Origin of the sequence: Leptospira inadai serovar Lyme str. 10, assembly GCF_000243675.2 — a bacterium.
GTDB lineage: Bacteria > Spirochaetota > Leptospiria > Leptospirales > Leptospiraceae > Leptospira_B > Leptospira_B inadai.
The window spans coordinates 1-115,343 of record NZ_AHMM02000017.1 but is presented as its reverse complement, the minus strand read 5'-3'; the positions used below and the strand labels follow the sequence as shown (position 1 = coordinate 115,343).

Genomic DNA, 115,343 nt, shown 5'->3' with positions numbered 1-115,343 from the left:
GAAACTAAAAATTCCTTCCCAAAATTCTTGGTTAAGGATTCGATTCGCGAGGCGGTATTTACGGCGTCTCCGATAACGGTAAATTCGGCTCTTTGGCTCGTTTCTATATTTCCCGAAAATACTTCACCCGTATGAATCCCGATACCGATGTTTACCGGCGGATGTCCGTTCGCTATACGCCTAGTATTAAACTCACCCAAGCGCTCTAACATCCGCTTCCCGCAACTAAGAGCCTTGATTGCGTCGGCGGCGGGATCATCGGAAGGATACGGGGTTCCGAATGTAGCCATGACCGCGTCTCCTATGTATTTATCCAAGGTGCCTCCGAATTCAAAAACACATTCCGTCAATATTTCACGGATCGAAGAAAGAAATTTACCGAGCTCGACAGGATCCATGTTTTCCGAAAGAGCCGTAAAGTTCCGAATATCGGTAAATAGAATCGTTGCAGTCTGTCTCCTGCCGGTGAGTACTTCCGGATTAGCCATCATCTCGGTAACCATCCCGGGCGAAAAATACCTGGAAAGTAAGCTTCTCTGAGCTTCCGCATCTCCGATCCTTCGAATCATAATCAACGTTCTTAATATTCCGAAACAAAAGAAGAAAGCCAGGATTAGATAGGCTAACGGGCGCCCGGCGAAGGCATCCCCTAAAAGAAGATTCGGTCCCATCACGTAATCCTTCCAATCGGTCGCGTATGTGATTTTACCCACGAATTCCGCATATGCAAAAAAGCCGAAATAGAACGTATAATAAAGAATTACACTGAGAAGAACCAAGCGTAATCTGAATTGCACGAGTGAAAATGCGAGGGGGAAAAAGAAGTAGGTTTGGATCGGATTTTTTAAAGCGAAACCTAGATTGTCCGGACTCGCCAAGAAAGTGTAAGAAATCAATACGCCGGATATGATCGCAAAATCCGATACGAGAGCGATGTAAGAATAAACGGAAATCGCCCAGCGAGGGCAGGTCCGAATTACGACACTATGTCCGATAGTTATGGCGGCAAATAGACCGATACCGATACCGTTAATCCAAGGGTTTCCCGTGTGCAAATTCGCTAGAAGTTGAAAGGCAAAGAATAAAAGCAGAATATATCTAAATCCGTTGGACACGTAGGCCCCGATCTTTTCCTCATTCTCGACCACCTTTCTCCAGGATTCATTCATTTTACTTCGGTCAGTCGTTTCAAGAATTTTGCAGAAGAATTTAGGTAGATAAGCTGGATACGACATGACCGGAGCATAATTTATCCGGCAGAGGTATCAATTCTTTATCAGGTTTCGGGTAGGAAGATTTAGAAGAAAGAGAGTGGCGTACTTTGCTTTCGGGAGAAGAAAAAAAGACACTTGAGAGATTTTATCGGGTCTAAGCGGCTTTTAAAGTGTTAGAAATATCTGGACGATAAAAGGCTCCGTAGGAGCATCTTTTCCGTACATCGGGGTGGAATATGAAACATCGAATCGCGGTCGTCGCCGGCGGAACCGGTTTAGTCGGTGGTCAATTGGTACGGGAACTTTTGCTGGATGCCGATTGGGACAAGGTCTATGTGATAGTTCGTAAACCCTTATCTTGGTCGCATCCCAAGCTGGAGCCGATACTAGTGGACTGGAATCGTTTTCCCGATCTTCCGAAAGGCATTACCGATGCATTCTCCGCCTTAGGTACGACGATTCAGCAAGCCGGAACTCGAGAGAATTTTCGAAAAGTGGACTTTGACTATGCGATTTCCTTTGCCAAGGCGGCTAAATCTAACGGTGTGAGGGGATTTTCCCTGATTAGCTCCTTAGGCGCCGATTCGAAGTCCATCGTATTTTATAATAAAGTAAAAGGAGAGGTGGAAGGGGAAATTTCCCGGTTAGGATTCGAATATTTGGGTATTTTTCGACCTTCTCTCTTGGAAGGCGATCGTAAGGAATTTAGAATAGGAGAAAAAATCGGGGCGATACTCGCAATGTTCTTAAATCCGATTTTAATCGGACCTTTTAGGAAATACCGTTCGATAGAAGGATCGGTAGTCGCTAAGGCGATGTTAAACGCCGCCTGGGCGGATCTAAAAGGTACTATCATAATCGAGTCCGATAAAATTCAAGAATTAGGTTCTTCTACTGTACGGGATAGAATACCAAAAATTCTGAAAAAAGAAGCTTAGACTTAAACACCGGAAGCGATAGTTCGATTTCCGGTTGTCGTCTAAGATCACGTTTTGAATTCTTTCTTCCGATCTAGCTTCCTCTTTGAGGTTTAGATCGGATGTAACTCGACAAATCCCTGTTTTTCTATTTGACGCTGACGCATCGGGTCGTAAAAAACGAATCTCGCGAAACAGGGGAGAGTCGAAATAAATCGCTGATCCTTATCGCTTTTTATTTTGAATCCGAATCCGGTTGCTTTCCAAGATCGCCATGCTATCCAGATTATAACCCGTTGCTAAAACTAGCCGAGTTTCCTTTTGTTTTCCGGAAAGTCGATTCGCGCCTCTTTCAAGCAGGAGTCCGATGACGGTTCTGGCGGTGGATTCCACTAACTCGAATGCCACTTCGTCTTTATCGTCTCCGCTTTCGAGGGATGTATATAAACCGTAATTGATTTCTAATTTCTCTTTCACTTTGGAAAGCAGCGCACTACTGGGGAAGTTTGCCATCTCATCCTCTAAATACTGCCGTAAATGTCCTTTTGGGCTTAAACCTGAAACCACGCCACCGATTGCCGCGACTATCTGTAATTGCGTGGTCCCTTCGTAAATATTGGTGATTCGAACGTCCCGTACGATTCTAGAAATGTCGTAATCATACGTATATCCGGCACCTCCGTGGATTTGCAATCCATCGTAAGCGATTTTGTTGGCTTGTTCCGTGATATAGTATTTCGAAAGTGGAGTGAAGAGGTTTGCCAGCTTTTCCCATTTACGAATCGTTTCGTCTTTCTTAATTTCTCTTTCATCCATTCCGGCTTCTTTGAGATGTTCGGATTTCCAATGATAAAGATCGATAGAGCGGGAGGCCTCCTGCAAAATGGCTCGCATAGCCGCAATTTCCTTATCCATCGATTCCAACATCTTTCTGACGGCAGGAATATCCTGAATTTTCTTTCCGAACTGCTCACGCTCTTGGGCGTATTTTTTGGCCTCGTAGTAGGCGGCGGTTCCGATTCCCAGGGCTTGGGCGGCGATGGAAAGTCTCGCGCCGTTCATCATTGCCATCGAATATCGTACTAAACCGTACCCTTCCTCTCCGATAAGAATTCCCGGCGAGTTCTCATAGACTACTTCGCAGGTCGGCGAGCAATGAAGTCCCATTTTCTTTTCTATCCCGGCGATCTGAACATCGTTGCTTTTTACAAGAAAAAAAGAAAGTCCTCTCGCTCCGCTGGTCGGGCTACCGGTTCTTGCAAGAGTTAGAATTACGGAAGGAATCGTACCGAACCCGCACCCGTGAGTGATGAATCGTTTCGCTCCGGTGATTCTCCATGTTCCGGAAGAGTCTTTGATTGCCTTAGTTTGCAGATTGGGAAGATCGGAACCGTAGTTAGGCTCGGTTAAAGCCATAGCACCGCAAAGGTCTCCGGCTGCCATTTTTGGAACGTATTCCCGAACCAATTCTTCCGATCCGAAGCGTTCAATCGTCTCCGCTAGATTCATGCAACCGATTGCGATTGCAAACGCACCATCCGCTCTAGAAAAAATTTCCATAAGCATTGCTTGAATCGTGGCTGGAATTCCTAATCCTCCGAACTTTCGTCCGATTGAGTACGGTAAAATCCCGGCCTCTTTCACTTTTGCTAGACCTTCCATCATGGCCGGGGGGAAAGTAACCTTACCATCGGCATACTTTAAACCTTCCGCATCCATTTCCTTTGCTTTCGGCGCTATTTCAAGACCTGCAATTTCACCTGCGGATTCTAGTATAGATTTATAATATTCTACGGCCTCTTGGACGGAACCCGGAGCCATCGCTAATTCCTCTTTCCCTGAGCGCTGGAATTCTTGGTGGTCTTTAAATCCTTGTTCGAACGATTCTACTATTTCGTTCCAATCGATTACCGACTGGACTTGTTGCGATAAATCTTCGTTCTCGACAAAATAATTGTTTTCGATCATTGGAGCACTCCCGGTATGTCTAGAATTGAACGTACGTTTATTTACGTAATACTTCGGTGAAACTTGGTTATAGTACCGTAAATTTAAGCAACGGTAAATCCTTGCTTCTCTTTTTTTATTCTTAGACAGAGGACTTTCAGAGGACGGAAGACAGAAGACTGAGGACAGAACATTGATAAGCGGCGTTTCCACGTACTATAGAAAGATTTTTATGCTAAGAGTGGATTTTCCCCCGTCCTCTATTACTTTTCCAATATCGCGCAGCTTCTGTCTTCAGTCCTCTGACCTCTGTCTTCTGAATGCGGTAGGCATAAAAAAACCGCCTTTCGGCGGTTTTTCCGGCATTGTCCGATTTGTTTATATAGAGTGAAGCTTATTTTTTAGCTCCGGAAAGAGCTTTCTTAAGAGCTTCTTCCGCGGCAATAGCTTGTTTTTCTAATTCAACAGGATTGGAATGAACGATCGGAGAAAGTCCAGGAGTTCCCGGAACGCCTAAAACGCCGACCGTAGCAACGAAGGATCCTTTCACTTCACCTGGTTTGTAGGTGGTGAAAGCGATTCTATATAAACCGCGAACTAAAAGTTTTTTAGTGTCGATGTTTTTCAACTCGTCCAAGCTTTTTGGAATGTTCGGAATGGTGATCCGAGTGAGAGAGTTGTATTTTGCGTGACGCTCTTCATGGTAAGTGTCATCGCCGTCATCATCGTCTTTCAGTTTTTGAACCGCCGGTTTTTTGGAAGCCGCGTCGATTTGGTCTGGCATAATTGCCGCCATACGCTCGACACGGACCCAAGTATCGAACCAGTTCGGCATGCTTTTTTCTTCCGGAGTAGCGGCTTTGAAGCTATCACTCACGATGTCCGAAGAACTTGGCTCTCCGATTTCACCGGTAGGAGAAATCATACGAACACCGATTTCAGCAACTGCAGCAGGAACCCAAACATATAGATAATATGCTTTTTTATTTCCGTCTACAATTCCGTCACTTTTTTGACCAGGCTTAATGAATCCCCAGTAGTTAACAGTTTCAGAATAACCTAACATCGGTTTTGGAGCGGCAACACCCGGAACTGACGGAGCGCTAAGTCCGGTATCTGGGAGTGGGATGGAGCTTTTAAGAGATGGTAATCCGCCGTGACAAGCAGTAAAGCTCGCAAGAATTGCAGACACCATAAGAATCAAAGACTTTTTCATTCGGGAGACTCTCCTTGGTATGGATTGCTCACACTAAGGAACCGTTTTGTTTTTGTAAATCGAATTAATAATTTTTTGTTCTCGCGGTTTTTGGCAGCGCAAAAAGAAGGAATTCGATCGCCGATTTTGCACAATAAAAAATTGAATGAACGAAGTAAAAGTCGAGGACTTTTACTTGTAGTTAGGTGAAATTGAATTACGGGATAATGAATTTTGAAGTTCCGAAATGAGCAAAGATTTCGGAACAGAACATTCCGAGACTTCCACCTTAGTGAGGCTAACGGAATTATTATTTTCTGAAAATCCAGTCCATGAACCAGTCCCAAAGATCCAATAACCAAGCCCAAAGCCTTCCTAAAAAGCTCGTGTAAGAATAGCGTTGCAGGAGTTTGCGAACTCTATCTTGCTCGTCGGAGGAGAAAGGTAAGCGGACATTATTTTCTTCGGCCTCGATTAGGATTCGTTCTTTTTTGCTTTGAACGTCCACGATTCTAACGTCCACATATTCCCAACCAAGAGACTTAACACACTCGAGTCGTCTTTCCCCGGAAACCAGTTTATTGTCTAAATCGATAATGATCGGATGCAAAAGGCCGAGAGTTTGAATGGAAGTGCGAAGACTTTGGAGGTCGCCTAAATCCTTGCGAATTCGATTTTTGACCTTGATATCGGAAACCCGAATTTTCATCTCGGAAAAGCTTTTTCTTTCCTGGAAAATCCTACAAATCAATTTCCGAACGATTGCTTTAAATTTGCCTTGCAAGGGGAAAGACCGGAAACTTCCGGGTCGGATTCACTTGACACCGTCAGGTTCCGGAGGTTTTTAGTTTTATGACGGGATTGTGAATCCCGCCAAGATAGAATTAGTAGGAATTAAACCTAATGTCCCTGAAAGACTTTATCTTCACTTCGGAATCGGTCTCGGAAGGTCATCCCGACAAGGTCTGCGATCAAATTTCAGACGCTATTCTCGACGCTTACCTCGCACAGGATCCGAAATCAAGGGTTGCTTGCGAATCTTTAGTGACAACCAATCTCGTTGTAGTTGCCGGCGAGGTGACTAGCAAAGGAAAAGTGGACGCTGCCGAAATTGCCAGGGACGTTATCCGTGATATCGGTTATACGGATATTACTATGGGATTCGACGCCGATTTCGCGGTTGTATCGACTCATATACACGCGCAAAGTCCCGATATCTCTCAGGGAGTTACCGAGGGAGAAGGGCTCTTTAAGGAACAAGGAGCAGGAGATCAGGGACTAATGTTCGGCTTCGCGATCAACGAAACTCCGGAACTCATGCCGATGCCTATTTATTATTCTCATGAACTAGTCAAATACCTTGCTCAGCTTAGACACGGAAAGAAATTCGCTTGGCTGCGTCCGGACGTAAAATCCCAGGTTACCGTCGAATACAAAGACGGAAAACCCGTTCGAGTGGATACCGTCGTTATTTCGACTCAACATACTCCGGATGTAAATCATAAGACGATCGAAGAAACCGTTATCGAAGAATGTATTAAGAAAGTAATTCCGGCAAACTTTTTGAAAGACACGAAGTTCTTTATTAATCCTACCGGGCAATTCATCATCGGCGGACCTCACGGGGATACCGGATTGACCGGCCGTAAAATCATCGTGGATACGTATGGCGGTTACGGTCGTCATGGTGGAGGCGCCTTCTCGGGAAAAGATCCTTCTAAAGTGGATCGTTCTGCGGCATACATGGGGCGTTACATCGCGAAGAACGTTGTCGCATCCGGACTGGCTTCGCAATGCGAGGTTCAATTAGCGTATGCGATCGGAGTTGCCGAGCCCGTTTCCGTTCATGTCGATACGTTCGGTACCGGAACTCTGCCCGAGGCGGAGATCGTAAAACGAATTCGTGCCAATTTCAAACTCACTCCTCGCGGAATCACCGAGTCGCTCAAACTGCTGGAAAAAGGCAGAAAATACCGCGAAACGGCCGCGTATGGTCACTTTGGTCGTAGCGGAGAAACCTTTACCTGGGAAAAAACCGACAAAGCGGAGGCTTTGAAAGGCTAATGGGAGCTCCTTCCGTTTCCACTACCGACCAAAAAGCTACCCGTGACGGGTACGGAGACGCTCTGCACGAATTGGGAGCGGAACGAAAGGACATTGTCGTCCTGGATGCGGATCTTTCCGGTTCGACAAAGACGAATAAATTTGCAAAAGCATATCCGGATCGATTTTTCAATATTGGAGTCGCCGAGCAAAATTTAGTGGGACATGCGGCCGGTCTTGCTCTGGCCGGTTACGTGCCGTTTGCTTCCTCCTTTGCGATGTTTCTTTCCGGAAGAGCCTGGGAAGTCGTCCGTAACAGTATCGCTTATCCGTTTTTGAACGTTAAATTAGTCGCTTCCCACGGAGGAATTACCGTCGGTGAAGACGGCGCTTCCCACCAATGCATCGAAGATTTCGGAACGATGAGAGTCATTCCGGAAATGGTCGTGATTTGTCCTTCGGACTATAACGAAACTAAGCAAGTCATTCGTGCAATCACCGAATATAAGGGTCCGGTTTATGTACGAGTGGGGCGCCCCAACGTGCCGCTAATCGAACGGGAAAATTATAAATTCGAAATCGGTAAGGCGGAGGTCATTCGCGAAGGTAAGGATGTGCTGATTATCGCAAACGGCGTGCTTGTAAACGAAGCCATGATCGCCGTCAAAGAATTGGAATCCTCGGGTATACAAGCGACTCTATTGAATATGGCGACGATTAAGCCGATCGACAAAGACGCTATTCTAAAATATGCGAAAGTTTGCGGTGTCGTCGTAACTTGCGAAGAGCATAATGTGGTCGGCGGACTCGGATCCGCAGTTAGCGAGTTTCTTTCGGAAGAATATCCGGTTCGAATCCTAAAATTAGGAATGAAAGATACGTTCGGGAAATCGGGAACCTGGTCGGGATTGCTCGACTATTTTGGCCTTCGATCTAAGAATATTGTGGAATTAGCCCGGAAAGCGATTCAATTAAAATAACCCGCATTTCTTCCGAAATAAAAGCCAATCGACCTGGGGAAAGCTTCGGGTAAGAGTTAAAAATGTCCCAGACACCCGTCATTGAAGAGACTACAGTTGAGGACCCCGCAAAAACGGGCGGTCCGTGGAAAGTAGTACTTTGGGACGATGACGAACATACGTATGACTATGTGATCGAAATGCTGATGGAAGTCTGTACCATGACTATGGAACAAGCCTTTCGTCATGCGGTAGAAGTGGATACGCAAAAGAAGACGGTCGTATTTGCGGGAGAATTCGAACACGCCGAACATGTGCAGGAACTTATTTTGACCTACGGGCCCGACCCAAGAATGGCCGTCTCAAAAGGTTCCATGAGTGCAACATTAGAAAAATCTTAATTCTTTTCGGCGTTCGGATACCGAGCGGTTTTTTATAAAAAATCCGCCCTTTTTTGCTCTTTGATGTTTTTGCAAATCGGCATCGCATATCGTCGGATCGAAGCCGCCAGCGAGTAAAAATAAAACTACAATTTTATTATTTTGTTACTTTGAGAAAAACGACGGAATAGATAATTCCGTCGTTCGATGCGATTTACCACTTTTTCTTAACGAGAATTTTCCGCTCGATTTCGAAAATCTTTTCCGGAAGTTTTTCCTTTCCTAATTTCTTCTTGTCGTTTTCCTTTAAGAAAAGCTCTTCGCCGAATTTTTCAAAGGCGTCGTTCGCTTTGATGTTCTTCAAGCCGATGAACTGGATATGAACTTCTCCTGCGGGAATTCCGAATTCGTTTCCTCTATCCTTCACCGCGAGGATTCTGGAGATTGCCGTAACCGTATCGCCGCTGATCGAAGGTTGTGTGTGATATCCCTCGGTAAATCCCAAATCCCAAAGAACATTCTCCGTAGTATCCCGAGACGCTAATCCGCATAACCAGGCGAATACGAGCCCTCCGTAAACGACTGGGTCTCCTCCCATCGGCCCGGAAATTCCGGCGGAATATAATCGATCGTAATGCAAAGGATGAGTGTTCCCGACCCGATACGTCCAGGGGAAATGTTCGTCGGTGATAGTTCTTCCATTTTGGTGAATATAAATTTGACCCCCCTCGAAATTTTCAAAGTACGTATCCGACCAAGTTGCGGTCTCGAAACCTTTCGGAAGTTTTAGATTCGGTAATTCGATTTGAGGCTGATTCGTCTCCGGAAAGAACGCTTCTTTTACCACCGGCTTTGGAGTGCCTTTCGGTTTTCCGTTCGAGTGATAGATCATGATTTTTCGTTCGTACTGCAGGACTAGTTCCCTATTTTGATTCAGGCAAATCGTGCGCACATGAACGATTCCCGGTTTATCGGGACCTTTATCGTCCACTTTCAGCACTTTAGTTTTTGCGGAGAGGGTGTCCCCGGGATAGACCGGTTTTAGAAACTGAACGTCGTAATAGCCTAAATTCGCGAGAGCTTTTTCGGAATCATTTTGGACTCCGAGCGATAAGGCCAGATTGAAAACCATTAACGGGGAAATTAATAAATCCTTAAAACCGTGCGCTTGGGCATAAGGAGCGGAAAGAAAAAGGGGATTGGCTTCCATAAACGTGGTCGCGAATTCCTGAGCAAACGCCCTGTCGATAGTGAGTTCCCGAGGATGTTCGAAGATCGCTCCTTCGGTAAATTCTTCAAGATAACGTCCGTAGACTCCCCGTTTGACCTTACCGGTATCCACCGGAGTTTTAGGTGCCAGTTCCGCGAACGGGGTGGTTGGAATTTTTGCCATGGAGCTCCTGCCTTTCTTTTAATTTTTCCTAGGATTTCCGCATTAGGTCCTCGGAAAAGGCTTTTTCACAACCTTCCTTTGAAATAGCTTTCCAGTAATTCCCTGGATCCGTACCTGAGTTCTCCTCCGAGAATTTCCATTTTCGGAAGATCGGGATTCGTGTCCTTTTCTCCGAACATATGGTTCCAAGTATTTACGAACAGAACCGGTCGTAAATTTCGAAATTCCATTTGAGTCGGTTTTAGAATGGAATCATAATGTTCGACCGGGTCCTGCAAAAAGATCTGGTCCGAGGAATAAACGTTGGTCAGATCGATTTCCGAAAGGTTTCCTTCCGGATTCAATTTTACTCGAATCGATTCTATATCGGCAGTGCGTCCATATTTGAATCTTCTATAAATTCTGTAGAAGAAGTCCTTCATGAGATTCGGATGAATCTCATCCTGAAATACATACGTAATTCGTAATTCGACTCCCGACGGTGTAATTTCACTTTTGCAATACGTTGTGAGCAGTCCGTTTCCGGCCAAGATATCCTTTTCCGGTTGAATCAAGACTGGTAGATTTTCACCGTTACAAGGACCGTCCGCATGCGGAAACTTCGGCAGAATAGTACCCGAACATTCGAGTAGCAATCCTATACACAATAAAATAAGAATGCTCGGATTGTTCATAATGCGGGCTCTCGACGGAATTGGAATCGATAGCATGAGCTTTGTCAAGATTATACCGCAAAAAAGGATGCGGCTTTTCGAGGTTTTAAGGATTCTGTTCTTAATGGACAAAACTCTTCCTTTTCGCGAATTTCCGAACCTGCCTTTGGAAAAACTAAAAGATTCGATACGTGCGAGAATTTCCTCGTCTAAAGAACTCTTATCACGATTATTAGTTCAAGATTCTCCTACTTACGATTCCTTAATAAGACCGTTAAACGATTCTCTTCAGGACCTTCATTTGGATTTTACGGCATTGTCTCATTTAAATAGCGTTAAGAATAGCGAGGAGTCTAAGAGAAATTATACGGAGATTCTACCCGAAATAACCGAATTTTATTCCGATCTCGGTCAGAACGAGAGACTCTTTCACGCGTACAATACGATTTTGGATCGCGAGAAAGAATCCTTGAACCAGCCGCAAAGGAAGGTCCTAGAAGACGGGATACTACAGTTTAAATTAGGCGGAGTGGGACTTCCGCCTGAACGGAAGAAGCGTCTACAGGAGATCCAACTTCGCCTTTCGGATCTGGACAATCAATTTTCGCAGAATCTTCTGGATGCTACGAACGCCTATGAAATGAGAATCGAATTGGAGGAAGACGTAAAAGAAATCCCGGAAGCGGATAAAGCCTTATACAGGAATTCGGACGGGTCATACTCGTTTACGCTTCAGTTTCCCAGCTATATTTCGTATATGACGTACGGTACGAATCGAAATAAGCGGGAAGAATTATATAAAGCTTACGTTACCAAAGCCCCTCAGAACGGAAAACTAATCCAGGAAATTTTAGAGTTGAGGGACGAAGAGGCTTTATTGCTGGGTTATTCCAACTTTGCCGAGCTTTCTTTGGCGACAAAGGTCGCGGATTCGCCTAAGACTGTGTTGAATTTTTTGGAAGACTTAGGAAGGAAGGCGAAACCGTTTGCGGAAAAAGAATTTAAAGAATTATCGGAATTTGCAAAGACGCTAGGCATCGACGATCTGCAGGCTTTCGATACTGCCTACGTGTCGGAGAAATTAAAGAAGCAGTCGTATGATTTCGACGAAGAGGAAACCAGACCTTACTTCGAAAAAAATTCGGTCGTGAAAGGTGCGTTCGAATTCTTTAGAAAACTATTCGGTTTTGAATTGATAAAAACCGACGCGCCGACCTGGGATTCGAAAGTGGAAGTCTATCAACTCAAAAGCGGATCTCAAATGCGAGCGCAGCTCTACCTGGATCTTGAATCCAGAAAGGATAAGCAGAGCGGCGCCTGGATGAATAACTGGGCTTCCCGGAATAGATCACCGCAGGGCATAGTGTTGCCTAGCGCATTCGTAGTTTGTAATTTTCCTCCCTCGAAGGATGGATCTCCTTCCTTATTAAAGCATAGCGATGTTGTGACTCTATTCCACGAGATGGGCCACACCTTGCACCATATTTGTACGAAGGTGGAAGAACCGCCCGTGAGCGGAATCAACGGAGTCGAATGGGATGCTGTGGAATTTCCTTCGCAATTTTTGGAGAATTTCGCGTTCGAACCGCAGGTTCTACAATTCTTCGCGTTTCATTATCAGACCAGGAAGCCGATGCCGCAAGTCCTGATCCATAAATTGAAAGCGACTAAAAATTTTTTGGCGGGGTTAGGAGTCTTGCGTCAGCTAGAATTCGGAATTTTTGATATGCGAATTCATATCGGAAAACATACGGAAAGCGAAGTGCAGAAAATACTCGACGAAGTACGTAAAGAGGTCGGAATTTTGCAACCGCCTTCCTATAATAAATTCCAAAACGGATTCTCGCATATCTTTTCGGGAGGCTATGCCGCAGGTTATTATAGTTATAAGTGGGCGGAGCTTCTGGCCGCCGACGCATTCTTTGCCTTCTTGGAGAAAGGAATCTTCGATACGCCGCTCGCGGAGAGTTATAAAAATAATATTCTGGAAAAGGGCGGATCCGAAAACGCCATGAACTTATTCCGAAAATTCCTGGGTCGAGATCCTAGGCCCGAGGCCCTGCTACGGCTATACGATTTAGTCGCCTAAAGCGGATACCCGACCGGCGATCCGGATTTTTAGAGGACTAGAGTCTCTCGAGGAAAGATAATTTCGGTCGCGATACTCGGGAATTCAGGAAAGGTTCTTGCGGAAATTCTGAAGTAACTGTTCGGTTCCCGACAGCAGGAGCTCGATCTGATCCGAATCGATATTATAAACGACGCTGGTTTTTAAAGAGTCCTTAAAGGCACTCGCGTCGATTTTTTTTTGGTCATAGCTGTCCTTAAGGAAGTTATACCAACCCGCGAGGATTACTTTCAGATGAGGAAGTTCTTTGATTGGGACGGAAATGACTTTCTCTGTTTCCATAAGGCCACTCGAAGGTTAATTTCAGAACGGCGCGAGTCAACCAGATTTTTTGAAATCGAATACAACTTGAATTTTATACGAATTCAAATCCGAAATTTTGAAAATCGGATCGCGCTGCACAATAAATTACGGGCGACCTGTAATTTGCGAGAGAGTTCCCTTATTTTCTACTTCTACGTAAAGCTTTCATAATCGTTGCCCTTGCTTTTTCCACTTTTGCGGGCCCGGGAAGAGAATTCATCATCTCTAAATAAGCCTGCAAACCGGGTAATTCTTCTATCGGGCAGGGGGAAATCCATTCGCTTAGATTATCGATGACAAGGGGAAGAGTGGCGAAAGCGGCACAGTCCGCCGCAGTAAATTCGGATCCCGCGATAAAAGGCGAGAATTTAACGACTCTTGCTAAAGCCGATGTCGCTCTCTTCAACGATATTCGCACCTCCTCGATCGTTTCGGCTGGAACGGATTCTCGCTGTAAGCCGGGAGTATACACTCTTCTTGCGGGGGTATCGATATAATTTTCTATAATCGAAATTATGGATCTTACTAAAGCGGCTTCCAACGGATCGTTCGGAAAGAGTCGCTTCGTATTCGGGAAACTAGCCTCTACGAATTCGATGATCACCTGGGATTCGAAAAGATAATGTCCTTCGATTTCAATATACGGGATCTTTCCCATCGGACTTCTCTTCAGAAATTCTTCGTCCTGGGAATAGGGGGTACGTATCTCTTCGAACTCGATGTTCTTTTCCAACAAAAAGAGCTTCACCTTATTGGAGTAATTGCTGATAGGATATCCGTATAAACGTGTCATAGGGTATCGGATCCTTTCGGGAGAAATCGGGTCGTAAAGCTTTTTTCTTCGGTTGGCCGGGCCAACTAATTCGTACCTAGGATTTTTATTCTTTCCCCGCTTTCTAATTTCGAATAGTATTGCCCTCACACCTGGAATTGTCAGGCGGCTAAGGAGAGCTTATTCGATGAAAAAAACGGCCATAATAACCGGAGCAAGTACCGGGATCGGTTATGAAATAGCGAAATTGGCGGCGTCCGACGGATACGATTTGATACTCGTAGCAAGAAATGCGAAAGCGTTGGCGAAAGTGAAAAAAGAAACGGAATCTTTGGGCGCGAAAACGGATTTTCTTGCTCTCGATTTATCCGATCCTAAAAGTCCGAAGAAGGTCTACGATTTTGCGAAAAAGAAAAAAGCGATAGTCGACCTACTCGTAAACAATGCCGGATTCGGCACGAACGGTCGCTTCGATACATTAGATTTAAATCATGAATTATCTATGATCCAAGTGAACGTGACATCGCTCGTCGCGCTGACTCATTTGTTTTTGAAGGATATGGTCGATAGGCACTCCGGAAAAATCCTAAATGTGGCCTCGACTGCCGCCTTCCAACCGGGTCCGTTGATGGCGAACTACTACGCGAGTAAGGCATATGTACTTTTTTTCTCGGAAGGAATTTCCGAAGAATTAAAGAAACTAGGAGTCACGGTAACCTGTCTTTGTCCCGGACCGACGAGTACCGAATTCTTTAAGAGAGCCGAAATGGACGGTTCTGCACTTTTTAATAGTCCTATGGTTCCGAAAGCGACTCCGCATGACGTCGCAAAATTGGGATACGAGGCGGTAAAGAGCGGGCGGGCCGTCGTTATTTCAGGTTTTGCTAATAAAGTTTTGGCACAATCCGTTAGGATTACTCCTCGGTTTTTAATTCGAAAAATTGCGAAGATTTTCAATACGGTAGGATAGTTTAAGTTTCGCGAGGTTGATCATGGGAGAATCGATTATAGACTTAGCGGTTCCGTTCTTTTTGATTCTTATATTGGCCGAAGCTTATATCGGAAGAAAGCGGAACGTTTATCGGTGGAATGATACGATCACCGATTTAGGCACCGGCATTCTCTTTTCTCTTACGGGAGTTTTTGTGACTACGGGCTCGCTCTGGATCTACGAACAAGTCCGGGCTCATTTTTCGGTTCAGCATCTTTGGGGTTTTTCGGAGCTTCCTGTGGGACCTCCTATTCTTCGAGAGGTTGACGGCTGGAAATTTCGATGGGCGGAAACGTTATCCTGGTTGTCGATTCTCTTGGCGGTTGATTTTATCTACTACTGGTTTCATCGAGCGACTCACGAAGTTCATTTTCTTTGGGCTTGTCATGTAACCCATCATTCCAGCGAGGAATTCAATCTATCGGTAGCTTTGAGACAATCCAGCTTTCAAAGAATTTTCGAATATGCCTTTAATCTTCCGCTAGCGATAGCGGGAGTTCCCTGGTGGGCGCTTTTACTCTGTCAGGGGATTCTCAAGATCTATCAATTTTGGGTTCATACTCGCCTGATCGGAAAGCTTGGTTGGATAGAGAGAATCTTTCTCACACCTTCGCATCATAGGGTTCATCACGGAAGAGATCCGCAATACTTGGATAAAAATCACGGAGGAATACTCATCCTTTGGGATAAATGGTTCGGAACGTATGCGGAAGAAACGTCCGAGCCGGTGTACGGCTTGACTACACAATTAGGGACCTTCAATCCTTTAACCGCGAATTTGCATGTTTATCGAGATTTATGGAATTTGATTCGGCTTGCTCAAAACTGGAAAGATAAGTTTCTACTTCTGATTCAAAAACCGGATTGGAGACCTTCGTTGTTGGGGGGAACTAAGGAGATTCCTTTAGTAAGCCGGGAGCGACTGCAAGTTTACGATCCGCGGATTTCATCGGGACAAAAAATATATGCGATCGTTCAATTTATTATTTTGGCGGCGATTACTTTGTTTGCGTTGCGTTTTTTTAAAAAAGGAATTCTGGATGTTGAAATTTTCCTGCTTGCCTCGCTTTGGATTATTTTCTCCTTCTTCTCCTTAGGAATTCTATTGGAAGGAAGAACGAAAGCGATCCTATGGGAATCCCTTCGATTTGCAAGTCTTCCGATTCTTGTCGGTTACGTGATAGTCAAGTCCGGTTTTTGATTTTCGGTCTTTGTTCGTATATAAAACTAAATGCGCAGTTCTCCTATCAATCGACCTTACCGGTTTATTTTTGAATCGCAACGGCTTGCTATCTAGATAGGGAAGGAGAAAACTAGGCCAAGCATGGGGAAAAACCCGTAGCGAAACAGCCGAAGGAGAAACAGCTCTTGCAATCAGCCCTACAATTCGATCTTCCGGAAGAACTCTTACAATTACGTGATTTAGCCCGCGACGTCGTACGAAAGGAAGTCGTCCCTAATCGAATGCACTACGACGAAAATAACGAATACCCGAAACCCATTCTACAGAAATTTAAGGAAGCAGGATTGTATCAGGCTCTCTTCGACGAGGAACATGGCGGATTAGGCTATGGCATGATGGGTGGAATCATCCTGGCCGAGGAGGTTTCTTGGGGATGCCTAGGCGTAAATACGGCGTTTACATCCACGAAACTAGGCGCGTTGCCGATCGATGTCGGAGGAACGAAAGCTCAAAAAGACAAATGGCTACCTCTACTAGCATCCGGCGAGAAGACGGCAGCCTTCGGGTTGTCGGAACCGAATGCGGGATCCGATGTCCCATCCATGACGACTGTTGCCGTTAAGAAAGGGGATCGATATATTCTGAACGGAACCAAACAATGGATTAGCAGCGCAGGACAGGCGGACATCTATACCGTTTTTGCGATGACGGACAAGGACCGTGGACCGAGAGGAATTTCCTGCTTTATCATCGAAAAAGGAACAAAGGGTTTTTCTTTCGGGAAGAAAGAAGATAAGCTGGGAATTCGTTGCTCCGAAACTAGACAATTGATTATGGAAGACTGCGAAATTCCGGAGGAAAGCCTTCTAGGTGGAAAGGAAAACCAAGGGTTTTTACACGCATTTAAGACTCTGATTCTATCTCGTCCCGCCGTCGCCGCTGGTGCTGTCGGGGTCATGCAAGGCGCGTTCGACGCGGCTATCGATTACGCTCGTCAACGGGAACAATTCGGTACGACGATTTCATCCTTTCAGGCGATTCAACATATGCTCGCGGATATGGCGATCAAGATAGAAGGATCTCGTTTACTGACTTATAAAGCGGGAGTTTATGCGGAGTCGATGCATAAGGATGCCGCGAAGTTTTCCGCGATGGCAAAATGTTATGCGTCGGATTCCGCCGTGCAAGTCGCTTCCGACGCCGTTCAGATTTTCGGAGGATACGGATATACCAAGGAATATCCGGTAGAAAAGTATTATCGCGACGCGAAGATTCTCCAAATTTATGAAGGAACCAGCCAAATCCAAAGAAATGAAATTGCGGCGGGTTTGATCAAGGACGCAGCGTCGAAAACTAAAAAAGGGTAAACTCCGATTTTGACTTGATGCCGATCGGCATCGAGTCAAACTTCTCCCTTCAATTACGAATTTAGGGAGAAAGAGTGGGCATTCTTGAAAGTACAATGGAAATTGGAAAACGCTCCATCCTTTTTAGAAGCTTAGTATTCCTACTGTCTTTCCATGCCCTCCCGGTTTTAGCCTTCGACACTTCCAAAATTCCGTCGAACGGGATCCCGCTCAGTAGCCATTCGGAAGTTTGGGAAGATACGAGTCGTTCGACTCCATACCCTCAAGTATTAGAGATTGCTGAATTTCAACCGATTTCTTCCCCCTCCTTCGGTTATAGTTCGTCCACGTATTGGTTTTCGATTCCTGTCGAGAACTCGAGTAACGAAACTCTTTCCTGGATTTTAGAAATTCAATACGCTTATCTGGATAAAATCGAAGTGTACCAAGCTTCGGGGAACTCGCAGCCGATTTATCGTGCAGGAGATTCTCTTTCTTTCAAAGAGAGGCCGATTTTCTACCGGTTTCCAAGTTTTCCTTTCGAAATTCCCGCTCATTCCAAGGATCGAATACTGATTCGGATCGAAACGACTAGCGCGGTAAATTTTGCGGCCTTTGCGTATAAGCGTCAGGATTTTTTTTCCAAAGTGAATTCGGAACAAATTCTGCAAGGCTTATATTTCGGTGCGATCCTGGTTATGGTTCTATATAATCTTTTTCTTTTTCTTTCGACAAAGGAAAAGATTTACTTCGCATTTTCCGCCTATGTAGCCGCCGGCATTTTTGTCCAATGGGTTCTATACGGCTATGCTTCGCAATTTTTTTGGCCCGGCGCTACGACTTGGGCGAGCCGCTGCATCACATCGTTTACTTTTTTGTCGGTCGCAACCGCCGCCGATTTTATTCGAACTTACTTCGATACGAAGAGACGTCATCCCAGATTCAATATTCTGATTTTAGGAATCGTTTATTCTTCCGCCTTTTTGGCGTTAGCTGGATATTTCTTACCGGTTCGAGTCGGGTTGGCCTTATATTTTCCGATCGCTTTTTTGGGATTGATTTGTCTCTTTTCCGTGGGGTTTCAAAATTTATCCAGAAATTTGAGATATGCTTCCTTTTTTCTCGGAGCTTGGTTTGCACTGATCATCGGAACATTCCTATACTTGTTGAAGTTTTCCGGAATACTTCCTCATACGATCGGAATCGCAAATTGGGGAGTTGAAATAGGATCGGTATTCCACGTGTTACTCATCGCGATGTCCCTCGCGGATCGCGTCAACGAGCTTTCCATAAATTTAACGAATAAAGTCGGAGACCTAAACGATGCCAAGCACGCGATAGAGCAATCCGAAATGCGCTTCCGAAATTTATTCGAAGGCGCGGAAGAACTTTTACTTACTTTAGATCAAGAGGGAAAGATACAAGACGCCAATCGAACCCTATCGAGATTGACCGGACATCGTCCCGCCGAAGTCAAGGGAAAGAGCTTATTGGATTTAATCTATTCTCCGGAAGGTCCGGAGGGTTCCTTGAACCTATTCCTGGCAAAGGAAAAACTAGAAGAGCATCTCAAACTCAGAAAGACTGTCGAGTTTCATTCCGAGTTCAGCCAAAAATACGTTATGGAACCTAAACCGGTCAAGATTCGATTACAGTCGTTCGATGCCGAAGGGAAACGGATGGTTTTAGGAAAGGTTTCCGAAATCTCCGAAGATATTCTTTCTAGATTTTTGCAAAGTGAAAGCATGAATTTTACCGTGAACAATTATCTTAGAAACGCGGATATCTTGAGTCGCCAATTAACTTCCAATTTGACTCAATTCGTGGGATCCGAAGTCGTAACGGCGGTTCGCATATGTCTAAGGGAAGTCCTGATCAATGCGATCGAGCACGGAAATCTAGGCATCAGCTTTGACGAGAAGACGGACGCGATGAAATCCGGCAATTACATGGAGTTCATCCAAAAAAGACAGAAAGAAGTGTTCTACGGCGCTAGATCCGTAAAAGTCGCGTATTCGTTAAATTCGAAGCGAATCGGATTCGAAATTTATGACGAAGGGGACGGATTCGACTTTAAGAAAATCCTGAATTTGGACGGCGAAAAACTGAACGAGCAAAGTTATACTCATGGTCGCGGGATTATGATGACCCGGAAAGTGTTCGATGTGGTTAAATTCAACGATAAAGGCAATAAAGTGCTTTTGATCAAATACTTGCAAAAACCCTTAAAATACAAGCGGGAACCTTCCTCCTTCGATATATAAAAGGTTCCCGTTAATTTTCAACGATCCGAGAAAATCGAACGCTCGCTTACGTTCGAAAAGGTATTGACGGTTTTCTTTTTCGAGTAAGAATCCAACTCCGATCGATGGGGCGGTGTTTATGTTTCATAAAATCATTCTTTTACTATTTATTTCCTTTTTTCCGTTTCAAGTTTTCGCATGGGATTTGGCCAAGGAAAAGAACGGAGTGACCGTTCACACACGGAATGTGGAAGGTTCCGAACTAAAGGAGTTTCGGGGAAAGACGAAAGTCAAAGCGAGTTTGAATTCCTTGCTCGCTCTGCTGGACGACAATCCTTCTTATACGACTTGGTTGAAAGATTGCAAGAAGTCGGAAGCTATAAAAATTCTGAACCCGAAAGAGAGATATATTTATATTTTAAACGGGGTTCCCTGGCCCTTGGACGATCGCGATTTTATAGTTCATTCCACCTTCTCCTTCGACAAAGCAACCGGTGCAGTAACGTATACTCTGAGGCCCGCTAATAATTCTATCGTACCGGAAAAAAAAGGAATCGTCCGAGGTAAAATCAAAGGCTATTGGAAATTCGTTCCGAAGGGAGAGGAAGTCGAGGTTACCTATCAGGTTCATAGCGAACCGGGAGGCAGTATCCCTTCCTCGATCGCTAATTTTGTCGTAGTCGATATCCCGTACGAAACGTTACGCAAAATGAAGGATAAATTGGAGGAACCCAAATATAAAAACGCTCCCCCGTTTCATCTACTCTCGGAATCGGCGGCTCACTAATCGGGAATCTTAAAGTCGATAATTGACTCCGAAGAATATTCCGCCGTAGGCCGACTGCATATCTAATTTGCGGGAATATTGTTGAGAGAGTAGAATATTCGTTTGATTTGCGGATTCGGTTAAGGGAGTGACCCGTCCGTCTTGTCGAATATAAATGCTGGAAGAACTTCCGTTGAAGGAACCGTCAAAAGACGCGATGTTAATCCAGGACAGAAATACGCCGGCGCTCAAGGATATATGATTCGTGACAGGAGTGGATAGGGAACCTTCTAAGCGAAACTCGATACCGGTGCCGCTTAAGTTTCCGTCTTGCTGAAAGTATTCCTTTCCGTTGGTCGCATAGCCTCTCGAAATCCATAGGGCCTTGGTGTATCCGCCGCCGAATCCGGCCTCCCAATTGAGCCACCTGTTCACGCGCCCGTCTTGCCAAACCATCGCTAAAAAATATAAGCTTTCCATTCCGAAGTTTAAACGAGTGTAAAAGGGATCGCCGGTAATATTCGTGAGTCCGAAATTTCTAAAGTAATGAAACCCGCCCAGCACACCTACCTTGAAATTACCCGCGAATCTGGTTCGGATCAGAACCTCGCCTTGAGTCATCGTGCGATCGTTTCTTTCCCTAGTTTCGGAAGGAACCCGCGGGTCTAACGTCGAAGAAAAACCGTTCAGGTTATGATCGAATCGATTTTGTCCTCTCATTCCCGCGCCGAATCTTGCCCCGAATTCCCAGTTTCCTTCGGGTGGCGCCTGCCTTTCCTCAGGGAGTTCTTTGAATTTTGGAATCGCAGCGTCCTCGCCGTACAGCAGAGTGGGGAGCAATAAGAAACCGACCAAGAGAAAATAGAAACCGCGTGAGGTTGAATTAGATTGCATTTCCGATTTAAAAAGGAGTGGTGATTTGGTTCTATTCGGGAAATCCTTGCAGGAACCCGGCATACTGGCACCGTTTTCCCGGGGTCTCGATTCTAAAAGTCTTTATTTGCAAGGAAACGTAAACTGGGATGCTAGCTACAAAACTATTTCCTTTTTTGGATTTGGACCTTCTCAAACCGTATTTTTACTTCCTTCTGTTTATAGGGTTGTACCTCACAATACGATTAAGGTTCCCTCAAATTCGCTTCTTATTTTTGGCAGTGAAAATTTTTTCCGGAAATATGGATTACAAAGGCTCTCGTGGAAGATTAATACATTCCCAGGCATTCTTTGCCGGAACGGGTTCTTCCTTACTTCCGGGCGCGGTTTTGGGATCGGGTCTCGCACTAATTTTGGCCGGCCCCGGTGTCCTGCTCTGGATTTGGATTTCTAGTTTTTTAATCATGCCGCTGCGATTCGTTTCTTCCACACTAGCGATACGCTTTCGGATCAAATTGGAAAGCGGCCGATACTTGTCCGGCCCGATGTATTTTATCGAAAAAGCTCTTCGCGCGAGATGGTTAGCAATCGCGTTTTCTCTAGCAGGGTTGTTGACGGTTCTTTCGATGGGCGGAGCCATCCCGATGTTGGGAGTTTCGTTTATTGCGCAGCAAGGTTTTGATATCCAGGGGATGACCGTCCCCGTGCTTATTTCCATCATCGTCGTCTTTGTCGTTTTGGGAGGAATCCGAAGAATCGGAAGAGTAGCGGGTTATCTCGCGCCTGTCGGATTACTCCTTTTTTTTGCGGGCTTTTTCCTACTTTTCGGGAGTCAACTGACTAGCTTCTATTCTTTTCTTGAAGTGGTGGCGAAGGACGCCACGAGTCCGATCACTTTGTTATTAGGCGGAGGATTTTCGATAGCTCGGATTTTTAGTACGGGAACCGGAATGTTCTTCCTCTCTACGGAGACCGGAATCGGTAAGAGTGCCGGAGTTGCCGGTGTCGTGCGCACCGATCACGCGGCAAAACAAGGTCTCGTTAGCATGCTGGCTACTTTCTTCGAAGGCTTTATCGTCGCTACCTTAGTCATTTATGCGTTGTATTCCTTCGGAGTAAGAGACCTGGAAGGTGTTCTTTCTTTTCTGAGAATTTTAGTTAATGGGCCGACGGATTTGGCTCACATCGCATTCTTTGCATCCTTTCTAATGTTCGCCGTGGTTGCCATTGCCGGCTGGTTTTACACGGGCGAACAAAATGCCCGGTATATTTTTGGAGAAAAGTTCGCCAACGCCTATAGAATTCTATTTATCGTTTCGATTTTAGGATCCGCGTACGGTTACTTAAAATTCGGAGAGGAGGTCCTGCTTCAGATCTTCGGAATCGGGTTTTCTCTGGCGTTAGTGACGGCAGTCCCCGTGTTAATCAGTCTAGTACTACTCGTTAAGGTGGCACAGACCGAGTTAAGAAAATTGATCGAGGGCGGTGCGCATTACGAAATTTTCAAAGACTTCTATTTGCTACTTCTTTCAATCCTCCCAAAAAATTTAGTGTCCCTACTTTTCGGTTTATTAGCGGCACTGCGTCTCCCTCGTTATATCATGATTCCGATTTTAAAGGCGTTTGCAAAGGCATATAAGATTAATTTGGACGAGGCCGAATTAGGAATTCGGGAATACAATTCCTTGAATCAATTCTTCACCCGTGCGCTGAAAGCCGGAGCGCGTATAATCGATTCGGATGAGAATGCTCTCGTCTCACCCGTAGACGCGAAGGTCACGGGGTTCGGAGACATTCACGAGCAAGTAATCCTTCAAGCAAAAGGTGTGGATTACAATCTGAAAGAGTTATTAGGCGGAGAAAAATATTTATCGCGATTTCAAAACGGAAAATACATAACATTTTATCTCTCTCCGCAGGATTACCATAGGATTCATTCCCCGGCATATGGGAGAATTTTAGGATATTATTATGAACCGGGAAAATTATTTCCTGTCAACGAGTTGGCGGTTTTCGGTATTCGCGGCCTTTTTCCTAAGAACGAAAGATTAATCACCTTTCTGCAAACGGAATACGGATTAGTAGCCGTCATAAAGGTCGGGGCATCCAATGTCGGCAGGATTCGAGTAACGTATGATAAGAAAATCGTAACGAACACTTTGATCCGGACTCCAAAGGAAGAGGAATACAAGGACGTTTCGATCATGATAGATAAGGGAGCCGAATTGGGGAGATTCGAAATGGGCTCCACAGTCATTCTGATACTAGAGCGGGATACATTCGATTTTTCCGATATTCCGGTGAATGAAAAGATCACTTACGGAACCACTGTCGGGCATTTCCGAAAAAAACTCCTGCAGTTGCCTAGGTGACGCTTTTGGCTCTGAGTTTAAAAGCAACCACGCCCGATACGATAGAATTCGACGAGGATTCGTTATATATCGGGTGGAAAGACGGAGTTCTTTCGAAATATTCCTTACTGGATCTTCGTAAACGTTGTCCCTGCGTGGTCTGTAGAGGAGGGCATGGAGGAAAAGTCGGTGCGGCGACCGGAACGATCCGGGAAGCAAAGCTACTTTCATTTTCCAAAGTCGGTCGATACGCTATCAATCTGGTTTGGGGAGATTATCATAATACCGGAATTTACAGTTTCGACTCTTTGCGGTTACTCTGGGAAGGGCAGGAGGCAGAAGACTGAGGCCAGAAGACAGTAGCTGCTCGAAGTCTGAAAAGTATCAGAGGTAGAGGACCGATCTACTCTAACACAAGAATCTTTCTCTATAGCATGGAAACTCCGTTTATCAATGTTCTGTCCTCTGGGTGGGAGCTCCTACTAAATTCATTTTGGAAAAGTTCTTGTCATGGGAATCATTTTGTGGTACGGGAATTTTTCCACCGCTTCGCTCCGGCCCCCACCCAAAGGGCGGGGAATTTTAAGTAAATTCTACTCTCAGATTCATTGCACCTAATACCTAAACTCTGACCACTTTTAATCGACATGTCCGGCGTTCTCTGGCCGAGAAATTTCGCCGCGAGAAACTGCCGCCTTTCCAAACCTCGAGCAGCTTCTGTCTAGCGTGCGCGAAGCGAACGCGTCTGTCCTCAGTCCTCCGTCCTCTGATTCCGACCTTTTTTCCTTGTTTTTGCGAATAGCGAGATTAAAATTCGATGAGGCAGGCTCAAAACGCCCCGTTTTTTGGCGCAAGAGAAAAAAGGGGTCGACAAAATTCTTTTTATTATGTCTCCTTATCCAAAATTCATAGAGAGTCCTTAATATGGGTGAAGGGTCCCTTTCCCAAGAAGAAATAGACGCGCTATTAGCCGGCGCCAATGAAACATTCGATCCAGGAAGCATGGCTGCTACCGGAGGTTCGAAGGAAGTTGCGGGTTTATCGCCTGTCGACAGGGATCTCCTATCGGATTTTCTTTCCCAGTGTTTTCAGACTGCGGGCAACACGTTAGGCGCAATTCTATCGAAAACCTCCAGCTTTATGAATCCTACCACGGAAGCCAAGACTCGGAAAGACGTAGAAGCCGAGTTAAAAGCGAATACGCTGATTTTATATTCAACGTATTCGGGCGGCTTAAACGGTCGGGTCGTATTTGCGATGGGCGCTGATAATGCCGCTCGCATCGCGAATATGATGATGGGCGGTTTCGATTCGGGGGGCTTGGACGAGGGGCAGCTACAGACTCTTAAGGATAGTTTGACTCCTATTATGGGAGCGCTCCAGTCTCAGATCGCTGCCAAGACCGGCGGCGGGGTGAATGGGTCTCCGGCCGAAACGAGGCATGTAACTTCCCCGGCAGCACTTGTTTTACCGGAAGGTGACCCGATCGTTAGGACGTTCTTCAATCTCGCGATCGAAGGCCTTCCTTCCTTTCGGGTCCAATTCCTACTCTCCCTATCAATGGCCAGCGATATTCTATCCTTGTCTAAGCGATCCGGAGGCGGAGGCGGGGATTTTGGCGGAGGCGGCTTTCAGGGCGGAATGGGAGGCGGTGGCGGCGGGGCCCAGGTAGGAATGCGTTCCGTGTCCTTCCCGAATTTGGCCACTGCGAGCGGGGCTCAGGGAGCTCCTAACTTAAATCTTCTCATGGACGTTCAGATGTCCGTGACCGTTGAGCTGGGAAGGACGAAGATGTACATAAAAGACATCTTGGGATTGGGTGAGGGCTCGATTATAGAATTAGATAAGCTTGCCGGTGAACCCGTGGATTTACTCGTAAACGGAAAGTTGATTGCCAAAGGGGAAGTAGTCGTCATCGACGAAAACTTCGGTGTGCGTGTCACGGACATTGTCAGTCCGGCGGATAGGATCAAGCCGGAATCAGGAGGCGGATGAACGGAAGGATTCTTTTTTACAAATTTCCTCTTCTCCGCTTCGGCTCCCTCGTTTTTGCGATCGGAGTCTTTTGCGTTTTATCGGGGTCGTTTAACATTCATGCTCAGACGACCGATCGGGAGGCGATGGATGAACTCCTAAAGAAAGAACTAAAAGGAGACGCGCCTAAATCCGATGCCGCCGAAACTTCGGAAAAGAAGTCCGCAGAAACGGGAAAGGAAACAGGGACCTCGCCGGCAGTCAATCCGGTGGAGGAACGGTACAAACCGGTCTCGGATGGGCCTGGTCTAGGCGGCATTCTATTTAGAATCGTATTGGTTCTGGGAATCTTATGCGGTGGCGTATACTGGATTTTAAAAACGATAGCGGCATCCCGTGATGCAAAATTGCCCGTACGGGACGAGATGAATTTACTAAGCAGTCTCTTATTAGGGCCGAATAAGCAACTGCAGATAGTGGAAGTAACGGGGCAGATTTTCGTATTAGGTGTCGCCGATAGTGGAATCAGTTTGATTTCGGAAATAACGGATCCCGAAACAAAATCCCGACTAAAACGAATGAAGGATGAGTTCCAGCCTCCGGAAGGCGGTTTCTTAGTTTCCGTCTTGTCTCAGTTGAAGGATCTGAACACCAAAATCAGCGGAACCTCTACAGCGGAGGAAACTCTACTAAAGCCGCAACCTGGAGCTAGGAAAGAAAAGCAGAAAAAGTTGAAACAAAAATTGGACGAGATCAAACGAGAGCGGAATAACCTGGAAAACGGGTTATTTGATGTGAATTAAGGTAGGCGAGTTTGGGTGGATCAATTGAAAATCAGGCGCGAACTTTGGTTTCCGCAATAAAGAGACATAAAAAGATTATGTGGGCGGTAGGAGCCCCTATCTTCGCAGTTGCGCTGCTATTTCTTTTTTCCGGTGGGGAACTATTCGCGCAATCCACCGCGCCGAGGATTCCCATCCCGAATCTAGGTATTAACGTGAACGAAGCAAAGGGTCCCAGAGAAACAAGCCTTTCTCTCATGATTCTTTTTCTAGTCACGATCCTCTCATTGGCTCCGGCTATCGTGATGTCTCTGACTTCCTTCACTAAGATCGTGATCGTACTGGACTTTGTTAGGCGAGCCCTCTCCATTCAAAATCTACCTCCTAACCAGGTGATGGTAGGCTTAGCCCTGTTCATGACCTTTTTTATCATGGCTCCCACTTTGAATATCGTCTATGAAAAGGCACTTACTCCGTACATGAACGGAAAGATCGATACGAACGAATTTTTCGATAAATCCATGGTTCCCATGCGAGAATTCATGATTCGTCAGATAGGTCCGAACGGCGCTAAGGACGTGGCTCTTTTTTTAAAGATCGGAAAGGTGGAAAAAGTGGAATCCTTTGACGATGTTCCGAGTTACGTTTTAATTCCCGCCTTTATGCTTTCCGAAATCAAAAAAGCTTTTTGGATCGGAATCATAATCTTCATTCCGTTTATCGTAGTGGATTTGGTGGTCGCTTCGGCGCTATTATCCATGGGTTTAAATATGCTTCCTCCGGTCATGGTGAGTCTTCCTTTTAAACTGATCTTATTCGTCTTAGTGGATGGTTGGAATCTAATCGTCTACGAGCTGGTAAGGAGTTATAAATGACCGAAGTCGATGCGATTACACTGATCCGAGACGCGCTGTTCGTCACATTAAAGCTTTCTTCGCCGATCCTTTTGACCGCGATGGTAGTGGGCTTGATCATCGGAATTCTGCAGACAACGACTTCCATCCAGGAACCGACGATCGCCTTTGTTCCCAAACTTCTCTCCATTTTCGTCGTAATCGTCATTTTTGCGGGATGGATGCTTCAAACGGCTACCGATTACACGAGAGATCTGTTTTTAATGATAGAGAAATTTTAGAGAAATTTAATGGAGTATTTCGTCGGTAATTTTCAAGTGTTTCTCCTGATTCTTGCTAGGATTGTGGGACTCTTGTCGGTTGCTCCCGTATTCTCATTCGTATCGATCACGTTTGCACAAAGAATTTCATTAGGTTTTCTGATAGCGGTAATCCTTTTTCCAGTATCGGCGGGTTTTGTCCCTCCGATTCCCGGAAACATGATGGATTACGGTTTGGTCGCGATCGGCGAGGTTCTGATCGGAATTTTAATGGGATTTTTAATAAGTCTCGTTTTTGCCTCGTTTCAGATGGCCGGAGAATTTTTCAACGTGCAGCTCGGTTTCGGCTACGCGGAGATTTTGGATCCGATTTCCCAGACGAGCCTTCCGGTTATCAGTACTCTAAAAAATATGCTCGGGATGCTGCTGTTTTTAACTTTAGGCGCCTATCGTTTCTTGTTCGAAAGTCTTGCGTATTCGTTCGAAAAAATTCAGATCCTAAAGCTCGTCCCCGAAATTCAAGACGGTTTGTATCGAGCAATGGAGGGTGCCGTCGGAGCGATGTTTCTCGTCGCGTTTAAGATCTCCCTTCCCGTTCTCGGCGTTCTCTTTCTTGTCACCGTTTCGGAGGCCTTAATGGGAAAAGCGGCGCCTCAATTAAATATTTTGCAACTGAGTTTTCCGATTAAGATCGCAATCGGCCTGATCGTGCTGATTTTGATCGTTCCCTTTATAGTTTCGCAAATGGATTCCGCATTTCAGCTTTCCTTCGAAAAAGTGAATCTTTTGCTCAGGGAATGGCCGACTTTATGAAATCCTTATGGATGCAGCTTATTTCCCGATTCTTTTCATGGAGATCCGAAAACGGAGGGATTTCCGAATTATCGTTTGCGGTCGAAAACTTTCGAATCGATCTGCAATTATTCGCCGCGGAGGACGAAGGTCGTACACAACCCGGTAGCGAGAGGCGGAGAAGAGAAGAACGGGAAAAAGGAAATGTCCCTAAGAGTTCCGAAGTTCCCTCTGCCATCGTTCTACTCGCGGGTGTGGTGCTCATGTACATTATGGGAGAATACTTTTTCATGAAGTCGTATTACCTACTTCGAAAGTATTTTTTCGGAATTAGATCGGCGGATTCGGTAAGCTTGGAAGCGGTTTCAACTCTTATGAATAACGCACTATGGGATATCACCCAATTACTTTTACCGTTAATGGGAATTACTGTCGTCGCGGCTATCGTAGGGAACGTGGTCCAGGTCGGATTCTTATTCGCGCCGAGGGCATTGGCGTTCAATTTCAGTCGGATTCGACCGAATTTCAAGAAGGTTCTTCCGAACCGACAAACCCTCTTCAACTTGGGAAAATCTTTGGCCAAGGTCGCAATCATAGGCTGGGTTTCCTACTTTATCATCGAGAAGGATTTCTTCCGGATTCTAATGCTAGGACATATGGGATTGGAAGAGTCGGTTTCTCTGATCACGTTTACTGCATTCAAAATATTTGTGGTGGTCGGGATTCTGTTATTGGCGATCAGCGTCGGGGATTATTTCTTCCAGCGATATGAATACGAAGAGTCGTTGAAAATGACTCCCTCCGAAGCCAAACGGGAAATGAAAGAACAGGACGGTGATCCGTCCTTACAGGCCCGTCGTCGTCAGATGGCCAGGGATACGATTAAGAAAAGTCGAATGCTTACCGAAGTTCCCAAGGCGGACGTCGTCATAACCAATCCGACCCATTTTGCCGTGGCCCTGGAATATAAGCCGTCCATTCATAAGGCTCCGATCGTGATCGCAAAAGGTGTCGACGATTTTGCTCTTCGGATCATTCGAGTCGCAAAATCAAACGGAGTCCCGACGGTCGAGGACCGTCCGATGGCCAGAACCCTGTACGACGAAGTGGAGATCGGACAGGAAGTTCCGGCTCGTTTCTATACCGCACTCAGCGTGATCTTTACAAAACTCGAATCCTTCAGGAAAGCGTTCCGTAACGCATCGTAGACGACTAGGAGAAACGTATGGAAAAGAAATGGTACATGCAGTCGGACTTTATCCTAGGCGCCGGCGCGGTCTCGATCGTCGCGATGTTAGTCGTGCCCTTGCCGGGAGTGATCCTGGATTTATTGATTTTGTTCAGCCTGGCAATCAGCCTTTTGATCGTATTGACCTCGCTTTCGATCAAGGAGCCTGCGGAATTTTCCGTTTTTCCCAGTCTTTTGTTGATTACTACGATTTATCGACTAGCGTTAAACGTATCGACTACGAGGCAGATTCTTTCCAAAGGACCTGCGGTAAATAGCGCCATTATAGACGCATTCGGTTCCTTTATAGTCGGAAGCGAATCCGGTTTGAGCAAATACGTCGTAGGATTCATCATCTTTCTTATATTAGTGATCGTGCAAGTATTGGTGATCACCAAGGGTGCGACCCGGATTTCGGAAGTCGCTGCCAGGTTCACGTTGGACGCCTTACCCGGAAAGCAGATGGCCATCGATATGGAGCTTTCTACCGGAAATATAAACGAAGAAGAAGCAAAGAAACGCAGAAAGAAGATCGAAGCCGAAGTGGATTTTTACGGTTCCATGGACGGTGCGAGTAAATTCGTCCAGGGAGACGTTCGAGCAGGGTTGATCATTACCGCGATCAATTTGATCGGCGGAGTCGTCATCGGAGCCAGCATTCGGGGAGAATCCTTCGTTTCCGCGATAGAGACCTACGGCAAATTCACCATCGGAGACGGATTGGTATCCCAGATTCCGGCGCTTTTAACGACGGTTGCCACCGGTATTATCGTAACCCGCTCCGGTTCCGAATCCGATTTGGCAAAGCAGTTCAAGACTCAGTTGTTCGCGAATTCGAAGGTTCTGTACGTCGTGGCCGCCTCGATGGGATTGGGCGCTTTTATTCCGGGACTGCCGTTCATACCGATGCTTTTGCTGTCGGGCGGACTCGCTTACCTGGCCTATTCGATGGAGCGGACTGTCCAGGAGCAACTGGACGTTTTGGAGAAGAAGGAGAAAGAATCCGTTTCGGATCGTAAACCTAGAGATTATTACGACGAACTCAGGATCGAACCGATCGAAATCGAATTCGGTTATCATTTGGTTCCCTTGGTCGATACATCGCAAGGCGGTACGCTCATGGATCAGATTTCCAATCTCCGGGCCAAGTTTGCGAGAGAAAGCGGCATTGTCATTCCACCGATTCGTATTTTAGATAATTTGGAAATTCCGCCGGATCAATTTACGATCAAGATCAACGGCGTGGAAGTCGGTTCGAGTACGATCAGACCCGATAAGCTTATGGCGATGCCTTCCGCGGAAAGCCAGGAGATTACCTCCATCGAGGGAGAAGCCTTCGTCGAGCCTGCCTATGGACGAACGGCAAAATGGATTTCCTCGGATACGAAAGGAGATGCCGAATCGAAAGGATTCATCGTCGTGGACGCTTCCACCGTCATCATCACGTACCTGCGAGAATTACTCGCGACCCACGCTTCAAGTTTATTGGGAAGAGAGGAAGTAAAAAAACTCCTGGATCATTATCGTTCCCAATATCCTACATTGGTTCAGGAATTGGAAGCCGACAAACCCGGAAATCTAGGAATGCTTCAGCAGGTCTTGCAGAATCTTCTCCGCGAAGGTTTGGGGATTCGCAATTTGGTTCCGATTTTGGAAACTATCGCGAACAAGATGCCCAAGTATCCGAATCCTTACGTTCTCACCGAATTCGTAAGACAGGCCATTTCGAATACGATCGTAAAGGACTATATGGTGGACGGGAAGTTGCAGGCCGTCGTTGTGGAAGGAAGAGTTCTAGATCGCCTGAACAAATCGTTGGCGCAGGATCGACTCGAAGGTAGGGACATTTTGGTTCTACCTCCCGAATTTCAGAGACGTCTTTTAGAATCGGTGGCGGAGATGAATCGGAAAATTCAGGAGAGCAGGGGCTTTCCCATTTACGTCGTGAATCGAGAGGTGCGGATGCCGTTTGCATATTTCCTAGCAAAGGAATTCCCTCCGCGAAATTTTGCGGTCCTCGCGCTGGAGGAAGTTCATTCTTCCGTACCCACGGTCATAGTGGGAGAATTGAGAGTTACTCAATCACAGGCAGCAGAGACAGTCGAGACGATTTAATAAAAGAATTATAGAAGCTTACTAAAAAGGGAGGATGTATGGATTTCGCAAAGATTAGAGGCAAAGACCTACAGGATTGCTTAATGCAGATGAAGATGAAGTATGGACCGGAAGCTCACGTTATCGAGCATCGAATCCTTACGGAAGGAGGAGTTTTCGGAACGGGACTCATGGCAAAGAAAGTCATCGAGATTCAAGTCGGAATTCCCGAAAAGGCAAGTTCTCGCGAAAAGGTGGAGAAGAAGCTTCAGGATTTAAAAGAACTCCTAAAACAGAAATCTAGTCAAACCGTCGAAAGACGAAAAAGCTTAGACGAAATTCCCTCCTGGGAAGAGCGTTCCCGCCGGACGATTCCGTCGGTTACCTCCTTGCCGGAGGAACTCGTATCCGAGGATCAGAATCGGGAGGAAAAACTCGGAATCTCATTTGCGCAAGAATTCGAATCGAGACCCAGAAACGTCAGAAAGTCCGAACCTGATTCCCATCTAGGCCGATTGAAGGACCGACTCATCCAAGAAGGAATGAGTACTCGGTATGCGGATGAAATTGCATCGGCTGTCGAGCAGCGTTTGTCGCCCTTGGATAGATCTAGGTCAGTTTCCGTTCAGGAAAAGGCGATCGAAGTCCTTTCCGAAAGAGTGCAGGCCGAGGCCGATATTTTCAAGGGTACCGGACGTGGTCAGAGAAAAGTGGTCTTTTTTGTCGGTCCGACCGGTAGCGGTAAAACCACCAGTATCGCAAAGCTGGCTGCCAAATATCATTTGCATATGGGAAAGGCCGTTTCTCTCTATACGACCGACAACTATCGGATTGCCGCAATCGAGCAACTAAAACGGTACGCCGATACCATGGAAATGCCATTTTATGCAGTAAAGGATCTAAAACGTTTCCAGGAGACTCTTGCTAGAGACGGTTCCGAATTGATTCTGATCGACACTGCAGGTTATAGCCACCGAAATATGGATCAGCTAGGTAAGATGCACGGTTATCTTTCGGCGTTCGGGGAAAAAGATAGCGTTGAAAATATCCTTGTATTATCGTCTACATCATCGTATCATCATTCCCGCTCGGTGATGAAGGCCTACGAACCTTTGGGTTTCCGCAGAATTTTATTAACCAAATTAGACGAAGCGGAATTTTTAGGTGGATTTCTGGAACTGGCCGATACATTAAATAAGGGTTTTACCCATCTAAGCGTCGGTCAGGAAGTGCCTTTTGATATGATCCCAGCGGATAAGCATCTACTTGCCGAGTGCGTGGTAAATCCGGAAAGAATCAAAGATATCAGAGGCGAAATCTTCTCCACGATCGGTTAAATCGATCCAGCGGGAAGAACGTTCGAAGAAGAGGTTAGGATGGACCAAGCGACCCAACTACGGAAATTAACCGAGGGTAATACGAGTCTTAAACTCGTTTCTTCAACCAAACCTATGACCAAAATTATTGCAATAGCTTCGGGAAAAGGCGGGGTCGGAAAAAGCACGATTTCCGTGAATCTCGCTATTTCGATGGCTAAGGCTGGACAGAGAGTTTTGGTTTTCGACGGGGACCTGGGTCTCGCAAACGTGAACGTTATTTTGGGGATTATTCCCAAATACAATTTATACCACGTTGTTAAGGGACATAAGAGTTTAAAAGATATCATCATCCAAGCCCCGGAAGGCGTGGATATCATTGCGGGTGCGAGCGGTTACTCTCAACTCGCGAACCTGAACGATACGCAAAGGAATAACTTAATCAAAGGTTTTGCCGATCTGGAATCCTATGATTATATGATCATCGATACCGGAGCCGGAATTAGTTCCAACGTAATCGGATTAACTCTGCCAGCGGACGACGTCATCGTGGTGACTACTCCGGAGCCGACCGCAATCACCGATTCTTACGGCTTGATTAAGGCGATCGTTTCTCAGAGTCGCGACAAAAACCTGAAAATGGTCGTAAATCGAGTTCGCTCCGCGATCGAAGGGAAGAAGGTGGCCGATCGGGTCATCGATATCTCGGGTCAATTCCTGGAAGTCAGGGTTGAAAATCTAGGTTTTATCTTTCAAGATGATGAAGTTGAGAAAAGTATCCGGGAACAAAAACCGTATATCATTCATTCACCAAAAAGCAAGGCGGCTGCCTGCCTCAATCGGATCACTTATTCCCTACTGAATCAAGAAATGGATTCGCAGGAAGATTCCGGAATCGGCGGTTTCTTTAAGAAATTCTTCAATTTCGTGGATGTCCGTGAGAAGCAGCAAAGCTTAGACGACAATTGAACCTTCAGATCGGCTTTCTAATTCTTTTTGCGTTTTTGGGCTTAGTGATCAGCGCAATTTGCGGATTCTTGGCGGGAAATTACGTCGGTCATATCCTTTTCATCACATTTCTTTCTACGGTCGGAATGGCCGTCTTCGGGTTTGGCGTATATACGGTTCTTGAGATGAAAGTTCCGGAGTTTTTGGAGCTATTGCGGAACCTCGGAGGCTCGTACGTGTCCGCCGAAAGCGGGGGTGCCAGAGAAGGAGGACATTCCGGACTTTATGGAGAGAGAATCGACAGCGACATGTCCGGGATAAACTTCGATTCCCCAGCCAGTCCGGATGAAATTCGGGCTACCGCTGCAGGAATTCCCCGTAAAAAAGCGGATAAATTCGGAGATCATATCATGGTCGAAAATATCGCCATTAAAAATGAACCGAAGCTTATGGCCGAAGCGATTCGAACCATGCTTGCAAAGGACGACGGTAGTTCGGAAAAATAAGATTGCCGAACGCAGCTTTTTAAGGATAAGCACCAAGGATTTTCCTCCGACTTTTTTCTGATTCTTCTTTTTTACACGAAACTCGGACGCATTTTATCCTAAGGTCGCATATTTTCCGTCTAATCGGTTCTCATTTACTAATGAGACAAAAAACTGCTTGATTTCCCCTTTTTTGCGACAAAAAATGCTATTGCAAATCGGTTTGGTCCACGACACTCTTAAACGAAGGACCTTCCCAGTCCGATGTTATGTCCAAACTTTTTGATAAATATAATAATACGGATGAGACGGAACTGTGGAAGTCCTATCGGGACACCAAAGACCAGAACATACGCAGTTATCTCGTAGAAAAATATTCCCCCTTGGTCAAGCACGTTGCGGGTCGCATCGCGATCGGGATGCCTCAGAACGTCGAGTTCGACGATTTGGTTTCCTATGGAGTCTTCGGACTTCTGGATGCAATCGAGAAGTTCGATCCCGATCGGCAGATTAAATTCAAAACCTATGCAATGACTCGGATACGCGGCTCTATCTTTGACGAGTTGCGTTCCATCGACTGGATTCCTCGTTCGATTCGCCAGAAGGCGAAACAGCTCGAGCAGATCATCGGGATGTTGGAAAATAAAGAGGGTGCTCATGTCGAAGATGAGGCCATTGCCAAGGAAATGGGTATTTCCGTAGAAGAGTTTAATACTCTTTTAACGAAAATCAGCGGTACCTCCCTGGTTTCGCTTAACGATATATGGTTTCTCGGCGATGAGAACGACGAAGTTTCCTTTATGGAAACTTTGGAATCTCCGATGAACATGAATCCGGATACGATTATCGAAAAGGAAGAAATCAAGAACGTAATCGTCGAAGCCATCAAAACTCTTCCCGATAAGGAAAAGAAAGTCATCGTTCTTTACTATTACGAAGATCTAACATTGAAAGAGATCGGAGAAGTCCTGGAAGTTACCGAATCAAGAATTTCGCAGTTGCATACTCGCGCGGTCGCAAGACTCAGAAGTAAACTGGGAAAAGTGAAATCGGTCATAACTAAGAAGTAAATTCTCCCTCTATCTTCGGCGATGCGAGCGAAAAATAGCTAGGATTGCTCGCGGAATAAGGGTCTAACGCTTGGAGGGGATCGCGGAATGATAGCAAAAGGTCCAGGCTCGACGCGAAGCCGGCCGACGTTTCCGGGTAAAATGATATGTCATCCTTAACTTCTTTCTTAAAAGACCAATCCAAGGAATTAGATCGGCTCCAAAAGGAGCAGGTGGAAGTTATTGCCGAAACATTAGAAAAATGTGTTCAACTTGCGGCTTCTCACCTTCGGAAAAAAAACCACGAGATCGATTATATCGTATTAAAGCGCGGGAAAAAGAAGCTCTTCGGCTCCGAACCTTGGCATATCCGGGCCTCCATCATTCCGGAAGACAATTTTCTGGACGAACTTTCCGAGTTGGATCAAAAGCTTACGGGCGGATCCGGTAAATTAGTCTCCAAGGATCTTAAGGAGTTCCTACAGCCGAAAGATAGGGACGGCCATATTTTAGTGCAAATACTCCGCAATGGAGTTTATCTGACCGTCTTTCCTCCCTCGGGAGAAGGTAGGGCCGTCGAACTTTCGGAAGTCTCTAAAAAATTATCCGTTAGAGGTATCGATCAGGTTGATGACGGTCAGATCCGGAAGTTGGTAAAGGAAGCTAATGGAGAACCGACCTATATCTCCAACATGAAAGCTCGTCCGGGAATGGAGGCTAAGCTGATCTTGGACGTGGCTATGGATCGGATGAAGGCGAAAGTAACCTTAATTCCACCCAAGCCCGGTGGCCGAGATTTAGAGGTTCGTGACGTGGTCAACTATCTCAAAAATGCAGGCGTTAAATACGGCATCAAGGAAGATGAGATCCAACGTCGTCTCGAGGAAGAATTCTATAACCAAGCCTTTACGGCTGCGGAAGGCGATCTGCCTATCAACGGAAAAAATGCCACGATCATCTATCGTGTTCGCACTCAGAAGAACGTCGTATTCCGCGAGGACGAATCCGGCCGCGTCGACTATAAGGATATGGACCTCATCGAGAACGTCGTAGTCGGCCAGTTGCTGGCGGAAAAGGTTCCTGCAGAAAAAGGGAAATATGGTCGCACTCTATTTAATGAACTCCTACCAGCCAAAGACGGATTGGATACCGAGCTGAAGCAAGGAAAGGGAACTATACTTTCCGAAGATAGAACCAAGCTTACTGCGGAAGTGAACGGACAAGTGGTCTACGCCGCCGGTCGCCTCTCCGTGGAGACGGTATACCGGGTAAACGGTGACGTGGGAATTAAAACCGGAAACGTTACTTTCCTGGGCTCGGTTATTATTACCGGCAATGTGGAAGATAATTATTCGGTCAAAGCCGCGGGGAACATCGAGATCTATGGAACCGTACAAAAAGCGAATGTAGAAGCCGACGGGGATATCATTATTAGGCAAGGGGTTTCCGGACGTGACGAGGCTCGCATCGAATCCACCGGCGGAAACGTGATCGCTAAGTTTATACAGAACGCAACCGTTATTACGGAGAAAGACGTAATCGTACAGGAAGGGATTCTGCACTGTTTTATTAGTGCCGGCGGCAAAGTAGTTTCGAACGGGAAACGGGGGCAAATTGTAGGAGGAACGATTCGAGCTGCGGAAATGATCGCCGCGAAAGTAATCGGCTCTTCCGCCAATCCGCCTACGGAACTCGTGGTAGGAACCGATCCGAAAGTCTTGAAACAGATCGCCGACTACGAGGAAAAGCTGACGGAAAACCGGGGCAAATTCGAGCAACTTACAAAAAGTCTTAAGACCTTGAAAGCGCGGAAAGAAAGCGACCCGGCCTCGTTTACTCAGGACCATGAACAGCAATTGGCCAAGACGGCTAAAGCAGTCGAGAAACTGGAAACTAGAGTTCGAGAATATGAAAACGAGATCCAGAACCTTCAAAACTATATGGAAGATAAGGCCGCCAATGGTAAGATTTGTATTGAAAAGACTTTATACGGCGGCGTAACCATCAAAATTCGTAATTCCGACTTTAAGACTCGAAACGAAATCAAACATAAGACTTTCGTCGAGGAAAACGGCGCAATTAGGCAAGTTCCATACCAAGACCCGGAACCCGAGAAAAAAGACTGGAGAAAAAATCGAAGTCGGGTAAAATAAGAAGCCATGAGGCTAAATGAGCCCTTGCTAGGATATGGCGCCGCTACTGACATCCTTCGTCGGACCATGGTGGAGCATCCGCACACTCTGACAAACGTAATCGCCCAAAACGAAAAGGCGGTACGGGAGTACAATATCGATAAAAAATATGCGGTGCAGATGTATGCGGAAACGTTTTCGCTTTCTCCCGAGTATAGAGAAAGATTGAGAACGGCGTACACTCAAAAGATCGGCGAGATCGAAAAGGAAATTCGTTCGTTTAAGGGACCTCGTCCCGAAGGCGGCAAGGACAAAATCGTCTCCTATGATAAGTCCGGAAGAAAGATAGAATACAAAACCGCTTCCCGCTCATCATTGGATATGATAGCCTAGGAAAAACGCGATCATCTAAAAATCCGCTCGGAGGAATGTTGTTGGAAACCCTCTCCCGAGGTTGGAAAGATGGAACTCTTTGCCGTATTTTTTTTAAACATAGTTCTGGGTGTAGGTTTATACATCGGGATCACCGCTCAAGTCACGAAGCGGATTCGTACTCATATGATTCGTCGCATCAACGAAGAAGTCCGGACTCTCGTAGACGAAATTCAAACCGAAGCCGAAAATCATATCGAACTCTTGAATTCCAAAGTTCAGGCATATAAGATTCTAGTTCAAAAGACGGATTCCCTGGAAGAAACGTTACGATCCATTCTTAGAAAGGTCGAAGAATTGCCGAATCGAGTCGTGGAAAAGGTTACTATCGATCCGGTAGAGAAGGCGGGCGCTAGTACGGAATTTGAAAGCGAGCCGGAACCGGAAATTCATTCGGAAGAAATCGTTTCCTCTTCGAATAAAGTCGACTGGGAAGAGATCCCGAAATCCGCAGAGGCCGCGTTTAGGGACGAATACCTCACTTTGATTCGCGAGAAACAGAAAGAATTAAAAAAATCTCAGGATCCTTTGGAAGAGAAGCGTAGCGTATTGACTTCCAAAGCCGGAACGGGTGTCGGACACTTGTATAAACAAAATCTTCCGGAAGAAGTTCCCGCGACTTCCGACAAAAAGCCCGGGACCAAGACTACTAGACTCGAAAACCTCGGGACTGGTGCTCTCTCGGATCAGGATTCCGGAACGATCGGAACTCTCAAAAATTTCGGGAAAAAAATCAAGGATGCTCTAGGCTGGAAGGATCCGGAAGAACTATTGGCGTCTCCGTCTCCGACTCGACCCACTCAACCGATTTACAATCCTAGTTCGACGTTCGATATTTCTTTGGACGGAGATCCTTTTAAAGAAGGGAGCTCACTTCCGTCGGAGTTAGGAGGAACGGGAAGTTTAAAATTCCAATCCGGTTATAAAACCGGATTCGGATCGATGGATGCGGGAACTCCTTCCAACGTGAAAATTCGAAATAACAAGATTCCCGTTGAGCAGGATTTCGGAAAACTCTTAGAGAGGAAAATTTCCGGCCGAGAACCGCAAAAACCCGATATCGCAAAAATTTCTCCGGAAGCGATCTTAAAGGATTTACCCGGCGAAACGACGAAGATAGAGAAAGTAGTTTTCCTCTTGAAAAAAGGGTACTCTCATGCGGATATTTCGGAAGCGCTGGATCTGGCTACCGGCGAGGTGGATATAATTGAACGATTCAGACTTGAAAGAAACCGGAGGGTTTAGATGTCTCAATTCAGCGTCCTGAACGTTGGTTTCGGGAATATTGTGATGGTCTCGAAGATCGTCGGCATTATTCATTCCGACTCCGCGTCCGCGAAACGGATTCGAAACGAAGCCAAAAGTAATAATAGTTTAATAGACGCTACCCAGGGAAAGAAGACTCGGTCCATTATAATCACAGACTCGAACCATTTGGTTCTTTCAAACCTTAGAGTGGAAGCCTTGACTCGCAGAATCGAAAGCAGGGATAATTCGATCGCCGAGGAAGAGGAAGAAAAAGACTGAAATTGTCGGCGAAGTTATTTGTTCTTTCCTCCGTAGCGGGCGGAGGTAAATCCACTCTGATCGATCGAATTCGCGAAAAGCATCCTGAGATCGCTTTTTCCATTTCATGTACGACTCGGCCTCCGCGTCCCGGAGATCGGGAAGGCGTCACTTACTTCTTTTTGACCAACGAGTCGTTCGAACGGGGAATTCAAGAGGGTGAATTTCTAGAATGGGCCCGAGTCCATGATTTTTATTACGGAACGCCTCGAAAGTATATCGAAGAATGTTTGTCGGAAGATCGCTCCGTTATCATGGATCTTGATGTGCAGGGAGCGGCGCTCGTTAAGGAAAAGTTGAAAGACATCGCCGTTACTATTTTTATTCTTCCTCCGAGCGAAGACGAATGGGAAAAAAGACTTAGAGGACGCGGAACAGATTCGGAAGAGAGTATCGCTAAGCGAATTCGAAACGGCAAATTGGAATTGGCGAGAAAAAACGAATTTCAATACATTATCGTTAATGACGATTTGGAAAAGACCGTCGCGAAGTTGGAACATATCCTTTTTTCCGGATCGAAGCCTTGACGAAGCGAATTTTCCGCGGGAGCTTTTTCCCTTTTCCGGAACTTGACCGAAAATCGGAGTCAGGGTAGCTTTGGCGAATGAAATTTCTAGGAAAGTTACAGGCCGTTTTCCGGTATTCTAAACTTCGTCGATTTCTTTCATTCCTTTTGGTGCCCGTTTTGTTCTGCGGAATTTCCTGCTTATTCTTACTTAAACCTAAAGAAACTATCGAAATGAGTAATCGATTAGTTCCTCCGGATTACTCCGATCCGAAAGATTGGGCTTCTCATCCGGATAAAATCGACCCTGCGGATGATGTGCCCAGGAATTCGGGGTTTGCGGATCGACAATCCGAAGCGAAAGCGGACGTATTTTTCATACATCCGACCACGCTCATTATAGGCGGCAAATACTGGAATGCGGATCTTGCGGATGAAGGTTTAAATAGTAAGACCGACAAGGGACCCATTCGATCCCAGGCGAGTGCGTTTAACGATTGCTGTAAAATCTATGCGCCTCGTTATAGACAGGCGACGTTTTATGTTTTTGTGGAAGAGACTCCGCAAGGAACGGAGGCTATCGATTTTGCCTACGCCGACGTCAAAAAAGCGTTCCTCCATTATATAAAAAATCTGAATAAAGGTCGTCCGTGGATCCTTGCCTCTCATAGCCAGGGGACGAGACACGCTACCCGACTTCTGAAGGAAGTCATATCATCTTCCGATTATAGGAATAATTTGATTGCAGCCTATGCGATCGGATTTCCGTTTCGTGCCGAAGAAGTAGGACTTCCTGCCTGCGAATCGGCGGAATCTACGGGATGCGTAATCAATTGGAATTCGTATAAATGGGGGAAAACGCCGAATCGACTCGTGGATCGCTTTCGCGCTTCCTTATGCGTAAATCCTCTTACATGGACGAACGATGAAAAATACGCGACTAAGGAACGAAACTTAGGCAGTCTTCCGATAAGCTTCGATCGAATTTTACCGGCGATTGCGGATGCAAAATGCAACGAAGGTATTCTTTGGGTTCATGAACCGGATAGTAGAGGATTTCCGGCAATCGGCAGGGACGATACCTATCATCTGGTCGACTATCATTTATTTTATTCGAATATTCGACAAAATGCAAAGTTCCGAGTGGAGAAGTTTCTCTCTTTAACTTCCGGAGCCAAGTAAACTAAAAGACAGAATGTTGCCAACTACCTAAAATCGAAGCTCAGTTGGAGCAATAAGGTTGTTCGACGACTATGGAAGGCATATCTGTACGCTTACCGTCCAATTCGAACTTTTTATTTTTTAGATAAAATCCGCATACTTCCACGTAAGCGCCTACGTTGACCCGGCTAATTAATCCCGAATCATCGGAATCTAACACGACCGGTTTGCCGGAAAATTGAAGTACGAATCGTACGGAATTTCCTTTGTATAGAACGTGGGAAACATTGCCAGACAATCGGACCGTTTCGCCTACCGCCTTGGAAGGATTTCTGACTAAGTCCTCTCCGCTCACGTATTTTGCCTTTTTTCCTTTCGCAGCCAGGGAAACGGTGCACAAAAGCAGAATCAGGAATATAAAAAATATCCGCACGGGTTTTCTGTTAGAGTTCATTACAATTCCTCGGATTCAGGTGAAGATTCCGGCGCTCGAATCGTATCGGAGCGGGATAACCACTTATTCGTAATCGTAGCTCTTCGTTCCGCCGGAAACAGAGTCAGTAAATAAGTCGTAATCGTTTGGCGTCCGTCTTGTTCGGCATCCTTATCCATTTGAATGAATACGTCGATGATATCCTTATCCGGCCAGTTGGTAAGCATTTGAACCGCGTTGTCCGGAGGCATATTCGCAACCTTGTCGGCAAGGACTTTGACCAGTTTTTCCCTGCTATTTTTTTCGGCTTCGGCGGACTTTAATTCTTTTTCCTTCGTCGTGAGTCCTCGTTTTAACTCTCCGATTTTTTCCAGTTCCGCATCCAGACGTTCCCGCTCTTTCTTTATTTCTTCCTCTTTTTGCAGGATCTCATCCCTATCTTTTGCAAGCCTCTCCATCTCCTTTCGGAATTCGAGTTTTTCCAATTCCGACGGGGATTCCGCATCGGCATTGACCAAGCCCGGTTCTTTCTTTAGAAACGGAAAGAATTCGGACGCATCGATAATCTGGAAATAATCGAACGCAAAAAAACCTATGAGTAAGAGAAAAAGTATTAGTAAAACGAGATAAACAGCTCGTGCTTTATCGGTGAGGCTTGCCATAATCCTTAAACCCGGATATCCAATCTCGATCCGGAAATCCTTTTTTCCAATTGGTCCGCTTTAGTTTCAAGGTCGGTTATTTTCTCTCTTAGGTTAACCATCGAACTTACGACCGGGTCCGACTGGGCGGTTTTTTTCACTTCCAGAAAGGGTAGTTCACTTTTTAAAGCGCTCATAAAGTTTTCTGAGCTCAGAAAGTCCCGCATCTTCCGTACCGGTCCGTTCGACGCTTCCCGTATCGTAGGTAAATACTTTCGGATCCCTTCCAGTTTCTTGAATTCCATCCCTCGCCTCCCGTTGTTTCCTAAAATATCCGACTAAGAAGAGTTCTTCAGCCTCGACTTGTTCGCCTTTCTTATAACGTTTAATGTATTCCGCAAATCGCTTCTCCTTGAGGAGCTCCATTACCTTTTTATCCTTTCTGGCTTCGGTCACTTCCGCCCTTTTTTTGGATACTGGCTCGTCGTAAGAACGGATTTCTTCGAGTAGTTCCGTATTGCGGGTCAGCAGCTGGCGAATATAAGTTTGCATATATGAATATTCCCGTAAGCCGGAACTCCCTTCCAAAGGTGTGGAAGCGAGGCTATGAATCCTGGACTCGTTCTCTTCGATTTCAAGGTTACGAAGATTGATTTCCGCTACTAGTTCGGATAACTCTTGGAGCTTCTTATCTTCCGCAATTTTTCGAAGACGAAGCACCGGATCCAGTCGAAACCTAAATCTCTTCATGGATTAAAATTCCTCCTCCTCCCGTTCTTCCCTTAGGATATCCCTAAGTGCGCTTAAGGTCTGAGGAAACGGACTTTTTTCGAACAGCTTTTGCCGAAGGAAGGTGTCGATCTTTTCTTTCTTCCGAATCGCTAGATCTACTTTCGCGTCCGAACCGCGAACATACGCGTTAAGAAGTATTAATTCTTCGACCGAATTGTACATCGAAACTAATTCACGTATCATACCGGCCCTCATAAAATGATCTTCGTCGGTAATCGATTGCATTACCCGGGAAAGAGATCCTGGGATATCGATTGCGGGGTAATGGTTACGCTCGGCGATTTTTCTGGATAAGACGATATGACCGTCTATATAACCTCGAACGGCGTCGGCCACCGGATCTTCCATTTCATCGGTATCCGTAAGAATCGTATAAAAGCCGGTGATGCTACCGCCTGCTTTGGATGTTCCGGAACGCTCGACCAACCGGGCTAGTTTACTAAAAACGGAGGAACTAAATCCTCTGGTTATCGGAGGCTCGTGATTGGAGACTGATATTTCCCGGTTTGCATGAGCAAATCTAGTAAGGGAGTCCATCATTAAGTTGACATGAAGTCCTTGCTCTCTGAAATACTCCGCAACAGAAGTCGCGAGAAGGGCGCAGTTAACCTGCTCCATTTTAGGGGAATCAGAAGTTGCCGCAAAGACGACAGATCTGGCAAGGCCTTCCTTTCCTAAGTCCCTCTCTATAAATTCGTTCACTTCTCGACCGCGCTCACCGACCAAGGCGATTATGTTTACGTCCGCGTCGGTGAAGCGGGAGATCATTCCTAAAAGGCTGGATTTTCCCACACCTGAACCCGAAAAAATTCCCAATCGCTGTCCGCGACCGACCGTTAAGATCCCATCGATCGCTCGGACTCCGGTTAGTAAGATATCGCGAATGATCGGGCGATCTAAAGGATTGATACTTTCGCCCTCCGGAGATTTTTCGTCGGAAGTGATGATTAAACCTTTCTTATCGATCGGTTTTCCGACTCCATTTAATACCCGCCCGAGGAGTTCCTTGCCTACGGGAACGGTAAGGCGGCGACCGGAAGAAAAAACGAACGCGTCCGGATAGACTCCTTCGACGGGGCCGAGAGGCATCAGAGTGTAGACATGATTTTCGAATCCGACGATTTCGCATTGAAGATAGCCTTCAATGCCGGCTTTTTCGACGTCCATGATTTCGCCGATCTTCGAATCGGGAGGTCCCTCCGAATAGATTACGTTTCCGGCGACTCGAACGACTCGACCCGATTTACGGATTGTCTCGGTTCGATCCAGGATGAGGAAATACTTGGAGATGACGTCGACCTTCTCGTAAAATTTCTTCTCAATCATTCTAGCGGAACCGGGCCTATGAATAGGTTTACGGTAGGAAAAAAATCCTCTAAAGTCAAGTTATAATGTGAATATAATAGAATTATGTCGCACAGTATCCAGCCTAAATAACTTAGAATGAAACCGAGGGACAGAGATCTGTGGGAGCTCCCACTGATTCCATTTTGAAAAACTTCTTGTCGAAGGAGTAATTTTGTGGTACGAGATTTTTCCACCGCTTCGCTCCGGCCCCCACCCAAAAAGGGCGGGGTTTATTAAGTAAATTCTACTCTACGGTTCACAGAGGACGGAAGGCAGAACATTGATGAGCCGGGTTTCCATCTTCCCGAGAAAAATTTCTGTGTAAAGGGGATCTTTCCTCTACTTCTGTAACTTTTCCAACCTCGAGCAGCTACTGTCTTCAGACCTCTGTCCTCTGTAAACCGGAGAAGAGATTCCCCGTACCCGGCCCCCTCGAAAGGAGACCGGGTAGGAGAGTAGGGATTGGACGTGAATGGTAGATTATATCGGCTCCGCATTTCGGATGGCTTCTTCGATTTCTTTGAGCTGCGTGGAAATTCGGGCGTCGATTGCACCGACATCGGTTTCGATAATGACTCCGCCTCTGTCCACGCGAGAATCTTCGTAAATATTGACTTTTCGTAGAGACTCCATGAGTTTAATGAGTTCATCCTTGTGCGCGGTGGTGATCTCGAGATCGGCAAAGTTAACTCGAATGTCCACTCTATCCCGATCTTTGATTCTTTTGAGAGCCTCTCTGATATTATTTAACACGATTTCTTTACGTTCGATGATTTCGTCTTTGATGATCTTACGCGCAATGATCAGGATCATTTCGACCATTTGCTTTTCCGAGGCCTGGATCAATTCGGCCCGAATATCGATGGCTTTCCCGACGATAGTCCCTAAACGATCGATCAGTCTTCGAACCTCTCCTTGGCCTTTTCGGAAACCGACTTCGCGACCCGCTTCAAAGCCTTTCAGGTAGGCCTCATGCTCGATTTCGGCCGTCTTCATTTCGGCCTCTTTGATCATCCTCTCGGCTTCCATCTTGGCCCGTTCCAAGATTTGCTCCGCTTTTGCTTTCCCGGAGTCCTCGTCTAACTTGATTTTCTCTTTCGAGTCTTGGATCATTTGGAAAGCTTTTTTACGGCCTTCTTCTTCGATTTCTTCGGCTTTCCGGCGGGAATCTTCCAGCATCTTCTTGATGCTTTCTTCCGTTTCTTCCTTATAGCGGTTTAGCTCCGCCTCGATCTCTTCGATTGAAGGACCTTGGTATTGCTCGATAATGTTTCCTTCCTGATCGACTTCGAACTCTTCGGCGTCTTCATCCCGATGAAATTTTTTATACTTATCCGGTATTTGCAGCTCGACCTGATCCTGCATGTCGGCGATTTGAATGGGTTTAAAGACGAGTTTGGCCATAGTTCAGACGTTTCTCCGGAACTTGATTCTTCCCGATTCTACGGAATCCCTGAAGATTTCAAGAACACCGTTTTGGGCGGTTTCGATCTCCGCTAGGGAAATCGGTCCCATCGAATCTTCTTCTAGCCGGACGATTGAAACCAGAGACGGTTCCATCCTTTCTAGGAGTTGCGCTCTGGTTTCAGGTTCGGTTCCTCGAAGGGCAACGGCGACCACGATCGGGTGAATATCTGAAAGAAATTTATTCAGATTCTCCCGATTTAGCTCTAGAAAATCTTCCATCCGAAAGAAGTGTTCGTTTATATTTTCGGCAAACGCAGGGTTCTTTTCGCGTATCCTAGTGAATAATTTCCGAGAATCTTGCGGGTCCATTTTGCCCAACAAGTCCGCGGCGCGTTTTCCCATTCTGTCTCTTACCGGAGTGCTTATCCCAGGATGCTTTATTGCCTCTTTTTTAAAGCGTAGAAATCGCTCCAGCGAATCCTTTCCGGATTCGGAGGATAAATCCAAATCTCGAATTTGGAGCAGAATGTTTTCCTGAAGCTCGTACGGGAACTCCTCCAAGACGCGAGCGGATACATCCGGATCCGCAAAGCAGAGAATGAGCGCGATTCGATCCGGTTCCTCGCCTGCGACGATTCTGGATAATTCCTCCTTATTAAACTCCTTTAGCTCGTTAAGCCAGTCGGGTTCGGTTGAAAGTCCGTCTTTAAGAATGGATTCCAATTCTTGGATGAGGGCGAACGTGTCCTTATCCAATCCTTCTTTCGGAACGGAAGAAATCCCTTCCAGGAAAGAACCCAATAATTCGCGTTCCTCTTTGGCATCGAGCTTTCCGCTTTTATGAAAGCTCTCTAAGAGTCTACTCGTATCCTTGGGACCGAGGTGACGAAAAACTTCCGGGGGAAGGTGCTCCCCCAGAATTCGGAGGAGGCGACCCGCCCGGTTCTTATTACCGGACAGGGATTCCATTAGGTGGCTTCCTCTTCAGATAACCAAGTACGTAGAAGCTGAGCAACCTCTTCCGGTTTTTCCTTGGAAAGGTTGATTGCGTTCTCCAGAAGTTCTCTGCGTAGTTTTTCGTCGAGAGAAAGTTCCACTTCCGCACTACCGTCATCCATAACTCGGAGCGCTGCTTCCCGCATCATTTGTTGCATTGCGGCAAGTTCTTCTTCGCGGAGTCTGCGGCGTCTTGCGATTTCTTTTTTGATCGCTCTGTAGATTAGGACGGTGAGAATCAGGAAGAGAATGATTACGAGAGAAGCGATAACCATTTGTCGGATCGCTTTTTGCTTTTTCAGCTCCTCGTCTTCGGCCGCAAATTGTGCCGATCTATCCTTGGGAATGCTGATGACGGAGATTTGATCCCCTCTTGCTTTATCGATCCCGACCGCCGCTTCTAGGTTCTTGCGGATCGTCCTTAGATCGTCGTCGGAAACCGGTATATAAGTTCTATCGTACCCTGTTCCGTCTTCTTTTTCTTTTTTGGTCCATTGCCCGTCGATGACCACCGAAAGATTGACTTTTTCGATTTTCCAAGGTTGCTTTTGGACTTCGCTTACCCGACGGTTAAATTCAAAGTTATTGATATTTTCGGTTTTCTTATATTCCGCTTTTTGGTAGTCGGTGTCTTTGTAGCCTGGCGGAAGATTAGGCTCGGTTCCTGCCGGACCGTCGGGAGTGAAGCCTCTTCCATTGAATTGTTCGCTGGTTTCTTTCGAAGAGACTTTTAGGCTATACCCGTCGACTATTTTCAGTTCCGAATAAGGAGTATTGGGATCGTCGGGTCTTTCCACAACGGGCGTAACGGTATTGTCCTTGTAGGATTCCTTGTCCCAGTTGAGCATATATTCGAAACGCGTAATATCCACGCGATCTTCTCCGCCCAGATACCAGCGCAGAGTGTTTCTAACGTCGATTAATCTTTGGATCCTTTGCTCTTCCTGAATCCGCAGTTTTTCTTGCACGACTCTGAGTTCCAATCTTTCTTTTTCGAGATCTTCCTCGAAATCGGAGATGATTTTCCCGTCCGCATCCGCGACGACGACGTTCTCCGGTTTTAATTTAGGCACAGCTCTTGAAACTAAGTTTACGATTCCTTTTACTTCTTTCTTTGACATTCCGTCGACGCCCGGGATGAAATGCAAAATCACGGAGGCTTTTACCGGGGAAGCGTTGGAACTGAATAATTCGTCCTCAGGGATCGCGATGTTTACGAATGCCTTGTCGACGGGACGTAAGGTCATCAGAGACTGCTCGATAGCTCCCTTTAAGGCCCTATATTTTTTGATATCTTTGTCGAATTGAGTCTCGGTGAATTTCTCGACGTTGAATAATTCCCACCCTTGAACACCGGCCGGAATCAGGTTCTCTTGGGCAAGCTTTGTGATGATTTCCTGTCTTTGTTCCGGATCCACGCTGACTACGCTGGTGTCCGAGGTCCCGTATTGGTATCCCATGGAGTCCAGTTTCTTAGTGATTTCCGCAAAATCCTTGGACGTCATGTCCTTGAATAAAATGATCCTATTCTTTTGGGAAGAGACGGTCGCTAAAAGTCCGACGGCTATTAAAACCGTTAAGGCGACACCACCCAGAATCAGTTTCTTGGTCATATCCAAGGAGCCGACAAACTCCTTAATATTATTTAGAATCTTTTGCAATTGCTCGGGCATATTTCTTCACCACCGACAAGATAGGGGACATAATAGATTTTCGGAAACAAAGTACAATCCCTTTTTAAAAAAACTTTAGAATTTTTTTTCTTACGTTCTAGATGTATAGTATTGTTTTCCTTTCCCTAGTTCGCGATGGACTTGTCCGTTTAGATCTTTCTTGCATATGTTGAGAATATGCGGCCAATGATTGAATTCGAGGAAGTTCCTAATCTGATGGAGGCGCGAGCCCTCAATCGATACTTCGCGGAGATGTTATCCGAGTCTCGACGCCGAAAAATCGAGGAAGTTCTCTCGTTTCGCACAAAGTACTTAACAATTGTATTGGAGGATATATTCCAACCTTTTAATGCTAGTGCAACGCTGAGAACCTCCGAATGTCTCGGTTTAAGCGACGTGTATGCGGTTGAAAATCGGAATTCATATAGACCGAATGCGGGAGTAGCCAAGGGAGCTCAAAAATGGTTGAGAATCCATCGTTATCAATCGATGGGCGAGGACAATACGAGGTTTTGTCTCCGTCATCTGAAAGAATCGGGATATAGAATCGTCGCGACATCGCCCTGGGGGGACGGGGAAACCTTTCATTCGCTTGAGAGCCTGCCCTTGGATCGACCGACGGCGGTGTTATTCGGAGCCGAAGAAATCGGTCTTTCTGCAATCGCCTTATCCCAGGCAGATCTTCACCTACGATTACCGATGTTCGGATTTACCGAAAGTTACAATCTCTCCGTAACGGTAGCGATAGTTCTCTCTCATCTGATTCCTCGCGTGAGAAGGGAAGTCGAAGGCTGGGAACTGACCGAGGAAGAAGCCGTTCATTTACGCAATTTTCTATATAAGAAAACGATTAATAACGGTCCGGTTATCGAGACGGAATTTTTACGCCGCTTAAGAAAATCTTAGTTCGTAATTCTATTTCGGATCTATTTTACGAGAAAGTCGGAACGTGAAAAGAAGAATTGGAGTAATTTCCTCATTTGCGGCCCGGAAATGCCGGCTCCCAGATATTCTCCGTCTACCCAGATCTCGAAATGTAAGTGAATATTTTCGTCGGATTGTTTCGCTTCCCCGATTAAGCCGGAGTTCCCGGCAGTGCCGATTTCTTCACCTGCCTTCACTTTAGAGCCGATCTCGAGTCCTTTTTTAATCGAGGATAAATGATTGAATGAGGACATCACTCCGTTTCCATGATCGATCCAAACCTGCCTTCCTCCGAAATCCCTCTCTACATAAGTGACTCCGTTTTTTTGGGCCTGAGAGGAATGATACTGAAATTCGGGTACGGTCATAGGGACGTAATTCAAATCGGCACGCACGATGATCCCGTCCCCCGGAGATATTAGAGAATCGGAAAAGGTAAGTCTCCTCGGGGTTCCGTCTTTTTCCTTTTTGAAATAAATATCCAAACCTTTGTGGATCCCATTTCTATATTCTCTAGGCGCGCCCGGTAGCTGGGCTTCCTTAGGGGGGAGCAATCCTTCCGGAATCGGATACATATAACCGGTCAGTCGCCGCGGCACCTCGTTTAAAGGAATATCGTTTAGTAGAATTTTGAATTCGCTGATTACGATGCTTTTGTCTTCTTTCTTCGGAAAATAAATTCGAACCAGGGAGGCGTCCATCGGAGGAATGCGATGAGTGTTTATTAACTCCACTCGCTCGTTTCTGAAAATCGTTTTCCACGTTTCCTGATACAATACTTGAATTTCATACTCGTCCACGGAGCGTTTACCTCGAAAGACGGGGACGACTAATTCGATCCCATTGATGAGTCGTTTGGATCCGAAATCGACGGTTATCCATTCAGGATGCGGTCCGGACGAGGAATACCAATGGGTCTTCGGGTCCGAATCGAAAAGATTGAATGCCCCGTACTCTTCATGAAAGATCGAAGAAACCGAATAAGAAAACGGGGCAACCAACAATCTTCCGAAATCCAGGTAATCTATTTCGGAGCCTAACGAGCCGAACGTTTTAGGAGCGGCATCAATCCGAAAAGAGAATAAGAATATCAGGAAATAATAAACTATCCGCTTCATGCTTTGGCTTTGAACGCGTCTCCGGGATTTATCGCCGCTCCATCCGAAAGCAATGAATCGGCTTCTTCGATTTTCCATGAATCAAGGTAGGTCGCGTTTTCCTGGCTCAAATCGGGTCGTAGCGCGATAGGATTTCCGTCCTCCCCGAGATACAAGGATCGGCGTCCGAAAAATCGTCCCGCTTTCTCTTCCGGCTGAACGATTTTTTTTCTTTCGCCTCTCATTTCGAATGCCAGCCGAGCGTTTTTTGCGTACGTGGAAAATTCCACAGGATCTACCGAGATAGTATGGTCGGGACCAGGGAGACTTTTATCCAGTGTAAAATGCTTTTCTAATGCAGTTGCGCCCATGCTGACCGCTAACGCTCCGGCCAACGTCCCTCCGGTATGGTCCGAAAACCCCAACGGCCCCGGGAATAGATGTCGGTAATAAGATAATGTTCTCAAATTCGTCTTTTCAGGCGGGGTGGGATAAAGGGATACGCAATGAAAGAGTAATAGATCCTTTACTCCTTGTTGTTCTAAAAATTCCAAGGCGCGCAACACTTCGAATCCCTCGGCCGCACCCGTTGAGAGAAAAATCGGGAGCTTCGTGGAGGCGCATTTTTCCAGTAGTTTCTTATTTACGATGTCCCCGCTTGCGATTTTTAGCGCGGCGACACCGAGAGATACCAACAGATCGACGCTTTTAGAATCCAATGGCGTGGAAAAGAAAAATAATCCCTCGTCTTCCGCGGTTTTTTTGAATTCCCGATGCAGAGTTTCGGAAAGTTCGTACTGTTTGAAAATATCCACCAAGACTTTCGCTTTGGGATTGGAAACGTCTAGGAAGTCCTGCGTGCGATAGCTTTGAAATTTCACCGCATTCGCGCCCGATTTTTTGGCGGCCTCTATGGATCTTTTTCCGATCTCCGAATCCGCGTTGTGATTGAGCCCGATTTCCGCGACTAGAAACGGAGGAGTATCGGGGCCGAGTTCTTGTCGATGATCCAATTTAAAATGTTTTGAAAATACCATTCCTATATACCTGAAAGTTCGTATTTTAAAGATCGGTTCTTTTTCCGTTAGAAAACCGGAATTTCTACCTAAGTACATCCGATGAAATTTTCGGAAAGCTAAGGATCAGAAAATTTAGACTCGTTTTTGCCTATTTTTCCTTAGGCGGATAAATCGAGTTCGAATTCAAAAGTTCGTAGCTCAAATTAAAGAACGCTTTCGCTTTCGTTTCGTATTCATCGCAAATGGATCGGGACGATTCGCAGAAATTCGTTTTCTTTTCGGGCGGGAACGGAGTCGCGTCTCTTACGTCCCCGTCGGTGAATCGATAGAAAGATAGACCTCTCTCGATCCAACCGATCACGCTCGAGAAGGCAAAATACGCCCTTCCTTGTTCCTGATCCGAAAGTAGATCCCGGCCCATGGCCGAGAATTTTAGTTTTTTCCCGACCAATCCCAATATGGTCGGCAGTACGTCTAACTGGGAGGAAATTCGATTGTCGATTCCGGGTTTCACGAGTTTAGGAGAATACAGAAGCAACGGAATATTTCTGTCCTCATACGGATTTAGATTTCTATGATGCGTGTGGTCGGCCACGAAAACGAATATCGTATTGTCGAAGTAGGGAGATTTGCGTACTTTCTCGATAAATTTACCGAGCGCCCAGTCGGAATAATGATAGGTGTTAAAATAATCGTAGTCCTGAACCGAATTCGGAAAAATCTCGAATTCCTTCTCCGGCACTTCGTACGGATAGTGAGTGGTCAATGTGAGAGATACCGCGAGGAAAGGGGGTTTGGTTACCGACATTCTTTTTTGAAGTTCATCCAAAACGTCTTCGTCGAAGTATCCCCAAGCACCGGAGGTATATTCGTTTTTCTGCCGCATTTCTTCCCGTCCGACAATGGATTCAAAGCCCCAATGCGGAAACAGAAAACTCATGTTATCGAAGCCGATATCGCCGCCATGCACGAATAACGTATTATAACCCGCTTGCTTCAATACGGTTCCAAGTCCTCCGAAATTACCTAGAACCTGATGCGTGCGAATGACGGTAATTCCGGGCCTGTCCGGAATGCCGGTGAGAACGGACAAAAGACCGTTAGTCGTCCTTCCTCCCGTGGCGAAGAAATGAGGGAAATATTTGCCCTTCGAAATTAGGGAATTAAAATTAGGAGTCAATTCCTTCCCTCCGACGAGACCGGTCCCGTTTGGGCGGATAAATTTTCCCGTCCAACTTTCGAGCAGAATAATCACTATGTTCGGAGGAGTTCCCTGTCTCGTTTCCTTCGTTTCCCGTAAAATCGGATATCGATCGTCGGTGAAATTCGCTCCCGGATAATCGATTTCTTTTTTAACGATCGCGAGGGATTCGGAATGGGAGAGTCTTAGGTTCGGAGAGATCGCCGTGGACTTTAGGTCCATCAAAGTGGTAAACACTCCGTTCAGGGGGAGGTTATTTAAGAATCCGTTTTGCGAATGAATCGCCTCGGTCGAACGTAACGGCCGGGATTGGATACCTCCCCGAAACAGCAAAAACACGACCAAAATCGAAATCGGGATCTGAATCAGTTCCGCTTTCTTATTCTCTGCGGAGAATCGGTAACCGTTCCATTTTACGAACGACCAGATGAATAAAGGGAGTCCGAAAAAAATTATAAGGAGGCCGCTTACGACTAATGCCGGCGTGTTTTGCAACGCTGCGGTAAGAATTACGAAAAAATCTTTGCCTAAAAATACGAAACCCTCGTAGCCTAGATGCTTATTCGCTTCCCCATAATAAATCGTATCACCGATCAGATGTCCGAACATCCATAGGACCAGGATAATCGGGGGAATGCCCCAGATATAACGATAGAATTTCCAACGATTGCCGAAATAAAAACCGGAAAGAAGCCAAAAGGGACCTACGGTGATCGCAGTTACCGAAAGATCGAAGCGGACTCCGATCAAAAACGAAAGTAATACTTCTCCCCAAGGTGAGTTATCGATCTTACCGAAATAGAGTAAAAAAAGAACGATTCGAAATATCGTTAAAAGTGAAAAGATTACCGCGGAATAAAAGCCGATGATTTTAAGATTTGGCGGGATTCGCTTCATTCAATTTTCCAAAAAAGATGACCGAGGGTAGTTTTACAGGACATATCCGCGAAACGTCAAGGATAGATTTTGAATCCTTACTAGCTCCATCCGACCGCTTTGCCGACCTGAAAAACGATAAAGGAGGATACATATGCTAGAATCGTCATATACCCGAATAGGAAGAACGGCCAAAATAAGGAATTCGTTTCCCGTTTTACTACCGCTAGTGTGGACATACATTGGCAGGCGAAAGCGAAGAAAACGAGTAGACTTAAAGCGCTGGCAAGACTCCATATCGGCTTTCCGGTTTGAGGATCCTTATCGTTCCGCAATGCGCTACGCAAATCTTCCTGCTCGGCCTCTTCCCCCTGGACACCGTAAATGATGGAAAGAGTCGAGACCATGACCTCCCTCGCCGCAAAAGAGGTAATCAAACCTATACCCATTTTCCAACCGAAACCGATCGGCTTTAGAATCGGCTCCATCGCTTTGCCCAAATGGCCGGCATACGATTCGGATATTTGCAGCGATTTGGCCTGATGCGGCGGCAAATTCTCGATCTTCGATTCCTCCACTCTGGGATAATTCGCGAGAAACCAAAGAAGGATGGAAATGGAAAGTATGACTTTTCCTGCATTCAATAAGAATGTTTTAATTTTCTTATATACCACTATGAAAAGGCTTTTAACGGAAGGAATATGGTAGCGCGGGAGTTCCATCAGAAAGTAGGAGGGTTCGGATAGGAAAAAAGCTTTTTTAAAAATGAACGCCGCCGTCATGGAGGCGATTATTCCTAATACGAAGAGTCCGAACAGGACGAGAGCTTTTGTCTGGAAGATTCCGAAAATGGGCCGGTCCGAGAACACGGTGCCGATGACCAGGATATAAACCGGATACCTTGCCGAGCAAGTGATCAAAGGAGACACGAGGATCGTGGTAATTCGATCCGCTTTGTTTTCTATCGTTCTTGTACCCATAATAGCGGGAACTGCGCAAGCCGCCGACGAAAGCAACGGAATGAAGGATTTACCCGATAATCCGAATCTTCCCATAAAGCGGTCCATTACGAAGGAAGCCCGCGCGATATACCCGCTTTCTTCCATGATTCCGATAAAGAAGAAGAGAAGACTGATTTGCGGAATAAATACCAGAACGGCGCCGACTCCGCCGATGGCTCCTTCCTGGACGAGAGATCGAACGGGGCCTTCGGGTAAAAGACTTCCCGCAAAAACGGCTAACGCGCCCACCTGGGTTTCTATCCAATCCATCGGAATTTCCGACCAGGCGAAAAGCATTTGAAATACGAACGCCATGATCCCAAGAAACGAAACCAATCCCCAAATCGGATGGAGCAGAATTCGATCCGCGAATCGTAAAACACCGCCGGTCGCATTTTCCTGGCCTAAAAGAGCGCGGGATAATAATTTCTTGATCCAAAAGGATTTTTGAACCAGCTCATCCCGATAGGAGAAATTCAATCCGGCCTTCCTCCATTCTTCGGTCACCAATATTCTGGCGTCTTCGGGCAGATAAGAGAGTCCCGGAATTCCGGTTAAAAGTTTTTCTCCCGACAATTCCTTTAACGAATTCTCTAAAACGAAACGAAGCGCTTCCGTATCCGTGCTCGTCAGACGAGAAAGAATCGATTCCAGGAATCGTTCCCTCTTTTTATCCCATGCGAAGGAAGTCGAGGGAATACGGAATGAGGAGGCGTCAAACAAGGCTTCCTTCAGCTCCTGGGTCCCGTCTCCCGTTCTCGGATTGATAAAAAGGAATTTAGTTCCGAATGCTTTGGCGAATGGATTTAGATCCAACTCTAATCCCTTTTTTTCCAAGGCATCTCTCATTGTGACGACGACTAACGTGGGGACTTTAAGAGAAGCGACTTGCAGAAGAAATTGAAGCCCGCGCTCTACGGCGACTCCGTCCAATACGAACAGAATTCGATCCGTCACTTTGCGGGAAAGGAGCATTCTAGTGGTGACTTGCTTATCCTCGGACTCTCCCCCTAAACTATAGGCTCCCGGGAGATCCATCAATCTAGCTGTAGCGTCCCCAAAGTGAATCGTCCCTTCGGCTTTTTCCACGGTAACACCCGGGAAATTTCCCGTCTTTTGTCTCAATCCGGTTAAGCGATTAAAAAGCGTAGATTTACCGCAGTTAGGATTCCCTGCCAATAGAATCCGGAATGAATCCATGTGGGCCTTCCTTCCATCCCGGAGGGTTTCCTTTTCTAGAACTTTCACTTTGATTCCTCTAATTCCAATAATTCCGCCTCGATATTTCTTAAGGCTAACTGGACTAAACCGATTTTTACGATTATTTTATCTTGGCTAGGATATTTAGCAAGTATCTGGAGCTTTGTTCCGGGGAGAAACCCCATATCCAATAAATTGCGAACCAGGCCTTCTTTTCCGGGGAGTTCCCGTAAACCCGATAGAACGGGCGAATCGCCGGGCTCTAATTCGAAAAGGGTCTTTTTCATCGGATGAATTTTTCTCTATCCCTTATTAGATCGATATCCGGAGCGAACGCCTTCACATAACGATCGAAGTACAGAATTTGTTTGATTAAAAGTCCGAATTCTTTAGGAATCTTGAGGCCGTTTCTTTGGGCTAGTTCCCTAAATTCGAATAAGATTGCGTTCAGCTTTTTCTCATCGAAAGCCTCTAATTCTCCCATTTGAATCCCTAGGACCATCTCACTCATTTCACCGAAAACTTTTTCGAGGTCTTTTGCCAAGCGCGCTTCGTCGACGCCCTGCGCCGTCGAATCCATGAGAATCAAACCGCTTGCGATTCTGGCGGCGCGATTCGTTGCGAGACCTTCCAGGAAAATCATCAATCCTTCCCATATTTTAGGAGAGATTCTGCCGACAATTCCGAAATCGATAAAGCCGACCGTTCCATCCCTAAGGATCATTAAATTTCCTGCATGAACATCGGCGTGAAAAAAGCCGGATCTAGATAGCGTAGAGAACCAAACTTCCAATGCGTCGGATAGGGTCTTTTGCGGGTCTTTAGAATATTTTCGAAGAGAGATCTCGTCGGTAATCGGGGCACCGTAGAATCTCTCCATGACCAATATTTTCTTGGTGCTTAAATTATGATAAACTTTAGGAACTCTGGCTCTGGTTTCTCCCAGCGCGAGAAGCGCCCTTTCGAATTCCTCGATATTCTCGGCTTCCTTATAGAAATCGATTTCTTCGAAGATGGAAGCCTGGAATAACTTCATCATATCGGAAAGTCCGGAACGACTGAGACCGGGCACGAAGATTTCAAAAACGAGACTGGCTAGATAGAGTAAATTTAGATCCGCTCCGAGAGCCGACTCTATGTCGGGTCTTTGAACCTTGATGACCACATCCAGGCCTTCTTTGGTAACTGCCGAATGAACTTGAGCGATGGAAGCCGATGCAAGAGGAATTGGATCGATGCTTAGAAAATGATCCTGGAGCTTTCCTCCAAGCTCTTTACGGATCACTTTTTCTACTTCTTTAAAGGAAATAGGGCGGACGGAATCCAGGCATTTTTGCATTTCCGTAACGATTTCTTCCGGGAAGAGAGAGGGAGCCGAGGCAATAAATTGCCCGAGTTTAATATAAGTCGCCCCCAATTCTTCGAAGGCTTCCCGTAAACGCAGTGGGAGGTCCTTAGATGTGCTTCCGCCTACGGCTAGGTCTTTCAAAAGCAATAAGGTCTTAGTCGAAAAGACGAAACCGCTCGATATCATTCTCGCAGCTCCACCCAATCCGAGGCGAAGGTTCTCAAGGAATCCGGCCATACGGTTCCAAATTAGAAGCGAAGGCTAGGAGGACAATCTAAATCGAAAGGCCGACTAGATAGTTACGGGTTTTTCTCCCAAAAACCGACTGTGGAATGGTCAGGCGAATCTTTCCTGAACCGAGGAGACCAAGACTGTATTTTGGTTTACGAATCAGTCAAGAATTAGAGGATGGCTCTCGAGCGATTAATTCGGTCAACGGTATGAGCGGCGAAACAGTTTTGTTACAAGAACTCGAGAAACTCGAACTTAACGACTTAAAAAAGATCGCCGCACTTTGGAACATTCCTAAGCCGCCATACAAGGAAAAGAATAAAAATCTTAAGTTCTTGTACGACACATTTCTAGATGAGTTTTATCTAAAAGGTGTTCTGGAGAAGCTCACAGTCCTCCAAGTCAATATTTATACCGCGATTCTTAAAAACAAGAATGTCCTAACGCTAGGTGAGATTTCACGGAAAGTGAATATTCCACCGATTAATGTCGAGATGGAATTGAATCTTCTGCGGAAGTATCATCTGGTTTATCAGCGTAAAAATCGCGAACGTCTTACCAATAATTTAGACAAATATCACGCTTTCGACGAGTTGTCGGATCTTGTCCCCTTAGACCAAAATCTAAAAGGGGATAAGTATAAGATCAGTATCGAGAAACTTCTCGATCATAAAAAACTGACCGATATATCGGCAGAATGGAAAAAGGCCGTAAAGGCGCCTTCTAAGCTTGATACGATCCGTAAGTTCTATGCCCATGCGACCACACCCGAGGCTTTTGAGAACGCAATTACCTCTCTTTCCGAATTGGAAAGGGACACTGTCGTTCGCATTTATCTGAGCGGGGGAGTAGCGGACGCGGACGATATCCGCAGTTTCGTGGTTATGAATCGCGGAAAATACGAAGTAATCGTTCCCGCCTTGATCGAAAAGGGTCTGGTCGCGGATGTTTGTTTTGTAGAGGAAAAATTCGTACGAGTTTTCGCTCTTCCCGAAGAATTATTAAAATATATCCAGCACAATCCGATTCTTCCTTCCGTTAAGAAAGGAACTCGTCAGCGTCAGGAAAAGTCCGCCACTAACGAGTTGGACTTCTTCTTAAATACTAAGAAACTCCTATCCTATATCAGTCGAAAAGGCTTGGTTCTCGCAAAATCGGGAAAAGTGAAGCAAGCGGATCACAAGAGAACCGAGCAGGAACTACTGAATCCCGATATCAGTATCTTTCCGGAAAAAAGCCAAATCTATCAAATGGAACTCATTCTTCCGATATTGCGCCTACTGAATTTGGCGGATATCAAGGGAGAGAACATCATTCTCAGAGGCGACGTGGAAGGCTTCTTGAAGAAGGATATTTTCGAAATCATGAAGCTCGTGATTCATGAAGTCAACGAAGCCAGAATGAAGCGCATCAATCCTCCGGAAGTGTTCCAGCCGACCGAGATGCCTTTTTACGATAAGATGATTTTAGACAAGTGCGTGAACTTGATCATCAAATCCAAACGCATTCATTTATCCGTGATTTTCTCGACGATTATTCGCGATCATTTGATCATGTCTCCCGGATTTAGGACGAAGAATTTTCAAACCGATTTAGCGGACCTGCGCAAAGAGATTATGAGCGCTATTTTCTACCTGCACTTATTCGGTCTCTTGGAAGTCGAGTATCCCAACCGCTTTCTCGCCTTATCTAAGTTAGGCGAATACTTCTTCCAGACGGGGGAATTGACGAACGCAACCGAGAAAGGCGGTATCACTATAAATCCCGACTTCTCGGTAATTGCCTTCCCCGAAAAAGTCTCTACGAACGGCATTCATTTGCTCAAGGCTTTCACGGAGCTCAAGGATTACGATCGAGTTTATACGTTTGTCCTAACAAAAGAGGCGTATCAGCTCGGAATTCTACTCGGCTATAAACCGTCTGAATTTATCGACTTCCTTAAGGCCTCTAGCAAGGCGGAGTTGGCACAAAACCTTCTTTTCCTTTTGGAAGATTGGGGAGGGAACCTTCCTGTCGTGGAAGTTGCGGAAGATTGCGTACTCGTGAGAACGAAAGATCAGAACGTAATGGAATTACTTTTAGGCCAGATAAAAGGCAAGAAGATCGTTCTGGATGAAATCGGCCCGAACGCGGTTCTGGTCGATAAAACCAGAGTGCAGGACGTAATCACGGTCGCCGAAAAGCTGAATCTGATCATCAGATTAACCCGTTAAATCTCGATTGAATCGTTGCTCGAATCTCGAACCGATAATTACCTTCGAGATTATTCGGTTACCACTTTTATTTTGGTTTTGAAATCCCATTTACGGAACGGAGCCAGCGCCTGGAGGCGCTCGTCGCTGACAAAGAAAAGTCCCTCCCCGTATTTGACAAGACCTCCCTTATAATGGGCGTATTTGGTTTTATGGTCAACCAAACCGATTTCTTTCACTTTGTTCCAGTCGTCGCAGGTCTTGAGAGTTGGAACTCGTCTAAGGTATAACTCTTTGATTACGCTGTCCTTAACCGAGTCCCGGAGAATCTTTTCCCATTCCATATATGCGCAAATTACAAGCAATTCACTAAAAATCAAGGAGTTTACTTTCGTTTTGTAAACTCCGAAATCGCAAGGCCTTATTAGAATTGCAACGAAGCGTTTGCGGAATCAAAAATGAAAGTATTCCGAGTCCTTTTTGAGATCCTCCGCTAGATTCGCGAGTCCGACCGAGCTGGAACTCAGTTCCTCCGACGAGGCAGCATTGGACTGCGTCAGTTCGTTGATGTTCGATATCGTTCTCGCGATTTCCTCGATCGCCAATTTTTGCTCCTGAACCGCCGCTCGAATCGAATCCGACCGGCTCTTGACTTCGATACCACTTCGATTAACGGATTCGTTCCGTTTTAATTGCTCGCCCATAAAGGAAGACACTTCGGACATTCTATCGTAGATGATTTGGATATCGTGAATAATCCCGCCGATGACCGCCACGGTTTCTTTGATATTGCCGACTCCGATTCCGATTTCCGCTTCGTTGGATTGGATAATTTCCTCTATATCCTTAGTGCTATTCGCTGTTTTGTCCGCGAGTTTGGAAATTTCGTCCGCGACCACCGCAAATCCTTTTCCCGCATTTCCGGCCCTCGCGGCTTCGATCGCTGCGTTTAAGGCGAGTAAATGAATTTGCTCGGATATATTCGTGATAATTTCGATCACGCCCGTGATCTCATCCGAGCTACGCGAGATTTTTCCGATACTCGCGTTGGTCAGTTCGAGGGCTTTTCCGCCTTTTTTAGCGTCTTCCGTGATTCTCTTTACTTGTCCGAGAGTGTCCGCCACGTTTTGGGAAGTATCGCGAATCGATGCGGAAAATTCGTTCATCTCCCCGCCGAGACGATCCAGAAGTTTCACTTGCTCTTCCGTTTGGTGCGAGATGGAATCCATACCGGCGGAAATTTCCTCTATCGAGGCGGAAATTTCTTCCGCGGAAGCCGCTTGACCCTGGGCATTATCCGAAATCGACCGTAAAGTCGCCGACATTTCCTCCGACGAAGAGGCGAGGTTGGAGGAAGCGTCCGATATTTTACGAAGAACGTTCTTTACTTTTTTATTAAATTCGTTGATGCTAATGGACATTTCCCCGATTTCGTTCCGCGAAAACACCGAAATCGTATGTCCTAAATCCCCTTCGGCCATCTTCTCGATCAGGTCCCGGCTTTCCTTCAAGGGTTGTAGGTTCTTAGTCAGGACGAAATAGATCAAGGCGCCTACGAAAATCAATCCGACGAACGAGATCGCGATCATATAGAGGGCGGTGTTTAACGCCTGACCGGAAATCTCCTCGTTGTCCACGGTTACGAAGGATTTAAACCCGTATTTCTGATTCGTTTTATACATCGTAAACTTGAATATACCGTCTAGAGTGTACCGAACCGGTACTGAATCCACGCTCCCGGTAAAGGCGTCCCTAAATGAGAATTCTTGAATATTCTTGAGTCGAAACGAAGGGTTAATATGATTCAGGAAGGTCATCTTCGAAGACATGATTCCGGGATAGCCGGTCTTCCCGACCTTAATCGATTGCAGGATCCAGGTAGTCAGATCGCCGATTTTAAACGAGAAGACGACAAACGATTTCGGACCGTTCGGAATTTGTAACTCTTTTATATAAAGAAGTACCGGAGCACCGGTGGCCGATGAGGCACTGGGTTCGGTTAGAAATAATCCGTCTTTTTCCAGAATGACTCTTAATTCCTTCGGAGTCGGAAGGCCGAATCGATTCGCGTAGATTGCGGGTTCTTCGAGTAAGGTTCCGGTTGCGGACAATTTCCGATACTGGTCCGCCTCTTCCGTCCAAACGGCGATTCCTTCGAATTTTAAACTCGTTAACAAAAATCGATTCAAGGACTCGGACGCGTCCTTATATTGAAATCTCGATAATAGGAATAGTAGATTTCGATCTTCGATCACATCCTTCGCTTCCGTTTCGGCTTCTCGATAGAGAGTTTCCGTTAGAAGGTCGAGGGTTTGAGAGATGTTCTTCATTTGACCGAAATAAGCGGTTCGAATGGAGTTATAGGTCAGTTTGTAAACCACCGTCGATACCCCTATCGACAACACGAACACGATAAAGAAAAACGTTAAGGATAGGGTCCGATTTAAACTTAGCTTCACTAAAGAGCCGGAATCAATGGATCCGAACAGGTCCGTACGGCTTAAATCGTCCTTTAAACGATCCGTCGTCAGGTAATAATGCATCGCCAAACTGGCGGTAACGAAGAGAAGAATCCCGAAGAGATTGTAAATGTCCGCGCCTATTTCGGGAAAAAGATAATCGAAGAGAATGGCAGTGATAGCCCCTCCCGAAAACATTCGTAATCCGACCTCGATCGAGTGAATAAATGGAAGCCGGAATAATGCCTTCTGCGCCTTAAAGACGACCTCGCGATTTACGGCCCCGGTCTCGAATTGGTTTCTATAATTTAAGAGAGGAGAGAGTTTCCAACGAGTCGCAAAGAACGTATAGACGAGTAAGACCAAGGATACTAGAGAGGCGGAAAAAATCAGGCTTTGAGTTTGCCTATCATCTATTTCCAAGATAAGATAAAAAAGCAGAAGACTGATCGGAATTGCGATAACGTAAGCGGCTACTTCCGTAAATAGAATGAAACGAAGTATGAATCTGTTAATATCCTTACTAATTCCTTGCATGTGTCTTCCTTTTACCCGGTTGATTCATAGGATTTCCATTGTCGCATCGATCGAATCATTTCCGTCTCGGCGAAAAATCGGTCTTTGCATTTTAGACCCAAATGACTCACTATAAAATTTCTTTCTTGGTGGAATACAAGGAATTATTAAAGATACTTAGATATAATACTTTTAGGGTAATTCAATTGAAGGATCTCACTCTCGCTTTAATCGGAGACATTCATGGCTTTTGGACATCGGTCGATACCGACTATTTCTCACATAGCAAGTATGATGCGATTCTCTTTACGGGAGATTTGGGCACTTATAGAAAGGCGAGCGCTTACGGAATAGCGAAAGAAATTGCGGGGATTCGAAAGCCTTGCTATTTGATTCCTGGTAATCATGATACGACCTCCATCTTTCAGTTGCTGGTCGAAATCTTCTCACTGAATCCGTATTGGATGATTTTAGGTTTGCCGGCTCATCTGTACCGTTATTCTACCTTTCTTCGATTTTTGCGGGATGTAAAAGTATGTGAATATTCTCTCCACTCTGAAATTTCCGATCTTGCTCTAATTGGTGGACGTCCTCTTTCCATGGGTTCTCGTTTGAATTTTCTCCCGTTTTTGAAACGACGATTCGGGATTCGAAGTCTAGAAGAATCTTCGGCAAAATTGATTTCATTGTGCCGGGACTCGAAGGCAATCAATAAAGATATTTTAATATTAGCTCATAATGGACCCGCCGGTTTAGGGGAGCGAGCCACCGATATTTGGGGTTGCGATTTTCGGAAAGAAGAAGGCGATTTCGGAGATTCGGATCTTGCGGAATGTCTGGAGGCGGTTCGCGCGGAAGGCGGAAACGTAAGCGTGGTCGTAGCGGGACATATGCATCACCATGCCAAACGTTCCCTTTTGTTCCGAACCTGGAAGGTTCGAAATGGAGGAACCCTTTACGTGAACGCCGCAAGAGTTCCTAGAATTTTCAAGGATAAGGAAGGGAGAAGATGGCATCATCATATTCGACTCACAAGGACAAACGGGCATTGGGATGCCGAGGCGATTTATCTAAAGGACGGGAGGGAGGAAGTCCCTCTCCTTCCGAAAGAAATCGAAGAGGAGAGGACGCGGATCATGGAAGAGTCTTAGTTCTCCTGGGTGATGAAATCCAGCTTTGCCTTGACCTCTTCGTTTAAGGGCTGTTTGCGATGAAATTCTTCCAAAATTTTTACGGCGTCGTCTTTTTTGGAAACGTCGTAATATAATTCCGAAAGCTCGATTACAGGTCTCGGGTCCATCGGGAATTTTTTATGAAGATCTAGATAAATCTCTTCCGCCTTGTCTCTGCTTCCCTTTAGCTTAAGCGAGGACGCTTTTCCGAGAAGGGCAAAATAATCCTCTCCTTCGGAAAGAATCCGATTGAAGCACTCGAGTGCCTTATCGTATTCTCCCATTCCCCGGAGGCTGTCGGCGTAGCGATTGATAATGAGTTTATTGTCCGGATCGAATTCCAAAATTCTTTCCCAGAATTCGTTGGCTTTACGAAAATCTTTTTTACCGCGGTAGGATTCCGCTAATCCGTATAACGCGAAGAAATTTCTAGGATCCAAATCCGCCGCTCGACGGTAGTATTGTATCGCTTCGTCAAAATCCTTGATCTTCCGGTAGCTATTCCCGATCTCGGTCAGGATCTTTATGTTATCGGGCTGGATGACGAGTAGTTTTTCCCACCAATGAATGGCGTCTTTATATCTCTGGCAGGCAAAAAAGAGATGTCCTAATCCTACGATCACGTACTGATCTTTCGGATTGATCTGAAGGGCCTGCATATAATACACTTCGGATTCTTTGAAGTTCTTCAGTTTGCGATGCGCATCCGCAACTCGGCTGAGAATCGACGCATCGGTGATGGTTATATGTCGGTATTCTTCCGCGACTTCGATGACTCGATTGAGAAGATTCATTTCTCGATAGCAATTCATCAGGCCCATTAAGGAAAATTTATTGGAGGAATCTTCCTTGATACATCTATTATAGTATTCTAATGCTTGTTTGAATTCCTTGCGCTTGAAATGGAGATCCCCCATTCCGACTAATCCATAGGTGTTTGCCGGTTCTTTCGCCAAGAGTTCCCTGAGCTTGGATTCGGCTTTATCCCATTGCCTACTGTCCAAATAACGATATGCTTCTTTGGCCAGGTTTTTGATCTGCGCAAAATGCGAGTCTTCTTCTTCCTTTCCGACTTGTGTCTTTTCGATAGGTTCACTCATGAGACCGAACGTTCCTTTTTACATTTTGAACGAGGAGCATCAGGATCCTCATTCAATATTTTATTTAATATACTTGTTTGACGATTGAGTATAGATTTTCCGTTCGGGGAAATCCGTAAAGAATATTTGAATTAAGGAAAAAAAGATGAAATATGCCGTTTAGTCGTTCGTTAACTGACTTCACATAACTACAAAAGGTTAGAGCGTTGCTGAACGGGTTCGTTTCCGCAAGAGCGGTTTTCGATAGGAAAGTAAATCTCTCATTGCTCTGAAAGGCACTCTTACCCAGCGTTAAGATGACTGGGAACCTCTTGACAGGCCCTTGGCAGATCATTGAATGGACCTAGGGCGGGGGGAACAATGCCTAACAACGAAGGTAAAATAACCGGCGCAAGACTAATGGTCGAGCTACTGGAAGAATACGGAGTCGATATCGTATTCGGTTACCCGGGTGGGGCTATTTTGCCCTTTTACGACGAATTATATAAAAGTACAAAGATTAAGCATATTCTCGTTCGGCATGAGCAAGGTGCGGTGCACATGGCGGAAGGATACGCCAGATCAACGGGTAAGTTGGGAGTTTGCATTGCTACGTCCGGTCCTGGAGCAACAAACTTGGTCACGGGGTTGACTGATGCTAAACTGGACTCCGTTCCGATTCTGGCGATTACTGGACAGGTCTCAACCAATACGATCGGAACGGATGCATTCCAAGAAGCCGATATTTACGGGATTACGATTCCGATTACGAAATACAATGCCCTGATTAAATCGGCGAACGATCTAGCCAGGCATTTCAAAGAAGCTACTTTGATTGCAATGGGAGGAAGACCCGGCCCGGTCTTGCTGGATTTTCCAAAGGACGTTCAAACCGAACTCACGGATGTTCGACAAGCCGGAACCCTGAAAATCAATCCTCGTCATTATGAAAAGCCGAAAGTCTCCGGAGATCTAGAAGCTTTCGCCAGAGCTTTAAATACTGCGAAACGTCCTCTTCTTTATGTAGGCGGGGGAGCGATCAATTCTAACGCGCATCAGGAAATTCGAGAACTTGCCGAAAAAGGGAATATTCCGGTAACGACTACCCTCATGGGAATCGGAGCCTTTCCGGGAACTCATACTCTATCGATGGGAATGCTTGGGATGCACGGAACGGCTTACGCGAATAAGGCGATTTTGGAATGCGATTATATATTGAATTTGGGAGCTCGGTTCGATGATCGTGTCGCCAAACCGGGAGAGTTTGCGGAAAAAGCGGTACGTGCTCATGTGGATATCGATTCAGCGGAATTTAATAAACGTGTTCCCGTCGATTACCTACTTCACGGCGATCTACGCGACGTATTGAAGGCCTTGCTTCCGAAAGTAAAAGAGACCGATCGAAAAGAATGGGTAACATTCCTAAACGATATAAAGAAGAAGCATCCGCTTCAATTCGATGATTCGACCGATGCGATCAAGCCTCAGGGCTTTTTAAATCGTCTGCACGAAAAGACGCAAGGAAAAGCGATCGTTTCCACAGATGTCGGTCAACATCAGATGTGGGCTGCCCAATATTTCCTTTTTGACGAACCGAATCGGTGGCTTACATCCGGCGGTCTGGGTACGATGGGATACGGTTTACCTGCCGCGATCGGGGCTAAATTCGGAAATCCTGATAGAACTGTCATCTGTGTTTCGGGTGACGGCTCGATTCAGATGAATATTCAAGAACTTGCAACGATCGCCATGTATAAGAAAGGCGTAAAGGTCGTAGTATTCAATAATAACTTTCTCGGAATGGTTCGACAATGGCAGGAACTTTTTTACGAAGAGCGATTCTCCGAGTCGGAATGGAATTATAATCCGGATTTTGTGAAGTTAGCGGAAGCCTATTCGATGAAAGCCATGAGAATTTCGTCCAAAAGCGAGATTGAAGCGGCGATCGATTTCTTTTTGGAAGACGACGAGGCCTGTTTTCTCGAAGTGATGATTCCGGCGGAAGAAAAAGTGTTTCCGATGATTCCCGCAGGAAAATCCCAGAAGGACATGATAGAGTTTGCCGACTTGATCGGAACGCGTAAAAAATGAAGCATATTCTTAAGATTTTAGTTAATAATCACCCGGGAGTGATGAGTCATGTCTCCGGATTATTCACTCGCCGCAGTTATAATATAGATTCGATCGCCGTAGGCGTAACCGATCAGCCTGATGTTTCCAGTATGGTCATCGTCGTAAAAGGGGATGATTCGGTCGTGGAGCAGGTAAAGCGACAGCTTTTAAAATTGCCGGATGTCATCGACGTGGAAGATCTCGCGTATCATGATTGTATCAGTAGGGAGTTGGTTCTTGTGGTAGTTCGGAGCGACGATAAGAACCGGACCGAGATTATTTCCATATGCGAAGTCTTTCAGGCGAGGATTGCGGATTTGACTCAATCCTCCTTGACCATCGAATTTTCCGGTAATATCCGTCAGGTGAACGCATTCATCGAGATGATGCAAAAATACGGTATCGATGAGATTGCTCGAACGGGTCAGATCGCTCTTCGATACAGGTCAATGTAAGTGTTCAGAGGACTTTCAGAGGACGGAAGACAGAAGACTGAGGACAGAACATTGATGAGCAGGGTTTCCATCTTCTACAGGAAGATCCCTCCGTTATCAGTGGATTTTTCGTCTAACCCCGCTGCCTGCCCAACGTCTAGCAGCTTCTGTCTAGCGTGAGCAAAGCGAACGCGTCTGTCCTCAGTCCTCTGTCTTCTGCAGAGGACAGAACATTGATGAGCAGGGTTTCCATCTTCCCGAGAAAAATTCCTGTGTACAGGGGATCTTTCCTCTACCTCTATTACTTTTCCAACGTTTAGCAGCTTCTGTCTTCAGTCCTCTGACCTCTGTCCTCTGACTGCGCCAAATCCAGAATTTGAGTGTCGAGAAAAAGAACCGCTTCCGGCTTCCATTGGAAGACGGTTCCGTCTAACGTGCAAATACCGGAATCGGATTTCTCCCGCAATTTTTTTAGTAAACTAGGGGCTTTTTCGGGGATAAGCTTTAGAAATTCATCAAGTTCCACCGGGAGAAACACTCGAAATAGGGATAAAATTAACTCTTCGAAAGGAGTCGTAAGTTGATAGGCCATCGCCTGATTCCCTTTCAAATACGCGTTCGTATTTCTTGGGTTGGAATATCGGCCCGACGGTAAAAAACCGTGAGCTCCCGGGCCGATACCTAGGTAATATTCATAAGTCCAATATTTCATATTGTGTCTGGAGTAAAACCCCGGCCTGGAATAATTGGAGACTTCGTATTGCTGAAAATTTTTACGTCTCAAAATCTCCGGCAAATCTTTTAAAATTCTCTCCTGGATCTCCTCTTGCGGAGGCGGAAGTTTGCCCGAGATCACGTTTCTGCTATATTCCGTTCCTTTTTCTAGGGTAAGCGCGTATAGACTGATATGAGAAACTCCCGAAGAGAGGATCAGTTCTACGTCCGAATAGAATTCTTCCTCCGTTTGATCGGGAACTCCGAACATGAGGTCGGCACCGAAATTTTTTATTTTGGATTCGGATACGATTTCCAAAACCCTGGGATAACTTTCCGGATCGTAATAGCGGTCTAAGAATTTCAATGTTCTCGGCTGAAAGGATTGGATTCCGATATGAATCCGATTTACGCCCGCGTCGTTTAATTCGCGGAGTAGAGCCCCCGTTAAATCCTCCGGATTGCATTCCAAGGAAACCTCCACATTGTCAGCTAGGTCTGTATTGTTTTTTAGGAAGCGAAGGAAATCCGCGTATCGCTCGGGAGAGGCCTTGGACGGTGTACCTCCTCCGAAAAAGACGGTGTCGAAAGAAAGGCCCGAATGATCGGGATGCAAGCTCAGCCGGGAAAGGACCTCCTGTTCATATTTACGAAATAAATCTTTTTCTAAAGGAGAAGATTCAAGTCCGATTCCCTCCGAATAAAAATCGCAATAGGAGCATTTCTTAATGCAAAAAGGGTAATGTACGTAGATTCCACTCTTCCCCGTTTTTTTTATCGTAGGGAAAGGCGGATCCAAATTACGGATTTCCTCGGGCAGCCTTGACGTCTTTCTCTTTTATGCCGGTCTTTAATACGAGATCGACTTTGGGAATTTCCTCTTTTCTTTCTAAAATGGAGTAGAGTAGAGCCTTTTTGGATTCGCTGGTAGGCGAAAAGGAAAAAAGAATTTTAAGATTAGGAAGTTCCGGTAAATGCAAAAACGGAGTTCCATAGTGTAAGACCACTATCTCGACTTGCGGAAATTTTTTCGCGAGACTCCCGGCCGAATCCAAATCGACTTGTACGGCCCCGGTTACGACGACTCTCTTTCCTTTACCTTTTTCTAAAGCGTTCGGAATTTGTGAAAAATTCAGATTTTGTAAAGACCTTGCCACTAACTCGGCGGAAAATTCGGAACCTTTGACGGCAAATATAGTCTCCGAAAGCGGAACTGTCGTGGGATTATAGGAATTCGGATACGAAACGATGGATTTCCGACTCACGTCCCTATTCAGTTCCGGCAGGTTCCAGTTCACGCTCAGGGACTCACGACGAGCCGATTGGTCTTCATAATATTTACGTAATGTTTCGGGAATGTCCTCGCTCAGAATATCTTTCGCTCTTCCTTCCTTTTGTTTTTTGGAAAAATCCCAGACGATTCCGTGTTTTAGTTTCAGCAAGATTTGTCGTTTGGCGGCTTCTTTTAATACGTCCTTCCCGTCTCTATGAAGGGTTCCCTTATTATAGGCCTTTAGGATTTTTTCCTTCATATCCAGGGTGGTTTTTCCCCAACTGGTCATCAGGATGATATCGGCTCCCGCAAGTAGAGCTAACACTCCGGGATCGTACGCTTGGTAGTGTTCGTCGATCGCGTCCATTTCCATCGCGTCTGTGATGACGATTCCTTTGAATTTGAGTTCTTTCCTAAGAACGTCCGTCAGGATTCTGGAGGAAAGAGTCGCGGGAAAATCGGAATCGATCTTAGGATAGACGATATGAGCGCTCATGACGGCTTCGGCTCCGTTATCGATCGCCGCCTTAAACGGGATTAATTCGAAGGAGCGAAGCTCTTCCAGATTTTTTTCGATTTTTGGAAGGCCCAAATGGCTATCTACATTCGTATCGCCATGACCCGGAAAATGTTTGATAACGGGAATGGATCCGCCTAAACGGGCGCCTTCCTCGTACGCAGCACCCGCGTTTAAGACCGTCTCGAGGTTACTTCCTAGAGACCGGGTGTTGATGACCGGGTTATCAGGATTATTATTAATATCTAAATCGGGAGCGAATAAAAAATTCAGGCCTAGTTTTCGAAGCTGGTAGGAAGTCACGAATCCTACTTTTTTCGCGTATTCTAGATCCTTGGTTTGCCCCAAAGCCATGGCCCCCGGAAATTGAGTCACTCCGTCCCGGACTCGAATGACTCGGCCTCCTTCCTGGTCTACCGAAATCAATAAGGGCAGGCCCGTTAGTTTTAGGGCCTTTTTTTGTAGGGAATCGTTCAAGGCGGTGATTTCTTCCCGATTTCCCAGATTTCTTCCGAATAAAATCACGCCTCCGGGAAGAATCGTTTCCAATTCCGTCTCGGCTAAGGAATCCAAAGTCGTTCCCGGAATTGCGACATGAATCACTTGCCCGACTAATTCCTGGGGACTGAGTTTATTTACGATCTCGTCGGCTTGACGAAGCATTCCTTCTTGGATTTCTTGGGCATGGAGTTCCGCACGATACTGTCCTAACCATTGGAGTGAAACTAGAAAAAGTCCGGCAAAAACGACTGCCAAAAAGATACGCTTGATCATGAAACCTAATTCATATCCGACTTGGTATCCGTAAAGCATTACTTGGCGACTTTCAATCGGGACCTTCCTTGAAAATTTTGTGTCTAAGAACAATCACGATATACTTGCTTTGAGTAAATTCGAGGAGGGTGAATGCTTCGCCGATTGAGAACCGTACGTTTCTATATTCTAATAATTGCCCTATGTTTCCACAGTCTCGGGATGCAAGCGGAAAAAGGGAAGGAACCTTCTTTGATAAACCCCCAGGAGCAAAAGGCGGGAAAGAAAATCCTTTTTTTTGGGGATAGTCTAACCGCCGGGTTCGGGCTGGATTCTCCCGATCAAGCGTTTCCGTATCTAGTCTGGAAAGAGCTTTCGAAGTCCAATCCGGGGCTTGCATTTACGAATGCCGGCGTGAGCGGAGATACTACTTCCGGAGGATTGGCCCGACTCGATTGGGTTCTTTCTTCTTCCTACGATATTTTCGTGTTAGAGCTCGGAGCGAACGATTCGATGCGAGGGGTTTCGCCGAAAGTTACCGAAGAAAATCTAAAATCGATCATCCGGCGAACGAGGGCAAAATATCCGAAAATTAAAATTCTACTCCTTGGGATGAGGACGTTTCCGAATTTAGGAAAGGCTTACTCGGATGAATTTCGTGCAATCTATCCTCGAATCGCGAGAGAAGAAAAGGTGGATCTGCTTCCGTTTCTTCTGACAGGGGTAGCTGCAGAAAAGAATTTAAACCAGAAAGACGGAATTCATCCCACTTCTGCAGGCCATAAGATAGTAGCCAAAACCGTACTGCCCTATATAAGGAAACTGGTTAACTAGTTGGGGTTACAAAGGATTCGAATTTAAGTTACGATTTAAGTTAGAAATGCTTGCCCTTCTTATCCGCTAAAGGTTACAATAGGCTCCGTTATACGGGGCAAATATGGGCGAAACACATTATAGATCTTGTACTTTATGCGAAGCGATGTGCGGTTTGCGGATCGAAGTTGAGGATCATGCCGTAGTCGCGATTCGAGGAGATAAAGAGGATGCATTTAGCCGAGGTCACCTTTGTGCGAAGGGCCCAGAACTGAAGAATCTGTATGAAGACGGAGACCGACTGAAGTACCCGATAAAGCGTACCGAATCCGGATGGGTTCGAGTTTCCTGGACGGATGCTCTTTCGGATATCGCGGTCCGATTGCTCGCGATTCAGGATCAATACGGAAACGACTCCGTCGCTCTCTATAGCGGAAATCCGACGGTTCATAATTACGGTTCAATGCTATTCGGACAAAGATTCGCAAACAGACTCAAAACGAAAAATATGTATTCGGCGACTTCGGTGGATCAATTGCCGCATCAGCTATTATCCTATTTTATGTTCGGGCACCAATTATTGGTGCCGATACCCGATATCGATCACACGAATTTTTTCCTAATTCTGGGCGGCAACCCTTTCGCATCTAACGGAAGTTTGATGAGTGTTCCCGATGTGAAAAAAAGATTGAAGGACATTCAGGAAAGGGGAGGGAAATACGTAGTTGTCGATCCGAGAAGGACCGAAACCGCCGTGCACGCGGACGAGCATATTTTTATCCGACCCGGTTCCGATGCGTTTTTCCTTTTTGCGATAGTTAACGTTTTATTTAAAAAGAATTTTGTAAAACCCTCCGATTTGGTTTCCGATTCCGATCTACGAACGATTCGGACCTTGGCGGAGGAATTTACTCCGGCTAAGGCCCAGGAAGTCACGGGAGTTCCTGCCGAAACGATAGAGAGAATCGCGACGGAGTTTGCAAATGCAAAAGGAGCGGTTTGCTATGGGCGAGTCGGCGTGTCGACTCAGGAGTTCGGCGCGATTTGTCAGTGGTTAATTAATTCCATTAACATTCTTACGGGAAATATGGACTCGCGCGGAGGCGCCATGTTCACTCTACCTGCGGTGGACGTGATCGATCCCAAGAGTGCGATGCGCACGTCTCCCGGAAGTTTCGATACGTTTCAATCCAGGGTTCGGAAATTACCCGAGTTTAACGACGAATTACCGGTCGCAGCGTTGGCGGAGGAAATATTGACCGAGGGCGAGGGGCAGATTAAAGCATTCGTGACTTCGGCGGGAAACCCGGTCCTTTCCACTCCTAACGGGGGAAAGTTGGAAAAGGCATTGTCGACTCTCGAATTTATGGTGAGCGTCGACTTCTATCTGAACGAAACTACGAAATACGCCAATTATATACTTCCCCCGACTTCGGCTTTGGAGCACGATCATTACGATTTGATCTTCAACGTGTTTGCCGTTCGAAATATCGCCCGGTATTGTCAGCCGGTCTTCGAACCCGAAGATGGAATGCTCCACGATTGGGAAATTTTTTCGGATTTAACGAAGCGCTTGGAACTATTGCGTTCGGGAAAATCGCTTCCGAACGAATTGATAAAAACCAAATTAACGCCGGCCTCAATCATCGACCACGCTCTTCGTTCGGGGCCTTACGGGTCGAAAGGAAAGCGAAATATCGATATGAGCCTCGAATTATTGAGGAACAGTCCGCACGGAGTGGATTTAGGTCCCTTGCAACCCTGCTTTCCTGAGCGACTCTGCACTGAAAATAAGAAAATTCATTTGGTTCCCGAGAGGATTCAGGCCGATATGAATCGACTTCGAAAAAGATTTCAAGAGTTAAGAGTTTCTTTCCAAGCGCAGAACGGTTTCTTACTGATCGGCAGGAGACATTTAAGAAATAATAATTCTTGGATGCATAATATGCCTAAATTAATGACGGGTAAGGATCGCTGCACCTTAATGATGCATCCCGAAGACGCGAGCTTGCTTGGAATTAACGAAGAGGAGGAAGTTCTGGTCGAGTCTAGAGTCGGAAAAATCTCGATTCCGGCGGAATTGACCGACGATATGATGCGCGGCGTGGTCTGCATTCCTCACGGATTCGGACACGGAAAGGAGGGAACTACTTTGCATGTCGCGGCTCAGTTCGCAGGCGCAAGCATTAACGATTTGACCGACGATCAAGCGCTGGATGAACTTTCCGGGAATGCCGCATTTAGCGGGATTCCCGTTTCTGTCCGGCGCAAAACCGCTTAAGGATTTTTTCCGGCGAGAAGAGAATGAAGGTTTCTTCTTCCACCTGCGAGGGAATAAATATCGGGAAACATTTCCCGTAAAAGTTCCGCGGCCCGTACCGATCGTGATCCGGATTCGCACACAAGGACCAAAGTCGTTTCCGAGGATAGTTTCGGTTTTTCTCCCGAAACTATCCTGCTGAGAGGAAGTCGGATCGAGTCCTGAATGGGGATCGCATTCTGCTCTTCTTCTTCGCGGACATCCATTAAAATTATTGCATGTTTTTCCCGTCGATTCAAATAATCTTCCGGCGAAAGTTCTTTGATGAAATCGGTATGAGAAAATGATTCTCCCGCGGATCCACAGGTCGGGCAGCTTGGATCCGACTTGATTTTGCTTTCGTAAATAACGGGAGACTCCCATTCGAGCAAATATAACGAATCGGAGGATACCGAAGCCGGATCTAGGAGATAACGAATTGCGAGGGAGGCCTGCTGTAATCCTGCCAAAGCCGTTTGAATTCCCAAAACGCCAGCATCGGCGCAATTTAAGGTTTCGTTCTCGGCTAAGTTCGGATATAGACAGCGATAACAAGGTTTTCCCTTCGGGGAAAACAAAGAAAATTGAGCGCTGGTTCTGTAAACGGATGCCGTGACCAAAGGCTTCCCGGCACGAAAGCAAAGGTCGTTGATCGCATACTTAGACGGGGAGGTGTCGGTACAATCTAGGATAAGATTCCAATCGTTTAAAAACTCGGGAGGGATCGTCCGGGAAAACGAATCCGAAAAAAGTCGCGTAACCAGATTCGGAACCCTGGCTATCAAAAATTCGGAAGTGACCTCCGTTTTTAGTCGCCCGATATCGGAAAGGGTAAAGGCGGTTTGTCTGTGTAAATTCGTCAATTCGACCCGGTCGAAATCCATCAGACCAAGCCTTCCTATACCAGCCGTTGCTAAATGAAGTGCAACCGGAGAACCTAAGCCGCCTAGACCGACTATCAAGACGGAAGATTCCAGAAGTTTTATCTGGCCTGGCTCCCCGATTGCCGGAACCCGGATTTGTCGCGAGAAGAATTTTCTTTGCTCCGAGTTCATATAGAATATATGTTCCATTAGCTGCGAATTCGCAACTCATTTTGTTTGAACGTTAAACCGACCCGCCGAATTTCCCACTTATTTCGAATTAGATTATTCCCCACGATTCTATTTTAGCTTCCAAGTTTTCGTATGAAGAGTAAGATAGGTTTTGCAAATCATGAAGGCCCGGAAATTCGAAGTATTACGAGTGAGCGTGACATCTTCCTGCGGATTTGGGTGTGTGTATTGTGCGCCCGGAGGAGGCGAGAATGAGATACCCGGTCGCCAATATAAACCGACGGCGATTTTTCTTTCTCCGGAAACGTTTCGAATAAAGCTGAATACTCTAAGGGATCAGCTGGAGATTAAGGAAGTTCACTTAACGGGCGGCGAACCGACCAATCATAAAGGCCTTCCCGATTTGATTCGAGTCGCGGTAGACCAGGGTGTTCCCGAGATCGCATTGACTTCCAACGGTTTTTTTGCGGACGGTTTGATCCAAACGCTAAAGAATTCCGGATTAACCCGAATGAATTTTTCTTTGGATTCCTTATCTCCGGTGGGATTTTCCAGAATTTCAGGAAAAGAATTATCCGTGGGAAGACTTTTACGTAGAATCGAGGAGGCGATTTCGGTTGGACTCCAGGTAAAATTGAATAGCACGATCGTAAAAGGTTATAACGAGGACCAAATCGTGCCCTTATTAGAATGGGCAGGGTCGAGACGGATTCCTATTCGATATTTGGAATTAATGAAAATGGGACCCTTGCAGGCCGACCATTCCGATCTCTTTTATTCCGCGGAGGAAATCCGCACAAGAATTGGGGAAAAATTCTCCTTCAATTCCGTCGAGACTCCATCGGAATCCACGGCAAGATATCACCAAACCTTCGAGGGATTCATTTTCGGTATCATAGCCAACCATACCGAACCTTTTTGCGAAGGTTGCAATCGACTCAGGATGGACGCCAACGGTAGAATATACGGTTGCTTGAGCGATTCCACTTCGTTTCACCTGCCTAACGATAAGATCGGGGCGGCCGAAGCGCTGGAATCGGCGATGCTTACGAAAAAAAATCATTTTACCGGAAGCGAATTATCCATGAAATACATCGGGGGTTAAAGAGTGAAGATAGAGCTACTTTGCTTCGCTGCAATGAAGGATTTTTTTCCCGCTAAGGAGAGCATCGATTCGGAAACGATCCGGACGATCGCGGATCTACGTTCCGAACTCGAATCGAAAAACCCGCTTTCGGCTCCTTTGCTCCGAATCAGTCGTTTCGCGGTAGACCAAGTGATCGTAGGTGAGGACCATTCCCTCGCGGATGGGCAGTCGGTTGCGGTTTTACCTCCATCTAGCGGAGGTTAAATGGCCTTCCTTCAGGAACTTTCTTATATCAAATCCCATCCCTTGGAACTTCCCCGCGAGGTCCCCGACCTGCCTGAAACAGGAGGTTTGGTTCTGTTTGCCGGAATCGTTCGAAATATCAATGAGGGCAAAAAGGTCAGGTATCTGGAATATGAGGCGTTTCCGGAGATGGCCGATAAAATGATTCGAGCCATATTGGAGGAAGCGGGAAAGAAATGGGACCTGCGGTATCTTGATTGTCAACATCGGTTAGGCAAATTACAAATCTCTGAAATAGCCGTGACCGTAGTGACCGGCTCGATGCACCGGGAAGAAGCCTACGCGGCTAATCGCTATATAATCGATCGAGTAAAGCACGAGGTTCCGATTTGGAAACGCGAATTTTTCGAAGACGGAACGTCCGAGTGGTCCCAGGGTTGCCGGCATGGCCACCAACATTGATTCTGTCGGAGTCGTACTGGCCGGCGGATTTAGCTCGAGAATGGGAAGAGACAAGGGTTTGCTTCCCGTCGGAACCGGGAAATATTTTCTTACAAAATGCCTTCGTAGATTAAGTTTCCTATGTATTCGAACACTTGTCTCGGTACGCTCCGATCAGATTTCCGAATATTCCGCTTTTGTTTCAAAGGAAAACCTGGTCTGCGATTTGCCGTTTTCCTTCGGCGGGCCCTTGGCGGGCTTGTTAAGCGTCTTCGCTTTTTGCCGAGAGAACCATATAAGATCGCCCTTATTAACTCTCCCTGTCGATATGCCTTTCGTTCGAGTGCGGAGCCTGGCTAGAATCAAGGAGGCCGGGGAACTCGCTTCTCAAGGCGCGTTCTATTGTGTAAAAGGGGAATTGGAGCCGATTTGCGGGCTATTTCCTTATTCTTATTTGGAGGATTGGATGCGGGAATGGGAGGAAGGTTCTCTTTCAGAGACTTCCCCTAAATCGAAACTTAAAGATAGAAATTCGGTTTTACTGGATCTTCCCGAACCGGAGGAAAAATTCTTTAAAAACATCAATTTTCCTTCGGAGTATATTCGAATTCAATAATACTCTTTTCTTCGACCCCTTTCCCTGCAGAATCATGAAGGATCGTTTTTGTTCCCGATTCCATGCCGGATATTCCGCACATTCGAAAGTACGGGATATTTTTAGCTGGAAGTAATTTGTTTCGGATTCAGCGGAAGTCTGCCTTATTTTATCAGATAGTAAAAATCGACTAAAAAAAGTCGATTGCCGAGTTCAATCCTTGACTTCGTATTCCGATTTGTCTTCCGACGACTCCATTTTAGGCCCTTTTTTCATTTCAAATTCCCGCTAATTTCAATGTAAAAACCTGTTTACAGGTCGTTCCGGGCCAAAATTATGGTTTTTACCAATCGTGCGGGAATAGCTCAGTGGTAGAGCACCTCCTTGCCAAGGAGGGGGTCGCGGGTTCGAATCCCGTTTCCCGCTTTTTCTTTTTTCGCCTTTCGGCGCCTCAATCCATGGAATTCAAGACAAAGAAAAACCCAAACGCATCCGTAGAACTCAAGCTCACCTTCGACAAAAGCGATCTAGAAAAGGCTTTTGAGAAAGCGTACATTCAAAAACAAAAGGAACTCAAAGTCCCCGGCTTTCGACCCGGTAAAGCGCCTTTACCGATGGTAAAGCGTCACCTGGGCGACTCCGTTGCTAGCGACGCGATTAATATCCTTCTTGTAGATTCCGTCGACTCGCTAAGAGAACGGCTGGAGCATAAGATGGTCCGCTTTCCGAAGTTTACCGTCGAAGATTATGTTCCGGAAAAAAGTCTCGTAGCGACCGCAGTTTACGATACCGAACCGGAAGTGAGCCTCGGTAAATACAAGAAGATCAAAATCAAGCTTCCCGAAGTCAATATTACCGAAGAAGACCTCCAGGAAGAGCTCGAAGGTGTAAGAAAACAGCTCGCCCGTAAGCTTTTAAGAGAACCGGAAGAAGCCGCGCAAGCGGGAGACACCGTCGATATGGAGTTTATCGTAACCGAAGAGGGTAAGGAATCCCAGAATGCAAAGAACGGGTCCAGCGATTATAAATTAGGGGATGCTAATAACCTTCCCGGCTTCGACGAAAATCTATACGGTATGAAAGCCGGAGAGCCTAAGAATTTTTCCTATACCTATCCTCAAGATTATCCTAGAGAAGATCTGGCAGGTAAGTCGATTCAATTTGAAATGACTCTCAAAGCCATATACAAGGAAGTCCTTCCGGAATTGGATGACGACCTTGCGAACGAGTATGACGGTTCGGAATCGTTAAGCGCTCTGAAGGAAAAATTTAAAGAGAATCTTCGTAAGAATTATACGGAAGGCGTAAAAGCCAAAAAGTTGGAAGAAGTATATAAGGAGCTTGTGGAAGATTCCAAATTCGTCTTTCCCGAGTCTTATCTTTCGGAGGAATCCGAGCATGTTTATCGGAACATGATGAGAGATATTATGGGTCGGGGGCAGGGAGCGCAAGTTTCCGAAGAGCAGATTCCCTCCATGGAAAAATATGCCGAAATGGTAAATAAACCTATGGAAGAAATTCGAACCTCCTTTTCCGGTATAGCAGAAAACCGACTCAAGGGTTATTTTGCCCGTCAAAAGCTGGCTTCCCTAGAAAATATCACCTTATCCGAGGAAGAATTCTCTAAGGAATTAGCCGATCTTGCGTTAAGATATGGTATGGTTGAAGCCGATTTTAGAAAAGAATTGGAAAAAGGTAAACTTCTCGAGACTTACCGGGACAATTTTTTGTCAAAAAAGATAGACGATACGCTGTTCGAGCTTGTAGAAAAGAAATACAACGAGAAGATGAGTATCCGACAACTTAAGGAATTCCTGTCTAAAAAGGAAAGTGGAGGAGTATGAGCGTAATTCCAGTCGTCATAGAGCAAACAGGTCGTGGAGAGAGATCCTACGATATTTATTCACGTCTTCTAAAGGATAGAATCATTTTCCTTGGGAATGCGATCTCTGACGAGTACGCGAATGTAGTGATTGCTCAGCTCCTCTTTCTCGATGCTGAAAATCCCGATCGAGACATATATCTCTATATCAATTCTCCGGGCGGTTATGTTTCCTCCGGGCTTGCAATTTACGATACGATGCAATATATTAAGGCGGATGTTAGGACTCTTTGTGTGGGGCAGGCTTCCTCGATGGCCGCGCTGCTTTTAGCCGGTGGGGCCAAGGGAAAGCGTTCGGCGCTTCCTCATTCCAGAATCATGATGCACCAGCCGACGGGAGGCGCAACCGGCCAGGCCTCGGACATAGCGATTCAGGCAAAAGAAGTTCTAAAGCTTAAAGAAATTCTGAACGGTCTTTATACGAAGCATACCGGCAAGCCTATAGAGCAAATCCAAAAGGACACCGAACGCGATCTTTATATGACCGCAGAGGAAGCCCAAATCTACGGCATTATCGATTCCGTGATTTCTATAGAACGCAATACTAAGAATTAATAGAGAAAGGATAGGCATCGTGGCAAAGAAACCGACGGGAACCAATGGCAAACAAAAACTGTTTTGTTCTTTTTGCGGAAAAGAGCAAGATTCGGTCAAACGTCTTGTTGCGGGTCCCGGCGTTTATATCTGCGATGAATGCATTTCTCTCTGTAACGAAATCATCGCGGAAGAGCCGGAACAGGAAAAGGAACGTACGGAGCTCTTGGGCGAAGTCCCCAACCCGGCGGCTATAAAATCGATACTAGATCAGTACGTGATCGGACAGGATCATGCTAAGAAAGCCTTATCCGTCGCAGTTTATAACCACTATAAACGGATTTATCTGAAAGATAAGAAAGCCGAAATAGAATTAGAAAAATCGAATATTCTTCTGATCGGGCCTACAGGATCCGGTAAAACCCTGTTGGCCCAAACTTTGGCTCGAATTATTAAAGTGCCGTTTGCGATCGTGGACGCGACTGCGTTAACGGAAGCCGGATACGTCGGCGAGGATGTGGAGAACATCATCCTGAAATTGATTCAAAACGCGGACAACGATATTAAAAAGGCCGAGATCGGCATCATCTATATCGATGAAGTAGATAAAATCGCACGCAAGTCGGATAGCGCTTCGATCACAAGAGATGTGAGCGGGGAAGGTGTCCAGCAAGCCTTACTCAAAATTATCGAAGGAACCGTAGCGAATGTACCTCCGCAAGGCGGAAGAAAGCATCCTCATCAAGAGTATTTACAGGTCGATACTAAGAATATCCTATTTATTTTAGGCGGAGCCTTTGTGGATTTGGATAATATCATTAAAACTAGAACCGGCGTCAAAACCATCGGGTTCGGGAGTGATGATAAGGAAGGGAAGCAACTGCGGGATGAAACGAAAGGAGAGATTCTCTCCCGGGTCATTCCGGAAGACTTAATGAAATTCGGTTTAATTCCGGAATTTATCGGTCGTATGCCCGTGATCGCCACTCTTCAAGATTTGAGCGTGGATATGCTCAAGAGAATCTTCAAAGAGCCTAAGAATTCGATTCTTCGCCAATATACGAAAATTATGGAAATGGAAAACGTAAAGCTTTCCTTCGAAGATGCGGCCATAGATCGGATCGCTCAGCTTGCGATTCAGCGCGAATCAGGCGCCCGGGGATTGCGGGCAATCGTCGAAAATCTTATGTTGGAACTTATGTACGAAATCCCTTCTAGAAAAGATGTCGAAGAAGTGATCATTACCGAGGATGCCGTAAACGGGATCAAACCTCCCGAGTTGATTCTGAAAAAAGAACCCAAAATCGCTTAAAGAATCGTTTCAGTCGTCACTTCATAAGCGATTTCTAGGTTTCCCTATTGGGAAGAGTTCTTTTTAAATAAAGGGTTACTATCCTTCGTAAGGTACCATTGGCTTAAAAACCCCAAAAGAGCGATCGTTGCGGAGATCGTTCCCACTCCAGCCTCTCCGGAATACCCTAGAACCGAGACATGGGCGGCCAATGCGCCGAGCATAATGCAGGAACCGAGACCGGCACCTGCCCATTGCGCTTTAGGAATGAAAATCAAAATAACCGTCAATAATTCTAAGCTTCCGGTAAAATATCTTCCGATCGGTTCGACACCTAGTTTAGAAAACGTTTCTATGGATTTTTCGGCGCCTGTGAATTTTAATAAGAAGGCCGGTATAAAGATTAGGGCGGTCAGTATCCTAAGTGTCCAGTTGAGAATGGTTATTTTCATATCTGCTCCTATTTTAACCAGAAGCATTCCTTATATTCATGAACTGGCAAGGTGATTTTAAGGCGCCTTGCGGAAAGTTTTCTTGCTCAAGGTTAATTCCGAACCGAACCGACCTCCAAGACCGAGGCTTTGCGGAACATCTTTTTGCCCGCGGCCGCTTTAGCCATCGTCCAAAATCTAAAACGGTCCTCCGCCGAAGTTTCAGGAACGAGTTTTCAATCTCTTTCGATAATTTTCATCAGGAGAATGGAAATTGCGAACAGGACCACGAGCGGAATGAATAGCATGAGCATCGAGACGACGTCGGGGCCGGGCGACAGAACGGCCGCAGAGACGGCCAATCCGAGAATCGCTTCCCGCCAATGAGTCAATAAGAATGATGATTTCAGAATTCCTAGGGCACTCATAAGAACTAGAACTACTGGCAGCTGGAAGGCCAAACCGAATATTAAATGTATATTAAAAAAGACATCGTAATATTCGTCGATAGGTAACTTCGTTTCGATGTCTAAGGGACGAAACGTTACCAGGAAAAGTTTTAGAAAATTCTCGAAGGCCTGGGTCCAACAAAGCCAGACCCCTAACCAGAATAAAAGGGTGGAGAAAGCGATCAGCGCTTTACCGAGTCTCGCAGTTTTAGATTCCAGGGCCGGGGCTACGAATCCCCATAAAAAGACGAGTGTAAAAGGAAAACTTAAGAGCAACGATACCATGAAACTCGTCCGAAGATAAACCATGAACGGCGCCATCAATTTGATCTGATAAAAAGTCGCCGATTCTCCCAGGACCTTTTTATAAGGACGGGTAAAAACTTTGTGAATTTCTTCTCCGAAAAATAGGGAAACTATAAAGAAGACCGAAAAAACCAGGATCGTTCTAAGAAGAACAAGCCGCAATTCCTCAAGGTGTTCCCCCAAGGTCATAAATTTTTCCTTATCTCGCGTGACTGCTTCCTGATCCGGAGTCGGATTCGGAATTTCTGCGGCTCTGTCCTGAAGTTTCTTTTTTTTAGCGGGCATTCCGAGGAATCCGATTCAGTTATTAATAAGAGATGATAACCGCAGAGACCGCAATCTGCCTCTACGGCTTTATGCTAGGCGGACTTTTTAGACTTCTTTGTGGATTGAGTCGTTTTAGTCTCAGGCTCCTGGATTTTGGGGGCTTCGCTTTCCGGATCCCCGGAGATCGATTTGCGGAATTGTCGAATTCCATCCCCTAAATCCTTAGCAAGCGAGGGAAGTCGCTTGCCTCCAAAAAGTAGGAGTGCTAAAAACAGGATAATGAGGATTTCCGGCCAACCTAGGTTCCCGATGAATGCCAATGGTAAATACATGGATCTTCCTCCTTTGTTAGGATTTCCCGCCGGTTTTATATGTCAAATAGATAGTAGTAAGGAACCGATAATTCTAGGAGAGCCTATTGGGACCAAGGAGTTTGGAAATGAGAGTCGAACCGCCGGTTTTTGATGCGATTTATTCCGCTCCACCCGTTATTCAACCGGGTTCGGAAGCGGCCAGGGAAGACGAGGATAAAAAGGAAGACAAGACCCAAAATTCCGATTATATGTATGCACTTTCCACAGGCAGCATTATTAACGTGCAGGTATAAATAAATGGCCTTAACCAAGGAACAAAAGCAGGAATTTCAGGAAAAGCTTTCGGACTTCCGTGCGTATTTGGATGATTTAAAAAAGGAAGGAAATCTTCTTAAAGCGCAGTCCCGGAAGGATGCGAAAATGGAGCCTTATTTCAATATAGCGCTCTCATTGAATTCGATCAAGAATATCAATACCTGCCTACTGATTAACGAAATCTCGGTGGCGATTCTGGATCTGAAGTCGGATACGTATTTGAACCAGGGGAGAAAGGAAATTTATAACGCGATCTCCTTTATGGAGAAAGTAGTCGGCTCGGATTTTGAAGGAAGTTTGGCGGAGAATAAGGATCTTCTTGTCAAAATTCCGGAATTTAATCCGCTTCAGAGATTGAATTATGTTAAGGGACTTCGTCTTTCGACTAGTAAAACGATCGAAGCGTTCGGATCCAATTCGAAGTGGAAGTGGAGTTTTCCCGAAATCCATTTTAAAATAGCCATTCTTAGTAAGAATCTTTTTGACTTCAGGGCTTTCGAGAAGGAAAGAGACTTGGAGAACCCGTATTATTATCCCCGTCAAGAACACTATAACCTGATTTTGGAACTGTGTAACTTTGCAGCCCAAGAATATCGGGCAAAATTCGATTTATCTACGCAGGATGTAGGCGATCTTAAAAAGTCCATCGTTCTTTTGGAAGTAAACAGGAAAATTCTACAGATAACAGGCGAAACGGAAGATCTCGGCAAGACGAAAACTTTGATAGAATCCTTAAAAGAAAAAGTGGAATCTCTCGAAGCCGAGAAGGAAAAGAAGAAAAAGAAGAAATAGACCCGTCCTATTTGTTATAAAGAGTGGGAAAAAAAGGAGTAGAAAACAAACCCATGGCATTGTCCGAAATCAACGACGCAACTTTTAATACTGAAATCTCCGGTGGAATGGTCCTAGTGGACTGTTGGGCAGAATGGTGCGGCCCCTGTCGAATGGTCACCCCCGTTCTCGAGGAACTTTCGAACGAACTTACCGACGTTTTGAAAATCAAGAAATTGAACGTGGACGATAACCAGGATACGGCTCAAAAATTAGGAATCCAATCTTTACCTACATTACTTCTTTTTAAGGAAGGACAGTTAGTCGATAAGATCATAGGCGCGTTACCTAAGGCGCAGATCAAAAATTTTATAGAAAGGCACAAATAAAATACGCTTCTGAGAGCGATTCGTCGGGAATCTTTCATGCTAAAAGAACAGTCTAGGGAATATATCGAGCTTCAACGTGGAGGCTATCTCGTTGAAACGAGCGAGGGCTTTTTTCAAATCGGGTCGCCTCCCGAAACCATCAAGGATACGATGGCCGAGAAAAAAACGCCCCTCGTTTTTATTTTGCCTAACAAGTTCTTTCATGTAGAAAAGGGAATCAGCACCGCAGAACTGGAATTTCCCATTTATTTCAATTTCTTCCTTCGCCAAAGAAAGACCACGATCATTTGTACCGAGGAACAACGGAAACAGCTTATCACCGTACTTAAAGAATCTTTAATGGGTCCGGAAGAGATTAATTTGGAGTCGGAATATTTGAACGGAGCCGAGTCTTTCGGATTTCCGGATATGAAGGCGGAGATGGCCTACTTTCGAAGCTATAAGGGCTTGGATGATGTGGTCGATTTTAAGGTTTTTGCTTCGGACGATATGGTCACGCTCGGTAAAGTAATCGTTCATAAGCTTCCTTCGGGCGATTTTCGAATTACGGACGGAAACAAGGAAACGGAATTACCCGGAGAAGTAGGGTTCAATATAAAATACGATATTGGCGCTCGACTGAAAGAGCCGTTTCAGCCGCCTCTATTAGGAATTACTTGTTTAGGTCCTTCGCATGGATTTGATCCCGAGGATAATACTTCCGGCTTTATCATTTGGTTGAATCATCAAGGAATAATGGTGGACCCTCCCGTCAATTCGACCGAATGGCTGAGGAGTTCCAACGTAAATCCGAAATTGATTAATCACGTAATTCTAACGCATTGTCACGCCGATCATGATGCGGGAACTTTTCAGAAAATCCTGGAAGAAACTAAAATCACCATTCATGCTACCGCGACGGTAATGGAAAGTTTTCTCAGAAAATATTCCTCCCTTACCAAGATCCCGAAAAAGGAACTGCTGGAATTATTTAATTTTCAACCGATCATTATCGGAAGACCGTCGATGATCATGGGGGGAGAATTCAATTTTCATTATGCACTGCATTCCATTCCGTCGGTAGGGTTCGAATTCTTTTTTCAAGACCAGTCTTTCGTTTATACTTCCGATCATTTGAACGAGCCGGAAATTCATGATAAAATGTATAAGGACGGGGTTCTGCCGGAATCGCGCTGGAAGTTTCTAAAGCAGTTTCCTTGGGACCGAAGAGTGATCTATCACGAAGCGGGAATTCCTCCGTTACATACTAGAATCAGTTATTTGGCGAGTTTGCCGTCCGAGGTTCAGGAAAAGATCACAGTGTATCATATTGCCCGGAAGGACATGCCTCCCGGAACTAAATTGAATCTTGCGAAATTCGGAATTGAAAATACTCTATATCCGGAAATCACTCCTCCCAAGCATATCGAAGCATATAACCTGCTGGATATCCTGAGCCAAATCGATATCTTTAGCGGTTTTGCGATCGAAAAGGCGAAGGAATTTTTACTGATCGTAAGAGAGGAGAGATATAAGCGCGGAGATCATATCATTCGAAAAGGCACGTTAGGCGATAAATTTTATATTATTGCCTCGGGCAACGTGAAATTCGAAGGTCTAGAAACCTCATCCGAGCAAGTCCCGGTGAAGCGGTACGGTCAATACGAGTATTTCGGCGAGGCGTCCTTGGTGTTGGATTTGCCGAGAGCGGCTGACGTATATGCGGAAACCGACGTGGTCGCGCTCACTATAGACAAGAACAAGTTCTTACAATTTATTCGAAACACCGATCTTCGCCAAAACTTAATTAGACTGAACAGTATTCGGGACAGTAACTCCTGGCAGACTCTTATAGAATCCCGTCATTTTAAGGGATTGACCAGTCATCAGGTGACTCAATTGGAAATGATCATGAGACTTTCCAAAGTGAACGCTGGTTCAGTGCTAATCGACGAAAAATCGTTTTACCACGAAGCTTATATTATTCGTGATGGAAAAGTAAGCGTTTATCAGAACGGTAAAAAACTCGCCGATCTAACCAACGGAGACTTCGTCGGTGAAATTTACGCGATTTCTAAAAAACTGGCCGCGAATTACACGTTCACTGCCGAGTCGGAAACTGAATTGTATTCCATATCTCAGAACGAGCTGATCCAGTATATAAAGAGAAATCCGGGCGTTTACATGAGAATGAACACCGTCTACTAATTACGAGGGAATATTTAATGGAAAGAGTCCTGCAATTTACCGAGGAACATGAAGCGTTCCGAGACATGGCACGCAAATTCTTTGAAACGGAAGTGGCGCCCCACCATCACGAATGGGAAAAAGTGGGAATGGTTCCCAAGGAACTCTGGAGGAAGGCAGGAGCTAGCGGCTTACTGTGCCCGGATGTTCCGGAAGAATACGGAGGATCCGGAGCCGATTTCTTATATAATATAGTTGTAATAGAGGAATCTTCTAAAGTCGGAAACAGCGGTTTTTTCGTATCACTCCATAACGACGTAATTGCGCCGTACATCTCCGCCTACGGGAACGAGGAGCAAAAGAAGCGTTGGCTTCCCGGTTGTTGTTCCGGAGATAGCATTCTGGCCGTAGCCATGACCGAGCCCGGCTCCGGATCGGATCTAAAAAGTATTCGAACCAGCGCGGTCGATAAGGGGGATCATTACTTAGTCAACGGCCAAAAAACGTTTATTTCGAACGGACAGTTGGCAAATTTAGTAATTACCGCCGTAAAACATGAAAACGGAACGATTTCACTTGTTATGATAGAAGAGGGAATGAAAGGTTTTGAGAGAGGTAGAAATCTCGAAAAAATCGGACTCAAGGCCCAGGATACTTCGGAGCTATATTTTAATGATGTAAAAGTTCCAAAAGAAAACGTTATCGGAAAAGACGGACAAGGGTTTCGTTATTTAATGATGAAGCTGGCTCAGGAACGTTTAGTTCTTGCAGTCGCCGCAGTCGAGGCCACTGCCTTGGTGCATAAGATGACCTTGAAATACATCAAGGAACGCATGGCTTTCGGAAAGAAGATCGGGACCTTCCAGCATATCAAATTTCAGATGGCGGAGATGGCCACCGAGCTTGAAATGTGCCGTACGTTCATCGACAAAGTCGTGACCGAACATATGAAAGGAAATAAATTGACCGTAGAGGCTTCTATGGCCAAATATTATTCCACCGAGATGCAAAAGCGTCATACCGACCAATGCCTCCAATTCTTCGGAGGATACGGTTACATGATGGAATATCCTATTGCCAGAGCCTACTTAGACGCAAGAATCCAAACGATTTATGCGGGCACTACCGAGATTATGAAAGAAATTATTGGCAGCAGCCTCGGTCTCTGAAAGAATCTGGACTTTGCCGTCGTCCTAAGTTAGTATGGACGAGATGGTTCCTGTTAAGAGAATTCCTAGGCGGTGTATTCATTACATCGCCTTTATTATTTTAGGCGTTGCCGCGTATGTAGTACCGACTTTTCCGGTTCAAGCTCAAATTACCTGTACTCCTCCGCTCACGGGGAATAATGTGTGTACAATAATTCCGGCGAATATCCAGGCGGATTTTAACGGCTTACAGCAAGCGATACAAACTCAATATCTAAACGAAATCACAAAGTCGATGGCCAATGCCGCGGTGATGAGTAATATTAACGCCTCCATGATGGGGCCTGGAACGGTAAATCGGTTTCAAATCGGAGCGGGCATTTCTGCGGGTGGTGTTAAAAATAGTGATATTACCGTTTCTTATAATGGGACGACTCTTCCTGCCATGCCGAATGTAGGGGCTTCCATCAACCCTTCTCTTATGCTGGGCGTAAATTTGGGTTGGCTATTGGGGAAAGGCCAATCCGACCAGCCGGATAAATCCGATACGGTTCCGGAATCTCAGAGATCTTTTTTGCACCGTTTGAATTTCTATGTTCACGGTTTCCACGGAAATATCGGGTCGGGAGATTTAAAATCTCTGACTCATCAGGCTTCCAACGGTCTGCATTTGGATGGAAGTGCGAATTCATTTGGGGCGACATTACGGTTTCAACTCGCGCGGGAACGTTATACTCGCCTTGATTTCTTCGGTTTTACGGGGCTAAGTCTAGGAGTGGGTTTTCATAGACAGGACGAAGGCATCAATATAGTTTATGCTCCCGGGATCAATTCGGCGGCTAAGGTAAATTTCGGTTCCGCGTCCGGACGATGGGATGAGACAGTCACCTTCGCTTATCGAAATAAAGTTCAGTCCGTTCCGGTAGATATAAGAACCGGTGTTCGTCTCTTTTATTTTTTAACGATCTTCGCGGGCGGAGGAATTAGCAATAATACCGGATATGCGAAAGTTAATTTAGATATTAACGGACCCTTATATTTGGCGGCGAATATACCTTCTTCGTCGGGATTGCCGGCAGCGGTGATTCAACAGTTAAACGGAGGAGCGAGCGGAACCTTAAGAGTTCATACGGGAGGTTCCGCTTACGTGAAAAGCCAGACAAGCTACATATTAGGCGGGTTTGAAATCAACTTACTGACATTTAAGATTTTGGCAGAAGGAATGATGACCACCGATAAATTGTATTCGGCAAATCTAGGAGTCAAGTTTGCGTTATAAAAGAATCCGAGAAGGGACACTCAACAAAAAACGAAATTCCGCTCTTCGAAATGGATTTTGCAAAATAGGAAGAATTTTCTCTTTTTATCAATAAAGCCGCTATCATTGGGCATGAGTCTTGCAAAGTATAAATAGGGAAGTCGATTGGCTCTATAATCTTATCTGTTTTGTATAAGAATTCAGCAGTCCGCCCCCAGAGGTGAATAATGATTCATACCCCGGAAAAACCGCTTCACCTTTCCTGCATCCGAAGGGGCGAGTCATACGCTCTAAAGGTTAATATTTCCAGAAACGAAATCGGGATCATATATAGAGTCACTGCCGTTTTATATGTCCACGGCTGGAATATCGAAGAGGCGATAGCGGAAACTTCCGTGGACGGTTATATTCAGGATATTTTCATCGTTCGCAGGATAGACGGCGAGGCGATGACGGATGAGCATCTGAATGCGATTCACCTGGACTTAAAGGAACTCTTTTACGGAGGAGTTTCGGTGATGAATTATTTAGCCAAGCATCCTGAAAAAATAGAAGGTTTACGCGTGAAATTGGAACAGATTCCCGAGATCTTTCTTTTCAATTCCGAAATTAGCGATTCGACCGTAATGGACTTACGGATGGAAGATCGACCCGGGATTCTATTCGAGATATCTCAAATCCTTTTTCTCTTCGGAATCGATATACTTTCCTTTAAGGCGGTTACCGACTCGGGACAGGTAAGAGACACGTTTTTGCTTCGCTTGGAAAGTGGAGCGAAGCTGGATGAGAAATTACATTTCGGTAAACTCAAGGACGCCATGCTGTCCGTCCTCTAAGCCACGTACCGGAACGTTTGATTATCGATCTTCAAAGAAAAATAGATATATAGTACTCCACTTCGTTTAAGCGTGATGTTTTTTAGGCTGACGTAAAAACCAGAAAAGAATTAAAAAAACGGCACTTAGAACGGCGGATACCAGGAATGAAATTTGCGGACCTCGTTGAGAGTAAACAAGGCTAAACGCGATCGGGGAAATTCCTCTACCTAAAGAGCCTAGGCTTCGAAGAAGACCAATGTTCTTACCCTGATCTTGAGGCGGAGAAAATAAGGAAACCATTGCGGAAATCGACGGATTTAGGAAGGCGCTTCCCATCGCTAAAAAGGTGAGAGCAAGAAATAATTGCGTATCCGAGTTCGTAAAGGAGAGAAGTAAAAAACCGAAGGTAAGTAATCCGCAAGCCAAGAGTCCGATTCGCTTTTCGGGAATTTTTCCGCTGATTCTTCGGATAATTCCTCCTTGGACGACCACGATAATCAATCCTATATAAACGAAAGTATAACCGATTTGGATCGGCTTGAAATTCAGGAACTGATCCAGATAGAAGTTTAAAGAGAATTCAAAACCGGAAAAGAAAAATAAGAAGAGAAAATTCAATAGGCTTAAAAAGAGGACTTCTCTGGAACCTATATCAAAAACTCCTAATATAGGGTGAAGTCGCCCTTCCGGCTTTCGCCTGAGGGAGATCGGAAGAGTTTCCCTGAATCTAAACAATACGAACAGTAGGTTTACTAGTGCGGCGGCGCTTGCAGCCAGGGCAACGGACGGGAAGACGGTCATTTTAGACCAAGGAAAAAAGGGGAGCAGGATGGACGGATCGGTATGAGCTAAAATACCCCCGATAGACGGACCCGCAATGAACCCTAGCCCGATTCCGGCTCCGATCATTCCCATTCCTTTCGCTCTATCTTTTTCTTCGGTCAGGTCGGCCATAGCCGCGGTCGCAACGGAAATATTTCCGCCCATCAGACCGGTAAGTATTCTGGATAGTACAAAGAGAGAAAAACTTCCGGAGGCAAGCCAGACCAAGTAACCAAAAAAACTTCCGGTGCAGGTAAAAACAAGAACCGGCCTTCTCCCGGTTCGATCCGAAAGTTTTCCCCAAATGGGCGCGAATAAAAATTGGAGAACGGAATACAGACTCGCGACGATTCCGCCAAAAAGAGCCACGAAAAGTTTCCAGTCGCCGCCCGAGTTAACAAGCAGACGCGAGGTCCAACCCGCCAAAAGATCGAGTACCGGATCGCCCGCCTGAGCTAGAAAATGATTTAGAGTTTCCGGGAAGATCGGAAAGATGAGGGAAAACCCCATCATATCGATAAAAACTGTAAGAACTAAAATGAAAGATTGCTTCCTCATGGGCGGACGTGGCTCTTCTTAGGTTACTGATAAGAGGAAGTACTCCTCTTATTTTTATTGCCTAGTATTTGAGCCGAGTCTTCCTTGTCCCGAATTTTTCTCCGCCCAGGAGGAACTATGCGGTTACTGTTTTTTTGTTAACTTGCTAAGTTCGTCGATTGCCGATTTTGCCTTGGCTTTTAAATCTTCCGGAAGCAACTCGTTTACTTGCAGAGAAATTTTTTCAAAGTTTTCCTTGAGCTGTTGGTAAATCTCTTTCGTTTCGGCGTTCGCATTTTGCAGTTTGGATTGGGCGTCGGAGACGGTTTTCTGGACCAGATCTCGGAATCGATTTGCCTGCTCGGATTGGTCTTGAGAACCTTTCGCACGAAGTTCTTCGTAAAGTTTTTCCAGATCGGCGAGAGATTGCTTTAGCTTGCTTTCTCCCGACTGGAAAGCGGCAATTCCTGCGTTTAAGATATCCATTAAAATCTTTTCCATCGAAAGACCTCCGACACAGTGCTCAATGGTAGAAATTGAATCCTATTTCTTCAAGCTAAATCGAAAAAAGGGGAAATTTGAACGGTCCGTTAGAAGCCATTTTCAAGAGGGGTTTTCCAACATTTTACGAATTTGGTCCCTAATTTTAGCGGCAGTTTCGTAATCTTCCGCCTTTAATGCGTTGTCCAAAGAATCCTGCAAAATTTCGAGCTGCGATTTGGGGAGTTGGGAAATCTTTTCCTTGCCGATCGTTTCACCCGGGATCTCGTCGTCTTTCATGACGATTCCCGCCTCTTCGATGACTTTTTTTGCGAGGTAAATCGGAGCGCTTGCACGGAGAGCGAGTGCGATCGAGTCGCTAGGCCTTGCATCCAATACAATCAGCTCTTCATCTTTCCGCAAGGTGATCTTGGCGTAGAACGTATTATCGATAATTTCCTCTATGGCAATCTTAACTATCTGCACGCCTAACGTGGTGAGTAAAATCGTCATTAAATCGTGAGTCATGGGTCGAGGTGGTTTGGTTCCTTCTAAAACGGAAGTAATCGAGTGCGTTTCAAGGGGGCCGATGAAAATGGGTACGACCCGTTGATCGGAGTCGTCTTTTGCTTTCAGGAATACCGCGAATCCAACGTTGGTTAGGGAAATATTGTAAATGTTCGCTTCTATTAAATCCATTCCTAGTATTAGACCCTATCTTTCGATTTCCGAAATGTCAAGCCTTCTAAACTGACAATTCAGGTCGAGTCTAATCCGCGAATCCAGGAATCAATTTCGGCGCACATTTCTCTAACAACAGGCATATGGAAAACGATTCCCAGATGACCTTGTTCGTACGAGAGAATTCGGTTTTTTTCATGAGGCAGCGCGACGAGATCCGCCTTGATCGTTTCGCTCGGAACCACCTTATCCAGAGAACCGAGAATGGAAAGGAGAGGAATGCTTAAATTCTTTTGAAGGGCAGTGTAGTCCAAATTCCCGTCGTACGAAAGAAAGGAATGGTCCTGGCTGAGTTGAGAACGAAGAAATTGTAAAACGACTTTAGTCGATTCTTCGCAGAAAATATCCTCGATCAAAAAATACCATTCCGGCGGAGAAATTTGTCGGTAGCCGACAAAATCCCTGAGGTTTACCACTCTCGTGTGTAGATCGAAGGAAACTGCTCTTAAAGAAGAGTGTAATCCCAGTAGAAATTTAAAGAATTTATTTAGATCTACCGTAGGAAGTGTCGTTTGCAAAGAAAAGGAAGTTAGGTCAAACAGGAAATCCGAGATCGACTTGGACGGAACCAACTTCAATCCCATTTTCAAGACATCCAGGCCCGGAATTTGAGCTTGGAGTCGAATGAAATTCGGGGACGTAATCGACACGATGCCGGCAATCGTATCTTCCGGTCTTGGTAGCGGAACGATCGGATTTCGCTTTTTTTTCACGATCTCTTCGTAGGCTGCGGAATAAAAGCGAGGGATCATTCCTCCCATACTGTGACCTAGGACAACATTCCGTTCGTTCGGAAAATTCTCCGTTAGCCAATTTAAAACTGCTGGAAAATCCTCCTGGATAAAGTCATCGACCGTCCAGCCTTCTCGAATTCCGAATGGTGGGAGAGTTCTACGCGAACGACCTCGCATATCCATGGAAAAAACGCGGTACCCGTGTTTGAGAGATAATTCTCTGGCTACCTTATCCATGACGGAACGACGACAGAAAAATCCCGGAATCAAGATTAGGTTTTTTCCGGTATCGTTTCTGTCTTTCGGCTCGAATCTTTTTAAACTAACCGAAAAACCGTCTCCCGAAGGAATGATATAACTCGCGTCTAAACGGTAAGATCTTTGGTAGGTGTGAGAATCGAATATAATGGTAGTTACCGGGTCATTTTGTCCGTATCCACGAGTATAGAAAAGATTCTTTGCTCGGGAATTTAGATCCGATTTTTCGATATTCTTCCGAGCGTAGTAGGGATCTCCCTTCGGACCCATTTCTCTGGAGATTACGAAGTCCACCACGTCATACAGACAATAGAGTTGCTGGCGAACTTCTTCCTCCTGTTCTTCCGTCATATTGTCTCGACGGATTCCCCAGAGCATTCCTATCGGATATCCCTTAACAAATAGCGGGATGCCGGCGGCATAATTCATAGTCTCCGTTAAAAGCTTTTTGAGATTCGGATGGATTCTTACGTCTTGCAAACTATGAAAGTATACTTCCGGTCTGGCTTTCTTTTCCACGGAAAGGATCGCCTCCCGGAGATAGCCTGCGGAAATATTTGCCGGATCCTGAATGGAAATCGGAATCGTATTGCGTATGAACTCGTCGATGCTTTGGAGCCCGACGCGGTTGGCGACTTCCTTCATTTTAAAATGAGTGGCGGATGCGACGATCTTCAGGTCTTTACCCTGAATGGATTCGAAAATCGAATATTGAAATACCGGTTTGCCGTTCGGTAAGGTCATCGCGACCATCTTATTTACGAAGGAATTCCAAACTTTTTGTAAAAAGATATTCGTGGGTTCGGATACCGGAAAGATATAAATATCATCCGGACTGACAGTATAAGAACTGCCTTTCCGGCGCGGTTTGGGGCTGACCTTTCGGGCGGTGGTCTGGTCCATACGGCTAATTTTTTAATTCAGGTCTTTTCCATGCAATCTGGATTCGAAACTCTGACTAACCCTTTTGGGGGATGCCTCTCAAATCCCTTTGGAAAAAAGAAATTGCGGAAATCGGGCGTCTTATTTTGCGACCCATAGGGAGCAAAATACCCGGAGGGTGACAGAGCGAAGCGAAGTCAGATCTTGGATGTACAGGTTAAGAAAAAATCAAGACGGCATTTTTTGCGACCCATAGCTCTACCTTTGCAGCATAGAGCAAATCCTAAAGCCATTACCGAGGATATTTTGAGGTCTATCAAGCTTACTCGAGAATCCCATGATCCCGCAAATCTTTCTCGGTCAGCTCCGTAACACGCAGAACTACCTTGAGATCAATACCTTCCGCAAGCATCTTGCGAGCGTCTTCCAGCCTGCCTTTCTGGATCCCCTCTTGAATCAGTCTTTCTGCCGTGGTCATTGCTACCTCCTCGTATCTCTCTAATTTCCTGCGATGGAGCATCTCCTTCAAGTCTGAAGGCTGGAAATCCTTTACCCAGAAAATATATAAAAGTAATTTGTGTAAGATTGCAACTCTTTTAGATTCGTCCCCAATCCCATCTAAGAGGGAAAGTAAGCCGGGTAAATGATTCACAAAAACCGCTTCTCCTTCCCGAATCCTCTGTACTATTCCGAGGATTACTTGGAGCGATATACTTTCTAATCTCTCTTGTAATTCCACTCCGGATAGATCGAAAAGATCTATTTTAAAGTTCGGAATAAATTCGGATAAGACTCTCGTTTCTTCTTCAAGAAGTTTAAATTGGCTTAAGAAAGTTTCGCCTAACGTCCATCGCTTCTCTCCATGATAAAAAACGAATGGGATTACGACGGAATAGATTCCCTCTGTTCTTACTTGATTCCTGTAGATCTCCGAAAGATAGCCTAGCAGTTGCACATAAATGCCCGTTGCAGAGGACTGACGACAGAAGACGGATGCGTTCGCTTCGCGCACGCTAGACAGAAGCTGCTTGACATTGGAAAGGTTACAGAAGTAGAGGAGATATCTACTGTAACACAGGAAGCTGTCTCTAGAACATGGAAACCCTGCTTACCTATGTTCTGTCCTCCGTCCTCAGTCATCTGTCCTCTGAAAGATTTCGGACATACATAAAATCCGGTTCCGAAATCGAAATTGATGCGTGATATTTTAGGAAAGCCGAACCGGATGTTTCTTACTTGTAAAACCCCTCCCGATGAGAAATCGCCTCGGAAGGTAAAGGTCGAAGTTTAGCAACGACTAACGCGACCTGCGAGCCCATGTTTGAAGCTAAAAAGTGATTAAATAAAAGGACGTTCACCAATTTTACTTTGAAATTTTCTCATAACCATTCGATAGGTCAGTTAGTTAACTGAATAATTCGATAGTCGCCAAAACCTTTATAATCTTCCAAAATGGAATGAACATTGTGAGTAGAATTCCTTTAGCTCCCGCTAGACAGAAGCTGCTACTAGTTGGAAAGGCAGCAGAGGCAGGGGAAAAATCCACTGACACGCCCGAATCTTTCTTTAGAACGTGGAAACTCCGCTCATTAATGTTCTTTCCTCGGTCATCTGTCTTCAGTTCTTTGCACCTACCGTGACTCGCGGGAGAAACTTGAAACTCAGGATTCCTCGAACCCTATGCAGTCTCCCATCCTGGTCGACTAAGCTCCACGGCGTCTTTTTCGCGCTTTCGTCCCTCCTGGACTCAGGTCGCATTTGCGACGCTCTCTATCGTTGCTTTTGTTTTAGACTCTCGGCAAGGATTCAAAATTTGGCTTCACTATGTTCAGCCACCCTCCAGGTATTTTGCTCCCTATGGGTCGCAAAATAGATCGCTATAAACGCTCTCGCTCAAAAGCTTCAAGTCCTTCCGATGAAATTTATAAGGGAAAATTGTCTGGGCCCAGAAGGACTTGCCGTTACGCAGTTTGCCATCGTGGCAAACTAAGCTCCACGGCGTCTTTTTCGCGCCTTCGTCCCTCCTGGACTCAGGTCGCGTTTATGTACGCTCTAAGGGTCGCTATAAACGCTCTCGCTCAAAAGCTTCAAGTCCTTCCGATGAAATTTATAAGGGAAAATTGTCTGGGCCCAGAAGGACTTGAACCTGTAACCCGGAGATTTGAGTTGCCGCTTCGAGACAAATGAAGCGAAGGAGAATTGTCTGGGCCCAGAAGGACTTGCCGTTACGCAGTTTGCCGTCGTGGCAAACTAAGCTCCACGGCGTCTTTTTCGCGCCTTCGTCCCTCCTGGACTCAGGTCGCGTTTATGTACGCTCTAAGGGTCGCTATAAACGCTCTCGCTCAAAAGCTTCAAGTCCTTCCGATGAAATTTATAAGGGAAAATTGTCTGGGCCCAGAAGGACTTGAACCTGTAACCCGGAGATTTGAGTTGCCGCTTCGAGACAAATGAAGCGAAGGAGAATTGTCTGGGCCCAGAAGGACTTGAACCTTCGACCCGCAGATTATGAGTCTGCCGCTCTAACCAACTGAGCTATAGGCCCGACCGCTCCAGTTTTTCCGAGAGCCGGACCGCAGCAAGCCCATTTCATGATTCGATTGGCCTTCCCAAATAGCGTTCCGGAAGAGAAAACCAATTCTCCAGATCCTTTCGTTCTCGATAAAATGCGATGTAGACGGTGTAAGCGAGTTCGTCCTTACGAATCAAAAAAAAATACAATCGTAGAGGGTTTGCACCCGAAAAATCCTCCTTGGTCCAGCGCAAGATTTCCGCACCGTCAATGGAAACTTTCTCCGGCTCTTTTCCGGGAAAGATCTCACTGACGGAATTTTTTGCGATTTCGGCTTCTCCCACTCGATCTAATTTTCTCCAGATCAGAATCCAAGGTCGATCCTTTAAGGGAATCGCTCTCCATCGTTTACGGGACTCGGTTCGAACTAACGCTTTTTCGGGAAAAGAGATCGTCAAAAAATTTTCCCGAAAAATTTCTCCAGGCTGATAAACTTTTTGATCCGGATCTAAGGGAACTGCGGACGGTCCGTTTTGCGAAGATAAAAATAGTATAAAAAATAAAAGCGCTCGAGAACCCCCTTTCAAAGTAAAATTTCCTCGAGAATAAGTTCCTTATATTCTTTTAGCTGAAAGACCGGAATCGAATGCTTTTCTTTTCGGTCGGCTAACGTGTCTTCTCCTTTCTTTTTGAAACGGCGGATAACTTTGTTTTCAAAAACGAATACGCCCAAATATTCCCCCGTAACCTCGTAGGGCGCGCCTCCGGAAAGCCGGGAGGCGTATTTCTTAAGTCTCCGATCGAATTTGTTTTCGCGATACTTAAAATAAAAGGTATGTCCATTCCAGTCGTAAAAGACCGCATAATTTCCGTCTAAGCCCTGAAAGAAAAGCTTCAAGGTTTCGGGAAAGTTCGGAGAGGAATCACTCAAACTCTCTTTCATATCGAGAGATCGGGGCTCGTCGAGAGAAATCGTTCCTCGATAGGTGTTTCCGCCGGGCTCGGAGGCTAAGCTAAATGTGAATACGAGTCCGATTGCAAAGAAGACCTCTACCGCACGATTTCCGCAAAGCCCGAACATAATTAAGGATTCTCTAATTCTTCCGACTCCTCATCGGCAAAAGGAACGACTTTCTTATCGGGTTTCGAAGTTTTAGAGGATTTGCTTTCTTCCGGTTTCGAAGAATCTCCCTTAGTTTTGGAATCCGTTTTCGAAGATTCGGCTTTAGGCTTTGTCGCAGTATCCTCCGGTTTTGTAGGCGGAATAAAATCAGGGGAAATTTTTTTGCGAAGCTTGTCTAAAGCTGCCTGAGCGGCACGTTTTACTTTTTCACTAGGATCTCTTTGGGCTTTGTATTCCAAAATTTCTATGACCGCCGGATCTTCCGTTTCCGCCAAATGTTTGATCGCTCGCAATCGAACGACTGCGTCATCGTCTCTCGCGAAAGAATAAAGCTCTTCGATGATGTCCTTATCGCCGAGGGAAACCAAAGCCGTGATCGTGTGAATCTTTAAGGCTTGGTAGTCTTGGATATCGGTTTTGGATTTTAAATTCCGGATTTTATTCAGCAATTCGGTCATAGGAGCGATAGCTGCGGTCGATTTCATCTTACCCAAGGCGTTGACGCAATATGCGCGTAAAGTGATGGGTTCTTTATCATCCTTGAAGGTGGTAATCAGGAGATTCTCGACGGATTTATTCTTTACTTTACCGAAATATAATGCAGTTTGGGCTCTCAATTCCGGATCGTTGAATTTCTCCTGAAATCTCGCTTCTAAAACGCGAAACGCCTCGTCCGCTTCCGGGAATTCGGCCAATGCATCGATTAAAGAAACGGTAAGGTTCGAATTTTTCGTAAAATCCTGGGCCTTCAACAGGTCGGTTAACAGAGGGATCGCGGACTTGAACTTTAACTTTTTGACCGCATAGACGGCTTCCTTCTGGACATCGGGTTGATCATACCGAACGAGCGCGACTATCTTATCCTCGAATTTGCTTAAGCCCAGAAGGCTCGAGATTCTTAGCGCATAGATGCGCATCGACCAATCCGGATCTTTTGCCAGGATGATTCCAACCTGATCGTACAGCTCTCCGGATTCCTCTTTCGGAAAATCTTCCAGCTCTCGCAACGCTACGGAGCGTTCTTTCGTGGTTCCGTACTTCAGAATTTGCAGGAGTACTTCTTTTTTCTTTCGAATCTGTTCCGCCGTATATTTCGGCTTTGTCGACTCTTTGGGCACGGCTCGCATAGGAGAGGAGCCGAGTAATACCATCGCCAATACCGTTATGACGAGCGGCTTCCGGATATGAAAACGGATGATTCCGAGTTGAAGGGGAGGTATGTCAGTCTCCAGTCTGCTGGAGCTTTCGATTTTCTTCTTCGAGTTCCTTGATTCTGCGGTTGAGTTCATTGACTAGGTGTTGGTTCTCCAAGTTCTGATGGAACTTTTCAATCAGGGAATGTATGTCCCTGCTAAGGTCTTCAATATTCCAGGGCTTTTCGACGTACCGACTCAGTCCTCCGAAATTAATGGCATGAATTGCCGAATCCAGACCGGCCTGACCGGTCAGTAAAATCTTAATCGAATCGGGAGACTTCTTATGGACGGACTCCAGAAAGTCGGCTCCTTTCATTCCCGGCATCACCTGGTCGGTGATGATTACTTCGATCACGAAGCCGGAATTTTGGATTTCCTCCAAAAGGGAAAGCGCTTCCTCTGCGCTCCTTGCGGTTTCGATTTCATGAGTCTTACCGAATTCGTTATGGAGCTGCTCCTGGAGAGTTTCCAGAACCGATACTTCATCATCGACACAAATAATATAACCTTTATTCATAATCCTAGACCCAAAGGACGGTTCAATTTCCTGGAACTATAGAATTTTGGAGACTATTCTAAGAATGTCAATAAGAAGAATTTATAAAGAGGTCGGGGAGACTCTCGGACTCCAAGGTTTTTACTCAAGAATTCGACTTTCTCTCTGCAAGATAGAACAAATTCTTGCAGGAAATTCGGTCAGGGACGCGCTTGCAGTCCTCCAAAAAATTCCGGTTCGAGGGAATTCGGAAGAAATTTCCGATACTGCATTTTTCCAGTAAGGGGAAGGGGAAACATCCTTCGGCAGTTCTTCCAATAAGGTCAAAGGATTCCACTGTTTCCAAAAATTAAGTACACTCGTTCTTCGTATCCAGCTTGCATTGGAAGAATACCTTCCGGAATAGAGACTCTTCTTGCGAGTCAGAAAGAGGCGATCGTATCTTTCATAACCGCTTCCCCTGCAATGAGTTTTACCTCCGGTCCTGGAAAAATCCAAACCTTTCACGAGGCAGGATTCAAAGCCGAAGGCTTCCAAGACAGAAATGGCCATTCCGGCGATATTTAAAGTGGGATTTTCTAGGATCGGTGCCTCAGGGAAAAAATACATTCGGGCCATTTGGTCGAGAGGATGGGTGGAAACGTATAAAATTTTGGGGTTGGGAAGATCGAAGATTCTCGCCGATCCGCCCAACCAGGTAATGATAGGAATTTGATCCGGGGTATTTGCCGGAAAATGGAATCCGGTCCCACGCCCACTATCAATGGAAAGGATGGCATCCGGCAGAATCTTATTTTGGAGTAGAAAACCCAGGCTGGTATCCGAGGCGAGTAGATAGACTTTGGTCCGGTTTTTTTCTATCCAGTCCTTTTCTAATTCCAGGCTAGGCGAGGCTCCGATAAAACATCCGATTTGATTTTTTCGTACTGGAAGCTTTTTACAGATGATTCGAAACGCGGCGGGATTTTCTTGAAATCGCTTTGCATGGCGAAAGAAATTATGTACCCAGAGTTTCTCGTACGTTTCCTTTGCGATTCGGTTTTGGTCGGTGATGCCTATGGTTTGCAGAAAAGAAAGAATCTCTTGCGAAACTTCCGGAAATTTTCGAGCGTAGGCCGGGTGCAGGAAAACTTTGAAAGAACGGATTCCTTCCGGGATCCAACTGGTGCTAGGAAGCGTTTGAAATTTCTTCCAATCGTACCAGATGGGAATCGAGCCGATTTCTCGGCGCACAAAATCTCCAACCAGGGCTTCGAATTCCCCAAATGGCTCCAGGCAGAGAATCCGGGGCTTCGTTCCTAGGGTTTTCAAATAAGCGGAAATATGATACGCGCAACCGATTCCTACGAACAGAATCATCTCCGTATCCGAATTACTTCGAGGAGCGCTAGCGGCAATTCTCTCGCCTTCTTTACGCGGGTCTTTTTGGGAATGCAGGTGGAAGGAGGACGAGTCCTCCTTTAAATTCGGTTCGCCGTCAGGTTGGCGGACCAGGAGAAAAATAGGCTACTCTTCCTCTTCTTCGACGGTTTCTTCCTCTTCTTCCTCGTCCTCTTCGGTTTCTTCTTCATCCTCTTCTTCCTCGTCGTCGTCCTCATCATCGTCGTAGGATTCTTCACCTTCTTCACCGTCTTCCATATCCATGAGAGGCTTAGGCGTTTCTTCGGGGATAAAGTCTTCTTCGGTGTCTTCCTCCGCTATCGGAGCCTGAGGCGCCTCGAAAAGACCGTTAAATTTGGAATACGCAGGATCCGTGATCCGAGAATCTTGCTCGATCGCGGCTCTTTCTTCTTTCGTGACGTATTTGTATTGAACTTCTTCGTTGGAGAGTGCAAACATGGCTTGCACGGCCAGTTTTCTACCCTTGATTTTCTTAGGCAGGTCCAGGCGATCGATCCTATCCAGAATTTGAAAACCAGCTACGGCTCTTTCGTACTTGTTTTTCTTGGCTAATTCGATAAGAGTAACAATATCAAACTCAGAATTCTGGTGTTGGGTCATTTTTTGTTCCTGAAAAAGGATAGGAGCCTTAGATTTTACCATCTTCCGGAGTTTGGACGACCTGTCAACAACCTTATGTCTTCGTTTATTCCTTGAATTTCCGGGAGAATCCATAAATTTGGTAATCGCCCAATGGATTCTCAGGCAAACCCCGATTCCAGGCTTAATTTCTCTCGCTTTGTAGCGGGGATTTTCTTCCGCCTTTCTTTCCTACTCATTTTGGTCGGTAGTGCGACCTGTGCCCCCTCGGAACAATCCAATCTAGGCGTGCAGTCGTTCGAAGGAGTAACGTTAGACGGGCAGACAATTCGCTTGTCCGATATCCAAGCCGAACGAATCGCCTTGAATGTTTACGGCCCGAACTGCGTACCCTGCATTAAAGAAGTTCCTGTTTTGAATTACTTGTACAAGGATTTGGCATCGAATCCCAGAATCAAATTGTACATGGTCGTGGATCCGACCGTGTTTGTGGATTCTCCCGAAAAAATGACCGAAGAACAGATCATCAAGGAAGCGAATATTCAAATGAGAGAAGAGATCCGAAAATACGGTATAAAGCTTCCGGTTTTGATTATGAAAAAGCCGTTCCGGATTTCTAGAAATGACGGATTGGTAACCGGAACACCCGAGACCTTATTATTCAAAACGAAACCGCTTGTGCTATATTATAATTTTATCGGACCGATCAGCGAGGAATCGGACGTACTTGCGATACCGAAAGATGGAAAAGTAATTTTCTTTAAGCGAATGGCAGGATCCGTATGAGATGTTTGATCGTTCGATTCAAGGATTGCGAAGGACCCGGAACTCTCTTGGATTCCTTGCAGTCTCGAAAGTATCGGATAACATATCATAACGCGTACGATTCTACGATTCGAATTCTACCGGATGCACATCAGGTTTTCGATTTGATCGTACTGCTTGGCGGACCGCAAACGGTACACGATCCGGCTCAGGCGGATTTTTTTAGGCCTTGGTTCGATCTAACCTATAACCTGACTCAAATGGAATCTCGAAAGGTGATCGGAATTTGTCTTGGATCTCAGATTCTGGCGAAAGTTCTAGGGGCAAAGGTATCGGTGGGAGTCAAAGGACCTGAGGTCGGATTTTCGGATCTAAAAATCCTAGATTCCTCGCATCCTGTCTTTGCGCGTTTGGCCGGGAAGTCCGTGATTCCGGCGTTTCACTTACACGAAGACGTATTCGAATTACCTAACGGTGCGGAACTTCTTCTGGAAGGAAGCTTCTATCCGAATCAGATGTTCGCCTGGAAGAATCGGGTATTCGGAATTCAATGTCATTTAGAAGTAACCGCTCCCATGCTGGAAGTCTGGAAAACGGTGCATGGCGAATTCATTCAAAAAGCGGGCTGGATTCCTGGACCGGAAACGGGTCAAATTAGGTCTCAAATGGAAGAGGCTGGGCGAGCGCTTTTTGAAGGAATCTTGGATATTTAGAATGTTCCATCCTCGGAGGAACGGCGGGACCATTCGGGGAAATTTGCAATACTCTTATAAGAATCGAAACGAAAAAACGGTGCGTACATGATACAGAAAGTTCTAAAGGTTCTCTTTGGAAGCAAATACGAAAGAGATTTAAAGCGTCTTATCCCGATCGTTCAGAAAATTAATGAATGGGAAGAGTCGATTCATTCTTTGAGTGATTCCGAGCTGACCGCCCAAACCCAAAAGTTTAGGGAGCGTCTTTCCAAGGGAGAAACATTAGACGATATTCTTCCGGAAGCGTTCGCCACCGTTCGGGAGACTTCCCTACGCAAACTAGGAATGAGACATTTCGACGTTCAGATGATGGGGGGAATCGCCCTGCACTGGGGAAATATCGCCGAGATGAAGACCGGAGAAGGAAAGACACTGACTTCGACTCTGGCCGTTTACTTAAATGCTTTGGCTGGAAAGGGAGTTCATGTCGTTACCGTAAACGATTATCTTGCAAGACGGGATGCTCTCTGGATGAAACCCATTTACGACTTTTTAGAACTGAAAGTCGGAATCATTCAGCATGATATGGATCATGACGATAGGCAGAAGGCGTACGCCTCCGACATCACGTACGGAACGAATAACGAATACGGATTCGATTATTTGCGCGATAATATGGTGACTCATATCGATCATAAGGTTCAAAGAGGGCATTTCTTTGCGATCGTGGACGAGGTCGACTCGATTTTGATCGACGAAGCTAGAACTCCTCTGATTATTTCCGGCCCTTCGGACGAATCGACGGACAAGTATCTTCGAATCGATAAAATTATTCCTAAGTTGATCGAAGGCGAGGATTACGAAAAGGATGAGAAAGCAAAAAACACCCTTCTAACGGAGAAAGGCGTCGCGCATGTCGAGCAGATTCTCGGGATCGAAAACCTGTATGCTCCGCAAAACGTGGACCTGGTGCATCACGTTCATCAGGCTCTAAAAGCCCATAAGATTTTTCAAAGAGACGTGGACTATGTGGTTCAAGGCGGCGAAGTTATCATCGTGGACGAGTTTACGGGTCGTCTCATGTCCGGCAGACGTTATTCCGACGGCCTTCACCAAGCCTTGGAAGCTAAGGAAGGCGTCCCTATCGCCCGCGAATCCCAGACTTTGGCGAGCATCACGTTCCAAAATTATTTTCGTTTGTACGAAAAGCTCTCCGGTATGACCGGAACGGCAGACACGGAAGCGGAAGAGTTTCACAAGATTTATAACCTGGACGTGATCGTAATTCCGCCTAACGTTACGGTTCAAAGAAAGGATTTTGCCGATCGCGTATACAGAACGGAAAAGGAAAAATTCACCGCGATACTGAACGAGATCAAGGAATGCCAATCTAGAAAGCAGCCTGTTCTCGTCGGAACGATTTCCATCGAAAAGTCCGAAGTGCTTTCCCGTCTACTGGCCCAGTCCGGAATTACGCATAACGTTCTAAACGCTAAATTCCACGAAAAGGAAGCCGAAATCATCGCGAATGCGGGAAAACCGGGCGCGGTCACGATCGCCACGAATATGGCCGGTCGAGGAACCGACATTGTCCTGGGCGGAGCACAGCACTTTAAGGAAAATTTGGAGACTTGGAGCGATAGTGATCCTGTTATAACGGAATTTCGGGAAGCGACTCTACGCGCCAATTTCGAAAAGGCCGAGACTTTGCTGGGCAAGTTGGATTCGCAAAATAAGAAAAACAGGGCCAACGAAATTCTAACCTCCGCAAAGATCTGGAAGAAAAATCATGACGAAGTTCTAGACGCAGGCGGATTGCATATTCTAGGAACGGAAAGACACGAGGCCCGCAGGATCGATAATCAGCTACGAGGGCGCTCGGGACGACAAGGAGATCCGGGCTCCAGTCGGTTCTATCTTTCTCTGCAAGACGATCTGATGCGAATTTTCGGATCGGACCGAATTTCAGGCATTATGGAGCGCCTGAAAATGCCGGAAGGCCAAGAAATCGAGCATACCATGGTTTCCAATGCGATTGCGAGAGCCCAAAAAAGGGTGGAAGGGCATAACTTCGATATTCGGAAACATCTATTAGAATATGATGATGTTATGAACCGCCAAAGGATCGTTATCTATAAAATGAGAAACGAGGTCCTGGACGGAGGCGATGTCACAGGACTTGTGAAAGGGTTCTTGGATGAAATCATAGAATCCCAGATCATTGCGACCTGCGAGGGCGGAAATCCGGAGGGTTGGGAATGGGAGACCTTGAAGGAGTGGTTCCTAGGTTTGGGACTTCCTTGGGAAATCGATATAGATTTAATTAAAAAATCCAAGAATGCGCAATTATTCCTATTCGATTCTTTGAACGAAATCGCTCAAAAGTTTTACCAAGAAAAAGCGGATCGGATCGGCGGCGAAGTTTGGAAAGTTTTAGAAAGGAATATCTTCCTGGATATATTGGATCATCGCTGGAAAGAGCATTTATACGCGATGGACCACCTTCGCGAAGGTATTTGGACGGTCGGCTACGGCGAAAAGAATCCTCTCGTCGAATACAAACTACAGGGATTCCGACTCTTCGACCAAGCCATCGAAAACATGAAATACGAGATCGTTAGCTTCCTGATCCGCGTGGAAGTTACGGAAAAGACGCAGCTGCCCGAAGAGAAGAAAGAATATCGGAAAGTCGGCGAGGAATTGACCGGCGGGTTCCAGGAATTGCAGGGTAATAAACCGAAACGGCCGAATTCTACGGCCGAACCTTTACCCGTTGCCTCGGGCGGGGGAAGTTCGGAACGTAAAACGAGTAGGAGAAAACGAAAATGAAACTAAGAAGTATTACAGTTCTTTTACTTTTGCCGCTCATGGATTGTAGCTTTCTCCGACCCACTGGAAGAGAAGCTAGAACGCCTAGACAATTGTACGACGAGTGCATGACCACGTTTTCGGATGACAGTAAGTGTAAGGAATTCGTCCTAAAATCGATTCCGGATGCGGATGTAAGCGTTTTGGGAGTCGCACCGCCCCAATTATCCGCGGAGGAAAAAGCGAAGCTCCGGATCCGCTCCGAACTCATCCATTCCCTTCTCTACCAAAACCAATTGTACGTGAAGAACCAGATCGGAGATCCTGATGAAAAAATGACCATCAATAATTGGGCGCCGGGAATGGAAGAATGGGTGTATACTCGACCGATTTGTAAATATGCCGAAGGTTCCAGACCGGATAAGGAAATCAGAATCCGTTTTCAGCGCGGGGCAGTGGTAAAGGTTTTGCACACTCCGCCCGACCCGATCCGTTAATCTGAATGGCTGAACTATAAATCGAATTCGGTATAAAAATTAAGCATCTACTGGAGCACGGCTCCGGTTGCAAAGAGATCATAATTATTTAAATTGAAAATACTTGACTAATAAGTGCCTCATAATTCCCTGACACCATAGTGCGACGCTTCCATTACAGTATCCTAGTCGTTCTCCAGGTCGTTCTAGTACTATTTTCCTCTTCGATCGACCTGATTGATCAGCCGGAGACAGGGAAGTCATTCAGCGTTTTCTCTAAGAAGGGAGACCAAGTGTCGTTTATCGAATCGGATTTATCCGATTCGGAGCCCTTATTCTTTGCACCGGCCCGTGAAAGAGACAGCCGACCGGTGGAATTTATCGCAAATAGCCCGTCTTATTCTCCATGGACTCCTTTCGTTTTCTTTTCCGGTAATATCTTATTTAGGGAAGAAACTTGGTCCAAGCTCTTCGTTTCCTTCCTGCTGACCAATCTCCCTCCGCCCGCAGTTTCCTAAGGCATACTCAAACAAGACTAGCCGGGTATATTTCCCTGTAAACTGGGTATCGTACCTGCTCAATTGTCTTATTTGCATGCTTTCCACTAAGCGACCTGAAAATTCGATCTATAGGACACGGAAAATCCAAACGTAATATGAAGAAAAAAGTACTCGCGCTGCTCATACTGGCAACGGCAAACGTTCAAAGTTCCGAAACGAAAGCTCCGGGTAAGCTAATTGCTCCGAAGGATGACCTCGTTTTTGAAAACGGTGCCGCAGCGGATCAAAAAATATCTTCTGAAAATTCGGAGCCGGAGCGGTTAAAAGTTCGTTTGGACATGGCAAAAGCCGAGGAACTTCTTTGGAAGAATAACCTACTTTTATTGGCGGCAAAATACGATATCGACGCCCGGAAGGCGGGAATCGAGCAGGCCGGATTGTATGCGAACCCGAATATTTTTATAGATCAAAGTATTTTTGCCGAACCGACTCGGCGGTACTTCGACTTCACGCGATCCGGACAAACCGTCTATCAAATCCAGCAGTTATTCCTATTGGGCGGCAAAATTGATAAACGAATTCGTGTCGCCGAATTGAATGCGAAGATGGGGGAGCAGGAATTCTACGATTTGGCTCGGGCACTGCTCTCCAAACTGAGAAGGACCCTGTATTTTATTCATTATTACAGGGAAGCGATCTCCTTTTACGACGGTAGTTTGGAAGCTCTGGAAAAGACGGTTTCTTCGGCGGAACTAGCGTATAAGAGAAGAGCGATTCTACAAGCCGAACTGTTGCGATTGAAAGCGTTATTATTTTTTCTTCGTAAGGAAAGAGAGGACTTACGAATCAAAGTTCTCGAGAAGGAAGCCGATCTAAGAGTTTTATTAAACGAAGAAAAATATATGGATCAAGGCATTGCCATCGAGCCTGTCCTAAATCAGGATTTTGTAGAGGGAATCGATCTGGCTAAAATAAAACTCGCGGAAATCGTTCAGACCGCCAGGGAGTACCGACCCGATTTACGCAAGGCAGTGCAAGCATTGCGCTACGAAGAGGCGAATCTGGAACTCCAGCATGCGAATGCGATACCGGACTTATCCTTCGGACCGATGTACAACCGCGGTGGAACCGCGTTTCAGAACTATTGGGGCGTAACCGCACAGTTGAATATTCCGATTTTTGATAGAAATCAGGGAAATATCAAAGCTGCCGAAAAATCCATTTTAGTCAAGAAACAGGAATTGAAAAACAGAATCTTGGAAGTCGAGAACGAAGTGAACGTTGCTTTGGCCACCGCAAAGGCCAAGGACGGCCTGTACCGTCGTTTTAGAAATACGTATACTAAGGATTATACCGATTTAGCGCAGGATATGATTCTAAGTTACGAAAAACGTTATATATCAGTTTTGGAATTTGCGGATTTTTTCGAGACTTACCGTTCGAGTATCGTCGAGATGCTTAGGCTTCAGACCGACAGAATGGATGCGATAGAAGGCGTAAATTACTCCGTGGGATCGGGCGTACTGGTTCCAAATAAACCCTCCGTAGAATCCGGAAATAATTAGGAAGCATTCGAATGAAATTTAACTTATCTAAAAAAAGTCGCTTTTGGCTCACTCTACTCGTTTTGGCCGGGATCGGTTCGGTTGCTTCCTTAGGTATCGGTAGGGGGCAGAAAAAAAATGTTCGTCCGCCGGGAAAACCCATCGTTTCGGAAAACGGCGAACGAATCGAATTCAAAGAAAATAGCCCTGGCTTAGCGATCATCAAGACGATGGCGATCGGCCAAGACGGCGATTTTGTGAACGTGGAAGCTCCTGCCCGTTTAATCGCGACTATGGCTCCTTCGGTGTCCGGCGAGGGAGAACGCATCGTACTTTTTGAATCTGCGGAATTGAACGATCTCTACGTCGGTTATATCCATTCTAAGAACAGCCTAAACCGCTCCCGGAAGAATCTCGCTAGGATTCAAGATATGTTTAAGCATAGAGTTGCGACGGAGAAGGATTTGGTGGAAGCCGAGACGAATGCGGACAACGATGCCGCCGAACTCGCCGAATTCGAAGGAAAATTAAGAGCAGTTGGCCTAAACCCGGCGATGCTCGGAAAGTCCGGACCCAAGACCGCTTGGATTATGTGCGATGTTCCCGAATCTCAATTACAGAATCTAAAGAAAGGAAAAAGAGTAAAAGTAAAGTTTTCTTCCTTTCCCGATAAGGAATGGATCGGAGTAGCCGAGGCGTTAGGCGATAACGTGGACCCGTTTACTCGAACCGTTAAAGTGCGAATCGAGATCATGAACGACGGCTTTAAATTAAAACCCGGAATGTACGCCATCGTCAAGTTCCCGGAGGAAACAAGCGGTGATTCGGTCGTCTTACCGTTTAATTCGATCATAACCGTCGAAGGCAAAAATTATGTTTTTGTAGAGGAGTCGCCGGGCGAATTCTTTCGTAGGGAAGTTATCTTAGGCATATCCAGTCGAGAAAGAGTGAACGTTTTGGAGGGACTTACACGAGGAGACCGAGTCGTTGTAGAAGGCGCGATTCTCTTAAAAGGATTAAGTTTCGGATTCTAACTTTATGCAATATTGCCGTACATTAATCTTTTTAACCTTATTACTTTATTCCGTAATTCCGTTGTCCGCCCAGCAAACCGGCGGGACTTCTTCCAAAGAATTGGATCAACCCGAGTGGACTCCGGAACCGGATCGAAAGACGAGATTCGGTAAAGACGAGCCGATGGTGGTTTCCGACGGAAAAAAACAGCCCAAGATCACGAACTTTTTAGTCTATGGTGCGACGATCGGGTCCCCGGGAAGTGCAAATTTGAATTTAGGATATTATTATAAAGATATAGTGATTCGCGCTTCCGGTATGCATTGGAGACCTCATTGGTGGGGAGGCCAAGTCGATCTAGGGTATAGTTTCTGGAAAACACCCGTGATCGCACACAGTATTTCCGTTGTTGCGGGAGCCTTTGCAGTGGACCCGTATGCTCCTCAAGTTGCTCACGGCGGACAAAACAGCTACCCAACGGCAATCGATGTACCGGGTTATCAGCATAGAAATCCTACTTTCGAGGATACGATCATTCGGTCCGCAGTCGCGAATCAGAACCCCACTCTCGAAACGTATTTAGAATATAAGAGCCGCGACAACCAGAAAGTTCATTTAAGCCAAAGATACATAGGCTTGACATACGATATTCTGCTCGGGAATTTCTTTTTGCAAGTCGGAGCCGGAATCGGCCAAGGAAATTATACGAATCCGCAACTGCTGCTTCAGATGGGCTATATGTTCGATACAAGGTCTAGTCAATGATTCGCAGGCTGATCGAAGGAGTTCTGAATTTTAGGATATCCACTTTGATTGCGGCCGGACTTGCCGTGCTCTTAGGAATTTGGGCTTGGATAGATATTAGAAAAGAAGCATATTCCGATATCGCGGACACGCAAGTCCGACTGATCGCTAAATTTCCCGGAAAAGCCGCAGTCGAGGTGGAAGAACGTGTGACTTTGCCCATCGAGCGGGTATTGAATGCGATTCCAAGGGTTGTGGTTCGTCGTTCGAGAACGATCAACGGGTTGGTCGTTTTTCAATTCGTATTCGAGGATGGGACCGACGATTACTTCGCAAGGATGCGACTCTTGGAGAGGGTGAGGGACGCGGACATTCCTCCCGAAGTGGAACCTTCGCTCGGACCGATGAGTTCTCCCGTCGGTGAAATCTTTCGCTACGTTGTGGAATCCTCTCAGAACCATACCGCGATGGAACTAAGGTCGATCCAAGACTGGATCGTGATGCCTAAGATGCTACAGATTCCCGGAATAGCGGACGTGGTCACGTTCGGCGGTCTTCCGAAGCAGTTTCACGTCGTAACATCTCCCGACAAGCTGGTCCGTTATAAATTAACCATCAACGACGTTATCCAAGCGATTCAGGCGAATAACTTGAATACCGGCGGAAACCTGCTCCTACAAGGTGAACAAGGATTTCCGATTCGCTCCTTAGGAGCGATCCGGGAACCGAAACACATCGAAGATATCGTAGTTAAGACCGTGAACGGCGTACCGGTCTATGTTCGTGACTTGGGAACCGTGGAGATTTCACATCCGATTCCGAGCGGGGTGCTCGGTTTTACGATCCAGAACGACCATGAAGGCTTAATCGACGTAGATTCATCCGTTCAAGGATTGGTCGCCATGCGGCGTTGGGGAGATCCCAACGAAATGGGAGAACGGATCCGTGCGAAGGTAAAAGAGATCAATGAAAACTATCTGCCGGACGGAGTCAGACTTCGGACTACCTACGATCGAACGGATCTTGTGAATTATACTTTACGAACCATCGGGCGGACTCTTATCGAAGGGATCGTCGTCGTAAGTCTTGTTTTGATATTCTTTATAGGAAGTGTAAAAGCCTCCCTTGTAGTTGTAGCAACCATTCCGTTTGCGATGCTTTTTGCGTTCTTGCTCATGAATTTAACCGGAATTCCTGCAAGCCTCCTGTCTTTGGGTGCCATCGATTTCGGAATCATTGTGGACGGCGCCGTCATCATGGTCGAAAATATCATGAGGCGATACAGGGACGCTACTCCTGCGGAAAAACAAAACGGTATATTGGCGTTTACTCGGGATTCCGCGGCGGAAGTCGGTACGGAAATCCTGTTTTCCATCTTGATCATCGTTCTTGCCTATCTACCGATTTTCTCTTTTGAAAGAATCGAGGGCCGTTTGTTTAAACCTATGGCATTTACGATTTCTTTCGCGATCCTCGGAGCGCTTGTTTTTGCTATGACGGTGATTCCGGTAGCGATGTCGTTTTTGTACAGAAAATACTTCGAATCCGCTAATCCCGGACCGATTGAATGGCATAATCCGATCTATGGGTGGGTCGAGATTCGGTATAAGAAACTCATAGAGTATTTGGTTGAACGTTCCAAAAAAGTCGTCACGTACTGCTTCACAATCGTTCTCGCGCTACTGATCATCGGCGGCTTTAAGTTGGGGACGGAATTTTTGCCGGAAATGGACGAGGGCGGATTCAATTTACGGATCTTCTTCCCCGTCGGAATCTCGTTACCCGAATCCCGGAAGTTCATTCCTAAAATACGGCAGCTCATATATAAAAACGAGCAGGTAAACGTAGTACTATCGCAACTCGGAAGGAACGACGACGGAACCGATCCTCTTCCTCCGAATCGTTTGGAGGTCTTGGTCGGCTTAAAGGACTATGACGATTGGAAGGAAAAAATCACTAAACAAGAGCTTCTATTGCGGATGAGAAACGATTTGGAAGCCGGGCTGCCCGGAGTTCGAGTCAGCTTTTCTCAGCCGATCATGGATAACTTATCGGAAGCGATCATGGGAACGATCGCCGACCTTGCGGTCTTCGTATCCGGTAACGATTTGAAAGTAATGCGCAAAATCGGGGAAGAGGTTCTGGATATCGTCAAGGATATGGAGGGGGCTAGCGAATATGGAATCGAACAGGAAGCGGATAGTTCTCAGCTAACGATCCGTATCGATCGGGAGGCCGCCGCTCGTTATGGAATCAATGTAAGCGACGTTCAGCAAATGATCGAAGCGGCGATAGGAATGCAGAGAATCAGCACTCTTTATGAAGGACCTTCGGACATTCCACCCAAGACTCCGGCTAGGTTCGGTATCGTTGTTCGCTTTTCGAAGGATTATCGAGCGTCCCAGAGAGCCATCGAAAATATGCCCATTATTTCCCCAAAGGGAGAACGAATTCCGCTTTCCGAGTTGGCGAAAATAACTCTGGAAGACGGACCTACCATGATTTTCCGTCAGGAAGGACGGAGGACCGTAACGGTTCGGACCAATATCCGAGGCAGAGATCAGGGTGGTTTCGTAAACGAATTGAGAAAGAAAGTCGAAGCGAAGGTTAAACTTCCGGAAGGATATCAGGTTCGGTACGGGGGGCAGTACGAAAACCTCGCACGGGTCGGGGCGCGTTTGGCCACGGTTATTCCGCTTACGATTTTGATCATTTTCGGAGTTTTATACTTACTTTATAGAAACCTTAAATATGTTTATGTAGCTCTAGCGTGTCTTCCACTTTCGCTTGTCGGCGGAATTTATGCGTTACTCCTGAGAGGATATTACTTTAACGTATCGGGCGGAGTCGGGTTTATCTCGCTTTTCGGAATCGCGACTATGTCCGGAGTTCTTTTCGTTTCCAGGACGAATCATCTTCTGAAGGATGAACCGGATATATCTACGAAAGAGGCGGTCGCCAAGGCTGCCGTGATCCAGCTTCGGCCCATGTTGATGACCATGCTTCTGGCGTTGCTTGGATTGATTCCCGCTACGTTAGCCTCCGGAGTCGGGTCGGACGTGCAAAGGCCGTTAGCTACCGTGATCGTGGGTGGACTATTCTCCGCAATGCTTCTTGTGTTGACCGTTCTTCCGTCATTATACTTGATTTTAGTCGGCGAAAGAAATGCCCCGACTGCCGGATCGAACGTAAAAGGAAATTCTCTCGCTCTTCATCCGGAAGCGTACCGTTCCGTTTATCCTGATGAAGAGGACGAATTTTCTCCTCCGTTAAAGAGCGGCGGCGATGTTCGAAACGGGAAGGGAATTAAATCGAAGGGAGTTCCTAAGAGAGGTCGAAAATCTTAAATCCTTCTTCACTACTCTTTGTTCAATTATTAAACGGCGCTAAACGAAGGCGCCTTTTTTGTCGGATCGACGATCCTTCGAGCCGATTCCGAAATCGGTCGTCGCTGCGAATACAAAATGAATCGGTATTAGCGATGAATACTGCTTGGTCGCGACGGGTCGTTCGAAATTCCTGCAGCTTGCGCTGGAGCTAAGCTGATTTTGCGAATAATCCTTTCTTATCGGCTTCGCAATCGATAAAAAAGATAGGGAGCAATTCCGACCCAAACAAGGATAATGATCCAGAACTGACCCGCCAAAAGGTTATGGGCATGGAGGAATTCCTGAAAAGACCGCTTCATGGAAACGACTACCATGAGGAACTCGAAAGTTTCAGTCAGGATCACCCAAAGGATTCCTACCTTAATCGCCTGTGACGCGTTTCGAAACGGAAGATACCGTGCAATAAACCAAATCGGAATCGCAAGAAACAGAATGCCAGTAAAAACCGAAATCTGGTGGGATAGAAATTCTCCGAATACGCTTTTGTAAGTCAGCTCACGAACGGCAGCGTTTAAAAATGCAAAGATGAGTAACAAGAACCAAGAAAGAATATATCGAATCATTTGGATTCACCGGTGACGTTTATAGGCCTGTATTTTCCTACGAATCTCCGGCTTGGAATACGATTTTTACTCGTTCTCGACTGATAATTGTTAGGGACAGAGGACAGAGGACAGAGGACAGAGGACAGAGGACAGAGGACAGAGGACAGAGGACAGAAAATTATTCCTATTACCCTGACAAGAATTTTTTTAAAAACGAATTATGTCGGAGCGAGGTGTTACTGGATTTTCGGGGAGCGTCAGCAATTTTGTGTAAATGACGATTTTTAAAAAGATTCCTATGTTAGAATGGATCTTTCCTCTGCCTCAGAGGGTTTCCAACTAGTAGTAGCTTCTGTCTAGCGTGAGCAAAGCGAACGCGTCTGACCTCTGACCTCTGTCCTCTGTCCTCTGCGTGGGAGCTCCACCACGAATTTCAAAATGAAAAATGCTTGTGTTCTCGCGATTTTTGTGAAATAAGGCAATTCTCCACCGCTTCGCTCCGGCCCCCGCCCACAAGCATAACCTTACCCACAAGACGGATAAAAAGACTAGATTTTTCATAATTTTAGTCTTTAGATCTAGATGGGACCTAAGATGAAGACTAAACATTGGAGTAGTACTTTTGAAACCGATTTAGATTGGATCGAAGAGGAGTTTTTGTCGCTGAATCTTGGAGATAAGCGATTAAATAAGCGTTTAAAAAAAATCATAAGTGCGATGTCTAAACGAACTGATTCGAGCTTACCTGACATATTCGGGAATTGGGCCGGGACTAAAGCAGCCTATCGTTTTTTTTCCAATCCGAATGTATCGGCGGAAAAGATTGTTACTCCGCATTCAATCGCAACAAAGAAGCGACTTCAAAATCAAGAAACGGTTTTGGTATTAAGCGACACAACAGAAATTTATTATCGAAATAGAGTTCGAGTCGAAGGTTTAGGACCGATGAATTCCGAATTCGACCAGGGACTTCTTTTACATCCTTCGATAGCATTTACGACCGAAGGGATACCTTTAGGAATCTTGGATTTTAAGATGTGGACTCGTTTAAGTTTAGGTTCAAAGCACTTATCTCGGGACGTAAGAAAGAAAACGCCTATAGAAAATAAGGAAAGCATAAAATGGCTTCAAGGATATAGAGCGACATGCGAATTCGCCGAAGATTCGGATGCGAAATATATATTTATTTGCGATAGAGAAGCGGATGTTTTCGAACTATTTCATGAATATGTAAAGGCCGGTGAAAATGCACCGGATCTGCTTATACGTGCGGTTTACGACAGAAGGATCGAAGGTGGCGAACATTCTTGGTCCTATCTTGAAACTTTGAAGCCTGTAGATACATACACGATTTCAGTTCCAAGAAAAAAAGGAAAAGCCAGCAGAGAGGCCCAAATCGAAATTCGATTCGAAAAGTTATCAATAAAGCCTCCTAAATTTAAGGAATTTGAAAGTATAGATATGTATGCCGTATCCGCAACGGAGATTAATGGGTCTTCCGATGAATCGATTCAATGGAAATTTTTAACGACAATTCCGATTCAAACTTCGGAAGACGCAAGAAAATTATCGCCTATTACAAAAGTCGTGG

The 115,343-nt window shown here is 45.8% G+C and carries 101 protein-coding genes, 2 tRNA genes and 3 pseudogenes (1 of these 106 running past the window's edge); 61 read left to right on the top strand and 45 right to left on the bottom strand.

Annotated features, from left to right (window positions below):
* Positions 1-1,169, bottom strand: the 5' portion of a protein-coding gene (locus LEP1GSC047_RS09820) for an adenylate/guanylate cyclase domain-containing protein (RefSeq protein ID WP_020988760.1). Its footprint begins 109 nt before the window's first position; 1,169 of the gene's 1,278 nt are visible here — the first part of the coding sequence; its start codon is at positions 1,167-1,169; its stop codon lies off the left edge, out of view.
* 281 nt (positions 1,170-1,450) lie between these two features.
* Between LEP1GSC047_RS09820 and LEP1GSC047_RS09815 the strand changes: the two genes are divergently transcribed.
* Entirely contained in the window at positions 1,451-2,152 is a 702-nt protein-coding gene (locus tag LEP1GSC047_RS09815) for an oxidoreductase (RefSeq protein ID WP_010418660.1), read from the top strand.
* A 204-nt stretch (positions 2,153-2,356) separates the two neighbouring features.
* Here the strand turns inward: LEP1GSC047_RS09815 and LEP1GSC047_RS09810 are convergent, their stop codons facing one another.
* The 3 genes from LEP1GSC047_RS09810 to LEP1GSC047_RS09800 form a co-directional block, all read right to left on the bottom strand.
* Positions 2,357-4,099, bottom strand: coding sequence for an acyl-CoA dehydrogenase family protein (locus tag LEP1GSC047_RS09810; RefSeq protein ID WP_010418661.1), 1,743 nt, complete (start codon positions 4,097-4,099; stop codon positions 2,357-2,359).
* Between the two features lie 373 nt (positions 4,100-4,472).
* A complete protein-coding gene (gene lipL32, locus LEP1GSC047_RS09805; protein WP_010418663.1) occupies positions 4,473-5,294 on the bottom strand; it encodes a major surface lipoprotein LipL32 in 822 nt (273 codons plus the stop codon).
* 289 nt (positions 5,295-5,583) lie between these two features.
* Entirely contained in the window at positions 5,584-5,982 is a 399-nt protein-coding gene (locus LEP1GSC047_RS09800; protein ID WP_039934791.1) for a ParB N-terminal domain-containing protein, read from the bottom strand.
* Between the two features lie 194 nt (positions 5,983-6,176).
* Between LEP1GSC047_RS09800 and metK the strand changes: the two genes are divergently transcribed.
* The 3 genes from metK (at position 6,177) to LEP1GSC047_RS09785 (ending at position 8,676) form a co-directional block, all read left to right on the top strand.
* Complete coding sequence (gene metK, locus LEP1GSC047_RS09795) at positions 6,177-7,337, top strand: methionine adenosyltransferase (RefSeq protein WP_010418667.1); 1,161 nt, start codon at positions 6,177-6,179, stop codon at positions 7,335-7,337.
* Positions 7,337-8,296, top strand: coding sequence for a transketolase family protein (locus LEP1GSC047_RS09790; protein ID WP_010418669.1), 960 nt, complete (start codon positions 7,337-7,339; stop codon positions 8,294-8,296). Before metK ends, LEP1GSC047_RS09790 begins: the two co-directional genes overlap by 1 nt.
* 62 nt (positions 8,297-8,358) lie before the next feature.
* Positions 8,359-8,676 carry an ATP-dependent Clp protease adaptor ClpS gene (locus tag LEP1GSC047_RS09785; protein WP_010418671.1) on the top strand — a complete coding sequence of 106 codons (318 nt, stop codon included), beginning with the start codon at positions 8,359-8,361 and terminating at the stop codon, positions 8,674-8,676.
* Between the two features lie 193 nt (positions 8,677-8,869).
* Here the strand turns inward: LEP1GSC047_RS09785 and LEP1GSC047_RS09780 are convergent, their stop codons facing one another.
* The gene (locus LEP1GSC047_RS09780; protein WP_010418673.1) at positions 8,870-10,048 is read right to left on the bottom strand and encodes a MaoC family dehydratase; all 1,179 of its coding nucleotides are present in this window, start codon (positions 10,046-10,048) and stop codon (positions 8,870-8,872) included.
* A 65-nt stretch (positions 10,049-10,113) separates the two neighbouring features.
* A complete protein-coding gene (lsa23, locus tag LEP1GSC047_RS09775) occupies positions 10,114-10,722 on the bottom strand; it encodes a surface adhesion protein Lsa23 (RefSeq protein ID WP_010418676.1) in 609 nt (202 codons plus the stop codon).
* A gap of 103 nt (positions 10,723-10,825) precedes the next feature.
* Between lsa23 and LEP1GSC047_RS09770 the strand changes: the two genes are divergently transcribed.
* Positions 10,826-12,790, top strand: a complete 1,965-nt coding sequence (locus LEP1GSC047_RS09770) for a M3 family metallopeptidase (protein ID WP_052580693.1) — start codon at positions 10,826-10,828, stop codon at positions 12,788-12,790.
* Positions 12,791-12,874: 84 nt separating this feature from the next.
* Here LEP1GSC047_RS09770 and LEP1GSC047_RS09765 read toward each other — a convergent pair whose 3' ends face one another.
* Both LEP1GSC047_RS09765 and LEP1GSC047_RS09760 read right to left on the bottom strand, forming a co-directional pair.
* Positions 12,875-13,111, bottom strand: coding sequence for a hypothetical protein (locus tag LEP1GSC047_RS09765; protein WP_020988715.1), 237 nt, complete (start codon positions 13,109-13,111; stop codon positions 12,875-12,877).
* Between the two features lie 160 nt (positions 13,112-13,271).
* A complete protein-coding gene (locus LEP1GSC047_RS09760; protein ID WP_039934787.1) occupies positions 13,272-13,925 on the bottom strand; it encodes a glutathione S-transferase family protein in 654 nt (217 codons plus the stop codon).
* Positions 13,926-14,091: 166 nt separating this feature from the next.
* Between LEP1GSC047_RS09760 and LEP1GSC047_RS09755 the strand changes: the two genes are divergently transcribed.
* From LEP1GSC047_RS09755 to LEP1GSC047_RS09735, 5 genes are all read left to right on the top strand, one after another.
* Positions 14,092-14,874, top strand: a complete 783-nt coding sequence (locus tag LEP1GSC047_RS09755; RefSeq protein ID WP_010418687.1) for an SDR family NAD(P)-dependent oxidoreductase — start codon at positions 14,092-14,094, stop codon at positions 14,872-14,874.
* A 22-nt stretch (positions 14,875-14,896) separates the two neighbouring features.
* Positions 14,897-16,096, top strand: coding sequence for a sterol desaturase family protein (locus LEP1GSC047_RS09750; RefSeq protein WP_010418690.1), 1,200 nt, complete (start codon positions 14,897-14,899; stop codon positions 16,094-16,096).
* A 167-nt stretch (positions 16,097-16,263) separates the two neighbouring features.
* Entirely contained in the window at positions 16,264-17,445 is a 1,182-nt protein-coding gene (locus LEP1GSC047_RS09745; protein WP_010418692.1) for an acyl-CoA dehydrogenase family protein, read from the top strand.
* 95 nt (positions 17,446-17,540) lie between these two features.
* Entirely contained in the window at positions 17,541-19,688 is a 2,148-nt protein-coding gene (locus LEP1GSC047_RS09740) for a 7TM diverse intracellular signaling domain-containing protein (protein WP_010418694.1), read from the top strand.
* A 118-nt stretch (positions 19,689-19,806) separates the two neighbouring features.
* Positions 19,807-20,454: an START domain-containing protein gene (locus LEP1GSC047_RS09735; protein ID WP_010418697.1), complete on the top strand. Its 648-nt coding sequence runs from the start codon at positions 19,807-19,809 to the stop codon at positions 20,452-20,454.
* Between the two features lie 9 nt (positions 20,455-20,463).
* On the opposite strand, the gene LEP1GSC047_RS09730 is transcribed toward LEP1GSC047_RS09735, so the two are convergent.
* Positions 20,464-21,390 (bottom strand): LIC_11366 family protein, encoded by a 927-nt coding sequence (locus tag LEP1GSC047_RS09730; RefSeq protein ID WP_010418700.1) that lies wholly within the window; start codon positions 21,388-21,390, stop codon positions 20,464-20,466.
* A 65-nt stretch (positions 21,391-21,455) separates the two neighbouring features.
* Here LEP1GSC047_RS09730 and asd point away from each other — a divergent pair, with 65 nt between their 5' ends.
* From asd to LEP1GSC047_RS09630, 19 genes are all read left to right on the top strand, one after another.
* Positions 21,456-23,678: an archaetidylserine decarboxylase gene (gene asd / locus LEP1GSC047_RS09725; RefSeq protein WP_010418703.1), complete on the top strand. Its 2,223-nt coding sequence runs from the start codon at positions 21,456-21,458 to the stop codon at positions 23,676-23,678.
* Positions 23,679-23,683: 5 nt separating this feature from the next.
* A complete protein-coding gene (locus LEP1GSC047_RS09720; RefSeq protein ID WP_020988720.1) occupies positions 23,684-24,004 on the top strand; it encodes a DUF971 domain-containing protein in 321 nt (106 codons plus the stop codon).
* 577 nt (positions 24,005-24,581) lie between these two features.
* Positions 24,582-25,652 (top strand): flagellar motor switch protein FliN, encoded by a 1,071-nt coding sequence (fliN, locus tag LEP1GSC047_RS09715; protein WP_020988779.1) that lies wholly within the window; start codon positions 24,582-24,584, stop codon positions 25,650-25,652.
* On the top strand, positions 25,649-26,434 hold the full coding sequence (locus LEP1GSC047_RS09710) for a FliO/MopB family protein (RefSeq protein ID WP_010418714.1): 786 nt from the start codon (positions 25,649-25,651) through the stop codon (positions 26,432-26,434). Before fliN ends, LEP1GSC047_RS09710 begins: the two co-directional genes overlap by 4 nt.
* A 77-nt stretch (positions 26,435-26,511) precedes the next feature.
* Positions 26,512-27,288, top strand: coding sequence for a flagellar type III secretion system pore protein FliP (fliP, locus tag LEP1GSC047_RS09705; RefSeq protein WP_010418717.1), 777 nt, complete (start codon positions 26,512-26,514; stop codon positions 27,286-27,288).
* Positions 27,285-27,548 carry a flagellar biosynthesis protein FliQ gene (gene fliQ / locus LEP1GSC047_RS09700; RefSeq protein ID WP_010418722.1) on the top strand — a complete coding sequence of 88 codons (264 nt, stop codon included), beginning with the start codon at positions 27,285-27,287 and terminating at the stop codon, positions 27,546-27,548. The genes fliP and fliQ overlap by 4 nt, the downstream gene beginning before the upstream one ends.
* A 9-nt stretch (positions 27,549-27,557) precedes the next feature.
* Complete coding sequence (gene fliR, locus LEP1GSC047_RS09695) at positions 27,558-28,340, top strand: flagellar biosynthetic protein FliR (protein WP_010418724.1); 783 nt, start codon at positions 27,558-27,560, stop codon at positions 28,338-28,340.
* Positions 28,337-29,527: a flagellar biosynthesis protein FlhB gene (gene flhB / locus LEP1GSC047_RS09690; protein WP_020988640.1), complete on the top strand. Its 1,191-nt coding sequence runs from the start codon at positions 28,337-28,339 to the stop codon at positions 29,525-29,527. Before fliR ends, flhB begins: the two co-directional genes overlap by 4 nt.
* 17 nt (positions 29,528-29,544) lie before the next feature.
* Positions 29,545-31,662 carry a flagellar biosynthesis protein FlhA gene (locus tag LEP1GSC047_RS09685; protein ID WP_010418730.1) on the top strand — a complete coding sequence of 706 codons (2,118 nt, stop codon included), beginning with the start codon at positions 29,545-29,547 and terminating at the stop codon, positions 31,660-31,662.
* Positions 31,663-31,700: 38 nt separating this feature from the next.
* On the top strand, positions 31,701-32,978 hold the full coding sequence (gene flhF, locus LEP1GSC047_RS09680) for a flagellar biosynthesis GTPase FlhF (protein ID WP_010418732.1): 1,278 nt from the start codon (positions 31,701-31,703) through the stop codon (positions 32,976-32,978).
* 39 nt (positions 32,979-33,017) lie between these two features.
* Positions 33,018-33,926, top strand: a complete 909-nt coding sequence (locus LEP1GSC047_RS09675) for a MinD/ParA family protein (RefSeq protein WP_010418736.1) — start codon at positions 33,018-33,020, stop codon at positions 33,924-33,926.
* Positions 33,923-34,411, top strand: a complete 489-nt coding sequence (locus LEP1GSC047_RS09670) for a hypothetical protein (protein ID WP_010418738.1) — start codon at positions 33,923-33,925, stop codon at positions 34,409-34,411. The genes LEP1GSC047_RS09675 and LEP1GSC047_RS09670 overlap by 4 nt, the downstream gene beginning before the upstream one ends.
* A 248-nt stretch (positions 34,412-34,659) precedes the next feature.
* Positions 34,660-35,460 (top strand): RNA polymerase sigma factor WhiG, encoded by an 801-nt coding sequence (whiG, locus tag LEP1GSC047_RS09665; RefSeq protein ID WP_010418741.1) that lies wholly within the window; start codon positions 34,660-34,662, stop codon positions 35,458-35,460.
* Between the two features lie 146 nt (positions 35,461-35,606).
* Positions 35,607-37,592: a FapA family protein gene (locus LEP1GSC047_RS09655; RefSeq protein WP_010418744.1), complete on the top strand. Its 1,986-nt coding sequence runs from the start codon at positions 35,607-35,609 to the stop codon at positions 37,590-37,592.
* 6 nt (positions 37,593-37,598) lie between these two features.
* Positions 37,599-37,964 (top strand): hypothetical protein, encoded by a 366-nt coding sequence (locus tag LEP1GSC047_RS09650; RefSeq protein WP_039934595.1) that lies wholly within the window; start codon positions 37,599-37,601, stop codon positions 37,962-37,964.
* Between the two features lie 69 nt (positions 37,965-38,033).
* Positions 38,034-39,248 carry a hypothetical protein gene (locus LEP1GSC047_RS09645; RefSeq protein WP_010418749.1) on the top strand — a complete coding sequence of 405 codons (1,215 nt, stop codon included), beginning with the start codon at positions 38,034-38,036 and terminating at the stop codon, positions 39,246-39,248.
* Positions 39,249-39,530, top strand: a complete 282-nt coding sequence (locus LEP1GSC047_RS09640) for a DUF370 domain-containing protein (protein WP_010418751.1) — start codon at positions 39,249-39,251, stop codon at positions 39,528-39,530.
* Positions 39,531-39,532: 2 nt separating this feature from the next.
* Positions 39,533-40,096: a guanylate kinase gene (gmk, locus tag LEP1GSC047_RS09635; protein ID WP_010418752.1), complete on the top strand. Its 564-nt coding sequence runs from the start codon at positions 39,533-39,535 to the stop codon at positions 40,094-40,096.
* 212 nt (positions 40,097-40,308) lie between these two features.
* Positions 40,309-41,256, top strand: a complete 948-nt coding sequence (locus LEP1GSC047_RS09630; protein WP_238325555.1) for a DUF3089 domain-containing protein — start codon at positions 40,309-40,311, stop codon at positions 41,254-41,256.
* Positions 41,257-41,296: 40 nt separating this feature from the next.
* Here LEP1GSC047_RS09630 and LEP1GSC047_RS09625 read toward each other — a convergent pair whose 3' ends face one another.
* From LEP1GSC047_RS09625 to fliF, 8 genes are all read right to left on the bottom strand, one after another.
* Complete coding sequence (locus tag LEP1GSC047_RS09625) at positions 41,297-41,689, bottom strand: TOBE domain-containing protein (RefSeq protein ID WP_010418758.1); 393 nt, start codon at positions 41,687-41,689, stop codon at positions 41,297-41,299.
* Positions 41,689-42,330 carry a periplasmic-type flagellar collar protein FlbB gene (locus LEP1GSC047_RS09620; protein ID WP_010418761.1) on the bottom strand — a complete coding sequence of 214 codons (642 nt, stop codon included), beginning with the start codon at positions 42,328-42,330 and terminating at the stop codon, positions 41,689-41,691. Before LEP1GSC047_RS09620 ends, LEP1GSC047_RS09625 begins: the two co-directional genes overlap by 1 nt.
* Before the next feature lie 5 nt (positions 42,331-42,335).
* Complete coding sequence (locus tag LEP1GSC047_RS21635) at positions 42,336-42,506, bottom strand: hypothetical protein (RefSeq protein ID WP_020988708.1); 171 nt, start codon at positions 42,504-42,506, stop codon at positions 42,336-42,338.
* Positions 42,487-43,059 (bottom strand): flagellar export protein FliJ, encoded by a 573-nt coding sequence (fliJ, locus tag LEP1GSC047_RS09615; protein ID WP_010418763.1) that lies wholly within the window; start codon positions 43,057-43,059, stop codon positions 42,487-42,489. Before fliJ ends, LEP1GSC047_RS21635 begins: the two co-directional genes overlap by 20 nt.
* A gap of 3 nt (positions 43,060-43,062) precedes the next feature.
* Complete coding sequence (locus tag LEP1GSC047_RS09610; protein ID WP_010418766.1) at positions 43,063-44,427, bottom strand: FliI/YscN family ATPase; 1,365 nt, start codon at positions 44,425-44,427, stop codon at positions 43,063-43,065.
* Between the two features lie 501 nt (positions 44,428-44,928).
* Positions 44,929-45,852 (bottom strand): flagellar assembly protein FliH, encoded by a 924-nt coding sequence (fliH, locus tag LEP1GSC047_RS09605; protein ID WP_010418769.1) that lies wholly within the window; start codon positions 45,850-45,852, stop codon positions 44,929-44,931.
* Between the two features lie 3 nt (positions 45,853-45,855).
* Complete coding sequence (locus LEP1GSC047_RS09600) at positions 45,856-46,824, bottom strand: FliG C-terminal domain-containing protein (protein ID WP_010418772.1); 969 nt, start codon at positions 46,822-46,824, stop codon at positions 45,856-45,858.
* Positions 46,824-48,524 (bottom strand): flagellar basal-body MS-ring/collar protein FliF, encoded by a 1,701-nt coding sequence (fliF, locus tag LEP1GSC047_RS09595; RefSeq protein WP_010418774.1) that lies wholly within the window; start codon positions 48,522-48,524, stop codon positions 46,824-46,826. The genes LEP1GSC047_RS09600 and fliF overlap by 1 nt, the downstream gene beginning before the upstream one ends.
* 186 nt (positions 48,525-48,710) lie before the next feature.
* Here fliF and LEP1GSC047_RS09590 point away from each other — a divergent pair, with 186 nt between their 5' ends.
* Complete coding sequence (locus tag LEP1GSC047_RS09590) at positions 48,711-49,430, top strand: TrmH family RNA methyltransferase (RefSeq protein WP_010418777.1); 720 nt, start codon at positions 48,711-48,713, stop codon at positions 49,428-49,430.
* A 20-nt stretch (positions 49,431-49,450) separates the two neighbouring features.
* On the opposite strand, the gene LEP1GSC047_RS09585 is transcribed toward LEP1GSC047_RS09590, so the two are convergent.
* From LEP1GSC047_RS09585 to LEP1GSC047_RS09560, 6 genes are all read right to left on the bottom strand, one after another.
* A complete protein-coding gene (locus LEP1GSC047_RS09585; protein WP_010418780.1) occupies positions 49,451-50,566 on the bottom strand; it encodes a M23 family metallopeptidase in 1,116 nt (371 codons plus the stop codon).
* On the bottom strand, positions 50,563-51,582 hold the full coding sequence (locus tag LEP1GSC047_RS09580; RefSeq protein WP_039934766.1) for an N-acetylneuraminate synthase family protein: 1,020 nt from the start codon (positions 51,580-51,582) through the stop codon (positions 50,563-50,565). Before LEP1GSC047_RS09580 ends, LEP1GSC047_RS09585 begins: the two co-directional genes overlap by 4 nt.
* A gap of 130 nt (positions 51,583-51,712) precedes the next feature.
* Positions 51,713-53,662 (bottom strand): LTA synthase family protein, encoded by a 1,950-nt coding sequence (locus LEP1GSC047_RS09575; RefSeq protein ID WP_010418785.1) that lies wholly within the window; start codon positions 53,660-53,662, stop codon positions 51,713-51,715.
* An 80-nt stretch (positions 53,663-53,742) separates the two neighbouring features.
* Entirely contained in the window at positions 53,743-55,842 is a 2,100-nt protein-coding gene (gene feoB / locus LEP1GSC047_RS09570; protein ID WP_039934764.1) for a ferrous iron transport protein B, read from the bottom strand.
* Positions 55,843-55,886: 44 nt separating this feature from the next.
* Positions 55,887-56,129, bottom strand: coding sequence for a FeoA family protein (locus LEP1GSC047_RS09565; RefSeq protein WP_010418791.1), 243 nt, complete (start codon positions 56,127-56,129; stop codon positions 55,887-55,889).
* Positions 56,126-57,427, bottom strand: a complete 1,302-nt coding sequence (locus tag LEP1GSC047_RS09560; RefSeq protein ID WP_010418794.1) for an ABC1 kinase family protein — start codon at positions 57,425-57,427, stop codon at positions 56,126-56,128. Before LEP1GSC047_RS09560 ends, LEP1GSC047_RS09565 begins: the two co-directional genes overlap by 4 nt.
* A gap of 203 nt (positions 57,428-57,630) precedes the next feature.
* On the opposite strand from LEP1GSC047_RS09560, the gene LEP1GSC047_RS09555 reads away from it, so the two are divergent.
* On the top strand, positions 57,631-59,634 hold the full coding sequence (locus tag LEP1GSC047_RS09555; protein ID WP_010418796.1) for a helicase: 2,004 nt from the start codon (positions 57,631-57,633) through the stop codon (positions 59,632-59,634).
* A 50-nt stretch (positions 59,635-59,684) separates the two neighbouring features.
* Here LEP1GSC047_RS09555 and LEP1GSC047_RS09550 read toward each other — a convergent pair whose 3' ends face one another.
* Together LEP1GSC047_RS09550 and LEP1GSC047_RS09545 are read right to left on the bottom strand one after the other, a co-directional pair.
* On the bottom strand, positions 59,685-59,957 hold the full coding sequence (locus LEP1GSC047_RS09550) for a hypothetical protein (protein ID WP_020988595.1): 273 nt from the start codon (positions 59,955-59,957) through the stop codon (positions 59,685-59,687).
* 108 nt (positions 59,958-60,065) lie between these two features.
* Complete coding sequence (locus LEP1GSC047_RS09545) at positions 60,066-62,609, bottom strand: methyl-accepting chemotaxis protein (protein ID WP_010418799.1); 2,544 nt, start codon at positions 62,607-62,609, stop codon at positions 60,066-60,068.
* A 101-nt stretch (positions 62,610-62,710) separates the two neighbouring features.
* Between LEP1GSC047_RS09545 and LEP1GSC047_RS09540 the strand changes: the two genes are divergently transcribed.
* The gene (locus tag LEP1GSC047_RS09540; RefSeq protein WP_010418803.1) at positions 62,711-63,739 is read left to right on the top strand and encodes a metallophosphoesterase; all 1,029 of its coding nucleotides are present in this window, start codon (positions 62,711-62,713) and stop codon (positions 63,737-63,739) included.
* Here LEP1GSC047_RS09540 and LEP1GSC047_RS09535 read toward each other — a convergent pair.
* Positions 63,736-64,860, bottom strand: a complete 1,125-nt coding sequence (locus LEP1GSC047_RS09535) for a tetratricopeptide repeat protein (RefSeq protein ID WP_010418807.1) — start codon at positions 64,858-64,860, stop codon at positions 63,736-63,738. The two genes, LEP1GSC047_RS09540 and LEP1GSC047_RS09535, sit on opposite strands and share 4 nt — an antisense overlap.
* Before the next feature lie 360 nt (positions 64,861-65,220).
* Here LEP1GSC047_RS09535 and ilvB point away from each other — a divergent pair, with 360 nt between their 5' ends.
* Positions 65,221-66,930: a biosynthetic-type acetolactate synthase large subunit gene (ilvB, locus tag LEP1GSC047_RS09530; RefSeq protein WP_010418810.1), complete on the top strand. Its 1,710-nt coding sequence runs from the start codon at positions 65,221-65,223 to the stop codon at positions 66,928-66,930.
* Positions 66,927-67,406 carry an acetolactate synthase small subunit gene (gene ilvN, locus LEP1GSC047_RS09525; protein WP_010418811.1) on the top strand — a complete coding sequence of 160 codons (480 nt, stop codon included), beginning with the start codon at positions 66,927-66,929 and terminating at the stop codon, positions 67,404-67,406. The genes ilvB and ilvN overlap by 4 nt, the downstream gene beginning before the upstream one ends.
* A 295-nt stretch (positions 67,407-67,701) precedes the next feature.
* Here ilvN and hemW read toward each other — a convergent pair whose 3' ends face one another.
* Both hemW and LEP1GSC047_RS09515 read right to left on the bottom strand, forming a co-directional pair.
* Positions 67,702-68,898 (bottom strand): radical SAM family heme chaperone HemW, encoded by a 1,197-nt coding sequence (hemW, locus tag LEP1GSC047_RS09520; protein ID WP_020988784.1) that lies wholly within the window; start codon positions 68,896-68,898, stop codon positions 67,702-67,704.
* Position 68,899: 1 nt separating this feature from the next.
* Positions 68,900-70,663, bottom strand: a complete 1,764-nt coding sequence (locus LEP1GSC047_RS09515) for a glycoside hydrolase family 3 protein (protein ID WP_039934753.1) — start codon at positions 70,661-70,663, stop codon at positions 68,900-68,902.
* Between the two features lie 132 nt (positions 70,664-70,795).
* On the opposite strand from LEP1GSC047_RS09515, the gene LEP1GSC047_RS09510 reads away from it, so the two are divergent.
* Positions 70,796-71,476 (top strand): arylesterase, encoded by a 681-nt coding sequence (locus LEP1GSC047_RS09510; protein WP_010418819.1) that lies wholly within the window; start codon positions 70,796-70,798, stop codon positions 71,474-71,476.
* 103 nt (positions 71,477-71,579) lie between these two features.
* Positions 71,580-73,736, top strand: a complete 2,157-nt coding sequence (locus tag LEP1GSC047_RS09505; RefSeq protein ID WP_020988700.1) for a molybdopterin oxidoreductase family protein — start codon at positions 71,580-71,582, stop codon at positions 73,734-73,736.
* On the opposite strand, the gene LEP1GSC047_RS09500 is transcribed toward LEP1GSC047_RS09505, so the two are convergent.
* Complete coding sequence (locus LEP1GSC047_RS09500; RefSeq protein WP_010418824.1) at positions 73,733-74,809, bottom strand: HesA/MoeB/ThiF family protein; 1,077 nt, start codon at positions 74,807-74,809, stop codon at positions 73,733-73,735. The two genes, LEP1GSC047_RS09505 and LEP1GSC047_RS09500, sit on opposite strands and share 4 nt — an antisense overlap.
* A 160-nt stretch (positions 74,810-74,969) precedes the next feature.
* Between LEP1GSC047_RS09500 and LEP1GSC047_RS09495 the strand changes: the two genes are divergently transcribed.
* From LEP1GSC047_RS09495 to clpX, 8 genes are all read left to right on the top strand, one after another.
* On the top strand, positions 74,970-75,914 hold the full coding sequence (locus tag LEP1GSC047_RS09495; RefSeq protein ID WP_039934587.1) for a radical SAM protein: 945 nt from the start codon (positions 74,970-74,972) through the stop codon (positions 75,912-75,914).
* A 3-nt stretch (positions 75,915-75,917) separates the two neighbouring features.
* Positions 75,918-76,160 (top strand): MoaD/ThiS family protein, encoded by a 243-nt coding sequence (locus LEP1GSC047_RS09490; protein ID WP_039934585.1) that lies wholly within the window; start codon positions 75,918-75,920, stop codon positions 76,158-76,160.
* The gene (locus LEP1GSC047_RS09485; protein ID WP_010418832.1) at positions 76,161-76,601 is read left to right on the top strand and encodes a molybdenum cofactor biosynthesis protein MoaE; all 441 of its coding nucleotides are present in this window, start codon (positions 76,161-76,163) and stop codon (positions 76,599-76,601) included.
* Complete coding sequence (gene mobA, locus LEP1GSC047_RS09480; RefSeq protein WP_010418834.1) at positions 76,585-77,196, top strand: molybdenum cofactor guanylyltransferase; 612 nt, start codon at positions 76,585-76,587, stop codon at positions 77,194-77,196. Before LEP1GSC047_RS09485 ends, mobA begins: the two co-directional genes overlap by 17 nt.
* Positions 77,197-77,529: 333 nt before the next feature.
* A tRNA-Gly gene (locus tag LEP1GSC047_RS09475) sits at positions 77,530-77,601 on the top strand.
* 32 nt (positions 77,602-77,633) lie between these two features.
* Positions 77,634-79,019 (top strand): trigger factor, encoded by a 1,386-nt coding sequence (tig, locus tag LEP1GSC047_RS09470; protein ID WP_020988643.1) that lies wholly within the window; start codon positions 77,634-77,636, stop codon positions 79,017-79,019.
* A complete protein-coding gene (gene clpP / locus LEP1GSC047_RS09465) occupies positions 79,016-79,612 on the top strand; it encodes an ATP-dependent Clp endopeptidase proteolytic subunit ClpP (RefSeq protein ID WP_010418838.1) in 597 nt (198 codons plus the stop codon). Before tig ends, clpP begins: the two co-directional genes overlap by 4 nt.
* A 19-nt stretch (positions 79,613-79,631) precedes the next feature.
* Positions 79,632-80,903 carry an ATP-dependent Clp protease ATP-binding subunit ClpX gene (gene clpX, locus LEP1GSC047_RS09460; RefSeq protein ID WP_010418841.1) on the top strand — a complete coding sequence of 424 codons (1,272 nt, stop codon included), beginning with the start codon at positions 79,632-79,634 and terminating at the stop codon, positions 80,901-80,903.
* Between the two features lie 44 nt (positions 80,904-80,947).
* Here the strand turns inward: clpX and LEP1GSC047_RS09455 are convergent, their stop codons facing one another.
* From LEP1GSC047_RS09455 to LEP1GSC047_RS09445, 3 genes are all read right to left on the bottom strand, one after another.
* On the bottom strand, positions 80,948-81,334 hold the full coding sequence (locus LEP1GSC047_RS09455; protein WP_010418843.1) for a DoxX family protein: 387 nt from the start codon (positions 81,332-81,334) through the stop codon (positions 80,948-80,950).
* A 215-nt stretch (positions 81,335-81,549) separates the two neighbouring features.
* On the bottom strand, positions 81,550-82,353 hold the full coding sequence (tatC, locus tag LEP1GSC047_RS09450; RefSeq protein ID WP_010418845.1) for a twin-arginine translocase subunit TatC: 804 nt from the start codon (positions 82,351-82,353) through the stop codon (positions 81,550-81,552).
* Positions 82,354-82,427: 74 nt separating this feature from the next.
* Entirely contained in the window at positions 82,428-82,667 is a 240-nt protein-coding gene (locus LEP1GSC047_RS09445) for a Sec-independent protein translocase subunit TatA/TatB (protein ID WP_010418846.1), read from the bottom strand.
* Positions 82,668-82,753: 86 nt separating this feature from the next.
* Here LEP1GSC047_RS09445 and LEP1GSC047_RS21630 point away from each other — a divergent pair, with 86 nt between their 5' ends.
* The 7 genes from LEP1GSC047_RS21630 (at position 82,754) to LEP1GSC047_RS09415 (ending at position 89,532) form a co-directional block, all read left to right on the top strand.
* Entirely contained in the window at positions 82,754-82,942 is a 189-nt protein-coding gene (locus tag LEP1GSC047_RS21630) for a hypothetical protein (RefSeq protein ID WP_146036898.1), read from the top strand.
* Between the two features lie 4 nt (positions 82,943-82,946).
* Positions 82,947-83,756, top strand: a complete 810-nt coding sequence (locus LEP1GSC047_RS09440; protein WP_010418848.1) for a hypothetical protein — start codon at positions 82,947-82,949, stop codon at positions 83,754-83,756.
* Between the two features lie 53 nt (positions 83,757-83,809).
* Positions 83,810-84,124: a thioredoxin gene (gene trxA / locus LEP1GSC047_RS09435; RefSeq protein WP_010418850.1), complete on the top strand. Its 315-nt coding sequence runs from the start codon at positions 83,810-83,812 to the stop codon at positions 84,122-84,124.
* 36 nt (positions 84,125-84,160) lie between these two features.
* Positions 84,161-86,311 (top strand): cAMP/cGMP-dependent 3',5'-cyclic-AMP/GMP phosphodiesterase, encoded by a 2,151-nt coding sequence (locus LEP1GSC047_RS09430; RefSeq protein WP_010418851.1) that lies wholly within the window; start codon positions 84,161-84,163, stop codon positions 86,309-86,311.
* A 17-nt stretch (positions 86,312-86,328) separates the two neighbouring features.
* Entirely contained in the window at positions 86,329-87,459 is a 1,131-nt protein-coding gene (locus LEP1GSC047_RS09425; RefSeq protein ID WP_010418853.1) for an acyl-CoA dehydrogenase family protein, read from the top strand.
* A gap of 34 nt (positions 87,460-87,493) precedes the next feature.
* Entirely contained in the window at positions 87,494-88,717 is a 1,224-nt protein-coding gene (locus LEP1GSC047_RS09420; RefSeq protein ID WP_020988778.1) for an Lsa36 family surface (lipo)protein, read from the top strand.
* Positions 88,718-88,923: 206 nt separating this feature from the next.
* Positions 88,924-89,532 carry a hypothetical protein gene (locus LEP1GSC047_RS09415; protein WP_010418859.1) on the top strand — a complete coding sequence of 203 codons (609 nt, stop codon included), beginning with the start codon at positions 88,924-88,926 and terminating at the stop codon, positions 89,530-89,532.
* A 66-nt stretch (positions 89,533-89,598) separates the two neighbouring features.
* Here the strand turns inward: LEP1GSC047_RS09415 and LEP1GSC047_RS09410 are convergent, their stop codons facing one another.
* The 12 genes from LEP1GSC047_RS09410 to LEP1GSC047_RS09355 all read right to left on the bottom strand — a co-directional run bounded on the left by LEP1GSC047_RS09410 (position 89,599) and on the right by LEP1GSC047_RS09355 (position 101,293).
* The gene (locus tag LEP1GSC047_RS09410) at positions 89,599-90,894 is read right to left on the bottom strand and encodes an MFS transporter (RefSeq protein ID WP_010418860.1); all 1,296 of its coding nucleotides are present in this window, start codon (positions 90,892-90,894) and stop codon (positions 89,599-89,601) included.
* Positions 90,895-91,017: 123 nt separating this feature from the next.
* Positions 91,018-91,374: a phasin-related domain-containing protein gene (locus tag LEP1GSC047_RS09405; RefSeq protein WP_010418863.1), complete on the bottom strand. Its 357-nt coding sequence runs from the start codon at positions 91,372-91,374 to the stop codon at positions 91,018-91,020.
* 102 nt (positions 91,375-91,476) lie between these two features.
* Positions 91,477-92,052 (bottom strand): bifunctional nuclease domain-containing protein, encoded by a 576-nt coding sequence (locus LEP1GSC047_RS09400; RefSeq protein ID WP_010418865.1) that lies wholly within the window; start codon positions 92,050-92,052, stop codon positions 91,477-91,479.
* A gap of 59 nt (positions 92,053-92,111) precedes the next feature.
* Positions 92,112-93,989 (bottom strand): alpha/beta hydrolase, encoded by a 1,878-nt coding sequence (locus LEP1GSC047_RS09395; RefSeq protein ID WP_010418867.1) that lies wholly within the window; start codon positions 93,987-93,989, stop codon positions 92,112-92,114.
* A 301-nt stretch (positions 93,990-94,290) separates the two neighbouring features.
* Positions 94,291-94,923: an Rpn family recombination-promoting nuclease/putative transposase gene (locus LEP1GSC047_RS09390; RefSeq protein ID WP_010418869.1), complete on the bottom strand. Its 633-nt coding sequence runs from the start codon at positions 94,921-94,923 to the stop codon at positions 94,291-94,293.
* Between the two features lie 1,513 nt (positions 94,924-96,436).
* A tRNA-Ile gene (locus LEP1GSC047_RS09385) sits at positions 96,437-96,510 on the bottom strand.
* A gap of 44 nt (positions 96,511-96,554) precedes the next feature.
* Positions 96,555-97,064, bottom strand: coding sequence for a hypothetical protein (locus tag LEP1GSC047_RS09380; protein WP_020988659.1), 510 nt, complete (start codon positions 97,062-97,064; stop codon positions 96,555-96,557).
* Positions 97,061-97,558 carry an LIC_11959 family protein gene (locus LEP1GSC047_RS09375; RefSeq protein ID WP_010418875.1) on the bottom strand — a complete coding sequence of 166 codons (498 nt, stop codon included), beginning with the start codon at positions 97,556-97,558 and terminating at the stop codon, positions 97,061-97,063. Before LEP1GSC047_RS09375 ends, LEP1GSC047_RS09380 begins: the two co-directional genes overlap by 4 nt.
* Before the next feature lie 2 nt (positions 97,559-97,560).
* Positions 97,561-98,889, bottom strand: coding sequence for a HEAT repeat domain-containing protein (locus LEP1GSC047_RS09370; protein WP_238325554.1), 1,329 nt, complete (start codon positions 98,887-98,889; stop codon positions 97,561-97,563).
* Entirely contained in the window at positions 98,822-99,313 is a 492-nt protein-coding gene (locus LEP1GSC047_RS09365) for a response regulator (protein ID WP_010418882.1), read from the bottom strand. The genes LEP1GSC047_RS09370 and LEP1GSC047_RS09365 overlap by 68 nt, the downstream gene beginning before the upstream one ends.
* A gap of 120 nt (positions 99,314-99,433) precedes the next feature.
* The gene (locus tag LEP1GSC047_RS09360; RefSeq protein ID WP_010418886.1) at positions 99,434-100,651 is read right to left on the bottom strand and encodes a 6-hydroxymethylpterin diphosphokinase MptE-like protein; all 1,218 of its coding nucleotides are present in this window, start codon (positions 100,649-100,651) and stop codon (positions 99,434-99,436) included.
* A 147-nt stretch (positions 100,652-100,798) separates the two neighbouring features.
* Positions 100,799-101,293, bottom strand: a complete 495-nt coding sequence (locus LEP1GSC047_RS09355) for a DNA primase (RefSeq protein WP_180993197.1) — start codon at positions 101,291-101,293, stop codon at positions 100,799-100,801.
* A 132-nt stretch (positions 101,294-101,425) separates the two neighbouring features.
* Here LEP1GSC047_RS09355 and LEP1GSC047_RS09350 point away from each other — a divergent pair, with 132 nt between their 5' ends.
* The 9 genes and pseudogenes from LEP1GSC047_RS09350 to LEP1GSC047_RS09310 form a co-directional block, all read left to right on the top strand.
* On the top strand, positions 101,426-102,058 hold the full coding sequence (locus LEP1GSC047_RS09350) for a TlpA family protein disulfide reductase (protein ID WP_010418891.1): 633 nt from the start codon (positions 101,426-101,428) through the stop codon (positions 102,056-102,058).
* Positions 102,055-102,750 carry a type 1 glutamine amidotransferase gene (locus tag LEP1GSC047_RS09345; protein WP_010418896.1) on the top strand — a complete coding sequence of 232 codons (696 nt, stop codon included), beginning with the start codon at positions 102,055-102,057 and terminating at the stop codon, positions 102,748-102,750. Before LEP1GSC047_RS09350 ends, LEP1GSC047_RS09345 begins: the two co-directional genes overlap by 4 nt.
* 87 nt (positions 102,751-102,837) lie before the next feature.
* Positions 102,838-105,561: a preprotein translocase subunit SecA gene (gene secA, locus LEP1GSC047_RS09340; protein ID WP_010418898.1), complete on the top strand. Its 2,724-nt coding sequence runs from the start codon at positions 102,838-102,840 to the stop codon at positions 105,559-105,561.
* Entirely contained in the window at positions 105,558-106,037 is a 480-nt protein-coding gene (locus LEP1GSC047_RS09335; RefSeq protein ID WP_010418901.1) for a hypothetical protein, read from the top strand. The genes secA and LEP1GSC047_RS09335 overlap by 4 nt, the downstream gene beginning before the upstream one ends.
* A gap of 140 nt (positions 106,038-106,177) precedes the next feature.
* The gene (locus tag LEP1GSC047_RS09330; protein ID WP_039934575.1) at positions 106,178-106,534 is read left to right on the top strand and encodes a hypothetical protein; all 357 of its coding nucleotides are present in this window, start codon (positions 106,178-106,180) and stop codon (positions 106,532-106,534) included.
* A gap of 314 nt (positions 106,535-106,848) precedes the next feature.
* Positions 106,849-108,081 (top strand): annotated as a pseudogene (locus LEP1GSC047_RS09325) (TolC family protein); the annotation flags it as partial.
* 11 nt (positions 108,082-108,092) lie between these two features.
* Positions 108,093-109,094: an efflux RND transporter periplasmic adaptor subunit gene (locus tag LEP1GSC047_RS09320; protein ID WP_010418912.1), complete on the top strand. Its 1,002-nt coding sequence runs from the start codon at positions 108,093-108,095 to the stop codon at positions 109,092-109,094.
* 4 nt (positions 109,095-109,098) lie between these two features.
* A complete protein-coding gene (locus tag LEP1GSC047_RS09315) occupies positions 109,099-109,839 on the top strand; it encodes a hypothetical protein (RefSeq protein WP_010418915.1) in 741 nt (246 codons plus the stop codon).
* Positions 109,836-112,986 (top strand): annotated as a pseudogene (locus LEP1GSC047_RS09310) (efflux RND transporter permease subunit); the annotation flags it as partial. The gene LEP1GSC047_RS09315 and the pseudogene LEP1GSC047_RS09310, both read left to right, overlap by 4 nt.
* Positions 112,987-113,383: 397 nt before the next feature.
* Here the strand turns inward: LEP1GSC047_RS09310 and LEP1GSC047_RS09305 are convergent.
* The gene (locus LEP1GSC047_RS09305; RefSeq protein WP_010418919.1) at positions 113,384-113,770 is read right to left on the bottom strand and encodes a hypothetical protein; all 387 of its coding nucleotides are present in this window, start codon (positions 113,768-113,770) and stop codon (positions 113,384-113,386) included.
* Between the two features lie 576 nt (positions 113,771-114,346).
* On the opposite strand from LEP1GSC047_RS09305, the pseudogene LEP1GSC047_RS09300 reads away from it, so the two are divergent.
* Positions 114,347-115,343 (top strand): annotated as a pseudogene (locus LEP1GSC047_RS09300) (IS4 family transposase); the annotation flags it as partial.

What these genes read in the sequence shown, in the direction of transcription:
- LEP1GSC047_RS09815 (WP_010418660.1), top strand. Translation starts at nt 1,451, where the DNA reads ATGAAACATCGAATCGCGGTCGTCGCCGGCGGAACCGGTTTAGTCGGT.
- LEP1GSC047_RS09810 (WP_010418661.1), bottom strand. Translation starts at nt 4,099, where the DNA reads ATGATCGAAAACAATTATTTTGTCGAGAACGAAGATTTATCGCAACAA.
- lipL32 (WP_010418663.1), bottom strand. Translation starts at nt 5,294, where the DNA reads ATGAAAAAGTCTTTGATTCTTATGGTGTCTGCAATTCTTGCGAGCTTT.
- LEP1GSC047_RS09800 (WP_039934791.1), bottom strand. Translation starts at nt 5,982, where the DNA reads ATGAAAATTCGGGTTTCCGATATCAAGGTCAAAAATCGAATTCGCAAG.
- metK (WP_010418667.1), top strand. Translation starts at nt 6,177, where the DNA reads ATGTCCCTGAAAGACTTTATCTTCACTTCGGAATCGGTCTCGGAAGGT.
- LEP1GSC047_RS09790 (WP_010418669.1), top strand. Translation starts at nt 7,337, where the DNA reads ATGGGAGCTCCTTCCGTTTCCACTACCGACCAAAAAGCTACCCGTGAC.
- LEP1GSC047_RS09785 (WP_010418671.1), top strand. Translation starts at nt 8,359, where the DNA reads ATGTCCCAGACACCCGTCATTGAAGAGACTACAGTTGAGGACCCCGCA.
- LEP1GSC047_RS09780 (WP_010418673.1), bottom strand. Translation starts at nt 10,048, where the DNA reads ATGGCAAAAATTCCAACCACCCCGTTCGCGGAACTGGCACCTAAAACT.
- lsa23 (WP_010418676.1), bottom strand. Translation starts at nt 10,722, where the DNA reads ATGAACAATCCGAGCATTCTTATTTTATTGTGTATAGGATTGCTACTC.
- LEP1GSC047_RS09770 (WP_052580693.1), top strand. Translation starts at nt 10,826, where the DNA reads ATGGACAAAACTCTTCCTTTTCGCGAATTTCCGAACCTGCCTTTGGAA.
- LEP1GSC047_RS09765 (WP_020988715.1), bottom strand. Translation starts at nt 13,111, where the DNA reads ATGGAAACAGAGAAAGTCATTTCCGTCCCAATCAAAGAACTTCCTCAT.
- LEP1GSC047_RS09760 (WP_039934787.1), bottom strand. Translation starts at nt 13,925, where the DNA reads ATGACACGTTTATACGGATATCCTATCAGCAATTACTCCAATAAGGTG.
- LEP1GSC047_RS09755 (WP_010418687.1), top strand. Translation starts at nt 14,092, where the DNA reads ATGAAAAAAACGGCCATAATAACCGGAGCAAGTACCGGGATCGGTTAT.
- LEP1GSC047_RS09750 (WP_010418690.1), top strand. Translation starts at nt 14,897, where the DNA reads ATGGGAGAATCGATTATAGACTTAGCGGTTCCGTTCTTTTTGATTCTT.
- LEP1GSC047_RS09740 (WP_010418694.1), top strand. Translation starts at nt 17,541, where the DNA reads ATGGAAATTGGAAAACGCTCCATCCTTTTTAGAAGCTTAGTATTCCTA.
- LEP1GSC047_RS09735 (WP_010418697.1), top strand. Translation starts at nt 19,807, where the DNA reads ATGTTTCATAAAATCATTCTTTTACTATTTATTTCCTTTTTTCCGTTT.
- LEP1GSC047_RS09730 (WP_010418700.1), bottom strand. Translation starts at nt 21,390, where the DNA reads ATGCCGGGTTCCTGCAAGGATTTCCCGAATAGAACCAAATCACCACTC.
- asd (WP_010418703.1), top strand. Translation starts at nt 21,456, where the DNA reads ATGCTAGCTACAAAACTATTTCCTTTTTTGGATTTGGACCTTCTCAAA.
- fliN (WP_020988779.1), top strand. Translation starts at nt 24,582, where the DNA reads ATGGGTGAAGGGTCCCTTTCCCAAGAAGAAATAGACGCGCTATTAGCC.
- LEP1GSC047_RS09710 (WP_010418714.1), top strand. Translation starts at nt 25,649, where the DNA reads ATGAACGGAAGGATTCTTTTTTACAAATTTCCTCTTCTCCGCTTCGGC.
- fliP (WP_010418717.1), top strand. Translation starts at nt 26,512, where the DNA reads ATGTGGGCGGTAGGAGCCCCTATCTTCGCAGTTGCGCTGCTATTTCTT.
- fliQ (WP_010418722.1), top strand. Translation starts at nt 27,285, where the DNA reads ATGACCGAAGTCGATGCGATTACACTGATCCGAGACGCGCTGTTCGTC.
- fliR (WP_010418724.1), top strand. Translation starts at nt 27,558, where the DNA reads ATGGAGTATTTCGTCGGTAATTTTCAAGTGTTTCTCCTGATTCTTGCT.
- flhB (WP_020988640.1), top strand. Translation starts at nt 28,337, where the DNA reads ATGAAATCCTTATGGATGCAGCTTATTTCCCGATTCTTTTCATGGAGA.
- LEP1GSC047_RS09685 (WP_010418730.1), top strand. Translation starts at nt 29,545, where the DNA reads ATGGAAAAGAAATGGTACATGCAGTCGGACTTTATCCTAGGCGCCGGC.
- flhF (WP_010418732.1), top strand. Translation starts at nt 31,701, where the DNA reads ATGGATTTCGCAAAGATTAGAGGCAAAGACCTACAGGATTGCTTAATG.
- LEP1GSC047_RS09675 (WP_010418736.1), top strand. Translation starts at nt 33,018, where the DNA reads ATGGACCAAGCGACCCAACTACGGAAATTAACCGAGGGTAATACGAGT.
- whiG (WP_010418741.1), top strand. Translation starts at nt 34,660, where the DNA reads ATGTCCAAACTTTTTGATAAATATAATAATACGGATGAGACGGAACTG.
- LEP1GSC047_RS09655 (WP_010418744.1), top strand. Translation starts at nt 35,607, where the DNA reads ATGTCATCCTTAACTTCTTTCTTAAAAGACCAATCCAAGGAATTAGAT.
- LEP1GSC047_RS09650 (WP_039934595.1), top strand. Translation starts at nt 37,599, where the DNA reads ATGAGGCTAAATGAGCCCTTGCTAGGATATGGCGCCGCTACTGACATC.
- LEP1GSC047_RS09645 (WP_010418749.1), top strand. Translation starts at nt 38,034, where the DNA reads ATGGAACTCTTTGCCGTATTTTTTTTAAACATAGTTCTGGGTGTAGGT.
- LEP1GSC047_RS09640 (WP_010418751.1), top strand. Translation starts at nt 39,249, where the DNA reads ATGTCTCAATTCAGCGTCCTGAACGTTGGTTTCGGGAATATTGTGATG.
- LEP1GSC047_RS09630 (WP_238325555.1), top strand. Translation starts at nt 40,309, where the DNA reads ATGAGTAATCGATTAGTTCCTCCGGATTACTCCGATCCGAAAGATTGG.
- LEP1GSC047_RS09625 (WP_010418758.1), bottom strand. Translation starts at nt 41,689, where the DNA reads ATGAACTCTAACAGAAAACCCGTGCGGATATTTTTTATATTCCTGATT.
- LEP1GSC047_RS09620 (WP_010418761.1), bottom strand. Translation starts at nt 42,330, where the DNA reads ATGGCAAGCCTCACCGATAAAGCACGAGCTGTTTATCTCGTTTTACTA.
- LEP1GSC047_RS21635 (WP_020988708.1), bottom strand. Translation starts at nt 42,506, where the DNA reads ATGAGCGCTTTAAAAAGTGAACTACCCTTTCTGGAAGTGAAAAAAACC.
- fliJ (WP_010418763.1), bottom strand. Translation starts at nt 43,059, where the DNA reads ATGAAGAGATTTAGGTTTCGACTGGATCCGGTGCTTCGTCTTCGAAAA.
- LEP1GSC047_RS09610 (WP_010418766.1), bottom strand. Translation starts at nt 44,427, where the DNA reads ATGATTGAGAAGAAATTTTACGAGAAGGTCGACGTCATCTCCAAGTAT.
- fliH (WP_010418769.1), bottom strand. Translation starts at nt 45,852, where the DNA reads ATGGCCAAACTCGTCTTTAAACCCATTCAAATCGCCGACATGCAGGAT.
- LEP1GSC047_RS09600 (WP_010418772.1), bottom strand. Translation starts at nt 46,824, where the DNA reads ATGGAATCCCTGTCCGGTAATAAGAACCGGGCGGGTCGCCTCCTCCGA.
- fliF (WP_010418774.1), bottom strand. Translation starts at nt 48,524, where the DNA reads ATGCCCGAGCAATTGCAAAAGATTCTAAATAATATTAAGGAGTTTGTC.
- LEP1GSC047_RS09590 (WP_010418777.1), top strand. Translation starts at nt 48,711, where the DNA reads ATGATTGAATTCGAGGAAGTTCCTAATCTGATGGAGGCGCGAGCCCTC.
- LEP1GSC047_RS09585 (WP_010418780.1), bottom strand. Translation starts at nt 50,566, where the DNA reads ATGAAGCGGATAGTTTATTATTTCCTGATATTCTTATTCTCTTTTCGG.
- LEP1GSC047_RS09580 (WP_039934766.1), bottom strand. Translation starts at nt 51,582, where the DNA reads ATGGTATTTTCAAAACATTTTAAATTGGATCATCGACAAGAACTCGGC.
- LEP1GSC047_RS09575 (WP_010418785.1), bottom strand. Translation starts at nt 53,662, where the DNA reads ATGAAGCGAATCCCGCCAAATCTTAAAATCATCGGCTTTTATTCCGCG.
- feoB (WP_039934764.1), bottom strand. Translation starts at nt 55,842, where the DNA reads ATGGATTCATTCCGGATTCTATTGGCAGGGAATCCTAACTGCGGTAAA.
- LEP1GSC047_RS09565 (WP_010418791.1), bottom strand. Translation starts at nt 56,129, where the DNA reads ATGAAAAAGACCCTTTTCGAATTAGAGCCCGGCGATTCGCCCGTTCTA.
- LEP1GSC047_RS09560 (WP_010418794.1), bottom strand. Translation starts at nt 57,427, where the DNA reads ATGGCCGGATTCCTTGAGAACCTTCGCCTCGGATTGGGTGGAGCTGCG.
- LEP1GSC047_RS09555 (WP_010418796.1), top strand. Translation starts at nt 57,631, where the DNA reads ATGAGCGGCGAAACAGTTTTGTTACAAGAACTCGAGAAACTCGAACTT.
- LEP1GSC047_RS09550 (WP_020988595.1), bottom strand. Translation starts at nt 59,957, where the DNA reads ATGGAATGGGAAAAGATTCTCCGGGACTCGGTTAAGGACAGCGTAATC.
- LEP1GSC047_RS09545 (WP_010418799.1), bottom strand. Translation starts at nt 62,609, where the DNA reads ATGCAAGGAATTAGTAAGGATATTAACAGATTCATACTTCGTTTCATT.
- LEP1GSC047_RS09540 (WP_010418803.1), top strand. Translation starts at nt 62,711, where the DNA reads ATGACTCACTATAAAATTTCTTTCTTGGTGGAATACAAGGAATTATTA.
- LEP1GSC047_RS09535 (WP_010418807.1), bottom strand. Translation starts at nt 64,860, where the DNA reads ATGAGTGAACCTATCGAAAAGACACAAGTCGGAAAGGAAGAAGAAGAC.
- ilvB (WP_010418810.1), top strand. Translation starts at nt 65,221, where the DNA reads ATGCCTAACAACGAAGGTAAAATAACCGGCGCAAGACTAATGGTCGAG.
- ilvN (WP_010418811.1), top strand. Translation starts at nt 66,927, where the DNA reads ATGAAGCATATTCTTAAGATTTTAGTTAATAATCACCCGGGAGTGATG.
- LEP1GSC047_RS09515 (WP_039934753.1), bottom strand. Translation starts at nt 70,663, where the DNA reads ATGATCAAGCGTATCTTTTTGGCAGTCGTTTTTGCCGGACTTTTTCTA.
- LEP1GSC047_RS09510 (WP_010418819.1), top strand. Translation starts at nt 70,796, where the DNA reads ATGCTTCGCCGATTGAGAACCGTACGTTTCTATATTCTAATAATTGCC.
- LEP1GSC047_RS09505 (WP_020988700.1), top strand. Translation starts at nt 71,580, where the DNA reads ATGGGCGAAACACATTATAGATCTTGTACTTTATGCGAAGCGATGTGC.
- LEP1GSC047_RS09500 (WP_010418824.1), bottom strand. Translation starts at nt 74,809, where the DNA reads ATGAACTCGGAGCAAAGAAAATTCTTCTCGCGACAAATCCGGGTTCCG.
- LEP1GSC047_RS09495 (WP_039934587.1), top strand. Translation starts at nt 74,970, where the DNA reads ATGAAGGCCCGGAAATTCGAAGTATTACGAGTGAGCGTGACATCTTCC.
- LEP1GSC047_RS09485 (WP_010418832.1), top strand. Translation starts at nt 76,161, where the DNA reads ATGGCCTTCCTTCAGGAACTTTCTTATATCAAATCCCATCCCTTGGAA.
- mobA (WP_010418834.1), top strand. Translation starts at nt 76,585, where the DNA reads ATGGCCACCAACATTGATTCTGTCGGAGTCGTACTGGCCGGCGGATTT.
- tig (WP_020988643.1), top strand. Translation starts at nt 77,634, where the DNA reads ATGGAATTCAAGACAAAGAAAAACCCAAACGCATCCGTAGAACTCAAG.
- clpP (WP_010418838.1), top strand. Translation starts at nt 79,016, where the DNA reads ATGAGCGTAATTCCAGTCGTCATAGAGCAAACAGGTCGTGGAGAGAGA.
- LEP1GSC047_RS09455 (WP_010418843.1), bottom strand. Translation starts at nt 81,334, where the DNA reads ATGAAAATAACCATTCTCAACTGGACACTTAGGATACTGACCGCCCTA.
- tatC (WP_010418845.1), bottom strand. Translation starts at nt 82,353, where the DNA reads ATGCCCGCTAAAAAAAAGAAACTTCAGGACAGAGCCGCAGAAATTCCG.
- LEP1GSC047_RS09445 (WP_010418846.1), bottom strand. Translation starts at nt 82,667, where the DNA reads ATGTATTTACCATTGGCATTCATCGGGAACCTAGGTTGGCCGGAAATC.
- LEP1GSC047_RS09440 (WP_010418848.1), top strand. Translation starts at nt 82,947, where the DNA reads ATGGCCTTAACCAAGGAACAAAAGCAGGAATTTCAGGAAAAGCTTTCG.
- trxA (WP_010418850.1), top strand. Translation starts at nt 83,810, where the DNA reads ATGGCATTGTCCGAAATCAACGACGCAACTTTTAATACTGAAATCTCC.
- LEP1GSC047_RS09430 (WP_010418851.1), top strand. Translation starts at nt 84,161, where the DNA reads ATGCTAAAAGAACAGTCTAGGGAATATATCGAGCTTCAACGTGGAGGC.
- LEP1GSC047_RS09425 (WP_010418853.1), top strand. Translation starts at nt 86,329, where the DNA reads ATGGAAAGAGTCCTGCAATTTACCGAGGAACATGAAGCGTTCCGAGAC.
- LEP1GSC047_RS09420 (WP_020988778.1), top strand. Translation starts at nt 87,494, where the DNA reads ATGGACGAGATGGTTCCTGTTAAGAGAATTCCTAGGCGGTGTATTCAT.
- LEP1GSC047_RS09415 (WP_010418859.1), top strand. Translation starts at nt 88,924, where the DNA reads ATGATTCATACCCCGGAAAAACCGCTTCACCTTTCCTGCATCCGAAGG.
- LEP1GSC047_RS09410 (WP_010418860.1), bottom strand. Translation starts at nt 90,894, where the DNA reads ATGAGGAAGCAATCTTTCATTTTAGTTCTTACAGTTTTTATCGATATG.
- LEP1GSC047_RS09405 (WP_010418863.1), bottom strand. Translation starts at nt 91,374, where the DNA reads ATGGAAAAGATTTTAATGGATATCTTAAACGCAGGAATTGCCGCTTTC.
- LEP1GSC047_RS09400 (WP_010418865.1), bottom strand. Translation starts at nt 92,052, where the DNA reads ATGGATTTAATAGAAGCGAACATTTACAATATTTCCCTAACCAACGTT.
- LEP1GSC047_RS09395 (WP_010418867.1), bottom strand. Translation starts at nt 93,989, where the DNA reads ATGGACCAGACCACCGCCCGAAAGGTCAGCCCCAAACCGCGCCGGAAA.
- LEP1GSC047_RS09375 (WP_010418875.1), bottom strand. Translation starts at nt 97,558, where the DNA reads ATGTTCGGGCTTTGCGGAAATCGTGCGGTAGAGGTCTTCTTTGCAATC.
- LEP1GSC047_RS09370 (WP_238325554.1), bottom strand. Translation starts at nt 98,889, where the DNA reads ATGAACTCAACCGCAGAATCAAGGAACTCGAAGAAGAAAATCGAAAGC.
- LEP1GSC047_RS09365 (WP_010418882.1), bottom strand. Translation starts at nt 99,313, where the DNA reads ATGAATAAAGGTTATATTATTTGTGTCGATGATGAAGTATCGGTTCTG.
- LEP1GSC047_RS09360 (WP_010418886.1), bottom strand. Translation starts at nt 100,651, where the DNA reads ATGATTCTGTTCGTAGGAATCGGTTGCGCGTATCATATTTCCGCTTAT.
- LEP1GSC047_RS09355 (WP_180993197.1), bottom strand. Translation starts at nt 101,293, where the DNA reads ATGACCCAACACCAGAATTCTGAGTTTGATATTGTTACTCTTATCGAA.
- LEP1GSC047_RS09350 (WP_010418891.1), top strand. Translation starts at nt 101,426, where the DNA reads ATGGATTCTCAGGCAAACCCCGATTCCAGGCTTAATTTCTCTCGCTTT.
- LEP1GSC047_RS09345 (WP_010418896.1), top strand. Translation starts at nt 102,055, where the DNA reads ATGAGATGTTTGATCGTTCGATTCAAGGATTGCGAAGGACCCGGAACT.
- secA (WP_010418898.1), top strand. Translation starts at nt 102,838, where the DNA reads ATGATACAGAAAGTTCTAAAGGTTCTCTTTGGAAGCAAATACGAAAGA.
- LEP1GSC047_RS09335 (WP_010418901.1), top strand. Translation starts at nt 105,558, where the DNA reads ATGAAACTAAGAAGTATTACAGTTCTTTTACTTTTGCCGCTCATGGAT.
- LEP1GSC047_RS09320 (WP_010418912.1), top strand. Translation starts at nt 108,093, where the DNA reads ATGAAATTTAACTTATCTAAAAAAAGTCGCTTTTGGCTCACTCTACTC.
- LEP1GSC047_RS09315 (WP_010418915.1), top strand. Translation starts at nt 109,099, where the DNA reads ATGCAATATTGCCGTACATTAATCTTTTTAACCTTATTACTTTATTCC.
- LEP1GSC047_RS09305 (WP_010418919.1), bottom strand. Translation starts at nt 113,770, where the DNA reads ATGATTCGATATATTCTTTCTTGGTTCTTGTTACTCATCTTTGCATTT.